We start from the raw sequence: 115,343 nt of genomic DNA on the forward strand, positions 1-115,343 counted from the left end.
TCTTCAATGGTCTGCGGTGTTGGAGAAAGCGCATCGCGATACATGACGCATTCGCGCGCTCAGCTGCATCCTGCATCGAGCATGATCACCCGACTCTGTGCCATTTTAACCCAAAGTCGGATCTGATTTCGCGGCGCATCATTTGTGCTCTCTGTCCAGGTTACATAATTCAGGCTCACTTCGTCATAAGGGAAAGCAAGTATTTCCCCTTTCGTGCGCTCCAACACAAGGCCGGTTTCAAAGAAATGCGCAAGCCCAGTGCCCGACATGATCTAAGCAGCGACACCTGCGGATACGAACAGTCCGAACGCCAGTACAGCAAGGTCGACACTCAGGCTCAAAAGCTTGCCCAACCAGGGGCCAGGCAAGCAGAAACCGGCAGCCAGAAAAGGCAAGGGGGCAACGAACACGGCGACCAGACCGGTAATCATCCAGACGCGATCATGGTGACGATTGGCACGCAAACTACGTTCCCAACCTCCAAACCCCGCGTCCTGCGCGGCAGCTTGGGCTCGATCGGTCAGAGCCTGGTTATCTCGCTTCTCAGTTCGCACAACCGTATTCATCCTGAATTGGCCCTGGAAAACTGTTTCCCCGAACATGTAGCGGTATTGTTCTCATCTTCCATTCTGATTGGAACGCCATATTCGCATACCACGTCAACCATTAGGGTATGAGCGTGAGTTACTTCCATTCACATGAGGTCGCGGTACACTGGAGCGAAATTGAGCCATTGGCGCAACGCCACCTGTTATGTCAGGATTTTTCAAATGCGCGAGGATAGAAGGCGACAAAGTGGAAGCTGGTGGAGCTAATGCGGTGCTATGGCTTTGGTCTTGTACAAACTTTCACCGATAAACGCCGCGTCTAAGCGTGGCAAATTTGATGTGTTCACCGCCTCCACCGTCAGATGTGAAGACATCGCAAATCGGGCCGAAATAGTTTGAAATAATTGCGACCTGTCCTTTTATCTATCGCTGTTCGTATAATGCTTTTTCGCTAGATTCTCGAAAAAAAAGAAAAATACAATCAATATTAACACGATGATGCCGCAAGTTATCGCGGTTTTGGGCCAGCCGTTAATCATCCCGCTAACGCCGAACGTTGTTGCTAGTAAAATCGCCAAAAGAACAAATTTTCTAAGCACTGTGGGCCCTTTCGGTGCGTTGCCGAGGTATAGTCGATATCGAAATGATGACCTATGTTGGACCTGCGCAAGTCAACTGGACCTCGATTTCCCGATTGGCGGCCAGTCCAGGTTCGCTCGCAAGAACGAGCGACTTTGTTGCATTCTTACTGATCACGATAACGCCTTGCTGTAATACTTCTCGCACGCCTCCTATATTGACGCTGCTCATATAGGTTGCCCGCGCAGAGAAACATCCGCAGTCACCAATTGGCTTGTATAATTGAAAACTGGTTCTGACTGAAACCAGGTTCGTTATCGTCTCAGTTTCTGCGGCTTTGACCGTCACGCATGCCGCCAGTCTATTCTGAAAGGCAACGCCGCCAGTATCTTCGGCGGTGGCCGCACTGCAGAGCAATGCGGATGAAACCGCGCCATAGATCAAACCTTGCATGGACGGCTCCTCGTTTGTTGCGGTGGTAATTTTTTAATGCAGCTTAGAATATCAACATCGCAAACGGGAACTTCGGACCGTGTTGCTGGCTCATCCAGCCACCGATGATACGCGCTACGAATCTCCACGTCCTTATAACTGTAGATTTTCACCTTCTTGTCGATGCGGCTCGCCTGCAGCGCTTTCGGGGTTACGGCCATATGAAAGGCAAGCTCATTGAACTGCCAGACTTTCCAGTCCTTTTGCCGCTCAATGACCCGTACATGATAATAAGGATCATCTGCTCGCTCCGGTCGTACTTTATAGACGTCGGCCCACCGCACCATTTTCGGTGAAACGGATAAGACGATGCTTTCCTGCTGTTCCTGGGCCAAAACTGGAGTGACAGCGAGAACGCCAAAAACTGCCAGAGAAACGAAAGGTCTCAATAGTTTCGACATTCATTTCCTTCCATCAATTGTCCCATCCTTCATTTTGAAGCGGCCAATATTGTTTGGTCCTCCAATATCTGGAATCGCTATCCATGACGAAATTGGCTGATCTCCAAAGTAAGATGGGGAACAGGAAAAAACAAACGCCAATTTCTGCCGAACGATGTTAGTGGCTTTCAACAATAATCCAGCACATATGAGTTGGCAAAGCAGATATCGGCGTAGAATGCCCGTCAGACTCTTCACACATTCTGGCTAATGTTGAGATGTGGTGAGCATTGAGTAAGATAATCAGTATGAGTATTGATTCTCTACCGCCAGACAGATCGGCGACCTTGCTATGGCAATCAGTTGCACCGGTCACAGCAGCAGTCATCGTAGTTCTTGTCGCCTCGCAAATCCCCTTGCCTGGCATCGATACGTCTGTACTGGCCGAGCAGGCGATTTACTCTCCTAACGGTGCGCTGGTGCGTTTCTCAATCTTTGCGCTTGGGGTAATGCCGCTCTTCACTGTGCTTGCCCATGCGGAAATTGCGAAACTGATCTTTCCTCCTTTGGCGCGTTGGCAGATTGCCTCTTCGGGAAATGCTTTTCGGATTAGCGTAGTCATCAAGTCCATTGTCCTCCTTTTTACTGCCATCCAGGGATACGGCATGATGAGCGCACTGGCGGCCATGGACCTCGTGGATGGATCTCCTGGAGCGACGAGTGTCGGAATCGTGTCATTCGTCGGCACTACCGCAGTGCTGATCTGGCTAAACGACATGGCGCGCTTCCCCAATTTGGGCAATGGCGTCTGGTTGCTTCTGGCGATCCCGCTTCTCGGCGCATTACCGGTTGATCTCGTCACATCAATCGAACTGACGCGCTTTGGCGCGGTTTCTGCCATGGACTGGCTGATCGCCACCCCTGTCATCCTTCTGGCTGTTTGGATGATCGTTGTCGCCAACACACTGTTATCAGGAAAGGGTGGTGAAGCAGCGCCAACACTTTCGCTGGCGGTTCTGCTCTGGCCGCCATTTCTCGCCAGTACCGTTGCCGGCTATTTGTTCATCGTCCCGCTGATCTTCGCTCCGGAATTGTTTTCCGACGCGCCCTGGCTGCTGAACTTGGCGGCTCTGGCACTGTCCGCCCTCCTCATCCCGCTTTTCGTCCACGGCTATTATCGGCTCATTTCAGTCACTCAGCCTGAGATGGCGTGTGGCGAAATCAGATCGATCCTAGTTGCGGTCGCCGGCGTTCAAATCCTGGTATGTATAGGAATGGGCATTCTGAGACAGGCTACATCTTTTTCGTTCATTCCCAGTGGCGGGATGCTGATCGTTTGCGTCACGGTCCTGCTCGCTTTCAGATCGTTGCTGGACGAATGCTCCGGGGTGGGCGCGTGACAGGTATCGCAAGGATCATACTGGGATTTGCCTTGTCACCTCTTGCATCGGGTGTACTGAACATGATCCTCATGGGAGGCTTTCGCGGCTTCCCGATAATTATGTTCAGCTATCCACTCGCATTGATGTTCGGAAAACCTGCATTCTTCGTTGCCCGATATCTTGGGTGGCTGAGCTTAAGGGCTGTGCTCCTTGGCGGTGCCGGACTTGGGTTATTCGTGTGCTGTGTGATGGTCGCGCTTGATGGCGGATATCACGGGCGCCCTTCGCCGATCATTCTTGGCTTTGCAGCGATGGCGGCTCACAGCGCCGTTGTCGCAGGGCTGTTCTGGTTCATCGCCTTGTGGCCGCGCAACGAGCATAAAGCTCCACCTTCAGGACCACAGAATTGATTGCAGAAATTTTTGCTACACATCGCCGCTCTCGGAAACTCAAATTTAGGAATGCCCAAAAACTATGAAGCACCCCTTCTCAACTGCCTGTCTGATTGCAATATTACTATCGGCGAGTGCTCCGTCCTGGGCTGACACTGTTGAAACGTCTGTTCAGAACGCTTTTGATGCAATGACGTCTGCCCAAAGCGAAGAAGCATATTTTGCTGCAACGCGTAGCATTATTGCACTTGGCCCTAACGCGTTGCCGAGTCTGACAAAACGTCTAGCTGCAGCCAAGGACGACGATGAGCGTATCGAGGTCACCTATCTCCTTGCCGGAATTGTTGGTCCGATGAAATTCAAGCGAGAGCCGATCGAGTTGCCGCCCGAACTAGTCTCTCTTATCCGAAGACTTCTTTTTGAAACGAGAAATCTGCAACTTGAAGCCAATCTTGCCAATTTCACCGTTGTAGCTCCTCATCCCGCCGAATTCGGTCCGGGATTACTCGCCCTGCTGGAGCGAACGGAAAACGAAGCCTTGCGAGCCACCACTTCGGCAGCAATCGTCTATCAGGGGGCAGAGGTTCTACCTCTTGTACACAACGCATTCTACGACAGCACCAATGACAGGTTCAGCGGAGATCTGGCACATTTGCTCGCCGATACGGACCTCAGTGAACGGTCGATTGCCAAAATGCAGGATTTGCTTAAATCCGACAACGCCGGCGCACGTCAGTCGGCTGCGCGAACACTCGGGAAGGCGGGCTTAAAAAATGACGCTTTGCTGGAATCTGCCTTGAAAGATCTCACTTCCGCCCAAACAGAAGTCGAATTGAGCCTCGCCGCCGGTAAAGTCAGGAAACAGACCGACGGCAGCGATCGCGTCGCCAGTGCGCTTGCCGATGCATTCAACCGGGCACATAGGATTGAGGAGAGAGCCGAACTTGTATCTGCACTGCGGGCCACCGGCGAGCCCGGTGAGAAACAGTTATTTGCCGCTTTGCAGGCTTCCAACAATCCGGAAGAGATAACTGATATAATGAGGCTTACGAACAGTAGCTTTCACAATGATCCACGGTTGTCCTCCGCCTATATAGCCATCCTGAAGCGGACTGACGACGAAAAGGTAAGCGAGGCTGCAATCTTTGGTCTCGTGATGACGCGAACGACCGGCCAGGGAGCCATAAAAGCGGCATTAGACGAGAAGTCAGTCGATGATCGTTTACATCGCAGGCTCTTAAAAGCGGCAAGATCTTTTCCCTCGGTTACAACTTCAGACTGATGGTAGGCCGTTTGGTTCATAGGGAGATTTTTCACTTCAAAAAACCTGCTCAAAACGCATGCCTGCATGGGTATGAGGATGATTGCAATGGATTATGTTATGACAAAACAGCGTTTCCGCATTTTGATACTTTCCTACATTGCAACGCTTGTGGCCACAGCAGTTGATGCAGTGTATTTTCCAGCGCAGGTTTCGAAAGAACTGGCAGCGGCATATGCCAAGGAGGCTTTGCCTCCGTTTGTATTCAGTCCTGCCGTTTTCCTGGTTCTGGCAGCAGTGTCGCTTGCTGCAATAATCATCCCGCCAGTGTCTTTATTCTTCTTCAAGAAATGGGGGCGATGGCTCGGGGTCTGTACGACCATCGTCATGCTCGTTGGCCTACCATTCCTTGGCCCGTCGCTCTCGTCCGGCTTCGGAACGGCCGTGTTGCAATTGTCAGCAGCGCTGTGGGGGGCGGTTTTGGCATTGGCATATTTCTCCCCCATCAGCCGAGATTTTCACTAACCTCTCCTTCAGGTGCTTTGGGTCGGACGGCGCTATAAATGATGGGCAACGGGTCTGATGGGGTCAACGCCAGTATTCTGATTCGAGCCCATCGCCCGAGACGTCGGCCCTCATCTGAGCGGCGGATTGTCAGTCAGTAACCTGAACTTGACCGCAACGCCGTTCGCCCATTTCTCGGAAATAATGGAGCCGGAAGCTGTCGATCCGATATCAGGGCGAACCATCGGATAGCTGGGTTCGTTATCCGCAAGTACGTTACAAACATGCAGGCAGCCCAACACGGCTGGCTTTGCGGATACGGCGTTGGGAACTCGAGTTGCACGATTGTTTTTCTGTTGTGCAGAATCAAGACAGCCTTTAAGTATTTTATGGGTCTATTTTGAAGACCGTTCATTCCGAATGTATTACTATGGGAATAAAATGAGAATCTTGCTCACCACACTCGGTGTTGTCCTTGCGATAACTTCCACAGCCATCGCTGAACGAAAGCCAACCATTCTTGATCTTGTTGAGAAAGGCTATGAAATCAAAACGTCAACTGGAAACTATGTGTTTCTGCAGAATGAAGAAAAGGTTTATATGTGCTCATTTCTTCAGGTAAGTGAATATAATGTTGCTTCAGGAGAGATTGATGCCATCAAATTCGATTGCGCCGCTGTTAAATGATGGGCGTGGAGAGGTTTGCAGCCGCCGTACCGTTATTGTTCAGTATCCAACCAGCACGGTCGGATGAAAAAGAATGAAGATGGTCGTGTTCATTCTCGGAGTAGCTCAGATCCTGATTGGGTTATTGTTCATTGTTGAAGCATCGTCAGTACAACGACTGATACTTGGTACGATATCATTTGGGCTTGGATCCGTTTGTTTCGGCATTGCAGTGATCATTGGTCGGCTGGACGAAATCCGTGCAAGCTGCGGTGGTTCCAAACCCCGATGACAAACCGATGATCCATATCAACCTCACAGAAACCTAGTGCCCAGCCTGAACTGGTTTGAGTTTGTTTAAGACGGTTAACTTCAGTTACTAGCGATAGTCGGTGTGCTTGTCATGTTGCATGACGGCGGCCCGACCTGTTGCTGAAACATGAAATAAGCGAATTGCTGGCTCCAGCGATAGGCATCGTAAATACACAACTGGTACTGGCGCGCAGGTGTTCCTCCTGATGGTTGTTGCCTTTGGTATCTAAGGTGCCGAAATTTTACGAACGTCATTTCTGAAAGGTCCTAAACATGAATAGCGCGGACGGAATTAGCGCATCGGTGTATACACGATGGCATCAATTGGCGGTGCCTATTGCCTTTGCGCTGAGTGCGGGAAGTTTTCTGTGTGTGATTTTCAATCGTGGTTCGCTGGTAATGGCGGGAGTAGTTGCTCTGCTGGGCCTCTTGGTACCATTGCTTATAACCTTCAAAGTCTTTCCAACCCGCAATCTGATTAAGGTCACATCCGATGGTTTGGAGTTTTCACGCCGTGCACCAATTGCATTTTCTGACTTGACGAGTTGGGGTGATGACAATCTTCTCAAGCTGGTTCGCTCTGGTTATCCAACGCTGCTCGTAAGTCCGTTGGATTTGCCTAACCGGAAACGACTGTTCAGCGAATTTCGAAATGCGCTCGAAGAATGGCAAAAGAAGCAACAGCAGACCAAGAAACAAGTACACCGAACTCATTTCTACGGATCGACGGGTGCCCGCGTTATAGGTGCACTGATTGCTGTCTTGGGTGCTGTCGCGGCCATAATGGCAGTGAATCTGCGTGAACCTTCAATTGCACTCACCATCGTCGCTGTTTCGGGGGCGTTGTTCGGGTTAACGATGTTGTTTGGTAAGCGGGTATGAAGCTCTTGGTGAAATAACTTCCGGATCGGGGCTTCATATAACCTGCCTGTTTACACATCGCTTTTGCCCAGCAGCGGCAGTTCCCCTAGTCGTCCGAGGCTTTCTTTGTCTCAAAGGGGATTGGAAGTGGCCAAGTAGTAATGCGAGAAGGGGAGAGCTGGCTCGGGAAATTTGAACAGGGGGGATAAGTGGAATTTCTGCCTGACTTCGGCTTAGATGCCGTGAACAGGAGATACCATGACGAGACGACCGCGCCGGAACCATAGCCCGGCTTTCAAGGCAAAAGTGGCGCTCGCCGCCATTCGAGGCGAGCAGACGCTGGTGGAACTGTCCCAACAGTTTGACGTGCACGCCAACCAGATCAAGCAATGGAAAGACCAGCTCCTTGAGGGGGCGACAGGCGTTTTCGGCGATGAAGCGAAGGCGGAACCGACGGGTCCAACCGTCGATGTCAAAACGCTGCACGCCAAGATCGGGGAGCTGACGCTGGAGAATGATTTTTTAGCCGGAGCGCTCGGCAAGGCGGGATTGCTGAGCGGAAAGAAATGATCGACCGCGAGCACAAGCTGTCCGTCGTGCGTCAGGCGAAGCTTCTCGGCTTCAGCCGTGGCAGTGTCTATTATTCGCCGCGTCCGGTGTCTGACGGCGATCTGGCTCTGATGCGCCGGATCGACGAGTTGCATCTCGAATACCCGTTTGCCGGAAGCCGGATGTTGCAAGGGCTCTTGAGGGGAGAAGGGTTACAAACCGGTCGACTGCACGTCGCCACGCTGATGAAGAAGATGGGCATCGAGGCGATCTACCGTCGCCCGAACACGTCGAAACCGGCACCTGGGCACAAAATCTATCCCTACCTCCTGCGCAAGCTGGCGGTTACCAGACCCAATCAGGTTTGGGCGATGGACCTGACCTATGTTCCGATGGCTCGCGGATTTGTCTATCTCTGCGCCGTTGTGGACTGGTTCAGCCGGAAGGTTCTGTCGTGGCGACTGTCGATCACGATGGAGGCAGCCTTCTGCATCGAAGCAGTCGAGGAAGCGCTGGCCCGTTATGGCAGACCCGACATATTCAATACCGATCAGGGCTCGCAGTTCACCTCGATGGACTTCACGACGGTGCTGAAGAAGGCGGAAATCGCCATCTCGATGGATGGCAAGGGTGCGTGGCGGGACAACGTCTTCGTCGAGCGGCTCTGGCGTTCGATCAAATACGAGGAAGTCTACCTCCACGCCTATAAAACAGTGTCCGAGGCCCGCGCTGGCATCGGCCGCTATCTGACCTTTTACAATAGCCGACGCCCACATTCATCCCTTGACCGGCAGACACCGGATCAGGCCTACTTCAACGCGCTGGCACCAATGATGGTGGCGGCATAATCGAGGCGGAAATCCACTTAGCGAAACGCCCGAAACTGTTCAGACAAACCGAGCCACCTCTGGGCGACTGATCTCACGACTGTTTTGCGCTTTCAATTCAGTCATTGGAGCAACGTTCACACGTTCCCGAAACAGTCTCTCCTTTTAGGTAACTAGACAGTCTTACTTGAGCGAAGCGATTGAATAACTAGACAGATTCCGAAATAACTCAAGCAGCTGCAATTTAAGCTTTGCAAATTGCAGATATTGATCCTTATGCCAATGAAATTGCTTGCCACGATGAGAATTGGGAGAGCAAACTTTGCGTACTCGGCGGCACACTGCTACAGAGGGGCTTATTAGTCTCCCGGATCTGCAGAAGGTAAAGGCAAGATACTGGGGACGAGAAAAGCCGCCGACTGTCTTGCAGCCGACGGCATCATCTCTAAAACCCAACGAGGGGTTTCAACATCGACTACTTATATGCGGAAATCACGATTTCGATCAGGGTATCCCCACCTAAGTCGGCAACGCCCACGGTTGCACGGGTTGGCAGCAGCGAAGGATCGATCCATTCCTTCCAGACCTTATCCATTTCGGGCTTCTTGTTCAGGTCGGTAACGAAGATGGTGGCTGCCAGAAGCTTGGTCTTGTCCGTGCCTGCCTGCGCCAAATAGCTGTCGAGCTTGGCGAGGATTTCGCGGGTCTGGCCAGCCATATCCAGGCTTTCGTTATCACAGGTGGTTCCACCGACATAGACAATACCGTTGTGTTCGACGACGCGATGCATGATCGGCGTCTGAATGAAACGCTCAGCCATAGTTTGATCCTTTCAGATGGTTGGGGGATTTTCCGGTTGCTCGCCGGTAACGGCGAAAACAGCATCGGGGGTTTGAGGTAAAGCTGCGATTTCGCAGAGCGGCACCGGTTTCACCGGGGCGCGCAGACGATAGAAGCCGACGGTTTCCGGCGCGCGGTTTTGGACCTCGGCCAGGATTTCCGTGACAGTGGAACTGCACAAGCGTCCCTGACAAGGACCCATGCCGCAGCGGAACATGGTTTTAAGCTGGTTGGGCCCGGCAATATTGCAGGCTGCTGCGTCGCGGATTGCGCCTGCATTCACTTCTTCGCAACGGCAGACAATCGTGTCTCGATCCGCCGGTGCGCGAAACGGATGTGCAGGCATATAAAGCGCATTGATGAAGGCGCGGCCGCGTTCGAAGCGCCGGGCTTGCGCATGCAGCTTTGCGATTTTCGATTTCAACGAGGCGGCCAATTCCGGAAAGATATCCCGACAGGCCGCGAGCGCAGCAATGCGCCCGCTCTGTTCGGCAACCAATGCACCACCGATACCGCTGCCGTCACCGGCAATATAGATGGCTGCAACAGACGAACGGCCATTGCCGTCGAGTTGCGGTTGAAAACATTTTTGGCCGTCGTTCCAGACAAGCGCGCAGCCGGAAGCATTGGCGAGATTATTATTCGGGATCACACCCTGATGCAGGAATACGCTATCGACGGGAATCCTGTGCGTCTTGCCCTTTGCCGAAAAGCAGATCGTTTCTGCCTCGCCTTCTCCCTCAATGGCTATATCGGTGACACCGGAATAAACCGGTACTGACTTGCGCACCGTCAAAAGCAGGGACAGTCCCTTCAAGGCATAGGGCGAGAAAAGGAACGAAAGCAGGCTCGGCGCAGCTTTCGCAAAATTTGCGCCGGGCGTCGTGTCGAGCAGTGCGGCAACCTTGCCGCCCGCCTGCAACAGCTGCGCGGCGAACATATAGAGTAGCGGTCCGGTTCCTGCCAGAACCACGCGTCCGTTGGGTACAAGGCCGGAAGACTTGAGCGCAATCTGCGCGGCTCCGACAGTCATAACCCCCGGCAAGGTCCAACCTTTGACTGGCATCGGGCGCTCCATTGCACCCGTTGCGAAGATCACGCGACGTGCAGAAACAATCCCGCTCTTGCCACCCACCGATACGCGCAACTCGACGCTGTTGCTGTCGCCGTCCTCCTGCGGATCCACACTCCATACCAGAGCCTTTGGCACATAGGTCGTAGTGCTGGCGAAAAATGCATTCAATACGTCCTTACCCCGCCAGTAATCGGCACCGAGAAATGGCCTGCGGGTAGCCGTATTGTGTTCGATGCCGCGGTAAATTTGCCCACCGGCGGCAGGGTTCTCGTCGAACAGAACTACGCTTGCGTCCGCGGCACTTGCCTCTGCGGCAGCCGACATGCCTGCTGGACCGGCGCCAATAATGGCGAGATCGTAGAATGCGTCGAGCGCATGAATATCGGAAATTCTCTTGAGCATCGTCGTCACGGCTCCACCCGACGTGCGCCGGACTGGGAAGAAATCACCATTCCATGTGCCACTTGCGTCATGCAGGCTTGACGGTTCTGCACGCCATCAATGGTGACCAGACATTCAAAACAGATACCCATCAGGCAATAGGGCGCTCGCGGCTGATCACCAACGACGCTGTTTCTGAGCCGGCTTATACCCTCTCCAAGCAGCGCTGCGGCGACTGTTACATTGGCAGGCACCGTCAAGGTACGCGCATCGAATGTGATCGTCACGGTTTCCCCCGGTGCTTGAGTTTTAAGGAACATTTTAGGAGACATGAAACCTCCGGCCGGAGAACGCATCGCCAGCGAGTTGTTTGGCATCGGCGGCTATTTCCTGCGCCACGATCAATGCGTGGTTGGCTGCAAGCGTGACGCCAGAATGGCACATGACCACGTACGCGCCCGGGTGACTTGCGGATTGCTCGTAAATCGGTAGACCGTCCAGTGTTTTGACCCGAAATCCGGCCCAACTGCGAATGACGTTGATATCGGCCAGATGCGGGAACGTCCGCACTGCCCTATTGGCCAAAACTGCGCTGATATCCTGGTTGGTAGTGATCAGAGCCGTATGGCTTTCCTGACTGTCGCCGATCATGACGCCGCCTTCGTCCGCCTGCCGCAGCGTCGCTGCAGTATAGGGGAAGAACGGTGCGCATTTCTCCGTTACAAGGATTTGACCTTTGCTGCGCACGACCGGCGCATCAAGGCCGACAGTTTTGGCGAGCTCTGCATTCCCGTTGCCTGCGGCCAGAATGATGCGCTCGGCGAAGACTTCGCCCCACGCACCGCTTAGGAGAAAGCCGCCATCGTGCGGGGTGATGGACGAGACTTCACGATGCGGTTCGTAAGAAGCGCCGAGTTTCATCATGCCCGTATGCAACGCACGAAACAGACGTAGCGAATTGACGTCGCCATCCGTCGGCGAATAGATCGAGCCGATCACGCCCCTGCCGATAGATGGAACCATTTTAGCTGTTTCGTGATGGTCGAGCACGACATGTTCGGGAGCGTCATTGCCAAGCTCCTGTGCCACCGTCTCGACGTCTTCGGAAAACATTTTTAGTTCACGCTCGTTGAGGCAGAAGGTAAAGGCACCCGTCTGTTTCAACGCCACATCAATGGCGGTGACATCCCGCAACTCATCTGAAAAAGCGGGCCACAGGCGTGCAGATTGCATCGTCCAACGTGCATAGTGTGGCGCGCCTACACCCTTGCCCTGCACCCAGATAAGAGCGAAATTGGCACGAGATGCTCGCAAAGATAGGTCTTCTCCATCGAGAAGCATCGGACGCAAACCGGATCGGGCGAGACCCCAAGCGATAGATGAGCCCACCAGTCCCGCTCCGATAATGACTACGTTCTGATCGGGTAATCTACGCATTCGTAAATTCAATCTATTGTCACAGCATCGTTAGTGATGGGCCTGACACGCGCCAGGCCCGCCCGGCTCAATTTTGAGGGCTTACGTCCACCTTGAACCATTTTTCGGAAAGCTTTGTTACAGTCCCGTCGGCAATCGCCGCCTGAATGGCTGTATCGAACCGCCCCTTCAGAGCAGCATCTTCCTTGCGCAGGCCAACGCCGATCATGCCAAAGACCTTGCCGGAAAACAGCGGCCCAGCCAATTTCGCGCCCTTCATGTCTTCCTTTTCAAGGGCCGAAGCGAGAACCGTCGCATTGGCAACAACTGCATCCACGCGACCGCTGGTCAGATCGAAATTGTGTTCTTCGGCGGTCTTGTACTCACGCACATCAGCACCATCCTTGAAATACTGTTCCATGAAGGCGGAAGCGGTCGTCGACCCCTGAACACCGACGGTCTTTCCGCCAATTTTCTTGGCTATTTCTTCGAGCACCGGCTTGGCAGCATCGGAATCGACATTCAGCGGCTTGCCGCCTTCCGGCAGATCGGCGAGGTCGCTGTCTTCCATGACCGCGAAGGAATTGATGGCCGCCGCGTAGGGCGACGAAAACGCGATCACTTCCTCACGCTTCGGCGTAATGCTCATGCCCGCCATGATGGCGTCATACTTGCCAGCCGTCAGCGACGGAATGATGCCGTCCCAGTTCTGGGCGGTGATTTCGCATTTCGCTTTCAAGCGCTCGCAAAGGTCCTTGGCAAGATCGATTTCGAAGCCTTCCAGTACACCGTTCGGGCCGGAAAAATTCCATGGCGCGTAAGCACCTTCGGTGGCGATGCGTACAACGTCTTCGGCCTGCGCGGTCGGCGCGACGGCGAGAAGGCCAAGGACGGAAAGGGCAAATTTCAGTTTCATATGTTCACCTCTGTTAAAAAACCGATTGATCGGTTCATGCGTTTTGTTTGGAAATGAATTGCCGGAAACGTTCGCTTTTGGGGTTGCCAAAAACCTCGTCGGGCGTGCCTTCTTCTTCAATCACGCCCTGACGCAGAAACACGACACGGCTGGAAACATCGCGGGCGAAGCCCATCTCGTGGGTCACGACCAGCATGGTGCGCCCCTCTGCCGCCAGATCGCGCATGACCTTCAGCACCTCGGCCACCAGCTCGGGGTCGAGCGCAGAGGTCGGCTCGTCGAACAACATGATCTTCGGCCGCATCGCTAATGCGCGGGCAATCGCCGCGCGTTGCTGCTGGCCGCCGGAAAGATGCGCGGGATAGAAGTTGCGCTTGTCGGCAATGCCGACACGTTCCAGCAGTGCTTCAGCCTCGGCAAGGCACTCCGACCGGTTTCGCTTCTGCACATGCACAGGCGCTTCGATCAGATTTTCCAGTATGGTGAGGTGGGACCACAGATTGAACGACTGAAACACCATCGTTGCCTGACCGCGCAGCCGCTGAACCTGCTTCGCATCGGCTGGACGAGGAGCGCGTCCTGGCTGTTGGTCGAGCTTGTATGCCTCGCCGTGAATAGCCACGCTGCCCGCATCCGGCACTTCCAGCATGTTGATGCAGCGCAGCAGCGTGGATTTGCCGGAACCAGATGCTCCCAGAATGGAAATGACTTCACCCTGGTGGGCCTGCAATGAAACGGAATGCAGAACCTTGTGCGCGCCATAGCACTTTTCGAGTTTTTTGATCTCGACCGCAGGCATTTCGAAACTTTGCATCATGAGTTTTCTCCGGCAGCATGCACGATGACGGGCTGACGTTGGGCCGCAGACAAGCGGTATTCCAGCAATTTGAAGATCCTGGTGACCGCGAAATTTAAGAGGAGATAAATCGCGCCTGCGCAGATGAAGACTTCGACAGGGCGATAGGTGGCGGAAATCAGCTTGGCCGCCAACCCCGTCACTTCCATCATGGTGATGGTCGATGCAAGCGCAGTGGACTTTACCATCAAGATGACTTCGTTCGAATAAGCGGGCAGCATCTGCCGCAAGGCCTGTGGAGCCAGAATTCGACGGACAAGGGTGAAACCGCTCATGCCATAAGCACGCGCGGCTTCAATCTGTCTGGTGGCAACTGACAAAACGCCACCACGAATGATTTCGGCGCTATAGGCAGCTGTATTGAGCGCTAGAGCCAATACTGCGCACCAATACGGCTCGCGCAGAAATGGCCAGAGAAAGCTTTTGCGCAGTTCCGGAAACTGGCTGAGACCGTAATAAATGATGTAGAGTTGGACGAGCAACGGTGTACCGCGAAATACGAAGATGTAACCTCGTGCAATGAGGTCCACTATCAGGTTGCCCGACAGACGCATGGTGGCCAGGATCGTTGCCAGTACGGCGCCACTGATAACGGACAACGCCATCAATTGAAGTGTCAGCGGAATACCGCCACAGAGCTGAACGAAACTGTCGAACATGAACGGGAGATCGAGAAAGCTCATACCGCCCTCCGGATGCCGCGCATGGCACGCTTTTCGGCCGTCTTGAACAACAGGCCCGATGCAAATGTGATTACAAGATAAAGCAACGCGGCGGTCAGAAAGAATGTGAATGGCTTGCGTGTGGATCCGGCACCGATTTGCGCCTGCCGCATCAGTTCAACCAGTCCAACGACCGAAATTAGCGCGGATTCCTTCAATACGAGTTGCCAGACATTACCAATACCTGGAATGGCGAAGCGTGCCGCCTGCGGGATCATGATACGGCGAAACAGCAAATGGGGTGGCATGCCGTAGGCTTTGGCAGCCTCGATCTCGCCTCTGGGGAGCGCAAGTACCGCGCCTCGATAGACTTCGGCCTGATAAGCGCCCGAAACTACACCGATGGCCAGAGCACCGATGATGAAAATAGGCGCACTGACGAAACCCTGCCCACCGAACAACGCTCCTATCTGGGTCAACACGGCACTGCTGCCAAAATAGAACAGATAAATGACCAGAAGATCGGGAATGCCGCGTAGCACCGTCGAATAACCGTCGGCCACAATTCTGAGCATGCGCTGCGAGGAAAAGGAAGCGGCAGCGGCGACAATGCCGAACATCGCACCTGAGGCGAAGCCGCAGAAGGCTACCGCGAGCGTCATGCCTGTGGCCTTGAGCATATCCAAGCCCCAGCCATCTTCGGCAAAACCCATCAAATCCAGATATGCGCTTACCGCACTCAACTGCATTGTCCCCTTTTTTATGTCCGGCCCGTTCATGAGGCCGGTACGATTATGGAAGTGGTTTGACAGCGGGGCTCAATGCAGTCAAATTCGAAATTGAGCCGAGAGCATAACTAAATATTATGGTGAACAATGAATTTGCGTCAGGTCGAAGCGTTCCGAACCGTCATGCTGACTGGGAAAATGACAGCTGCGGCGGAGTTGATGTCGATTACCCAACCAGCCGTGAGCCGCCTCATCCGCGATTTTGAAATCGACACGAAACTGAAACTCTTCAACCGACGCGGAAACCAGTTGATCCCCACACAAGCGGCCATGACGCTGTTGCAGGAAGTCGAGCGCGCCTATGTCGGGCTTAATCGTATCAAGGCGTTCGCCGAAGAGATCAGCCGCCAGAATGCCGGCATGCTGCGGATCGCCGCCATGCCCGCGCTTGCAAACGGGATCATGCCGCGCTTCCTCGCCCGCTTTCTCAAGGAGCGCCCCAACATCCATGCTTCTCTCAATGGCATTCCCTCGGCGCTGGTCGTCGAAGCCGTCGCATCGGGGCAGGCCGATCTTGGCTTTGCCGATGGCCCGCTCGACAGACCCGGTTTTAATATCGAAACTCGTGAGATTCCAGCGGTCGTCGCCGTCCCGTTGGGACACCGGCTCGCAGAATACGCTGATGTTTCGCCGGATGATCTCGCCAATGAACGTATGATCACGCTCGAACCGGGGTCTCTTTTTGCCATGCGGGTGGAAGTTGCGCTCGCGCGTATTCCACGATCTGCCACTATTGAGACCCGTCTATCGCACACGGCGCTGACCCTCGTTGCCGAAGGCGTTGGCATAACAATCATTGACCCGTCTTCCGCAACGGATTTTCGCGGGCGCGGTGTAGCGATCCGGCCATTTACAAGCTTCGTCGACGCAGGGTTTCTGGTCATCCGCCGTAGTAACGGCCCGGACAACAGTCTGGCTCAACGTTTCATTGACGAGTTCTGGAACTATCATGAGACGTTGCTGGCGCAGACATGAACGTCGTATTTCAGCGGCATTAATGCGAACGCGAGCGGAAGAATTATCTGATGTCAAAGTTAGGTAGGGTATTCGTGCTGCTTGAAGTTTACTGGCAGTAATCAGCCTTGGGTTGCGGAAGTCCTTATGATGCCACCGAGTTTTTTACGTTCTGCTTTTGCTAATGATCAGGCTCGGAATCGCTGGCGATACTCTCCCGGTGACAATCCAACAATCCGAACGAAGATTTTGCTAAACGCGCCGGGGTCGGAATACCCGACCTCCCACGCGATGCGTTCAATGGGGGAGTAGTTGAACTGCAGTAGTTCCTGGGCCTTGGCGACCCGAAGGCGTTGGGCATAGTCGGTCGCGGTCATGCCTGTGGCCTTCTGGAAGCGACGCAAGAAGGTGCGTTCCTCCAATCCTGCCTGTTCGGCCAGGATCGCAAGCCGTGCCTCTTTGCCTCCATTTGCCTGAAGAAAATGCTGTGCCTTGATGATTGCTACGTCACCATGAGTCAGCCGGGGTGAGAACCCGCTGTAATAGCGTTGCTCTCGTCCCGGTGGATCAATCAATAGCATACGTGCGGTCTGTGCCATCACCACTGGACCAAGAAAACGCTCAACCAGTTTCAGGCCGAGATCGGTCCACGCCATTAGTCCGCCCACCGAAATGATATCGCTACCGTCGATAATCAGCCGATCTGTATCGAGCGCCACATCAGGGAAGCGATTGCGGAAGGCATCGGCAGAACCCCAGTGGGTTGTGATCGTTCGTCCGACGAGAAGCCCGGTTTCCGCCAGAAGGAACGCCCCAGTGCAGACGGAAGCCAGGACCGAACCCTGGTCATGACGTGCGCGCAGCCAGCGTGCAAGCGGTGCGGCAGTCTCAGCTGATATTGGTGTCTCCAACGAAGGTGGCAGGATCAGCACGTCGCAAGGGCCTATATCTTCACCGGTTGCATCGGGATCGCTGTCGAACACAACTACAGGCACTTCGTTGCCCTCAATCCGCAAATGCCGCACCAGCAAACGCGGGGTGGCGTGCTCGGCGTCATCGGCCGACCAGCCAGCAACCTTGAACAGATCGGTCAGCCCCAGCACCGCCGATATCTGCGCGCCAGGGTAAAGCAGAATTCCTATTCGTACAGGATTCATTGTCGATATTGCCCTTGATTATGTCGTTTTCGCCAATTGCGACAACACTCACCTGAAACGATATTCAGCGCAACCAGCAACAAACTCCGAAAGGACCTTCGATATGTCGAAACGAGCTATTCTGGTCGTTGATCTTCAAAATGAATATTGGCCTTCGGGTAATCTCCCGCTCCATGGCATCGCCGTCGCGGCCACCAATGCTGCCCGCGTCATGGACTATGCCCGTGCAAAAGGTGATCTGGTCATAAGCATTCGCCACGAGATGTCCGGGGCGCCATTCTTCGTGCCTGGTAGCAACGGTGCCAAAATTAATCAAGCTGTACTGCCGAAGGATGATGAGACCGTCATCACCAAGCACTTCCCCAACTCCTTCCGCGAAACCGGGTTGAACGATCTGCTCAAAGAAAACGGCGTCGAGGATGTCGTTGTCGTCGGCGCGATGAGCCATATGTGCGTCGATGCGACGGTGCGTGCGGCCAATGATATGGGTTACAAGACCACGACGATCCACGATGCTTGCGCAACGCTTGATCTGAACTTCGACGGTGTCACCACTCCGGCAGCGCAGGTGCACGCGGCTCTGATGGCAGCGCTTTCCTTTGGCTATGGCGAAGTGATCTCCACCGACTCTTTCCTTGCTCGTTGATAACCTGTTATGGAGAATTCTTTCCATGACCACATGCAGAGAGCTTTTTGCCTTATCGGGCGCTGCGCTTGTCGCCAGTGCTATTCCGGCAAGCGCGCACGTTGCGGCCACGCTGCAGAGCAGCGTGAAAATCACGCAGATACGCAACGCAACGCTTCAATTCGTTTATGGCGGTGTTCGCTTTTTAGTCGATCCGATGCTTTCGGATCGTCACACTTGGCCTGGCTTTCCAGGCTCAGTGAACAGCGAGGAGCGCAATCCACTCGTGCATCTTCCTATGACGAAGGAAGAGATCATTGACGTGGACGCGGTGATCGTCACGCATTTGCACGAAGATCATTGGGATGAGGAAGCGCGCAAAGTTCTGCCAAAAACACTGCCGATTTTCGCACAGAACGACGCGGATGCTTCAACCATCCGCGGACAGGGCTTCTCCAATGTACGGGTCCTTTCGGACACGTTCAACTTCAATGGAGTGGAACTGATCAAGACGGGTGGACGTCACGGGACCGACGCGCACTACGCCAAGATCGGCAAGCCTCTCGGCCAAGCGTGCGGTGTCGTGCTCAAGCAAGCAGGCGCGAAGACCGTCTACCTCGCTGGCGATACGATCTGGCACGAGGGCGTTGCAGCTGCTCTGAATGTCCATCGACCGGACGTGGCGATCTTGAACACCGGGTATGCAATGATCGTTGGAATTGAGGGCGGCATTATCATGGGAACGCAAGACGTACTTTCAGTTCACAAGGCTGCCCCTGAAACCCTCCTGATCGGCAGCCATATGGAAGCAGTGAACCACTGCACTGTGAGCCGGGCTGACCTTCGGGCTTTCGCCCGTGCCAACGGGTTCGCCGACAAGTTGCGCACTCCTGGCGACGGAGAAACCCTTATCGTTTAAGGTAATGCGTTTTCTCCTTGGGCCGCCACAACACTGTGGTGGCTCACCGCTGAGCCTTGTCCACAACGGTTTCTCGCTTGACCAATCGGAACATATAAACTGCGGGGAAGGAGGAATCGCCTCCGCTCACCCGTTCACAATTTATCTCTCCGACTAACCCCGCCCAAGCGGCTAACGTCGCCAGGCGGTCGTCGGTTTCGACGCGTTGGAGTATGGTTTGTTGACGCTGGACGGCCTCGCCATGTGGCAGGAGGTTGACGCTGTTCATCCAGAGGGCGGTCGGTCGCCGCTACGGTCGTCTCTAAACAACCGCTTTGAGGACTTTGAAGCGCAACCATGCGCGACGGTATGAAGGCAAAACCGAACTTCATAAATGCAATTTTTGGCACAGCTTTGGCAGCACTTGGGTTCGCTCGGATGGTTCCGGCAATCAGACAGGCATTCGTAGATCGAAATAACTAGTGGTCTCAGTACGCTCGTTTCGGATCATCTCTTGAGGCTCAAAGCGCTAAGTCTGCATTAGGCCGATTGCGGCTTCGGCAGAAATGCGCCTTCATTGCCGTCGTTTGTCTGCTAATTGCGTTTGCTTGTAAGCTGACATTAACGAAGCAACCTCAATCTTATGAGCATTGCGACGCCTAAAGCGGCAGAAAGAGCCAAAATAGTGAGACTCCAGCTCGCACCAAAATTCGCTATACCGGAAGCCATCGCGAATGGGGCAGTGGCCGAAATGATTAGTCTGGCTGACGTGATCTTGCCTTGCATGGCACCGTAGCCATCACTGCCGAATAGTGACAACGGTAACGTTCCGGAGACAATACTGAAGAGACCGTTTCCGAAGCCAAAAAGACAGCCAAACATCATCGTCGCAATAATGGATGGAGCTCCGAATAGCAGAAAAATGAGGGCTAGCCCCATCAAGGAGGCAGAGATTATTGCCAGACTGATCGGAGCGAGGCTCTTGCCGCCGAGCATGTTGATCAGGCGGCTGGCTACCTGAGAAGGTCCGAATATCGCGCCAATAAAAGCTGCAGAACCTGCAAGACCGAGCGCGCCCAACAACGGCACCATATGGACCAGAATGGCCGCTGCAACGAGAGCCTGCGTAGAGAATGCCACGAGAATAAGTACGAAACCTCTGCGCCGTTGATGGGCAGGCAGATCACCTGAAAAGGCGGTTGTGACTATTCCATTCGTTGATCGCTTCCGACCACGCTTTGCAATAGAGCGCGAGAGCAAAAGGTGTACCGGCACGCAGAGAAACAAATGGAGGCAAGCGAACAGCAAATAGGTCTGTTGCCAGGTGAGCCAATGTTGAAGGGTTGTTGTAATGGGCCAGAAAATTGTCGAGGCAAAGCCTGCAATCAGTGTCAGATAGGTGATACTACGCTGGGCAACATTTGGCGCTAATTGCACCAATAATGCAAAGGCTGCTCCATATTGGACGAGGTTTGCGGCGATTTCGATGATCGTCAGCGCACCTGCAAACACCAAAGCATTTGGAGAAAGCGAACATAGTACGAGAGAGACGGCGGCCAGTATCGATCCTATCGTCATCATGCGACCTGCGCCGTAGCGATCAATCCATTTACCTAACCAGGGAGCCAGAAAGCCCCCTGCTAACAGGGCAACTGACAGCGCTCCGAAAATCCATTCGTTGGAAACGGAGAAGTCCCGCGCCATGGACGGCGCGAGAATGCTGAAGGAATAATATAAAGTGCCGTAACCGACATTCTGGGTCAGTCCGAGACCGGCAATGGCCGCAATGGGAAGCCGTTCAGCGCTCATATTGATTTCAACGAAACACGCTTTTCGAGTTTGGCAGCTTCTTCCTTGCGCTCGCTATAACGGTCTGTGAGATGATCGGAGATGCCACGCGTCAGAAGTGTAAACTTCATTAGTTCTTCCATCACATCGACCACGCGATCATAGAACGATGAAGGTTTCATCCGTCCAGCGTCGTCAAATTCCTGCCACGCCTTTGCGACGGATGACTGGTTTGGAATGGTGATCATTCGCATCCAGCGCCCAAGAATGCGCATCTGATTGACGGCGTTGAAGCTCTGCGATCCGCCTGAAACTTGCATCAATGCCAAAGTTCGGCCCTGCGTCGGACGAATTGCTCCACCCGGCAAAGGAATCCAGTCGATCTGCGATTTCATGACGGCGCTCATGGCTCCATGACGTTCTGGACTGGTCCAGACTTGCCCTTCTGACCAAAGCATTGCCTCACGCAATTCCTGAACCTTCGGATGCTCTGCTGAACCGTCGTCAGGCAAAGGAAGACCATTGGCGTGAAAGACACGCGTTTCAGCACCCATCGCATCCAGAAGTCGTTGCGCTTCCAGCGTCAAAAACCGACTATAAGAACGATCACGAAGGGAGCCGTAGAGTAAAAGGATACGAGGCTTATGCGTTGGGAAATTGGCTCGAAGCGCATCTAGATCGGGCAAAGCGAACGAATTCTGATCGAGGTTCGGCAGGTCCATGTCAGCGCGACGTTCTTTCATAGGTGATGACTTCTCCGTCCTCTTTGGTGAATGACGACACCGGGTTTTCCAGAATGTCGAGAACCAGTTCTGATGGACGGCACAGTTTGGATCGGACAATCCCAATTCAGCATATGGTATGCCTTTCTCGCGAAGGAGTTGGCGAGGCGCCATCTGCATTGCAGTGAGCAGTTCGACCAATCGTTCTCGCGAAGGCGGATTTTGCACATATTCAATGACGACAGGCTCTTCGCCGCTGGCACGGATCAAGGCCAATGTGTTGCGAGACGTGCCACAGTTCGGATTGTGATAGATCGTAACTGACATCAGAGTTTTCCTGTTTCGGTGACTGGCTTTTGATTGGCACCGCGTTCGTACCAGCCCTTGGAGCGGTTCACGATCCAGACAACAGAGAGCATGACTGGCACTTCAACAAGAACGCCAACCACTGTTGCGAGCGCCGCGCCAGATGAGAAGCCGAACAGGCTGATCGCGGCTGCTACTGCCAGTTCGAAGAAGTTTGAAGCACCAATCAAAGCCGAGGGACCGGCGACGCAATGTTGCTCACCTGAAATTCGATTCAACAGATAGGCGAGGCCAGAGTTGAAATAGACCTGGATGAGGATCGGAACAGCCAGGATCGCAATGATCATGGGCTGTGTGATTATCTGCTCTCCTTGAAACCCGAATAGCAAAACGAGTGTCGCCAAAAGCGCAATCAGGGAAAGCGGCTGTAGCGTTCTGAGCCCGGCATCGAAAGCTCGTTGTCCACCGCTGGCGAGAATGCTTCTGCGTAGGATTTGCGCGATAATCACCGGAATGACGATATAGAGGACAACCGACAAAACGAGCGTATCCCACGGGACCTTAATTGCCGACAGTCCGAGTAGGAGCCCGACGATAGGGGCAAATGCCACAACCATGATCGCATCGTTCAGTGCGACCTGCGACAGCGTGAAATGCGGTTCTCCCTTGGTCAGGTTGGACCAGACAAACACCATTGCAGTGCAAGGGGCGGCCGCCAGAATAATCAGCCCAGCAATGTAAGAGTCGATCTGATCGACAGGCAGATAAGGGCGAAACAGCCAGCCGATAAATAGCCAACCGAGAAGCGCCATAGAGAATGGTTTGATGGCCCAATTGATAAAGAGGGTGACGCCGATGCCACGCCAGTGCTCAGTGACCTGTCTCAATGCGCTGAAATCGATCTTCAGCAACATTGGGATGATCATGAGCCAGATGAGAATGGCGACCGGTATGTTGACCCTCGCGACTTCGGCAGAACCTATGGTGTGAAACACTGTCGGAAAGAAATGTCCCAACGCAACACCTGCGACGATGCACAGAGCCACCCAGGCAGTCAGATATCGTTCGAATGTGGACATCAATCCTTCTCCACATTCCAGATTGCCTCGATCAATATTGAATGTGCGAAATTGTCCGTGCCCAAGAAGAACACGCTATAAACCCGATCTGTCATTGTATCAGTCCGTTTGGTGGAAGGCCGAATTCACCGACCTCGTATTATTGTGTGGTCGTTTTCGGTTCGCAACAGGATGTCAGGCTTTGAATGAGAGGTGTGCAGAGTTCAGCACTACCGCCACAGCAGTCTTTGATCATGAAAAGGGTCAGTTCGCGAAACCGATCGAGATCAGCGCGATAGATGATCGAGCGGCTCTGACGTTCGCTTTTTACAAGTCCGGCGCGAGATAAAGTCGCCAGATGCGCAGACATCGTATTCTGTGGCACATCCAACATACGCGCTAGCTCACCGGCGGGAATGCCGGCAGGTTCGCGTTGCACCAACAGACGGAATGTATCCAGCCGCGTCGGTTGAGCCAGAGCGGCAAAAGCCGTGATTGCTTCTTGTTTTTCCATATATCCAGAATAACGGATATAAAGGGTTTGTCAATGGCCCAAGCTGTCTCGATCACTGTGTCGCCAGTTATTAAAATTGTCGTAACTGTCTAGCTTTCATCACAAACGGACAATCTGATTAGGGCCCCGAAGCCGTCGAACCGCCTTGCGCCCTCATTCCAGACATTAGTGGTGCATTCACACGCTTTCCACAGTGGTCGTTCCGCCCACCACACGTTCAGCGTCAGTGAAGGGTTGGATACCCGAACGGCGGCTTAGGATACGGGATCGCAGTATAACGGCCGTTCAACAAATCCAAGAAGTAACATCTTTGCAATCTCTCGCGCATTCGACGCAAGAGCATCATCCGACAGTTCGCCGGCGGTCCAGAACGACAAAACCCCACGAAAGGCAAAGGCGAGTTGTTCTGGCAAAAAGTGCAACGCTTTCTGCCTGCATGCCGCGGTGAAGCCTTCGCCGGCACCCAGAGCCAGCGACCATAAGGCGGTGGAGTGCGATAAGACCTTTCCGGGTGACGGGCCGGCCGTGCCGATCCATCCCATCACCGCTCGGTTAATCTCGGACTCCTCCAGCATCACCTCGACCGCTGTGTCGATCGCCAATAGCACCCTGCCAGCAGCATCCGCAGGCAAGGACATCTCGGAAAAGCGCTTGGCCATCGTATCGATTCTCCGCCCCGAAAGGGCATGCATAATCGCAGCCTTGCTCCCGAACTGATTGAAAGGCGTTGCAAAACTAACGCCGGCTTCGGTGGCAAGGTCGCGCATGGAGAAATCGGCCTTGCCCTGGCGGAGCAGGCGCTCAGCTGCGTCCATCACGCGCTGGCGAAGCGGCTCGCCCCTGGTTGCAGTCGGAGGTTCCTGGGTCTTGTTTCCTGTCATGTCTCTATCTATATCATGATATAGTTTCAATCACAGCTCGGAGTTATAACATGGCTTCCATTTCCAAGACATTTCTCATTACAGGCGTCAGTTCCGGCATGGGGCGAGCATTTGCGCTAGGCGCACTTGAAAAGGGCCACCGTGTGATCGGCAGCGTGAGGCGACAGGGTGATGCCGAGGCTTTCGCCGCGCTCGCGCCCGATCGCGCACACCCTGTCATGCTGGATGTGACCGATTTCAACGCAATCCCAAGGGCTATCGCGGAGGCCGAACGACAGGTTGGTCCGATCGACGTGCTGGTGAACAATGCGGGTTATGGCCACGAGGGCGTGCTGGAAGAATCGTCCATGGACGATCTTCTGCGCCAATTCGCGGCCAACGTCTTCGGGCCCGTCGCGATTATCAAAGCAGTGCTGCCAGGCATGCGCGAGCGGCGTCGCGGCCATATAGTTAACGTTACTTCCATGGGCGGTGTCATCACCATGCCCGGGATCACTTTCTATTGTGGAAGCAAATTTGCGCTCGAAGGTATCTCTGAGGCGCTCGGCAAGGAGGTGGTGGGCTTTGGAATTCGGGTAACAGCCTTCGCTCCCGGCCAATTCCGCACGGATTGGGCCGGACGCTCGATGGATCGCGCACCGCGCACCATTGCCGACTACGATGCGGTCATGGACCCGATCCGCGCCGCACGACAGGCCAAGAGCGGCAATCAACCAGGTGACCCGGACAAGGCTGCGCAGGCGTTGCTCGCACTAGTTGACGCGGAGAATCCACCAGTGCGCCTATTCCTAGGCGACGATGCACTGGAGCTGGTTGAACAGAAAATCGACGAAATGCGAAACGAGATCAGTACATGGGAAGTGCTTTCGCGCTCAACAAGCTTCGCATAATGCGCGCTTGAAACTGCCGCAGTTTATGGAGGCGCTCCGTGCACTTCCATAAGTCTGCTATAAAGGTCGCTAGATGCCGTCCGACTTTCTGTGTTGTTGCAAAAGCAACGCTGTGTTCCTCCCCCTGAGGCTGGTACTTGGGTCCAAACTCATCATACTGGCGCATAGCGCGTATGAAGAAAAACAAGGAGGCCCGCGTGAAGGGGAACAATGTATTTGCGATGCGCCATGTCTGGTTGCACGCATTTGTACTGGCAATCATCTGTATTTCAGAACTGATTGGCATTCAGAAAATATCCATTGGCATTGGCGCCGTAATCTTCCTGCCGATGCTCTATGCCTTTGCTCTTGGCGTTATACTGAATCCGAATATCTTGAAGGCGACCGGGAAAGTTCTGAAGTCTGATTCCGTCAAGCTATCAGGCACAATGATCACCATTGCTATCATGCCGTTCATTGCCAAGTTCGGCACGACTGTCGGTCCTCAAATCGAGAACATTATTGCTGCCGGACCTGCTCTCGTTCTACAGGAAATTGGCAATCTCGGGACTATTGTCGTCGCTTTTCCTATCGCTGTTTTCCTGCTGCGCATGGGACGAGAAACCATAGGAGCGACTTATTCCATTGACCGCGAGCCTAACCTGGCGCTGATTGCCGACAAATATGGCCTGGATAGTCCGGAAGGTGCGGGCGTAATGGGAGTATACGCTACCGGAACGCTGGTTGGCACGTTCGTTTTTGCCTTGATGCCGCCGCTCGTCCATAGTTTGGGACTTTTTGATTTTCGCGCGTTGGCCATGTCGTGCGGTGTTGGTTCGGGCAGTATGCTCGCGGCCTGCACAGGCGGTCTCGTCAGTGTTTTGCCTGAAAAGAAGGACCTCATTCTCGCGTTGGCTGCTGCTAGCAACATCCTCACCTATGCGACGGGTCTATACGTGGGCCTATTTGTGGCGCTGCCGCTCACGGAATGGCTCTATAAAAAGTGCCGCCCCGAAGAATATCGCGACGCGGCGTAAGGGATAAACGGATGACTTCGAAATCAATGAAAAATGCAATCGACGGCTTGACCTTATCCGTTGAAACGACTGACGAGCGCAAGATCGATATTGTCGAAAATGCGTTGCTTCTGGTTATCGCGTGCTTTCTTGGATTGGTCGCGAACTGGGTTGGTACGGGCGTTACGCCCGTTCAGGCCTTGCCAGGCATGGCGGTGCTTTATGCCGCATCCATCGGTGGCTTAGTACTGGCGCGCTATATGCCTTTCTATCTGCCCAGCGTCGCCTGGGTTTCCCTCATTGCCATCCTCATCACAATTCCTGGCGTCCCGGGATCAGGGTTTGTGCTGGCGAAGGTTGGGGAACTCAACTTTTTGGCGCTGGCGACACCGGCGCTGGCGTATGGAGGTCTAGCATTGACGCGCAACGAATTCGAGATTGCCCGTCGTTCCGGCTGGAAGATCGTCATCGTCGCTATCTGCGTTATGATCGGTACTTATCTCGGTTCGGTGGTTGTCGCCGATCTGACGTTGCGTATCACGGGCTAACCGTTTTGCGGTAGGGCGGTCAGCGGCCTGCCGCAAAAACGTAGGGAGATTTCTTTAATGGCTGTTTTTCTCAGCGATGCCGACGTAGCGGAAGCGACGACTTGGCGCCATGATCTGCACCGACATCCTGAACTTGCTTTCGAGGAAAATTGGACCGCTGCCTTCATCGCGGAAAAGCTTCAGCTATGGGGTTTCAACGTTCGCTCTGGTTTTGCCGGAACCGGTGTGATCGGTAGCTTGACGCGGGGGACATCTAAACGCGCTATAGGCATCCGAGCCGATATGGATGCTTTGCCAATCGTTGAAAAGAGCGGTGTTGAATATACGTCGGAGACTTCGGGAAAAATGCATGCCTGTGGTCATGACGGGCATGTAACCATGGCTCTCGCTGCAGCAAAAGCTGTCAGGAAACTTGATTTTGACGGAACCGTGCATTTCATTTTCCAGCCTGCAGAGGAGAACGAAGGCGGTGGTCGTGAAATGGTTCGCGAAGGACTGTTTACGGACTTTCCCGTCGATGCGGTTTATGGGCTGCACAATTGGCCTGCATTCGGTGTTGGAACTTGTGCAGCTCGCGATGATGCGATGATGGCAGCTTTCGGCACGTTCGAGATCGAGCTGATTGGCAAGGGCGCGCACGGAGCGATGCCGCATGACGGTGCCGACCCTGTGGTCGCCGCCGCGCAATTGGTCACAGCTTTGCAGACCATTGCCAGTCGCAATGTTTCGCCGCTGGAATCTGCTGTTGTTTCCGTAACGCAGATGCATGGCGGTGACGCCTGGAATGTCATTCCAGAAAACATGATCATCCGTGGAACCACCCGCTGGTTCTCGCCAGATGTCGGCGAGACGATTGCCCGCCGGATGCAGGCGCTTGCCACTTCGGTTGCTGAAGGTTTTGGCTGTACGGCGCGGGTCGATTATGAAGAACGTTATCCGTCAACGATCAATACAGCAGAAAATGCCCGCAAAATCCGTGAACTGTCTGTTTCACCCGAGCTTGGTCTCCGGGTTCTTGATGTTGCCCCAAGCATGGCAGCCGAAGATTTCGCTTTCATGCTGCACGAGAAACCGGGTTGTTACTTCTGGCTTGGTAGCCGTCGTGACGGTCTCAATCCGGGTTTGCATTCGCCTTATTACGATTTCAATGACGCGCTTCTACCAATAGGCGCCAATTTTTGGATCAAACTGATTGCAAGCGAACTGGCGTCCAGCTGATTGCTGCTTTTGCGTTATTCCCATTGTCCATTGATCCTTGATGCCAACTCAGCAACATAGTGCCATGGAAACGCTTGACGCGAAAGAATTGCGGATGTTCATGGCGGTCGTCCGGATCGGATCGATCCGAGGTGCTGCCGAACATATGCACGTTGCACCTTCTGTTGTGAGCCGTCAGATTGCCGAAACAGAACGAAATATTGGTTTGCCTCTGTTCGAACGAAACGCGCGTGGCATGGCTTTGACCGAAGCTGGCGAGTTGGTCCTAGAACATAGCAGACGGATTCTGGAAGAGCATAGTCTCCTGACTGAACAACTAGGCTTTCTTAAGGGGGTGCAACAAAGGCGTGTCCGCATTCTGTGCGGTGAGGGGTTTCTAGCCGACATTCTGCAATATGGTCTTGGTTCCTTCGTCAAAATCTATCCCGATGTGCAGTATGATCTGCAGCTTGGTGGCACGGAGAGCGTTCTGGATGGGATTGCCAACGGAGACGCCGATATCGGCATTGCCTACAATCCGTTGATTGACGCCCGTGTTCGTTCGCTTGCCATCTCGAAACAGCCACTCTGCGTAATTGCACCACCAGGGCATCCACTATTGGCGAAAGATAGGTTGGAACTGGCTGACTGCTTAGGCTTGCCCAACGCGCTGCTGGGACCGGGGCATGGAATTACTCAGCTAGTCACGCGAGTTGCCGCTGACCATGGTTTTGCAATCTCCCCCCTTGTAGAAACGACATCGATTGATGTTTTGAGGCGCTTCGTAATTGCTGGACTTGGCATATCGTTTCTGCCTCGTTTTGCTGTTTCCACTGAGTTGGCTCGCGGCGCCGTCGCCATACGCGAGCTTTCCGATTCACTTCTGGCTGAAGCGAGTGCACACCTGATGGTACGTGCCCGGCGCCGTTTGCCGCTGTCGGTCGAGCGATTGAGTGGATTTCTTGCAAATAACATGGTGGCATTTAAATAAGTCACTCCACCACTGTTGCTCATCACGGGACGCAGCGTTGTCTGCAAACCGGCTATGCGGCTGAGCGCTTTGGTGCGAGCCTCTCTCCATCCAAAACGTGATCGGCTTCAAGGCCGCTCGATGGAACAAGGGAGATGTGGAATGGCACAACAGGTAAAACCGGTGATCGGCGTGGTCGGCCTCGGCAGTATGGGCCTCGGCATGGCGCAGACCTTGGCAGAAAAAGGCTTTACTACGCTCGGCTTTGATTTGTCTGCAGAGCGTAAGGCGCTGGCGCAAAGCGCGAATGTAACGCCCGCAGACACGCTCGATCTATTGTTTGAAAAATCTGATTTTCTGGTTTTCTCACTTCCGACGGCGCGTGATGTCGAGAATGTAGTCTATGCACATATCCATCAGTTGGGTGAAGGACGCGGACGTGTGGTCATCATCGATACGTCGACCTCCGAACCGGATGTGAGCCGCGCGCTTGCGCAGAAGCTAGATGCACTCGGCCATGGATTCCTTGACGCCCCAGTGAGCGGTGGCCCGTCAGGAGCCGCTTCCGGCAGACTGACAATGATGATTGGGGGCAACGATGCGGATCTGGCGTTGGCGCAACCCATTATCGAATCTATGGCGGCCAAGGCATTGCATGTTGGACCGAGCGGCGCGGGCAATGTTGCGAAGCTCGTCAACAATCTGCTTGCTGCGGCCCATATGGTGACAACCGGCGAGGGCCTCAAACTAGCACTTGCCGCTGGAATAAGTCCCGAATCTGCTCTCCGCGTTCTGAACGCTGCTTCCGGTAAATCTATGATGAGCGAAGTTCATTTCCCGACCTGGATAATGAATGACCGGTTCGATAGCGGTTTTTCGATGGGGTTGATGCGCAAGGATGTACGCTTGGCACAGGAAATGGCCGAACGCACGGGCGCGGATATTCCCCTGACATCTGTCGTGGCAAAGCTGTGGGCTGATTCCGACCATCTTAAGGACAGCGAAGACTTCACTCGCATGGGCACCTTTCAGCCTGTTTCATCAAAGTAAAGAGCTGAACAATGACGCTTAGAATTGATCCCGATATACAAGCCGCACGTATTGCTGAAATTTTCAAAGGCTTCTTTCCAGGAGGGGTGATCGGCAGTTTTGTGAATGGCGACATTGTTGCTGGAAGCGGTGCCGAACAGAACCTAACAGACCCGGCCACCGGTAAAGTTTTTGCTTCTTTTAAGGATGCGGACCAAGCGATTATCGACGCAGCGATGGATAGTGCTGCTCGCGCCCAAAAGGAGTGGGTGGCTCAGACAGCATCTGCCCGTGGGCGCGTGATGAACGAAATCGCCCGGCGTATCCGCGAACATGCTCCATTGATTGCTGAGATCGAAAGCCGTTCCGCTGGACGCCCCATCCGCGATATTCGTGGCGAGGCGGTTCGAGTTGCCGAGATGTTCGAGTATTATGCTGGCTGGTGTGACAAGCTCTACGGTGATGTCATTCCGGTGCCAAGCAGTCATCTCAATTATACACGCCATGAACCAATTGGCGTCGTTACACAGATCACGCCGTGGAATGCCCCTCTTTTCACCGGTGGGTGGCAGATCGCGCCGGCAATTTGTGCTGGCAATGGCGTTGTCATTAAGCCATCTGAACTGACACCGCTTTCGACCCTTATCATTGGCTTGATGTGCGAGCAGGGTGGTGCGCCGCGTGGTCTGGTCAACGTAATTGCCGGACGGGGCCCCACCGCTGGGCAGGCTGCAGTTTCTCATCCACGCACGGGACTTGTTGTTTTTGTTGGTTCGGCACAGGCCGGTTCGGCGATTGCGGCAGTGGCTGCCAGGAATGTTGTACCATGCATTCTCGAACTGGGCGGCAAATCAGGTAACATCGTCTTCCCAGATGCCAATATAGACCGTGCGATCATTGGTGCGCAGTCGGCCATCTTCAGCGGAGCGGGCCAGAGTTGCGTTTCCGGATCACGCTTGCTGGTTCACCGGTCCATTCATCAGGAATTTGTGGAACGCTACGCTGATGCCGCCAATCGTATCGTCGTGGGGGATCCATATGACGATAGATCACATATCGGTCCCATCAACAACGCGCGGCAATGGTCGAAGATCGATCAGATGGTTCGAGATGGTGTGGCCGACGGTGCGGTGCTTGCTGCAGGCGGAAAGAAGCCGGACGCACTGGAGGAAACGGGTGGCTACTATTATGCGCCGACGATCCTCGATCGTGTTGATCCGGCAATGACGATTGCCAAGGAAGAAGTGTTTGGCCCGGTTGTGGCTGTCATGCCTTTCGATGACGAGGCGGAAGCAATTGCGCTAGCCAATGACAATCCTTATGGCCTTGCCGGAGCAGTCTGGACGGAAAATGTCGCACGTGCTCATCGTATCGCGGCCAATGTGCGTGCCGGAACCTTCTGGATTAATGGCTACAAGACCATTTCAGTCATGTCTCCTTTTGGCGGTTTCGGCCGCAGCGGTTATGGTCGCTCGAGCGGTAAGGATGCGTTGATGGCATACACGCAAGCAAAGAGTATCTGGGTGGAGACAGCTGAAAACCCGGCTGTAACTTTCGGTTACTCGCCAGAAGCTTGATTGGATGGATGGATGGATGGCAGCAAGGATTCGAGATAACGAAACGATTACAAACCTTGCTGCCGTACTTTTCCTAACCAAGCAGGCTTCACGAAAGTGGATCGGGATGAAGATATAGGTAGAAGCGAATGCTTGAGGTTAAATGTAGGTTTCGCACCAGACAGCAGGTCTGTTCAGCGTAGCGGCGACAGTTACCAACATCTTCGGCAATCTCATTGCCGGGTTACTTCTGTCGCGAAGTGTGGCAGGGGCTATACTGCTCGTCTGGGCGATTCTTGCAATGGGCTCGTCGGCCTCGGCTTTTTTCATGCTCCTGCTGTCGGACGCGCCGCTGCCGGGAAGTGCAAACGGGTTGCTAGACATTTTGGCGAGCCGATCAATCCGATGCGGCTTGGAGGCGTCGCAGCTCTGAGGCGTGCCGACTGAGCGCGTGCGACGGCACGACAATTTAGCATCTATAAACGTCAGGTTTGTTGCCGAAACCAATCCAGCAGTGTCGTGAGCCGTTCTTTTGCGGGGTGGTTCGGGAGGAATACCGCCCAATAGGTTGGCCCGGGCATAGCGATGTCTGAGAGCCGCAAGAGCGTGCCTGCTTTTAATTGAACGCCGACGAGATGTTCGGAGGCGAGCACGGCTCCCTGGCCAACCAGAGCGGCATCCAAAGCGTGGACTTCTTCGGAAAATGTCTGGGTGATGTTCGGTGAAGCTCCGTCAGCCTGGGCATGGGCCTGCCATCGCTCCCAGTTCGGCGCATTAGCCGCTCCCGATCTCCAACGATAGTGCAGCAACGGCAGTGTGAGGACTTGATCTGGCGAAAGCGGCTCCGCGCCCGACAGCAGGCCGGGAGCGCACACGGGTACAAAGCGGTCGGGAAACAGCCGGTGCCATTCGGCATCCGTGCCGGAGCGCTCAGCATAGCGTATCGCCATGTCGATACCCGAGGCATGCAGATCCGTGATACGGTCATCCGCCTCAATGGCAACGCTCAATCCTGTCTGCTCGCGCAGGTGCGGAAGTCGTGTCATCAACCACCTGCTGGCGAAAGCCATTGTGACGGAGAGCCTCAGCGGGCCATCCGGACCATCGGACAACTGTTCTATGGCGGTTGCGATGCGATCAAGGGAATCTCTGAGCACGGGGAACAGTTTTTCGCCCGCTGGCGAAAGCCGCACGGGGCGCGGATAGCGACGAAACAGCTCGACTCCCAAAATTTCCTCAAGGTGTCGCACTTGATGACTGATCGCCGTCGGCGTCAGATGCAACTCTTCGGCCGCCCGCGTGAAATGCAGATGACGAGCGGCGGCCTCGAAGGCGCGCAAGCCATGGAGCGGTGGAAGCTTTCGCATCGATAGACCTCCAGAGACTAAGTACTGTTCAGGATGAATCTGATTCATCCAGCCCCTGAGATATACGCTTTGGCCAGGTTTTTCTACGCCTGATAATTTCAAAGGCAATCCCAACCAGCGATGAAAGGAAAATACGATGAGCTGGCTATATCTTGGAATTGCCGTGGTCTTCGAAATAGCGGTTGCAATCAGTGCAGGCAGTGCGAAAGGTTTCACGCATATCGGGTGGACCGTCGTAACCCTCGTCAGCGGCGCGATCGCCACCTTCTTCCTCAGCCTCGCGCTGCTCACCTTCGACGTTGGCGTCGGTTACGCAATCTGGACCTCTGTGGCGGGCGTCGGCATCGTTGTCCTGGGCACATTGTTCTTCGGCCAGCAATTGAACCTGAAGAAGCTGCTCGGGATCGTCCTCGTCATCGGTGGGGTCGTCGGTCTGCGCCTTAGCGGTGCGGCATAGAGGGCGCCTTCCCCCACGCAACTCGTCCCGAACTGAAAGGAAACCGAAATGACACTTACAAATGAACAACCACAAAGCAGCGGGCGCGCCTGGACCATGTTGATGCTGGCAAGCGCATTTGAGATTGGCTATGCACTCAGCGTCGGAGGCAGTCAGGCCTTTACGGTTCTTGGCTGGTCCGTTGCCGCTTTGCTCTTCTTCCTGCTAACGCTTTATTTCCTCAGTGCCGCGCTGCGTACGATCGACGTGGGAATTGGCTACGCTGTATGGGCGGGCATTGGTTCCGTTGGCGCGGCCTCAGCTGGCACCGTTCTCTTCGATCAATCTCTGACGCCGATGCAGGCATTCTGGCTCGCAGTCATTATCGCCGGAGTCGTGTGGCTGAAGCTCGCAGATAGTTCGAAGCTCCAAAGGACTGCATGATGGCTGATATCCGCTCAAACCGCTACACTCCACTCATGGAGGAGGTTGTTGCCTTTTCCATGGACTGTGTCCACAAAGGCGGTATTCCATTCACCGCCTTTGTCGTTGATCAGAATGGCCAGATCCTTGGGCGCGGGATCAACCGTGTCCGGTCGCATCACGATCCGACCGCTCATGCCGAGGTCGAGGCGATACGTGAAGCCTGCCGCACGCACGGCACCACCCAACTGACCGGAGCGACGCTGCTCGCGTCGGGAGAGCCATGTGCGATGTGCTACATGAGTGCGCGTTGTGCGGGAATCTCGCAGGTATTTTTTGCTGTGGACCGTGACGAGGCCGCGTCACATGGCTTCGACTATCGCGACGGCTATCATCTCTTCGCTGATGATCCGCAGATTTGGTTGTTGCCTGAGGTAAACAAACTGGCAGTAGCGGAAGGATTGCGTCCTTTTTTGATGTTTCGTCCAAAACAATGCGATCCGTAGGAGCAGCATGCCACCTCTTTTGGGAGTGTCATGCGCGGGCGGCATGCTTAGTAACCAGCGAAAGGGCGAAGCTTGTGGTAACCACCGAGACCGAGATCAGGACATCGCGGCGGCTGAGAAGTAGTCCAAAAGTGGACGTTGGAGGCATTGATGAGTCTCCGCGAGCTTTTCAAAGACAGGAGGGATCCTACGCAATCGCCGCACTTGAGCGCATTTGTCAGTAGAAGGCTTTCCTGTAAGAGGAAGGCGGCGAGGGCCGGTAAACAGATTGTCCTGACCCCCACCGAAACGTTCTCAATGCCCGCGGGGATCAGCCGGTTACCGGCGTGTTGAGAAGCTGCTGTTCCCAAAGATAGGCGATGCCGCTGCCGCCGAAGTGCTGAATAAGAATCTCGGTCAGTTCCTCGACGTGCTCTGTGCGCGCCCAATCGCGTTGCCATTCGCCTGCGAGCGCCATCACGGTCATCACATTCGCGCCGGCGGAGATCATTCGCTGGATGGCAACTTCGTGAGATTCCTTCGAAATCCCGCCTGAGGCGTCAGTGATCACGGTCACGTCCCAGCCTTCTCCGGCAGCTTGAATCACAGGCATTGCCACGCAAACCTCAGTCCACAGGCCGGCGATGATCAGCTGCTTACGGCCGGTCGCCTTGACGACGTTCACCACATTCTCATCCTGCCAGGTATTCACCCAAGTGCGATCGATGACTTCCTGGTCCCGAAATACGTCGGTGACCTGTTTGAAGAGACGTCCGCCGCGCGCCGCAATCACGCTTGTGAGTACCGTCGGAACATTGAATGCTTTTGCCAGCTTCGCCAGCGCGGTCGTGTTGTTGACCACAGCCTGCGGATCGTGACTATTGAGATTTGCGAGCTGATAAGGTTGGTGATCGATCAGAACGAGGACCGAGTCTTCGGGACGAAGAAGAGAACCGAGTCCGTTACGAAGGGTCATCAAGTCTTCCTTTCTCTGCCGCCATAACGGCGATGGGTTCAAGCGAGACAAGCGTCAGCCTGCGACGTTGCCAGAATGTAATTTGCCGTTCCAATTGTTGGCGCGATAGTGCCAAGATCTGGCAAGCTGTGTCGCGAAACAAGGGACGCCGAAATGGACATCGAAGATTTACAGACATTCGTCGCAATAGCCGATGCGGGGGGCGTATCGGCCGCCGCGCGCCGGCTCGGCATCTCCAAATCAATTGTCAGTCGACGGTTGTTGCGGATTGAAGCGGAACTTGGAGTCCAGCTTATTGCGCGGACGACGCGCGGCTCCGCACTTACGGAAGCAGGAACCATGTTCCGGGATCACGCAGCTCGGGCCAGTGCCGAGATCGACACCGCCAGGGAAACGATCCTCCCTGCCGGCGAGCTGCGCGGCCGTTTGAGGGTTGCAATGCCGCTTACTTTTGGGGCTACGCACTTCGCCCCTGTCTTGGCGGACATGGCAGGTCAACATCCGCAGCTTCACATTCATACCTCCTACAGCGATCGTTTTGTTGATCTCATTGCAGAGGGGTTCGACTGCGCAATCCGCTGTGCGTACCTTCAGGATTCCAACTTGCTCGCAAAGCGCGTCGGACCGATCCACGGAAAGCTTGTCGCCAGCCCGGCTTACATCAAAGCGCACGGCTCCCCTGAGACCATAGAACAGGTCGCCGACCATCAGGCCCTCATGCAGGGAACGGAAACCTGGCAGTTTATGAATGGCGCCAAGATTGTTACGGTTCAGCCGCAGGGCAAGTTCAAAGCCGATAGCGCCACGGCGCTTGCTGCGGCAGCGGCGGCAGGTCTCGGCATCGCGTGGCTACCCAATTGCATCACGCACCCCTATGTGGTCTCCGGCGCATTGGTTGCGATCATGACGCGCTATCCGGTGCCTCCAGGGGCTGCGTATGTCGTACGCCCGCCGAGCCAGCATCCTACTCGCAAAGTGCGGGTACTTACCGAAATGCTGACTGAGTATTTCAAACGGAATCCAGAACTTTGGGGTTTCGACGGCTAGGTTTGAACGACTCTTCGTTAAGAACCTGCGTTCGGAGGTCGCTCTTAATACAAAGGGCGGAGCTTGAACGCGCCCGGGTTCCATTGCTTGTGTACATGATCGGTAACGGAGTTAATTTCCGCTATGCATTTTATCTCGGTGACTGGAATGAGTTTCGAGAACTCGCGAAAACCGTCAGTCCGCTTTCAATTCTTTAGTGTCCGAGATGGGGTGTTAGCGGATTGGCTGGTTCTATTCTTCGGATAGCCTTTACCGTCCGCTCCCTGAGGTGGTCGTAACCTTTGTCATTTTTACGAAAGCTGACCCGTTCTTAAACGCTGTCCGAAGTTGGAGAGTATAAATTGGCCGATATACGCCGCAATTCCCGCTTTGATCAGGTCGCCTGGCACGAATATGAGATCGCCGATCAGCGCGCCGCGAGGCGATAGTCCTACATAGCCGATCAACCATGCGACGCCGAAAGCATGGTCGATGATTAGGCCGACCGTAGCGGCCGCAAAAAATCCCGCAAATGCTCTCCAGCCGCCATTCGTGTGCTTTGCTACCCTCTCGGCAATCCAACCCGTAACTAATGCAGCGGGCAGGAAGCCGACGAGATATCCGGCGGTCGGGCTTAGAAACACGGCGAGGCCACCTCTGCCACCTGACAGCACCGGAAGGCCAATCGCTACGAGCGTTATCAGAAGCAGGACCGACAGCGCAGCCCCACGAGCGCCGAGAACGACGCCAGCCAGAAGGACACCCATGCTTTGTGCGTGGATCGGCACCGGAATGAAGGTCAGCATGATTGGCGGGATCAGCCCCAGCACCACGATAATCGCCGTGAACAGCGCGATCAGCACCAACGACCTAGTCGGCATTTCCAAATCTCTCTTCGCTTCGTTTGTCTGTGCGGATACTTCGCGCGTCGATCGCACTGGCGATATCTTCGGCGCTCTGCAAAGTCCCGATTACCATGGGCACGATGACCGTGTGGAGGCGCAGTTTCAGTCCGCGTGCGCGGTGCGCTTCCGCTATCGCGCGATAGCGTTGCTGCACGTCTGGCACAAAGCGGATCACGAGACCGATTGCTAGTCCGATGTCCCGCGCATTGGCCAGACCGATCTTCTCCAGCGGCTGGGCAAATTTCGTGATCGTGTCGATGAATTGGCCGATGCTCGTCGTCACCGTGACCGCCGTGGCGAAAAGGCTCAGGGTTCCTAGTCGCAAAAAGACGATGATCGCATCATCAACATTCCTTACAAACGCCGTCCACACGACGACTACGCTGATCGTCAGCAACAGAGGCCATGCCCGCAGCCATTGTATGATAGCTTCGCGGCACAAGACCAGGATGGAGGCGATAACTATTCCCGAAACGCTTGCAAGGATTACAAGCGCGCTTGTGGCAAAAAGCAATATGCTGAGACAGAACAGGGCGAACAGCTTGACCGTAGGCAACGCCCTGTGGAATGGGCCACTTCCCTTAACAGCGGCGATATTCATTCTGCTATGTCCATATACCGGGAAATGATCACCTCCGCCGGGCCATCGCCGATCAGCTTGCCTTGGTGGAACAAGAGCACGCGTTCGAAGCCCGTTAGTAGCGACAGGTCATGGGTCACGACAATGACATTCTCTGGAAGATCGACGATTGCACGCCGGACCATATTTCGATTTTTCAAATCAAGCTGGTTGGTGGGTTCGTCCATGATCACGATATCTGGCGAAGTGACGAGCACCGAAGCCAATGCCGCAAGCTGAATTTCGCCGCCTGACAGTTCATGTGCGCGCCGCTCCGCTAGATGCGCGATACCAACGCGATCGAGAACATCAGCTATGGCATGCTCCAGTTCATTTCCCTTCATTTTTCGGGCTTGAAGACCAAGCGCGATATCGTCCTTGATTAGCGGCAGGACGATTTGGTTGGAAGGATTCTGGAAGACGTATCCCACACAGGCGCGAACCTTTCCTCCGTCCTTCTTTGTATCATGGCCATTGGTGACGACATGGCCTGAACTGGGCAACACCAACCCGTTAACCATTCGGGTGAATGTGCTCTTGCCTGAGCCGTTCAGGCCGATGACGCCGATGCGTTTTTCGGTCAAGCAAATTGATATCGGCGCGAGGACTTCCCGTTCGCCAAACTTCGCGGAAGCCTGATTGAAAGATATGTTCATTTTCTACCCACCTCTGGATACGCAATGGGTTTGATTAGCTAGCTTCGGGCAGTCAAGGCCAGATTTGTGTAAGAAACCACATTCGCCTTTGATGACCGCTTCTGGCAAATGATTGACTATCTTGAAATTGCTGGAAAGAAGGTCCAAGCCGGCCAGAAATTTTTCCAACAAGGCAGATTTGGCTAGATAAGGTCCGTTGATGTTTTGGCAAATTGATGAATAAGGCGGTGCAGGCCCACAGTCAGGACTTAGGTCGTGAGTTGATTAGTGCCGTTGTTGCTTGGATGAGCGAGCGCCAAAGTGTGGATCATTTCGTCTATCCTGTGGCAGAACAAAACACTGCGTCTCGTTGGCTCGCTGAATTCTATGGTGGCTGCCTTGAGAACCAAAACGACAGATGTCGCGATACTTCAAAGTATAGGGCGCTTATCTACAAGATCCCACCCTCCCGCTAGCCAAAGCCTTTTTAACGTCCGGTCAAGTTCGAGCTGCCCGGGTTTCGATGCCTATTCATAATTGTCCACCCCAACACATTGTCAGATCTTATCGTTGGTCACCTTTCAGGTTGATCGGCGAATGACGACAGACGAATTTTGACCGTTCAGTGCAAATGGCTCAAATGCGTCGGAAACGGTCAAAGATGCAGGTTGCGTTCCAGACAGCAATTTCTTCTGCGACCACGGAAACCAGTTCGACAGCTCCGGGCCTCGAAGCTGTCGGACTGGTTAGCACGCAATTGCAGATATTCACCTAGCATACGCACGCTCCTCATAGCAGTCGTTCCAGCGAACATGTTCTTAACATCCGTGAAGGGGTGGTGAGCGGACGATCGGCTTTTATTAGATGTGAACCGCCAAGCAGACACCTGAGAGATATGTCATCATCACGGTTCATCTTCGAAATTATCTGAGCGCTAGGGCCACGCGCCATCCGCTGGTGCTTGACTTAGCCGTCCCTTTCGCTGATCTTTGCTGCATGGTCGAAAAGGACACTCATATTGTCTCCCGCTTGGTCGGCATCTTGTTGGTGAGATGCCGGAGAGTAGCGCGCGCGACCTAAACAAGCGACCTGCCCATACCCGGCCTCTGGCTACAGCCAGATCCCGAGACAGATTCATGGATTGGAAGGCGCTCCGGAATGGGACGCCATCAAGGCCATGCTGCCGACACTGCAGGGCCGCCGCGTTGCTGATCTTGGGTGCGGCTTCGGCTGGGCATCCCGTTGGATGCGCCAGAATGGCGCTATTTCAGTAACGGGCTATGACCTATCAGAAAATATGATCCGCCGCGCCCGAGCGGATACAAGTCACGATGTCATCAACTATCAAATTGCCGACCTCGATATGCTTGAACTTCCTGTCCGCAGCTTCGATCTGATCTACAGCGCCCTGACTTTCCACTATGTCAAGGACTTTGATCGCCTTGTTGCAATGATGCAGCGAGCCCTGTTACCGGATGGGGTATTGGTGTTTACAATTGAACATCCGATCTTCATGGCCGCGTCGCAGCCTCAATGGATCGACAACGGAACAAATCGTAAGACATGGCCGGTCAATGGGTATTCGATTGAAGGGGAGCGTCGCACCAATTGGTTCGCTGATGGCGTTCTGAAATACCACAGGACGGTCGGAACCACACTGAATACCCTCATTGGAAATGGGTTCCAGATTGACTGTGTCGAGGAATTCGCGCCGACGCCAGCTCAGATACAGAACAATCCAGATCTCGCGGAAGAGCTTGAGCGCCCAATGATGCTCCTGATCGCGGCTCATACAAACTAACGCGTCGCGTGTTGGGCTGTCGCTTTCAGCGGCCGCCCAACATTATGCTGCGCCGGTTACCGGATGATCTCCGAGATGCTCGAATGACCGCGGCTGGGTCGTAAAGTTACCGGTCAGTAATGCGCCTTCATTTCGGTCGTTGGCTGCCAACTCCAGGAAACCAAAAAGCTGCCAATCCGCTCAGTGCGTTATGAACGTCGGTATGGGTTGAAAGCGGACTGTCTTCATTAAGGTGATATTGGTTAGATGCGGACGTTGAGTGAACAATCGCTACGATCTAGGATGGAATATGCCTTTTTCTTCATCTCTTAATTCGGAAATTGCTGAATGGCGCGGAGCCTTCGAGAATGCTGAGGTCAACGCTCTCCACGCGAAATGCTTTGAACACCGGGAGTTAATGGACGACTGGTGGGCTCAGGTCAATCACTTCAGTCTTGGGTGGGTTTGCATTCGTAGATCGACAAAGTTGGTCGGATTCGTGAACGTGGCGTGGGATGGCGGAGTGCACGCATTTATCTTGGACACCATGGTCGATCCCGCTTTCCAGCGCCAAGGAATTGCGAAGGCACTGATCGAAGTAGCTGTCGCCCATGCAAAGCGGACCGACTGCGAATGGTTGCATGTAGACTTCGATCCGCATCTCATGCCTTTTTATTTCGACGCCTGTGGTTTCAAGCTGACGAACGCTGGCCTGATTTCATTGAAATGAATGCTTTTGGGAGCGACAGAGCTTTCTATCGGCGGCTGGCATTGGTCGAAACCGGATGGTCCGCAACGCAACTGTATTTTTGGTCATTGAGTGATCTTCCTGGAAGTCCGAATAGCTGCAAATGCGCACCAGCAGCCGGGCTAGTGTGGGGCGGGGCGGACTGGCGGATTCTGGTTGAGCTTTTTATGATAAACAAAACTTCGTTATGTGCAGCAGCCAATCTAGGACACGTCAATGCGAGGCAGGAAGATCGTTATTACAGGAGCTGGCCGAGGTCTTGGTCGGGCTCTCTCAATTGCGGCTGCATCACATGGGGCCATTCCGATACTTCTTGGCCGTTCCGCAGACATGTTGCAGGAAGTAGGTGACGTCATTGCTGGTAACGGCGGACCGCAAATCGACTGTTTTGTCTGTGACCTAACCGAACCCCAATCCATCCTCAACACGGGGAACCAGATCGCGGCGTTACATCCCGATATCGACATATTAATCAACAACGGCGCGCACTTCACATCAGGATCCCTGGAAAATCACACCGACGAGCAGATCATGTCCGTGGTGAACTCTGCAGTCACGGGCACCATGATCCTGACCCGACGGTTAATACCTTTACTGAAGGCTCGAAAGCGCGCAGATATCCATAACATCGTTTCGATGTCCGGTTTGCCGTACGCCAGGTTTGTCGGGGCCTCGCTTCCTTTCAGAGCAGCGAAAGCCGCACAAGATGGTTTCACGCAAGGGTTGGTGGAGGAACTGGCAGGAACTTCCGTGCGTATCACGTCGATCTATCCAGGCCTCATTGAGGACGTTTCCCCGACCACGGCGGAATGGCACAGAACGCGTGGGGCAGACGAAGGCATATCGAACAGGGAGGTAGTGGAAACGATTATCTACGCACTGTCCGCACCTGCAAACGTGTCTCTACGACAAATCATTATTGAGCGTACCCGTTCAGACTTTCTCTTGTAGCTTGAGTACCTGCTCACTTGCAATTTTCCCGTCTCAAACTTCGGGAGTTGTCTGTTTTTGAGGCATTTCGAACACCGAGCAAATGTCCGCAGCTGAGGTCGGTAGCTGCCGGACCGTTAAGCGCTTTATTCCAGTCAGAGGTGGCTCGGTTTGTCTGAACAGTTTCGGGCGTTTCGCTAAGTGGATTTCCGCCTCGATTATGCCGCCACCATCATTGGTGCCAGCGCGTTGAAGTAGGCCTGATCCGGTGTCTGCCGGTCAAGGGATGAATGTGGGCGTCGGCTATTGTAAAAGGTCAGATAGCGGCCGATGCCAGCGCGGGCCTCGGACACTGTTTTATAGGCGTGGAGGTAGACTTCCTCGTATTTGATCGAACGCCAGAGCCGCTCGACGAAGACGTTGTCTCGCCACGCACCCTTGCCATCCATCGAGATGGCGATTTCCGCCTTCTTCAGCACCGTCGTGAAGTCCATCGAGGTGAACTGCGAGCCCTGATCGGTATTGAATATGTCGGGTCTGCCATAACGGGCCAGCGCTTCCTCGACTGCTTCGATGCAGAAGGCTGCCTCCATCGTGATCGACAGTCGCCACGACAGAACCTTCCGGCTGAACCAGTCCACAACGGCGCAGAGATAGACAAATCCGCGAGCCATCGGAACATACATAGGTCAGGTCCATCGCCCAAACCTGATTGGGTCTGGTAACCGCCAGCTTGCGCAGGAGGTAGGGATAGATTTTGTGCCCAGGTGCCGGTTTCGACGTGTTCGGGCGACGGTAGATCGCCTCGATGCCCATCTTCTTCATCAGCGTGGCGACGTGCAGTCGACCGGTTTGTAACCCTTCTCCCCTCAAGAGCCCTTGCAACATCCGGCTTCCGGCAAACGGGTATTCGAGATGCAACTCGTCGATCCGGCGCATCAGAGCCAGATCGCCGTCAGACACCGGACGCGGCGAATAATAGACACTGCCACGGCTGAAGCCGAGAAGCTTCGCCTGACGCACGACGGACAGCTTGTGCTCGCGGTCGATCATTTCTTTCCGCTCAGCAATCCCGCCTTGCCGAGCGCTCCGGCTAAAAAATCATTCTCCAGCGTCAGCTCCCCGATCTTGGCGTGCAGCGTTTTGACATCGACGGTTGGACCCGTCGGTTCCGCCTTCGCTTCATCGCCGAAAACGCCTGTCGCCCCCTCAAGGAGCTGGTCTTTCCATTGCTTGATCTGGTTGGCGTGCACGTCAAACTGTTGGGACAGTTCCACCAGCGTCTGCTCGCCTCGAATGGCGGCGAGCGCCACTTTTGCCTTGAAAGCCGGGCTATGGTTCCGGCGCGGTCGTCTCGTCATGGTATCTCCTGTTCACGGCATCTAAGCCGAAGTCAGGCAGAAATTCCACTTATCCCCCCTGTTCAAATTTCCCGAGCCAGCTCTAATAGAAGAATCCGCTTCCAATCTCCCTGGCTCCTCTCATTAACGCCGGCAAAGGCGCAAACCCGTTGAGGCAGGTTTTCGGACGAATGGCTGGGTTGCCGCCATTTATCATCTAATCACGGCTGACGGGTGCTTTCCGAGCTCAGGAAATCCGTGATTACCTCGATGATGCCAGGCGCGAGGGAAGGTCTGGATTGGAATAAGTGGCGATGTTGACCGCCGGGTCGTCCGAGACGACGGTTTTAAGGACGTGGTTAGTGTTCGGAAGCCGCGTGAGTTTGGCCGACGGTGCGACCGCCTTTAGGGCCATGGCATCAGGGATGCCTATCTGAAGGTCACGTTCGCCTTGAAGAATGAGGATCGGCTTGGCGATATGCCTGGCGAGTTCCGCCGGATCAAGTGTGAATGCACTTATGAGAAAGTCCTGTATGGCAGGGGCGAACAGCGGAGCTAGTGACGTCGGCAACTCGGAAGGGTCGACGTGCTTGCCTACAGCCAAGGTATTGATCGCGGCATTTGCTGAAGAAAGTATGGATGCATTGGCCGAATTGGAGCGAAGCTGTTCCTTTAAAATTTCACCGAGAGGACGACCCGGTGTTGCGATGAGTATCAGTCCACAAATGTGCCGCTCGACCTGAGCCGTTGCCAATGCGACCAGGTCACCCTCACTATGCCCGAGAAGCCAAACGCAGTCAGAACCCGTTGTGCTTCGAATGGCTTTCAGCCAGGCACGAGTGTCGCTTACATAATCGTTGATTTGTTACTGCGTTGGCGTCGGGAACAGCGCCTGCGCTTCCGAACATGCCCCGCTTGTCGATTCGAACCGTTGCGATTCCTTTCGCCCCAACCCTTCGGCCAGAAGGGGGTACGTTCCGGCGTTGATCCCCAGGGGGCTGTTCCCATCTCGATCTGTCGGTCCCGACCCACGGATGATGAGAACGATGGGAGCAGTTGCGTCTGAGGCTTTCGTCCATGTTCCCTTTAGTGGTCCCAATGGACCTGCCGCCGAGATTTCCTGTGATGATAATGCGGTAGCGGCAAACACGAGTGCGGACGCAAGTAAAAGCATCATTCCTCCAGCTCTCGGGATGAATTACCCCTCAAAAACCGCATATTCGTGTGACGTCTGGTTTTAAGCAAGTTCGAATAGAGCCGAAGTGTCCGGGAAGAGGGGCGAAGCCTTTGGACTGCTGAGCGCGCAATTGCAGTCATTCACGTAGCATACCCGCTACCCAAAAGCAGTCACTCCAGAGATCATGTCGGCAAGTCCGTGAAGGAGTGGTGAGCTGCCCGACGGCTTTCTGGCGCCAAAGATAGGAAAGCAGCCGTAAGTGGCTACCCTCACTTCGACTGCAATGCGCCCTCAATCGCTTAACCCGTATCCTCGACGACACCAGAATTCGCGACCGCCCGGAAGCACGGGATGCAACAGCTTCGGGAGACCTGCGCTTGGCCTCTATCAGGGTTTTGCTGAGAAATCAGCGCTTCGTGTCATGGCACAAAGGAGTTGTCTGACAATTTCATGACGTGCCGGGGCTCCCCGGTTCGTCGTTCGCGGCATCGGCGAATTTACGCATGAGCCGGATCAGTTCGTCAATCTCACGGGCATCCCAGGTCGCGAGGATGGCGCGGGCGTTCCTCTCGCGCGCGGCGTCGATCTTGTCGGTCATCGCCTTTCCCTTCGGCGTGACCACGGCCTCATTCACGCGGCGGTCGGTAGCGCTCTGCCGGCGCTCGGCCAGCCCGAGGCTCTCCAGCTTAGCGACCTGGCGACTGACGGTGGTGTAGTCGCGACCGGCGCGGTCTGCGAGCTCCACGATGCCGATCGGCCCGAACCTCTCTATGCCGACCAGCAGGGGAAACAGCGCGCGGTCGAGCGAGATGCCGGCTTCGCGCACCAGGCTCTCGTCGCGCTGGGGCCGGTTCATGAGGCTGACGATTTCGACCAGCGCTCCGTGAAGCTCACGAATCTGACGGCTCTCAATATGTGTATTTTTCACATTTTTTCTTGACGACATCCTGAGTCTCCTACTATGTGCATAATACACACAAGGAGGTGGCAATGACAAACGGTTTCACTGCGGACGTGCTCATATGCGGGGCGGGCGCATCCGGCCTGACGCTGGCGATCGAGCTGGCGCGGCGTGGGGTGTCCTTCCGGCTGATCGAGAAGCAGGAAGGGCCTTTCCGGGGCTCGCGCGGGAAGGGCATCCAGCCGAGGACGCAGGAAATCTTCGAGGATCTCGGCATTCTCGACAGGGTGGTCGCCGCCGGCGGCATCTATCCGCCGGTGTGCGCCTATCGAAAGGATGGCAGCCATGCCGAGAAGGACATCGGCGAGCGGCCCGATCCGACGCCGGCGGAGCCGTACCACATCGCGCTGATGATCCCGCAATTCCGCACCGAGGAGATCATGCGCGAGCGGCTCACCGAACTCGGCCACGAGGTCGAATTCGGATGCGAGCTGGTCGATTTCGAGCAGGATGCGGACGGCGTCATGGCCCGCCTTGCGGACGCGGATGGCGGGCAAACCGTGCGCGCCCGCTATCTCGTCGGGGCCGACGGCGGCCGCAGCTTCGTGCGGGATGCGCTCTGCGTGGGTTTCCCCGGCAAGACGCTCGGAGTGCGGGCGATCGTGGCGGATGTGGAACTGACCGGGCTCGGCCGCGATGCGTGGCACCAGTTCAACGACGGCGACATGGAACGCATGGTCGTGATCTGTCCGCTGGCCGGGACAGATCTCTTCCAGCTTCAGGCGCCGATCCCGCCGGATGGCGAAGCCGACCTCTCGGCCGAAGGGCTGGGACGGATGATCGGCGAGCGGACCGGGCGCGGCGACATTCTCGTGCGTTCGGTCTCCTGGGCATCGGCCTATGCGATGAACGCGCGGCTGGCCGACCGCTACCGGGTCGGCCGCGTGTTCCTCGTCGGCGACGCCGCCCATATCCACCCGCCGACGGGCGGGCAGGGACTGAACACCAGCGTGCAGGATGCCTACAATCTCGGCTGGAAGCTCGCCGCCGTGCTCGGCGGCGGCGAGGATCTCCTGCTCGACACCTATGAGTTCGAGCGGCGGCCGGTGGCGGAAGCGATGCTCGGCCTCGCGTCCCGGCTGCTCGATGCGCAGAAACAGGGCGAAATGCGCCGGGGGCGCGAGGTGCGCCAGCTCGACATCGGCTATCCGGACTCGCCGCTTTCCAGGCAGTTGGCCGAGCGCAGCGGCAGGACGCGCCCGGGCGACCGTGCGCCGGACGCCCCGATCGTGGGCGCGGCGGGCCAGCCCTCGCGACTGTTCCAGCTGTTCCGGGGGACGCATTGGACGCTGCTCCTCCATGAGGCGGGAGGAGAGACGGTCGGGCCACGGCACGGGCTGCATGTCCACCACCTCGGCTCGCAGGGCGACATCATCGACGCCTGGGGACACGTCCGTGATGCCTATGAGCTGGCGCCCGGCGAGGGCGTGCTGGTCCGTCCGGACGGCTATATCGGCGCGTTCCCGATGCTTGGCGAAGAGCTGACGACGAAGCTCGAAAGATATCTGGGCCATGTGGGCGTCGGTCCGCTCGAAGAGGAAACGACGTGAACGCCGGGATGTCTTCGAAGCATGAGGCGGACGTGCCGGACAGGCTCGACTGGCGCCTGATGCTGCCGCTGTTCGCCATCGTCACCCTATATGCCGCCGGCATCGGCGCGGTCCTGCCGGTGCTGCCGTTCTATCTGCGCGAGATGGGGGCAAGCCCGCTGATCTTGGGCGTCGCCCTTGCCACGGAAGCGCTGAGCCAGTCTGCGGCATCGCCGCTGCTCGGCCAGCTCTCCGACCGTTTCGGCCGCAAGCGGGTGCTCTTGGCCAGCCAGATCGTGGCGGTGGTCAGCCTGCTACTGCTCGCGCTTGCGCAGAGCATTTTTACCGTGCTCCTGGCGCGTTTCCTGTTCGGACTGACTGCCGGCAACTTCTCGGCCGCGGCGGCCTACGCGGCGGACAACAGCTCGCCGGCGAACCGGCGCCAGGCGATCGGCATCGTGAACGCCGGATTGGGGCTCGGCGCGATCGTCGGTGCAGGTCTTTCAAGCGTGCTGTCCGATATCTCGCTGACCGCCCCGATCTACATGGCGCTGATCCTGTCGGCTTCCGGCATCGTCGTGACAACCTTCGGCCTGAACGGTGGCAAGGTGGCGGGACAGGCTTCGGGCGAGGAGGCTGGCGAGCGGCTCTCGTTGCGAGCGATCATCGGCCACCCGGTCATCCGCGTGCTGGTCGTCGTCATGCTGTGCCATTTCTTCGCCTACGGGATGTACACCTCGCAGCTTCCCAATTTCCTCGCCGACCGATTCGTCTGGAATGGCCACGCTATCGGGCCGCGGGAATTTGCCTACATTATCGCGGCCGACGGCGTGATTAACATATTGGTTCAGCTTTTCCTGCTCGGATGGCTCGGCAGGGTCTTCTCGGAACGCCGTCTGATCATCCTGATCTTCGGCTTGCTCTGCACTGGGTTCGTGAGCGCTCTACTGGCAAGCACTATTCCTACCCTTGCCTTCGCCGTGCTCTGCATCAGCACCGCCGACGCCCTTGCAAAGCCCACCTATCTCGCGGCGCTGTCGGTCCATGTCTCGTCCAAGCGGCAGGGGCTGGTTATGGGAACGGGTCAAGCGATGGTTGCGGTGACGGATATTGCTTCGCCGATCATGGGCGGCTTCATCATTGGGCTGGGCTTCTATAGCACGTGGATCGGCGCGGTGGTGGCGATCGCTCTCACTGGCGCCGTCATCGCAGCCGCCGGCCTTCCGCGCGTAGGCGGCCCCAAGGCCGCTTTGCCAGCACCGCCAAGATGATCGCGCGATCGCGAATCTTGCCGGCCATGCGTACGGCCCCCCACGGTAGAGTTTCGGGGCCTGCAGGCGAACGAAAGTCCTCGAGGAAGGAACCAGCGGGCCGCGGGCGATAGCTATGATGTTTTTGATTTTTAGCTGCTGTCCGCGCCCCCCGTAGGAGGCCGAGCGAATGGCAAGTTCCGGGCGGCGACGGAAGCACCCCGGAGGGCGACAATGAGGTCGAAAGTTGCCGGTCAGTAGCGCGCTTTAAGTCGGTCTTAGAGGTCGCCATCGCGCTCGCTAGAAAGCGGACATAGCTAAGTGGCGACAGCTTCATGTTTCCTGCGGGAGAGTGGTCATGCCCAAACCCCGCTTTTATTAATCAGCGTCCTTGAGGCATCCGACTTTCAATCGCTCGAAGATGGCCAGCGGTTGCCACTCCGGTCCGCTGCCGATCTCGAACGCTTTACCATATTTTTCCAGGGGAGATAGCTTGGAGAGCATCGTTACGCCGGTAATAAAGGACGCCTGCAGATCCTTCATCGTCCTTTGATTGGCAAAGAACATGTCGCTGGACGGATTACTGCTACCGGTAACCGACTTACTCTCCGTGTAAACGAGTATGCCGGGGACATTGTAACCTGAGTATCGCGATCTCGCCCACTCCAGATGCTGGTAAACTTGCCCGACCTCCTCGGAGTTGATCGGGCTGCCCTCAAGCTTGTCCGTCTTTAACTCAATAGGGATTACAACCTTGGTGTTATGATCGATCCAAATGTTGTCGGGGCCGTCGTGCTCGTCAGTATCGGGCCGACGAGAATCAAAACCCAACGCAGCTCCGATGATCCTGATCGCTTCCTCCGCCTTCTTGTGCGAGAGATCACCGTATGCAGGTTCAGCGGCTTTGATTAGCTTTATTAGCTTCCGATTGGCTTCGGGCACGGTAAGCGCGCAGAACTCGCGCAACCCCTCCTCGATAACGGCCTTGCAGGCCGGAAGCACCCCAACGTCCTCCTGCTCCTGACGAGGCAATGGAAGCTTACCGCCGAGCCTGTTTCTCGCCTCGTCAAACCAGTCGAACATTGCGTCGGGGCGACCAAGGATGGCGTTGGCTGATCCAAGCCAGATCGCGTACCAACCAGCGAGGCGAGGATTTTTCATCCTTACCTCGTCGATAATCTCCTCGAACTGCTTGATCGCCCCGCCATGATCTCCCTGCCAGAGCATAAGGATAAAGTTTGCTTCGCGCTTTGCGAGTTCATCATCGAATTTTGTGTAGTCCTCACGATCGCTAATGCGTTTCTCGTCGATCGGATTCTGACCGATCTGTGCCTGATAATAGGAAAGCCAGCCTGCGTCGCGCTCAATGATCTGCGTGACGATCGACTCGATTTTGTCAGCCGTCATGTCTTTCAGCTGATCGCAGAACTCTTCTGAAAGCCGTATCTGCTCTTGGAGGATCTTGGGGAAGTACGCCTGGTTGGCAACGTTTCGCAGCCAGTTTTCAGCATCGGTCGAATAGATGAAATAGATGCCGTAATCGTTCTTGCCACGATTGATGCGGCCAAAGAGCTGGGTGAACCGGTTGGCGATCCGCGGGAAGAATGTCTGGTCTAACTTAATACGATCGAACAGGTATCTTTCCAGCTGCGCCGACCCAACCGGCACCCCATCAACCGCCATGACACGGCAGTCATCGTCGGGTAGGTCGATGCCATCATATCTGCCAAGCAACATGAATGCGCCCGTCGTGTTTACGCGGAACTCGTTAAGCTTTTGCGTGAATGTATCAGCGCTCTTCGGCGGAGAGGCAAAGTCATCCCATTTGTCTGCCGCCTTTTCCGTTGGAGTGGCAATCAGAACCTTCACTTTTTTGCTTAGCGCCTCGAGCCCCTTCACGTTGTTGCAGAATTCATTCAACGACGATCCGAACAACATGAGCCGCTCACCAAGGCCAGCGTCAACGTCCGGCTCGATTACCCTCGGAGATCGCCCAAAAGCCCTTATAATATCGCCCTTTGACTGGACAGTGGCCGAAAGGAAGGTTTTGGGCACGCGCTTGTCTTCAAGGGCGCGGACATGGAGTGCAGGGATGAAGGGTGGCGTGATCTCGATTACGAACTTGCTGATGGTGATCGCGCAGTATTGCAAGTGCCCGCGGAGGTAATCAAAAGGCAGCTGAAGGCCTATGTCGCCGTCGATGTGAGGTTCCAACGCTGCCTGGAATTCATGGCTGCGATTATGTACGCCGTTCGGTGGGCAAAGGGCTACGGTTCCGGAAGAGAAGTCTGAGACAATCTGCTCGAAATTATAAATTTGGCCGACATCGTGGAAACACTCCTTGATGATCGCGGCTATTTTTGAATAAAGCACCTCGTTTTCTGCCTTCCTGATCGTCAGCGTAAACGCGTCTCGGACCAAACGCTCTCCAACATGGGCGTCATCAAAGATGATGGCACCAGGCGCATTCTGCCCGCGGAATTTGTTTCTGGTGTTCAGAAGAGCCTGATAGGTTGTTATACAAAAGGACTTCGACTGGGCAAAGTTTTGGTCTGAAAACTTCGATTGGTAGAACGTGGTGGGCGTGATTCCGATTCCGTTGGCCTCGCGAACCGTTTGATGGATTAGGTCGTAAACTCATAAAAGATGGCTTCAAACGGTCGTCTCGTCCAACTCGTCACCGCTGTAGATGTCGAGGTCGAGTTCCAATCCACGCAGTCCGATCGCGCAGGTTGTGGTTGGAGAAAGGCTTTGGCCCTCATTAAAGCCTGAGAGGAACAGGCCTACGAATATGTTTCCCCGGAAGCGTAAGGATAATGCTCTCCACGCCTCCAAATCCGTGCTCAAGGCGGCAAAGAGAGTGGCAACCTGCTTGTCGAGTTCGCCAGGACTTTCATCGGGTGCGGACAGCATCCAGTAGCCGCTCCAAGCCACAATTTCTTTCCCTTTAGGTGTAGTCCAAGTGCCGCCTTTTTTCACGCCCTTCGTCGGCTGCACCCCAAGAATGCGCGATATCTCTTCTGGATCGAGATCGTCCCCGTGAAAGCGGAGGGATGCAGCAGTTCGGTGCACTTCAGCCATTAGTCCTCAAGCCTTTCTGTCTTATACACGAGCGCGATTCCAAGCCGCTCAAAATCACTTTCTCCTACGCACAGTTCATGATTCAAGGGCCTTTATTTGAAGGAGGCAATTTATGACCCGTCGGCGTTTTGATCTGACCGATTTCGAGTGGGGTATAATCCAGCCGCTACTGCCGAACAAGCCGCGTGGAGTGCCACGGGTTGATGACCGTCGAGTGATCAACGGCATCTTATGGCGGTTCCGGACAGGCTCGCCATGGGCAGACGTTCCGGATCGATATGGTCCGTATACCACTTGCTACAACCGGTTCGTGCGATGGCGCAAGGCGGGTGTCTGGGATCATGTTCTGGGCGAGATTTCCAAGGCTTTCGATGGCGATATCGTCATGATCGACAGCTCCTGTGTCCGTGTTCATCAACATGCGGCGACAGGAAAAAGGGGGATCAAGACGATGGCTGCATGGGACGTTCCCGTGGCGGCTTGACCACCAAAATCCACGCAGTTGTCGATGCCGATGGTCGACCGATCCGCCTCGCACTCACAGCCGGCCAAGCCCATGATGGCCGCATGGCAGAACCATTGTTACAGACAATCTCCAAGGGTGCGATCCTGCTGGCGGACAAGGCCTACGATACCAACGCTATAAGAGCATTTGCAAAGCAACGGCAGGCATGGGCCAATATTCCTGCCAAGAGCAATCGGAAGGGAAGCTTCCCTTTCAGCCAATGGGTTTACCGACAGCGCAATCTCGTTGAGCGATTCTTCAGCAAACTCAAACAGTTCAGAGGAATCGCCACCCGTTACGATAAAAACCCGATGAACTTTCTCGCCGCCGTCAAATTGGCAGCAGCAAGAATTTGGATCAGATCGTTATGAGTCTACGGCCTAGTCAGGTGGAACTAAAGTAAGCCTCATATTGTTTAGCTTCTGTCAGAGGAACAGGAGTTTTTATCATGATTGGCCGGCCAGCGGACCTCGTCGTTCTGAACGAGGCGGATAAGAAGTTCCTTGAATCCCAGGTGCGTAAGCATAAAGCGCCACGTTCCTTGTCAGATCGTTGCCAGATGATTTTACTGTGCGCTCAGGGTCTGCACAGCAAGGAGGTTGCCGAACGCCTGGGTGTTCACGAACATACTGTTGGTAAGTGGCGCCGCCGGTTTGCACAGGATGGCATTGAAGGCCTGACAGATGAGTATCGTGCAGGTCGACCACGAACGGTTTCCGATGCGCAGGTTGCTCAGGTTGTTGAGCGTACGTTGAACACTATACCCACAGATGCCACGCACTGGTCCATCCGTTCGATGGCAGCCAATAGCGGGCTTTCGCACACCACTATCCGGCGGATCTGGCGAGCCTTTGGCTTGCAACCACATCGATCGGAGACATTCAAACTGTCCACCGATCCGCTGTTTGTTGACAAGGTCCAGGACATTGTTGGGCTTTATATGTCGCCACCAGATCGGGCGATTGTTCTATGCGTAGATGAGAAGTCGCAAATCCAGGCGCTGGATCGTGAGCAGCCAGTTCTGCCAATGGCACCGGGTATCCCTGAACGGCGGACGCATACTTATGTGCGCAATGGCACAACTTCCCTATTTGCCGCGCTCGACGTTGCCACTGGCGCGGTAATCGGTCGTTGCTACAAGCGTCACAGAGCCGCTGAATTTCTTGACTTTCTAAAACGGATCGACGCCGAATTGCCCGACGGGCCAGACGTCCATCTGGTGATGGATAACTATGCAACCCACAAGACACCTAAGATCAAAGCATGGCTCGCGCGGCGACCTCATTGGTATGTTCACTTCACACCTACGTCGGCATCCTGGATTAACCAGGTCGAACGTTGGTTTGCAGAACTGACGCGAAAGCAGTTACAGCGTGGCGCACACCGTTCAACAGCAGAACTCGAGGCTGACATTAATGCCTTCATCAAAGCACACAACGAAAGCCCCACACCCTACAAATGGGTTAAATCTGCCGATCAAATCCTCGCGTCGGTCAAGCGTTTCTGCCAGAAAACAATGAACCGAACTTCAGATTCAGGTGACTAGTCGATAGGCGTAACGCTGACCCAAACGGTCACCGGCGTTCTGAAACGGTCCGTGCGGCATTTTCGACGAGTGGTCCGAAATTCTCACTGAAGCTTTCGGTCGACCATTCTTGCAAGCTGCCAGCCACATGAATTGCGCCGACCGGATTGCCACCTGCATCAAGAATGGCTGCGCCGATCGCAACTTCATTATACAGAAGCTGGCGACACAAGACAGAATGCCCGCGTTCCCGCGTGGCATTCACCTCTTCCATCACCTCTTCCAGAGACCGAATTGTATGGGGCGTGAAAGGCGTCAGGTCGGAACGGCTGACGATATCTGCGATTCTTTCGTCGGGCAGTCGTGAAAGAATGGCGACACCGCCGGCCGTGCAATAGGTTGGCACGGCATGGCCGACGAGCGTTGCGCTGAAGATTTCGTGCTTCGACGGCATGCGCACGGCATAGACAACCCGGACATCGTCGAAAAGCGAAAGATCAACGCGTTCGTGCACGCGGCGTCGCAACTCCAGCATGATCGGGTTGGCGCGTTGCAGCATCGGATTGAGCCGCAACAGATCGTGGGTCATATCGAGAATACGCAGGCCCGGCAAATAGCCGCGATCTGCGGGATCGCGGGCGATAACATCCAGTTTTTGCAACGAATGAATGATGCGTTGCGCCGCGCTGCGGTCGATCCCAGCCGCGGTCGCGACTTGGCTCAGCGACAGTGGCTGTCGCGCCTTCTGAAACGCCATCATGACGGCCACGGTCCGCGCAACAGAGCGCAGAAACAATGGATCCTCATTGTAGGCTTCCCCTTCGTCGGGGTGAAAAGTGGAGATGCCGCCCAAGTCTCGAAACGTGTTCATGGGAAAAATCTTTAGTCGCCGTTCTAGGATTGACAAGAGCCAAAATTGGTTCCTAAGATAAAAATAGATATAGATGTATCGCTGACAGATACACATTCCTGCCCGAGGGGGCAAATCGATGAAATGGGAGTATGCTCGTGTCAAAACGCGTGGCTGTTGCTGGCTTTTTGCATGAAACGAATACCTTTGCCGCGGCTCCAGCCGATAAGGCGGCGTTCGTTCAAGGCGGTGGCTATATTCCGCTGTCACGCGGCGACGCGATTGTCGATCGCGCGCAAGACGTCAATCTGGGTATTGCCGGTGCGCTGCAATTTGCTCGTGAAGCAGGATGGGAAGTTGTGCCGATTCTGTGGGCCGGTGCCATACCGTCTGCCCCTGTTACGCAAGACGCCTATGAAGCCATCGTTTCGGAAATCGTTGCAGGGCTGAAGGACTGCGGTCCGCTCGACGGGATTTTCATCGACCTGCACGGTGCAATGGTTGCTGCGCATGTGGATGATGGCGAAGGTGAATTGCTGGAGCGGGTTCGCGCTGTTCGCCCCGTAGAACCGATTGCCGTCGCGCTCGATCTGCACGGCAATATAACAAAGCGCATGTTCGATCTTACCGATGTGATGGTCGGTTTCCGCACCTATCCGCATGTCGATATGGCTGAAACCGGTTATCGTTCGGCCAGGGCGTTGCAGGCGCTGATGGACGAACCGGATGTCCGGCCGAATGGCTGGCACAAGACCATGCGTCAGGGTGATTATCTCATTCCGATTGCGTGGCAATGCACGGACGAACAACCCGCTAAGGCCCTTTATGCCATGACGGTCGACCTGCCGGAAAATGTGCTGACGGCCTCGCTCTTCATGGGCTTTCCCGCTGCTGATTTTGCTGAATGCGGCCCCTCTGTTTTCGCTTATGGCTGGGATCTCGCTGCGGTCGAGCACTGCGCGGATGCCATTGCTGATGCATTGGCCGCCGCGGAAGGGTCTTTTGCAGGCATTGCCTATCAGCCTGAGGAAGGTGTCGAAAAAGCGATCGAACTTTCCCGCGATGCAACGCGTCCCATCGTGATTGCCGATACGCAGGACAATCCAGGTGCCGGTGGCAGCTCCGACACGACGGGAATGCTCCGGGCACTTGTGGCCTGTGGTGCCGAGCGAGCATCCATCGGCTGCATACACGATCCCCACGCCGCGGCACTCGCTCATCGGGCAGGCGAGGGAGCTGAGATCGAAATATCGCTGGGCGGCAAGTCCGGGATCGCCGGAGACGCGCCATTCACCGCACGGTTTCAGGTTGAGAAACTTTCTGACGGCAAAGCGCATGCCACCGGGCCCTATTACGGCGGTAGCTGGCTGCATATGGGGCCGTCGGCATGTCTGCGGCTTGGCGGAACGCGCATCGTCGTTACGACCAATCTCGCGCAAATGGCGGATCGCGCGCTTTATCGCATGGTCGGTATCGAGCCGGAAAAGGAAGCCATTCTGGTCAATAAAAGCTCCGTGCATTTTCGTGCCGACTTTGCGCCGATTGCCGAGAAGCTTCTAGTCTGCACGGCTCCAGGCGCTATGCCGCTGAGCCCGGCTCAACTGTCATGGAAACATTTGCGCTTGGGCATCCGGCTCGAGCCGCTTGGGAAAGAATTCAAACAATAAGCAGAAAAAACCTTCAGAGGAACCACACAGATGCTGTTTTTTAAATCCCCTACCTCCGGCCCCATTCTCCGCCGGTTGAAGTATGGACTAGCCGCTTCTCTGATCGCACTCGGTGCTGGCAACGCACCAAGCAATGCATGGGCTGAAACGACCCTGACAGCCGTCATGCATTCCGATCTGCGTATCCTCGATCCGATTATCACAACGGCGCATATCACGCGCGATCATGCCTATATGATCTACGATGTGCTGATCGCCGTCGACGAGAATTTCAAGCCACAGCCGCAAATGGCAGACTGGACGATCTCCGACGACCAGAAAGTCTACACTTTCACGCTGCGCGACGGTCTCAAGTTCCATGATGGCGCTTCGGTTACAGCAGCCGATGCTGTGGCGTCGCTGGAACGCTGGGCCAAGCGCGACGCGGGCGGCCAGCTCATCATGGACATTACGGAGTCGCTCGAGGCCACCGACGATAAGACGCTGGTATGGACGCTCAAGGAGCCTTTCGCACCATTCCTCGATACGCTGTCCAAGCAGGCTGCCCTGCCGCCTTTCATCATGCCGGCCCGTATCGCCGCGACCCCTGCCGATACGGCCATCACTGAACATATCGGTTCGGGCCCGTTCAAATTCGTGCCTGCGGAATTCCAGCCGGGCGTCGGTGTCAGCTACGTCAAGAACGAGGATTATGTTCCGCGCAAAGAGCCTGCGAGCTGGATGGCTGGGGGCAAGGTCGTGAATGTGGACAAGGTGCGCTGGGTCACGATGACTGACGCGCAGACTGCGGTCAACGCGCTGACGAGCGGCGAAATCGATTATCTAGAGCAGGTGCCGGTCGATCTGGTTCCGCTGTTCGAGGGAGACGATTCCGTTGTTCTGGAAAAGCGCGATCCGCTTGGCTACCAGACCATGGGCCGTCTGAATTTCAAGCATCCGCCTTTTGACAATCCGGATATTCGGCGCGCGGCCTTCCTTGCCATGTCGCAAGAGCCGGTACTGGCCGCGCTAATGGCGGACCCCGGCTATTACAAGGTTTGCGGTGCGATTTTCGGTTGTGGTACGCCGAATGCTACCGATATTGGCGCCGAAACCATAACTGCGAAGGGCAATATTGAAGAAGCCAAGGCGCTCCTGAAGAAGGCTGGCTATGACGGCAAGCCGGTCGTGATGATGCAGCCAACCGACGTGACCAGCCTGTCACCTCAGCCTGTCGTCGCTGCGCAGCAATTACGCGCAGCCGGTTTTACGGTCGATATGCAGCCGATGGACTGGCAAACGCTGGTCGGCCGCCGCGCTTCCAAGGACGAGCCGTCAAAGGGGGGCTGGAACATCTTCTTCACCAATTGGCAGATTCCAGAAATCGCAACGCCGCTCAATTCGGTGATGCTCAACGGCCGTGGCGATCAGGGCTGGTTCGGCTGGCCGAAGGACGACCAGATCGAAGTTTTGAAGAAGGACTATATCAACGCGCAGTCGCCGGAAGACCGCAAAGCCGTGGTCGAGAAGATACAGGCGCATACGCTTGAGAATGTGCTCTATATTCCGCTTGGCGAGTACAACCCGCCACAGGGACGCCGCGCCAATATCGTCGATATGCTTGGCTCGCCTGTGCCGGTCTTTTGGAACGTGAAAAAGACAGAGGAATAATCCTGCCTCCCCTATCGCGCTTCAGTCTTCGTGGCGCGATAGGTCCCTGTCCAATGCGGAACTGGCTCTTCCCTCCGGTTCTGCCTCACGTGGGACGTGTAGATGGCTGTCTATCTGATAAAACGCATTCTTGCGCTGGTGCCAGTTCTGCTGCTGGTATCGATTTTCGTTTTTCTCCTTCTGCGCCTGACGCCTGGCGACCCGGCGGCGATCCTCGCAGGCGACGCCGCGACAACCGAGCAACTGGATCGCATTCGTGAGGCTATGGGCCTTAACGAGCCGATCCTGACTCAATATTTCACTTGGATGGGCAAGATATTGCAGGGCGATCTCGGCGTGTCGCTAATTTCTGGCGTTCCAGTGCTGGACATGGTTTCGCAGCGCATCGGCCCGACCATTTCGATTGCCGTTCTGACCATCATCATCGCGGTTCTCGTGGCGATCCCAATGGGCGTCGTCGCGGCCTGGCGGCATCGTTCCTGGATCGACTATCTGGTTATGAGCTTTTCGGTTCTCGGCTTTTCCGTACCCGTGTTTCTGGTCGGTTATGTGCTGTTGTTGATCTTCTCGGTCAATCTCGGTTGGCTGCCGGTGCAGGGTTTCAAGCCGATTTCATCAGGCTTCGGCAGTTTCATGGAACGGGCGATCCTTCCTGCCGTGACGTTGGCCTCGATCTATATCGCGCTTATCGCCCGCATGACCCGGGCGGCGATGCTGGATGTGCTGGGTGAAGACTATATCCGTACCGCACGCGCCAAGGGTGTAAGCGACCGCCGTCTGCTGTTCGTGCACGCACTTAAGAATGCGGCCGTGCCGGTCGTCACGATTGTGGGTACGGGTTTTGCCCTGCTGATCTCCGGTGTCGTCGTTACCGAAAGTATCTTTAATATTCCGGGCATCGGTCGCTTGACCGTGGATGCAGTGCTCGCGCGCGACTACCCGGTCATTCAGGCCATGATCCTTCTGACGAGCGCGCTTTACGTTTTCGTCAATCTGCTGATCGATCTTTCCTACACACTGTTTGACCCGAGGATACGTTATTGATGCGCTCTGAATCGACATCGACTGGCATGCACTGGATGCTTCGCCTGTTCTCGTTGCCGCGCGTTGCTCGCATCGGTATCGGGCCACTGGTTGCGGGTGCTCTTCTCGCCGCAATCGTTCTGCTCACCCTCATCTCGCCCTGGATCGCACCGCACGATCCTCTGGCCATGAACCCGCTAATGCGTCTGAAACCGCCTTCGGATGAATATCTGCTCGGTACTGACAATTACGGTCGCGATCTCTTCTCGCGTATGATCCTCGGCGGGCGCATCTCACTCCTGATCGGGCTTTTCGCGGCGGCAGCGTCGATTGCGGCTGGAGTTTTCATCGGTCTTATCGCCGGTTTCTTCCGTACTGCCGATGCGATCATCATGCGCATGATGGATGCCTTGATGGCGATGCCGTCGATCCTGATCGCCATCGCGCTGGTTGCGCTCAACGGGCCGACCATCGGTTCGGTGATTGTGGCGATCACCATTCCTGAAATTCCGCGGGTGGTGCGTCTGGTCCGTTCGGTTATTCTGAGCGCCCGAGAGGAGCCTTATGTCGAAGCGGCATTGGCGCTCGGTTCCAGCACGTCGAAAATCCTGTTCCGCCATCTTTTGCCGAATACGATGGCGCCCCTGATCGTGCAGGGCACCTATATCGTCGCATCGGCGATCCTTACCGAAGCGATCCTTTCATTCCTCGGCGCTGGCATCAGCACCGAAATTCCGACCTGGGGCAACATCATGGCCGAAGGCCGCCAGTTCTTCCGCATCAAGCCGTCGATTGTGCTCTGGCCCGGCCTTTTGCTGACATTGTGCGTGCTGTCGATCAATCTTCTCGGTGATACGGCGCGCGATAGTCTCGATCCACGCCTCAAGAAGCGGGAGGGCTGATATGGAACTGCGCAATCGTGATTTCTCGCAAGAGCCTGTTGTGCTTGAGGTGGAAAACCTCGTTGTCGCCTTACCGGGCGGTACACCAGTCCTGCGTGACGTCAACTTCGATATCCGCAAGGGTGAAACGGTTTGCCTCGTCGGCGAATCCGGCTCGGGCAAATCGGTGACTTCGCTGACGGCGATGGGGCTTTTGCCCAAGTGTGCCCTCAAGGTGGAGAGCGGCGCTATCCGGCTGGACGGCAACGACCTCCTCAAGCTGTCGCCCTCCGATATGAAGAAAATACGCGCCACGCGTATTTCGATGATCTTTCAGGAGCCGATGACGGCGCTCAATCCCGTCATGCGTGTCGGCGAACAGATCACCGAGGTGCTGGACATTCACACTGGACTGTCTGTGGATGCCAAACGTGCCAAAGTCATCAACATCATGGAGCAGGTGCATCTGCCCGATGTCGAGCGCATTTATCAGAGCTATCCGCACCAACTATCCGGTGGGCAGCGCCAGCGCATCATGATCGCCATGGCGCTCATTTTAGAGCCGATGCTGCTGATTGCCGATGAGCCAACCACGGCACTCGATGTGACAACGCAAAAGCAGATTTTGTCGCTGATTGCTGAGTTGCAGGAAAAGCATGGGACTGCCGTGCTGTTCATTACGCATGATATGGGTGTGGTGGCCGAGATCGCGGACCGGGTCTGCGTTATGCGTAGCGGCGAGATCGTAGAGCGTGGCAGAATCCAGCCGATGCTGACGCAGCCGCAGCAGCAATATACGAAAGACCTGCTCGGATCGGTACCAAGCCTCATTCCGCGTGCGGCACGTGAACCGCAGGGCCTCGATCCGGTCATCCAAGTCCGCAATCTTGGCATGACCTATCAGGGTGGCAGCATTTTCAACAGAAAGCCCGCCGTCAAGGCATCGTGCGAGGTGACATTCGACCTCAAGCCGGGTCGCACGCTCGGTATCGTCGGTGAGTCCGGTTCCGGCAAGACGACGGTGGCACGGTCGATCATGCGCCTAATCGAACCCACGGAAGGCGAAATCGTCATCGACGGTTGTGACATCGCCCATCTCGGCAAACGCGACATGAAGCCGTTTCGCAAGAAACTTCAAGTCGTATTTCAGGACCCGTTCCGCTCGCTCAATCCGCGCTGGACCATCGAACAGAGCTTGACCGAGGGTCCGCTGAACTACGGTGTCTCCTATGAGGAGGCCGTGGCCGAAGCCAAGCGGCTTTTGAAGATCGTTTCGTTGCCGGAAGATGCTTTAAAACGTTATCCGCACCAATTCTCTGGCGGCCAGCGCCAGCGCATCGCCATCGCCCGCGCGGTTGCCCTGCGGCCGGATATTCTGGTTGCAGACGAGGCTGTGTCGGCGCTTGATGTGTCGGTGCAGGCGCAAGTTCTCGATCTTCTGGCAGAGCTACAGAAGGACACCGGTATCGCCATTATCTTCATTACGCATGACCTCCGGGTCGCAGCGCAAATCTGCGATGAGGTGCTCGTGATGAAGCGTGGCGAGGTGGTCGAGCAAGGGGAGGCGGCCGTCGTGCTGGGAAGCCCGTCGCACGACTATACACGCGCACTGATTGAAGCGGCTCCCGGTCGCTTCTGGGATTTTGCGGCGGGGCAGCCCGTCGCCTAATTGGGGTCGCAGGGAGCGCCCCCTATTTTCCGAGTGATTTTGAACAGGAATGAAATCATGCCCATCATACCGTTTATTGAGGAAAAAGCCGGCGAGATGCGCGGGGTTTTCGAGGACCTGCATCGTCATCCCGAGATTGGCTTTGAGGAGAAATACGCTTCGGGCGTTGTCGCCAATCTTTTGGAAAAGTGGGGTTTCGATGAAGTTCATACCGGTATTGCCAAGACCGGCGTTGTCGGCATCCTTAAGGGACGCAACGCTAGCAATCGTCGGGTCGGCCTGCGCGCGGATATGGATGCGTTGCCCATTGATGAAATTTCTGGCGTTCCCTATAGCTCGCAAAATCCCGGTCGCATGCATGCTTGCGGTCATGACGGACACACGACAATGCTGCTCGGTGCTGCGCAATATCTCGCGGCAACGCGCAATTTCGAAGGCAGTGCCGTTTTCGTTTTTCAGCCCGCCGAAGAAGGGCTCGGTGGTGCGCGCGGCATGATCGCGGAGGGCCTATTTGAGCGGTTCCCATGCGATGAAATCTACGGCATGCACAATCAGCCTCTGGGTACGCTTGGCAAAGCCGTCATCCGCAAGGGCGCGGCCATGGCTGGCGCCAGCTTCTTCGACATTAAACTGACCGGCAAAGGCAGCCATGCCGCCCAGCCGCATAATTCGCGTGATGTGCTTGTGATCGGTGCCGATCTCGTTGGCCAATTGCAGACCATCGTTTCCCGCAACATCCCGGCTACCGATGCCTGTGTCGTTTCCTGCACGCAGTTCCACACCGGTAGCGCCTACAACATCGTGCCGGAAGTCGCAGCTATCACCGGTACTATCCGCTATTTCGAAAAGCGCGTCTGCGACCTTGCCGAAAGCCGCCTGCGCGAGATTTGTACCGGTGTCGCGGCAGGCTATGGCATTACCGTCGATGTCGATATTCGCAATGTATTCGATGTCTTGCGCAACGACCACGAACTGACGGATGCCTATGTGGCGGCCGCACGCGATGTTCTGGGCGAAGAAAACGTGACCGACGATTGCCCGGCTTTCATGGGCAGCGAGGATTTTGCCGACATGCTCGCCAGCGTGCCCGGCGCCTACATTAATGTGCTGCATGGCGGCAAGGCTGCCCTCCACAATCCTGCCTTTACGCTCGATCCCGCGACGTTACCCATCGGATCGTCGATCTATGCCCGGATCGTGGAAACTCGTCTACCAGTGAATAAGGAATTAGCCGCATGAGTGCGCATGAACTGCCATTTGATCTCGATGATATGATTGTACGCCTGCGCCCATGGATCGAGACGGAAAGCCCGACCTTCGAAGCGGCCGCTGTGAACCGAATGGTGGACGCTGCCGCTTATGATTTTGCTGCCGCCGGTGCGAGCGTAGAATTGATCCCCGGACGGATGGGATTTGGAGGCTCTCTGCGCGCACGCTTCCCGCATGCAGATCAAGGCAAGCCGGGCGTTTTGGTGTCCGGTCATCTCGATACGGTGCATCCGCTCGGCGTTATTGAAATGAATCCATATCGCCGCGAAGGCGGCAAGATTTATGGCCCTGGCATTCAGGATATGAAAGGCGGCAATTTTGTCGCTCTCGAAGCCATGCGCCAAATCGTTCGCTCGGGACTGACGACAAAGTTGCCCGTTACTTTCCTGCTAACCCCTGACGAAGAAGTTGGCACGCCTTCGACGCGCGACCTGATCGAACAGGAAGCACTCAAGAACAAATACGTTCTGGTGCCTGAACCGGCGCGGCGCGATGGCGGCGCGGTGGTAGGTCGCTATGCGATAGCCCGCTATAATCTCGAGACGGTGGGACGACCCAGTCATGCTGGTTGGCTGCTGGCGGAAGGCCGTTCCGCCATCCGCCGAATGGCGGAGAAGGTCATCGATATTGAAGCTCTTACTACGGATGACTGTACCTTCTCCGTGGGGGTTATTCAGGCGGGACAGTGGGTCAATTGCGTTTCCTCGAACTGCAAGGCCGAAGTGCTCAGCATGGCCAAAACCCAGAAGGATCTAGAAGACGGCGTTGTGCGGATCATGGCGCTTGCAGGCATGAAAGACGATGTCGAATTCATCGTGACGCGCGGTGTAACCCGTCCGGTTTGGGAAAATGCGCAGCCGCAGGATATGAAGCTCTTCAACTTCGCTAATGATATCGCTAAGGCGATCGGTTTTACAATGACAGCGCAAAGCTCGGGCGGCGGATCGGATGGTAATTTCACCGGTGCACTTGGCATCCCGACACTCGATTCCATTGGCGTGCGTGGCGAAGGCTTGCACACTTTGGGTGAGCATATCTTCGAAGACAGTCTGATTGAACGGGCGCGCCTCCATGCGGGTCTGTTCCTCGGGCTTGAATAAAGGCTGACGAGTGCTGCCATGTTCGATGCAAAGTTGGATGAGACAAGACTTGATGCCCGACAAGTCGCGGGCCTGAAAGAAGACGTCGTCATCACCGTGGATCGGTGGGGTGTGGCACACATTCGGGCCAACAACCTTCACGATCTTTTCTTTGCACAGGGGTGGAACGCCGCACGCGACCGCCTCTGGCAGATCGATATCGGACGTAAGCGCGGTCTCGGCCTACTGGCACGAGATTTCGGTCCGGGCTATCTCGAGCAAGACAGAGCTGCAAGGCTGCTGCTGTATCGCGGCGACATGGCTTCGGAATGGAAAGCCTATGGGCCGGATTCGGAAGAAATCTGCACTGCATTTGCTTATGGCATCAATGCCTATGTCGATGCTTGCGACGCAGGCTCGATAGCACTGCCGCCGGAATTTGTGCTGCTTGGTCATCGGCCGGATCACTGGAAGCCGGAAGATGTTGTACGCGTACGAACCCATTCGTTGACGCGCAATGCGTCATCCGAACTTCTGCGATCTAAAGTGATGGCAGCGGCCGGGATCGAACTCGGCGCGAAGCTCGATCGGTTGCGCAAGGAGTTGTCGCATGGCGTCGTGCCTCAACCGGTTGATGGGTTCGATCCGGCGATCATGACTGACCGTGTTCTGCGCGATTTCAATCTCGCAGTCAGTCCGGCGACATTCTCCAGAGACAGGCTTGCCGCCACACTTGAGGAAGCCGATCTATGGACCACAGTTGCTCCATCCGGTGAAATTGTCAGAGCGACTTTCGAAGAAGGGTCGAACAACTGGGCCATATCGGCAGAAAAAACCAGTACGGGGCGGCCAATACTGGCTCTCGACCCACATCGCACACATGTTTTACCATCGATCCGCTATGTCGTGCACCTCTCCATGCCAGGACTGGACATTATAGGTGCAGGTGAACCGATGGTACCGGGTATATCCATGGGCCACAACGGCACCGCAGCTTTTGGGTTGACCATTTTTGGCGCGGATCAGGAAGATATTTATGTTTATCGGACAAATGAAAGCGATCCCGATCTTTATGCTTATGACAAGGACTGGGAACCCGTCGAGACGATAAAAGAAACGATTTCCGTGAAGGGTTACCCCTGCCAGACGGTTGCATTGAAGTTTACCCGCCACGGTCCGCTGCTCTATCAGGATTTTGAAAGCAATCGCGCTTTGGCACTGCGCACCGTCTGGATGAATGCGGGTATGGCGCCCTATATGGCCAGTCTCTCCGTGATGCGTGCGACCAGCTATGCGGATTATGCGGATGCACTGGCAGGCTGGGGCTGTCCATCCGTCAATCATATATATGCCGATACCAGCAACACGATTGCGTGGAAGCCATCCGGGGCGACGCCTGTTCGCAACAATTGGGACGGGCTTCTCCCCGTACCGGGCGATGGGCGCTATGAATGGGCCGGATATTTGTCGGCGCGAGGCGGACCCCACGAAATCAATCCTGTGCGCGGTTTCGTAGCGACGGCCAATGCCATGAATGTGCCGGATGATTGGTCATGTTCGAACCCGGCCATCGGCTATGAGTGGGTCGACAGCAGCAGGCACATTACACTTCATCGCGAATTGTCGCGAAAGGAGCCCATTTCGCTCACCGATTGCGTACGCCTGCAGTGCTCGACTTTCTCACCGATTGCCGGCCGCGTGCTCGCCTGTTTGTTGGCAATGCCAGCGGTCACTGAATCACCGGTCTGGCGGTTATTACAAGACTGGGATGGCGACCTCACGGCTCGATCTGCCAGTGCTGCCTTTTTCGAGGTGTGGTTCAGCAAACACCTCGGCCCGCTTGCGGCCCGAATGGAGGGCGCGACGCCAGAGATCATTCCGTTGCTCATGCCGTTCGATGCGCCGAGCATCGTGGCGTGGCTGGAAGAGGCGCAAGCCGATATGCAGATGCATGAACGCATCGTCGAAAGCCTCAATGATGGCTGGGCCGAATGCCAAGCCGTGATGGGCGCAGATCCCGAGCGCTGGTCGTGGGGACAAATCCATAAGCTTCATTTACAGCACCCTCTGCAAACGCTGACGGAAGAAAACTGGTCTCTCGCCCCCATCGGTCTCGGCGGTAGCAGTTCAACGCTCAATTATGCCAATTACCGTCTCGCGGATTTTTCCGTTCTGGCCGGGCCGTCTGTCCGCATGGTAATTGACGTCGGTTCCTGGGATAACAGCTTGTTTATGAACAATCCGGGGCAGTCGGGCATTCCCGAAACATCACATTATCAGGATCTTTTTAATGGTTGGCGCGATGGAATCCATTGTCCGCTCGTCTATTCGCAAAAGGCCGTGCAAGCTGCGGCCGTTCACACAATCATGCTGAAAGCATAACCGACGGTTACGGTATTGCCGAGTTGTTTAATGCAAGCTGCACGAAAGTAGCGCGCCAGTGGTTAAGCGGTCATTTCTGCGGCGAATAGCGCCAAAATGCAAAAGCATCAACTCTTGCATGACGATAGGCCCCGACAGTGAGTTTGTGATTGGGAGAACGGAAATGATGCGAAAGCAGTAAGGCGACTTCGCCTCAACGATATCGCTTGCACTCAAGCAACAATTCACAGCCTCGCAGCATAATTGCCTCCGCAGATAAGGCGGACTCCGTCCTGAACAAATTTTTGCGACGAAACCTCAATAGCATGTAATCGGATGATAATTACGCACAGCGTCGGTCCAGTTTCGATAGAGATGGACCGACGCCGATGCGGCTTAGTAATCGGTGATCTTTTTCATGTAGCGGCGGCCATCCAGCATGACCTGCTCACGCTTGGCCGCCAGTTTGTAGGCAAATTTCCATAGTGCATCGAAGAAAATCAGCGGCACGAAATAGCCCCTGAAAGTGTCATCTATGCCAGCAAGATCGAGTTTAGCCGCATCCAGCACCAACATATTGTCCGGCTCGCCGAACCGGTACAGGAAATCCAGGCCGCGCTCGGCTAGTGCGCGCGTTTCATCGAGACCGATCATGACGACGAAACAGGCATTCTTGTCGACGACCTCGAAGGGGCCATGGAAAAACTCATTGGCGTGGATAGCTTGCGAATTGATCCACAGCATCTCCATCAGCACGCAGATGGAGAATGAATAGGCTGCGCCATAAACCGGACCGCTGGCCATGGTGTAGATGACTTTTTCGCGGCCATAACGCTCGGCATATCTGGTAAAGGTTTCATCAAAATGCTGCTGCCCGCGTTCGATGGCCGGTTGCAGCGCCGGCAAGCTTTCCAGCAGCTTTGGCAGCAGGCTGGTCTCGTCGCGCAAATCAATAATGCCGGCCAGCAACATGTAAAGCACACTGTAATTGCTGTCGGCGCCATCGATCGGAATGCCGGTAGTGTAGGACGCCTGGTATTGCAGCACGTGGTCGGCGGAGATGGCGAGCGGCGATTGCGGATCCAGCGTCAGGGAGATGACGTGGGCACCCCGGCTACGGGCATGTTTTGCCGCCCGCACCGTTTCCTTGGTGGTGCCGGTCTGGGAGCACAGAATGACAATGGCGTCGCTGTTGAGGCGACGCGGGTCACGTGTGACGAACTCGTCGCCATTATAGACGTCAGATGTCAGCTGCTCCGAATGGCGATCCAGAAAATACTTGCCCGGATGCATGATTGACAGCGATCCACCGCAGGCAACCAGAAACACATGCGAAAAATCCCGCTGTGCAAGCGCATTCAAGGTTTCGGCAATATCGACAGGGAGTTGTTTGGGCATTCTGTTCCTCTTTTCAGCCTCTTGAAGAGCATGGCTGCGCCGCTCGGCAGCCGTGCCGGTCCGGTGTAACGTCATCCCGGCACCATTCCGGCGATGCGTTGACAGTTCTACTTTAGTGTGCGAACGTTCTCACATCTTGTCAATTGGGAAAATGAGAATGATCAAAATCGCGGCGATGGGCGACAATGTTGTCGATTGTTATATTTCGCGCCGGGAAATGTATCCGGGCGGAAATTGCGTTAATGTCGCCATCCAACTGAGCCGTTTCGGCGCTGAGGCGGCCTATATTGGCGCTGTGGCTGCGGACGCTGCGGGAAGGGTCATTCAGGCCGCGTTGCGCGAAGAGGGTGTGGACACATCGCATCTGCGCATGGAGACCACCGGCAAGACCGCCTATTGTATCATTGGCCATCGCGGCAATAATGATCGCTATTTCATCCGCTTTGATCTCGGGGTGTCGATGTTTGAGCCCAGCGCCGTCGATATCGAGTTCGCGCGCCGGTTTGATGCCGTCCATATCGGTCAGTCGAGCAACCTTGATGGCTGGCTGGACGCCATCGCGCCGCAACGCCTATCCTATGATTTCTCCACCCGCCGCGACGTCGAACATTATCGGCGTATCGGCCAGAAATGCTTTCTGGCTGCCGTTTCCGGTGGCGAGCTGTCACCGGACGAGATCACGACGACCATTGCCTGCCTGCGCGAGAGTGGGGCGCATTGGGTGCTGGTCACCCGTGGCACCGAGGGCGCAGTTCTTGCCGGTGCGCAAGGGGTTTTTTATGCCGAAGCAACGCCGGTTGTGGCGGTTGACACATTAGGTGCCGGCGACAGTTTCATTGCCCGCACCCTTTATGGTCTGCTGAAGGGCGAGGCGCCGGCAATGTTGCTGCAGGCGGCGTCGCGCGTCGCAGCGGCGACATGCGGTGAATATGGCGGCACCGGGCATGCCGCACCGATCGAACTCGGCGAGCCAATAGCCGAGTTGCAGAACTGAGTCTCGGGCGCAGGTCCTGTTACGGTTGAAACCGGTTGGATTAACCGGGATGGCGGGCGAGCGAACTGCGCGGCTGCCATTCGGCATGCAGCACGATGTCCTGCTGCGCCCGGTCAGCGCTATCGAGCCGCTCCAGCACCAGACGGGCCGCAGCTTCGCCAACCTCAAGCAGCGGCTGCCGGATGGCAGACAGTTTAGGGGTAAAGAACGACATCCAGTCCAAATCGTCGAAGCAGACCACGGAGAGTTGTTGCGGAATGGAAATATCGAGTTCGCTGATAGCCAGCATGGCGCCCGCCGACATCAGACCGTCGGTGGTGAACAGCGCCGAAGGCCGGTTTTCCCGTGTCAGCAACGCGATGGCGTGCTGGCGGGCAGTATCGATCGAATAGCTGCCCACCTGGGCGACGAGGCTCGGATCAAAGGCGATGCCGGCTTCCTCATGCGCTTCGATATAGCCGAGCAGACGCTGCCAGCTCGGATAAAGCACCGAAATATCGATTTTCTTGTGCTGGCGATCGTGAAGAAATGCGTTAAGATTCTTGTAGCGGCCATGTTCGAGTTCCGCCAGTACGCAAATGCGACGATGGCCGTCGAGAATCATTTGCGTCACCGCTGCATGGGCGGCCTGACGGCCGTTGACGGTTACCGAATCCGCCTTCAGGCCCTTGACGCGGCGATCGATCTGAACGACTGGACAACCGCTGGCAACGACATCGTGCAGGTGCTGTGCCTTGAGAATGTCACAGGGCGCAATGATTATGCCGTCGACCTGTTTTTCGCGCAGCAGATCCACCGCCTCCAGTTCGCGATCGATCGCTTCATCGCTATTGGTGACGATCAGGCCAAAGCCACGTGCACGCACCACATCGGAAATGCCGCGCAGAATACTGGCGTAAAACGGGCTTTGCATGTCGCCAGCCACAACGCCGATGGTCTTGGTGCGTCCGGTAATAAGGCTGCGCGCCAGAAGGTTGGGACGATAGGCCAGCGTATCGGCGGATTTTTTGACCTTGTTGCGGATTTCTTCGCTGGTATAGCCATAGCCGCCCAGTACACGTCCGGCAGTAGCGGTGCTAACGCCAGCCAGGCGCGCTACATCGGCAATGGTCGTCTTGTCGGCGCGTCGTTCACTCATGTCTGCGCGATCCCTTCCAAAGCAGTCTCAAGCTGCTCACCAACCGTGCCGTTTCATAGGCGAAGATCGTTCTGATCTCAACTTTCAACTTGACGGATGCAATCAATCAATGGCTATATTGTGAGAACGTTCGCATATCATTATCAGCAACGCAAGTAGAAGACGAGCCTCGCAAGGGGATAAAATTCAAGTCATAGGGGAGATAAATGTCCAATAGTCGCAAAGCCGCATCGCGGCGCTTGACGGTAGCGCTGGCAGCGCTGGCTACCGCCGCCAGTGTCACCTCACTACATGCTGCACCAATCAAGGCACTGCAGGACGCCGTACCGGAGAATTACAGGAAAGGCGTGAAGATTGCCGCCTTCAATGACTGGCCACCGGACGAGTTTGTCGAAGACGGCGTATTGAAAGGCTGGAGCATCGACATGGCCAACGCCATGTCAGAACGCATCGGCGTGCCATTTGAATTTACCGCAACCAGTTTCGACGCCATCATTCCGGGCTTGGCCAGCAAGCGCTTTGACGCCGGATTTTCTTCCTTCGGCGTGACGCCGGAACGGCTCGATTCGCTTGATTTCATTCCTCAGCGTAAGGAAGGCACCGCCTACGCGTTCCTGAAGGGCAAGGATTTCGCCATCAAGTCGGAAAAGGATCTGTGTGGCCACAGTGTTGCCGTGATGACCGGTGCTTGGGACTACCAGTATCTCAAGGAAAAGAGCACGGAACTGTGCGAATCCACCGGCCAGAAGCCGATTGACCTGCAGCAATTCACCACCCAGAACGCCGCCGAACTGGCCGTGTCTTCGGGGCGGGTCGAGATGGTCGCGGCCGGATCCGCAAAAATGCATTATATGGCCAAGATTACCGGTCGCTTCAGCGTATCCGAACTGGTTAGCAATCCGGTATTCAACGGCATCGGCGTGCGCAAGGGCGATGCGCTCGGACCAATTTTCCGCGATGCCATCCAGTCCATGATCGATGACGGCTCATACAAGGAGATCATGGCAAAGTGGGGTGTTGATGGCGCCGGTACGCTGGAAAAGGCGGTTTTGCTGACCAAGGACAATCCAGAGCCCAAATAGTTCGACCGGGCGGGACGCTCGCAGCGGCAGCAAGCGTCGTCGCGAAAGCGGGCACGGTCCATCAAGCAAAGTCCGGCCCGAACCACGGGCCGACGCGTGCAGTTTGGAGTAAATTATGGCAAGAACAGCAAAGACGGTCGCGCACCGACCGGACATACACAGTATCAAACCAATATCCGTTCGCCATCCGTCGCGCTGGCTGGCTGGCGCCGTGCTCATTCTGATCGCGCTGAGCTTTGTCAACATGCTTGCGACCAATGTGAACCTTCAATGGAACATTGTCGTCAGATACATGGTCCATCCCGACATTCTCGCCGGCCTGGGGCGAACCCTGCTCCTGACCTTCGCCGCGATGATCTTCGGCTTTGCCATCGGCATCATACTTGCAGTGATGCGTTTGTCGGCTAATCCGGTGCTGCAATGGGCAAGTTGGCTGTGGATCTGGTTCTTTCGGGGCGTTCCGCCCTTGGTCCAGCTGATTTTCTGGTACAATCTCGCGCTGCTTGTTCCCAATCTGACCATCGGCATCCCGTTCGGGCCGACCTTTTGGTCATGGGACATGAACACGCTGATCACGCCGATGAGTGCGGCGCTGCTTGGCCTGTCGTTTACCGAAAGCGCCTATGCCGCCGAAACCATCCGCGCGGGTATCCAAGCCATCAATCCGGGTCAGACCGAGGCCGCAGCGACGCTTGGCATGACGCGATTTCAGATCATGACGCGGATCGTGTTGCCCCAGGCAATCCGCATCATCATTCCTCCGATCGGCAATGACACCATTTCAATGCTGAAATTTACCTCACTGGTCAGCGTTCTGGCCTTGCCGGATCTGCTTTATTCGGCGCAGATGATCTATTCACGCACCTACCAGACCATTCCGCTGCTGATCGTGGCAACGATCTGGTATCTCATCCTGTCGACTGCTCTGACCATCCTCGAACACCATGTCGAGAACCGCCTGAAATCCCGGCAGACCACCCGTTCCGCATCATTCCTGTCCAGACTGCTGCCCTTCAAATTCGCGCTGGGATATCAAAAATGAACGAAACATCCGCGACCGTGCCGCTGCTACAGGTGGAAAGACTGACCAAGTCCTTTGGTGATCACCGGGTTCTCGACGCCATAGACATGACGGTGGAAAAAGGTGAGGTGACCTGCATAGTCGGACCATCCGGCTCTGGCAAAAGCACTTTGCTGCGCTGCCTGAACTATCTCGAAGTGCCGGATTCCGGCGCCGTATTACTGGAAGGCGAGCCGATCGGCATGCGCTGGCAAAGCGAGCGGCTTTATACGATGTCCTTCAATGAACTAGCGTGTCAGCGCCAGAAAATGGGGATGGTGTTCCAGGGCTTCCATCTGTTTCCGCACAAGACCGCGATGGAAAACATCATTGAGGCGCCGATGATCGTGCGTAAGACCAGCCGCAAAGCGGCCGTCGCTGCGGCGATGGAATTGCTGGAAAAGGTCGGCCTCACCGAGCGCGCCGATTATTATCCTGACCAACTCTCCGGTGGGCAACAGCAACGGGTGGCGATTGCCCGTTCGTTGGCGATGCAGCCGCAGCTGATGCTGTTTGATGAACCGACATCGGCGCTTGATCCGGAACTGGTTGGTGAGGTTCTAGCGGTGATGCGCCAACTGGCCGAAGACGGCGTGACAATGATTGTCGTCACCCACGAAATGAACTTCGCCCGTGAAGTCGCTGATCATCTGATTTTCATGGATGGCGGCGTGATCGTTGAATCTGGCCCACCAAAAGAGGTGATAGGCAATCCGAAACATTCGCGTACCAGAAGTTTTCTGGCGCGCGTCGCCTGACAGGAGCGAATAATGAAAATTCTCAATGCGCAGCAAACTGACGCCGCGCTCGATTATCCCGGATTGATCGAAGCCTTGCGCCAAGCGCATGCCGCTGGCAAACGACCGCAAAGCGACACCACCGTGCTGCAGGACCGGCAAAACAGTGACAACCAGTTCGTATCCTTAGTGGCGTGGTTGGAAGCAGAGGCCATTGCCGTCAAGCTTGTCGGCGTTTTCCCTGCTAATGTGCGACTTCCGGTGGCACAGCCCTCGATCCAGGGTACGGTTACCCTGTTCAGTGGCCAGACTGGCGAAGCGCTGATGGTCTGCGACGGTGCTATTGAGACCTTCAAGAAGACTGCGGCGGATTCGGCGCTTGGTGCCAGCCTACTGGCGCGCAAGGACGCCAGTACCTTGCTGGTGGTTGGCGCCGGTGGTCTGGCGCCGCATGTGGTGCAGGCTCATTGCGCCAGCCGGTCGACGATCCGCCAAGTCTTCATCTGGAACCGCAATTTCGACAAGGCGGAAAAACTGGCCGACCGAATTGACATTGCCGGCGTAGACATCACCGCCGTGCAGAATCTCGATGACGCTGTCGTCAAGGCGGACATTATATCCTGCGTCACCATGTCGACTAATCCGCTGGTCAAGGGAAAATTGCTGAAAGAGGGCGCGCATGTTGATTTGATCGGCGCCTACATGCCAGACATGCGAGAAGCCGATGATGATGTGTTTCGCCGGGCCGGACGGGTATTTGTCGATACGCGTCATTGTTGTGATGGCTCGGGCGAGCTCGGCATTCCGCTCGCAACCGGTCTGATCAGCCGCGAGCAGATCGAAGCGGATCTGATCGAACTGTGCCAGGCAAAACATCCTGGCCGCAGCGATGACCGCCAAATCACTGTCTACAAGAATGTCGGCGGCGGGCATCTCGATCTGTTTGCCGTACAATATCTTTATAGCACTCTATAAGCGATGTTGTCAGGTTAAAAGGCATGGGATTGCGCAATAGATGGCTAGCGGATAAATTTTGTGAACGCCGATAGCGGTATTGCTAAGCTGTTTGCGGCTTAGTGTAGGGCTTTTGGGGTAAACGCATACTCCATCCGACATGCCACGCCTTAATGGCTTCCGTTTGCATGGCTTATGTGATCCCGCGCGAAAACCTGTTTCGAACAAAATCCGATGACCTCATGGCTATGAGGTCAGGGCAACTAGTGGATATCGAACGGACGATAAGCTTGAATCTGTTCGATGGCACAATTGTAAGTGACTTCGGCCCAGCCTCGCTCGCACGACACGGCCATAAAGCTCTTCGATCGCGGGTAAGCGGCTCGTAGAGGAGCCACTCGGGAGCGCCACGATCCCGACGGTGTGGACAGGTGCGCCCTGTTCCCGTCAGCTGCGCGGGTGGGCGTACTGCTGGCTCAGACAATTCTTCACCGAAGAGGGGTGCCGAGGTGAGCGTACGGCGATATTCGGCCTGAATAAGAATGTGGTCCTGCTCCTCGTCTGGTAAAGCGTACGCTTTTCCGGCCGTTAGAATCTGAGGGTCTCTGACAGGCAATATGAACATAAAGCGCTTCGCCGTTCATCGGGCGAGTAGGGCTTGTTCTCGACTTTGAATTAGAAACCACAAAACGGCAGCAAATTTGCCCCAGTTACCAAAGCGAAGGCCGAGCGAACTCAACATAACTGACCGGTCTCGGTCTGCGGTCTTCACATTTAAAATATAAAGTTGTATTTCGTCTATTTTGCTGCAAGAAAAAGCATCAACTAGGCGATGGAGAAGAGATGCATGGCCAACATCCCTTTAACTCGCAGTCAGTTTCTTCTGCCCTTCATAGGTATACTTGATGAATTGGGTGCGCCTACGAGCAGGTTTCTGGAGAAGGCCAGGCTGCCATCCTCTCTTGAAACTAAGAATGATCACTATGTTCCGTTATTGCCAGCTATTCGGTTCATTGAAGCCGCCCAAAGCTCTCAAGGCATCACAGATTTCGGTTTTCTCGCCAGCCAACGGTTGCATTTTTCTCATTTGAGAGAAAAAACCAGATCACTGATCGCTCATTCTCCGACGTTACTCATGGCGTTGCGACACGCGTGTAGCGAGGCTTCGAGGGAAGATACGATCCTCAGCATGTGGATCGAACACGATAACGATCATGTAAGGATTTGCAGCAAGCTCGCGATAACAAAAGGGCTTCGGCACCTGGAGCATGCGCAATGGCTTCAGAATATTTTCTCGATCTATATCGTCCGGCAGTTCACCGGCCCCAACTGGATGCCGCCGGCAATGGCTTTCGAAGCCCACTATACGCCGAGTGAAGCGACGCAATCCTTCTGGCCAAATGTACGCTTCGTGTCTGGGCAACACGCGGCATGGATCAGCATACCAGTTTCGCACCTAGGTCTCTCCAGCCACATGCCTGAAGCATTTTATCCGATGTCAGATCAAGAGCACGGGCCTTCGGGCTATGATATCGTCGAACTTCTCAAGCGGATGTTGCCGCCTTATCTTGACGGCGGCGTTCCCACGCTTGCTGAGATCGCGGAAATGGCAGGGGTTAGCACCCGAACATTCCAACGCAAACTCGCTAATGTCGGCTTTGTATATTCAGATATCCTGGACACCGTCAGATTTGAGAGCGCAAGCAGTTTGTTGCGTGATTCCCACTCCAAGATCATCGACATCGCTTTTGCATCGGGCTATTCCGACCCCGCTCATTTCACGCGAGCGTTCCGCCGAATTTGCGGCGTAACGCCACGTCAGTTTCGTGAGCAGTCCGATAAGTTTCCCTCGCCCGGAACATCGCCGGCAGACTAAGCCTGGCACGAAATGGCAAGACTAACGGTCGGCTCCTGCTAGAAACCTTCCCATGGGAATTCGTCCGGCGACCACTTCAGGTCAGCTGGATGCTATCAGCATTTGTACAAAGGGGCGGGTATGCAGAGCATAAAAGGCTTTTCCGGTAAGCTCAAGCGATCCGGTGCCGTGATTATTTCGGCCGCCGGTTTTGTTGCGTTTAATGCTGGCACGGCTTGGTCCCAATCCTCGGCCGATGATCTTTCGCAACAGCTCGCTAATCCTCTCGCCAGTCTGATCAGTGTTCCCTTGCAGAATAATTTTGATTTCAGGGCTGGCGCCAACAAGGACGGTTTTGCCTACGGCCTTAACATCCAGCCGGTCATTCCATTCAGCTTGAACGATGAGTGGAACATCATATCGCGCACGATTATACCAATCGCCTATCGAGATTACATGCCGGGTGGCAGCGTTTCCGGCCTGGGCGATATAAATGCCAGCTTTTTCCTGTCTCCCAAAAAAGCAGGCCCCGGCGGTCTGATATGGGGCGTGGGGCCCGTGTTTCTTTTGCCGAGCGCCACCGGCGATTATCTAGGCAGCGGGAAACTTGGACTTGGTCCGACAGCGGTTGCGCTTATTCAGGAAAAAGCGTGGACCATTGGCGCATTGGGTAATCATATCTGGTCCGTTGCGGGTTCATCAGACAGGCAAGACGTTAGCGCCAGCTATTTGCAGCCATTTGTTTCCTATAATCTTGGCCAAGGCCGATCCGTGTCGCTCAGTGTGGATTCAACCTATGACTGGGAGGCCAAGCAATGGACCGTACCGATTAACCTTGGCGCCACCCAGGTTTTCAAAGTGAACGACCAGGCTATGAGCTTTCAGGTGGGCGGACGTTATTATGCCGACGGCCCCGCCGGTACTCCGGAGTGGGGATTGCGCACGACCCTGACCTTCCTGTTCCCCGAATAGCCAGTCGAACATAGCCTGTCGAACAAAGAATGGCACAAAATGGCAAGATTGATAACTTGCTCATGCTAGAAGCCATCTGAATAGACCGTGTCAGCTGGCCAGGCAATGAACCTGCTGGCCGTGTCGGGCTTGATCTCTGTCGCATTCTGCGGAAGGGACGCCGTGGTTGTTCGTTTGAACGAGGAGGTATTCATGTTCCGTTGGGTTGGGATCAATCTCGCTGTTGCTTCGGTTATGTTGACCGGCGGGGCATATGCCGAGACCACTGGCAGCAAAATGCCGGTCACAGTAGACAGTTTCGTCCGCGCTGAGACCGACCATTACCTTGCAGCCAATGCTAAAGATATCGGCAGTCTTGGCCAGTTTAAGCATTCGCGGGAACCGGTGGCTATCGACAAGCAAACTGTCATCCGTATGAACCGCGATACGCTGTATTCATTTGCCGTGTTCGATCTTGCGGCTGGGCCAGCGACGATCTCACTCCCTGATACGGGCAAGCGTTATATGTCGATGATGGTCGTCGATCAGGATCACTACTTGCCAATTGTCGCTTATGGTACGGAGCCGGTTACGCTGACGCAGGAATCGGTTGGTAGCAGATATGCTTTCGTCGCCGTTCGCACACTTGTTGACCCCAATGATCTAAAGGATCTCGACGAGGTCCATAAGCTTCAGGACGCCATCAAGGTCAGCCAGAAGGATTCAGGCAAACTTGATCTGCCAAATTGGGATGACGAAAGCCTGACCGACATCCGTAATGCGCTGCTCTCATTAGCAAAGCATCAGGTGTCGTATAACGGTTCTTTTGGAGCTCGCGGTCAAGTCGATCCGATCCGGCATTTAATCGGTACCGCCTCTGGATGGGGCGGCATTCCAGAAAAGGATGCTATGTATCCGAGTTTTACGCCTGAAAAAAACGATGGGAAGACTGTCTATACACTGGATGTGCCAAAGAATGTGCCTGTGCAGGCCTTCTGGTCGATCAGCGTTTATAATGCCAAAGGCTTCTTTGAAAAGAATGAGTATAGTGCCTATTCGCTCAATAGTATCACCGCAAAGAAAAATTCTGACGGGTCGGTGACTGCGCAATTTGGTGGTTGTGACGGCGAAATTACAAACTGCCTGCCCGTTGTTGAAGGCTGGAACTATACCGTAAGGCTTTATCGTCCAGATCAATCCGTTGTTAGCGGCGAGTGGAAATTTCCAGAGGCCAAGCCGCGTTTGAACTAAGTCACATCGGCTGAATGCCTGGCGAAGCGGTCTTGTCCCATGGGATGTGGATTTTGGCCGCTCCTCCGCATGTGTTTTTGCAGTGATTAGGTGTCCGTTTACCCGTCCGCTATCTGTGGATAGTATGACTGACGCCCGCCAGTGCACAGCCTGAATCCCATTTTGAGGAGAACTGGAATGTTTTCGAACATTTCTCGAGCGGTCTTAATCAGCTCTGTCGTGTTGTTTGGCCAAGTTGTGGGTTCCGCTCTGGCAGACAATGCCGTTGGCCCGAAGGTAACGGATCCGCATTTTCACCTCACGCCGGGTTATCTGCAACCGAGCGAACTTCCCAACAGTCTTGTTTTGCTCGGTTCGCCCCCAGCTGAGGGAAGTGCGGCACTGGCACGTGATGAGGCCGCAAGAGAGGCTACCATTGCGCTCCGCGGAAAAGCACGTTGGGATCAGGCGCGGACGGATGCTGATTTGCAATTCCCCCAGCCTGCGAAGAATTTCTCCTGCGCCATGGGCGTGGATATCAGTGAAGAGAGGACCCCGCATCTTTATAATTTGATGCAGAGAGTTCTTACCGATGCAGGGCTTTCTACCTATGGCATCAAGAACAAGTATAACAGAACCCGCCCTTTCGTCGTGCACAACGAAGGCACATGTCAGCCAGATGAAGAAGCTGTGTTGCGTCAGGATGGCTCCTATCCATCGGGACACACAGCTGCAGGATGGGCATGGGCGCTCACATTGGCAGAAGTCAATCCAAAGCACGCCGATGATTTGTTCAAGCGCGGATTGTCGTTTGGACAAAGCCGGGTGATCTGTAACGCGCATTGGCAAAGCGATGTCGATGCGGGACGCATTATGGGGGCAGCGACAGTTGCTAAACTGCACAGCAATCCCGAATTCGTTGATGATATTCAGGCAGCGCGCAAAGAGTTGGAAGCAGCGAGCAGGCCGTCAGTCGATTGCGCTGTTGAGGAGCAGGCGCTCTCAGAACAAATGCAATGACAACCTCTTCCCTCAACTGATTACCGAAGCGGAATTTCGGGGGGACAATGCACCACTATAGATTTTCCGCGATCGCGCTGACTGCTTTGATTGGCAGTCAGCAGTATGGCCGTCGCTGGTAAAATTCCGTTGGCATCTACTATCCCAGAACCTGTAAGGCAAGAAGTCAAATCGGATTGATGGCGCTTTAGTGCAAGTCCTTATTTCTGGGCGGCCGGTATCAGTGGAACCGCGGGCCGATTTGGGTTGCCACCCGCAAAATTGAAATCTGATCTCGGGAACCTCTTCAAAGAACTCGACTTCTCATTCATGGGTGTCATTGAAGGGTATTATGATCGCTATAGTCTTTTAAGCGATATCATTTATACAAAGATATCGACAGGTGGTCAGCCCCTTACAGAGTATTGAGCAATAGCGTCGATATTAAATCAGAGACGTTTTCCGGCTTTGTCGGCGGAGGTTACAGTCTTCTTGAAGAAGGGAGAAGCCGCCTTGATGAGGTGGCAGGTGCGCGCGTCTGGTACGCGAGTACAGAAATCTCTTTTGATTGTGGATTATTCGATGGGCACAGCGGGCGCGACAGCGCTGCATGGGTTGATGCTGTTGCCGAAATACGCGGCAAGTATTTCATCACGAATGCCCTTTACTTCTGTGGCTGGGGCATCGTGTGGGCAGGACACGCAAAAATCGATCGGGATATAGCCGGAACGCTCGGGTATCTGTTCAGGGATAATCTATCTTCTGTTGCTGGCTATAGCTCGCCGCTTAGTCTTAAGCGCAGAGCTCACCGCGTCAACCTAATGGCGAAGCAATCCGTCCGTCCCCTGAATAGCTTGCGCAGCCATTTGCTGTCCACTACAGCGACTTTGATTTCTGACGCGGCTATACATCGACTGATTGAGGATACAGACCCGTATTGACAGTGACGTCGCCTTTGTGCCTGTCGATTTCTGTAGCAGACATTAGCTCCAGATGCTTTGCCGACGTATATTTACCGTTACGTACTTCGAAATCGTGTGGATTCTGTCACTATCCAATGTTCCAACTTCAAAAGTAGTGAGGCCTTGCCATGGGCAACCAAGAGCGGCGGGCAGCGATAGCATCGGTTGATGCTAAAAAAGGCATCATAAAACTGATGCTGAGGATCCCTTTGGTACGGAAGGAGTTAAAGAATACCCAAAATGAAGCGCTGTTAGCATTGGCCGAAGCCTATCAGGATGCCAGCAGCACTCTGGAACAAATTGCAATATCGGGGCAATATAAAGAAGATATACTCGACGAGTATAAGCTGATTTGCACGGAAATTGAGATGGAAGTCCTTTCCTATTGCAAAAAGCATCGCGCTGATCGTTGACCGATTTTTATCGCTCTACAGGATACTCAGTTTGCGCGAGATGGATTCAATTTAAACTTTACGGAATTTATCCCCGTATGAGTGGCATTCGGGATGTAATTAACCGTTACGTACTTCTCTCAGCGGCGGCGATGCCTCAACCTGACCAAGGTCTAGAATTCTGTTTGCTGCGATGCGGAAAATGCATCGTTGCAATGAGATCGGACGATGATTGCGCTTAGGTTTTCGGGGAGAGTGACGATGCGAATGAAGATTTATCTATCGAGTTTGTCGATACTGGGGTAATCCCCCCGCCAAATAACGGACTTCAAAAGTAGAATTTTCTCGGGCTATATGATCGAGGAGATTTTGATGAAGACGAGCAGATTCATCGAACCGCAAATCCTTGCCATCCTTCGCCAGGCGGAAGGCGGCGTTCCTGTACCCGAGTTATGCCGGGAACATGGAATGAGCACTGCGTCATTCTACAAATGGCGATCCAAGTACGGTGGCATGGATGCCTCGATGATCAGCCAGATGAAGGCTCTGGAGGACGAGAACCGTCGCCTGAAGAAGATGTATGCGGAGATGAGCATGCAGGCGGAACTGCTCAAAGAGGCTCTTGGAAAAAAGTGACGCGGCCATCTCAACGCCGGGAGATGGCCGGGAAAGCAGTGGCGTTGCGAGGGGTGAGCGTTGCGCTTGCCTGCCGCACCTTCGAGGTCAGTGAGACATGTTATCGTTACAGCGCCAGGCTGAACGACGAGAACGAGCAGATTGCCGATCTCCTGATCGGACTGACGCGGGCAAAGAAGACCTGGGGCTTCGGTCTGTGTTTCCTTTATCTGCGCAATGTCCGGGGGCATCACTGGAACCATAAACGCGTTTACCGCATCTATCGTGAGCTTGAATTGAACCTCAGGATCAAGCCGCGCAAGCGGTTGAAGCGGGACAAGCCCGATGCTCTGACCGTGCCAGATGCGCCGAACATGGTCTGGTCCATGGATTTCATGGCCGACCGGCTGGAGGATGGAAGGCAATTCCGACTGCTGAACGTCCTGGATGACTTCAACCGCGAAGGTTTGGGCATTGAGGTAGACTTCTCGCTGCCTGCTGAACACGTCATCCGCAGCCTCAACCAGATCATCGAATGGCGCGGCAAACCATTCGCAATTCGTGTTGATAATGGGCCGGAATACGTCAGTGGCAAACTGATGGAGTGGGCTGCCAACCAAGGCATCGCCTTGAGCCATATCCAACCCGGCAAACCACAACAGAATGCGTATGTCGAGCGCTACAATCGCACCGTTCGGAATGAGTGGCTCGACCAATACATCATCGAAAGCATTGAGGAGGCGCAGGAATTTGCCACGCAGTGGCTATGGACCTACAACAACGAACGTCCCAATATGGGCATCGGCGGCGTAACGCCCGCACAGAAACTGAAAATGGCCGCGTGAATTCTACTGACGAGCCCCGTTAAAAACGGGGGGATTACCCTGGCACTGATCGCCGCAGGGTCGTTGCCCGCAACAACGTTCGCGCAGGATGATGCCCGCCGCGATGCGACGGAAACCACGAAACAAACGAACGCGAAACTTCTGGATCAGCTTCCTTTTGACGACACGATCGATTTTGATGACGCCAAGAAGGGATTGATTGCTCCACTCCCTTCGGAAATGATCAAGGGTGAAAAGGGCAACCTCATCTGGAACCCGGAACAGTATGGGTTCATCAAACCGGATGCAAAAGCACCGGACACAGTCAATCCGAGCTTGTGGCGACAGTCGCAGCTGATCAATATCAGTGGCCTGTTTGAGGTGACAGACGGCATTTATCAGGTCCGCAACCAGGATCTGTCAAACATGACCATCATCGAAGGCGAGGAAGGCATCATGATTGTCGACCCTCTTGTCTCGGCAGAGACTGCGAAGGTCGCTCTCGATCTTTATTACAAGAACCGTGAGAAAAAGCCGAAAAAGGCCGTGATCTATGCCCATAGTCACGTCGATCACTATGGCGGCGTGCGTGGTGTTATCGATGAAAAGGATGTTGCAGACGGCAAGGTAAAGATTTACGCGCCTGAAGGTTTCCTGGAAGCTGCGATTGCAGAGAACGTCATGGCGGGTACGGCCATGAGCCGTCGCGCCAGCTATATGTATGGAAATCTTCTGCAACCCGATGAAAAGGGTCAGGTTGGAGCCGGGCTTGGTACCACAACGTCCGCAGGTACCGTCACATTGATCCCGCCGACCGACATCATCACGAAGACTGGCCAGAAGGAGACAATCGACGGGCTGACCTATGAGTTCATGATGGCTCCGGGTTCAGAAGCTCCGTCGGAAATGCTCTGGTATATTGAAGAAAAGAAGGCGATTTCTGCGGCTGAGGATGCGACACACACGCTGCATAATACCTATTCCCTGCGTGGTGCGAAAATACGTGAACCTCTGCCATGGTCAAAATACCTGAACCAGGCTCTGGTCATGTGGGGGACAAGGCAGAAGTGCTGTTTGCCCAACATCACTGGCCTACTTGGGGCAATGACAAGATCGTAAACCTATTGAAGAAACAACGAGATCTCTACCGCTTTATTAATGACGAAACACTAAGAGCGGTCAATCATGGCATGACGATGAGAGAAATTGCCGACTCTTTCAAGCTTCCGAAGAGCCTCGACACATTCTGGGCCAATCGAGGCTACTACGGCTCCATTTATCACGATGTCGCGGCGACCTATGTTCTCTATCTTGGCTGGTTCACAGGAAACCCAGCCACACTGCATGAACTGCCACCCGTTGAGGCAAGCAAAAAGTATGTTGAGTTCATGGGTGGTGCAGATGAAGTTTTGAAGAAGGCAAAAAAATCCTTCGATAAGGGTGAATATCGTTGGACTGCTCAGGTGGTTAACCACGTCGTATTTGCTGATCCTGATAATCAGGATGCAAAGAACCTCGAAGCCGACGCGCTGGAGCAGCTAGGTTATCAGGCTGAATCCGGGCCGTGGCGTAACTTCTATCTCACAGGTGCACAGGAATTGCGCAAAGGTGTAGCCGAGCTTCCGACCCCAAACACCGCAAGCCCCGATACGGTTCGCGCCATGTCGCTTGATCTGTTCTTCGACTATCTTGGCGTGCGGCTTAACGGAGATAAGGCAGGCGATGCCCACCTGACACTCAACTTCGACTTTGGAGACGATGGCAAGTATCTGGTTGAACTTGAAAATGGCGTTCTAAACAACACGAAGGGAGCCCAGTCTAATAAGGCTGACGCCACTTTGAAACTGTCGCGCAGTGCGCTGGATAAGGTTGTTCTTGGCGAAGAAACCCTCGACAAGGCAGTCGAAGGTGGCTCGATTCAGATCACGGGCGATAAAGAAAAGCTCACTCAGCTGGTTTCTATGCTGGATTCATTCGACTTCTGGTTCAACATCGTGACACCATAAAGCAAGCAACGATTGGTCGCGCCGCAGGATAAAGGCGCGGCCAATCAAGGTCAAAGCAGTGCCGTGCGGTTCATGCCGTTAGGAGGGGAAATTGAAAAAAGCAATTTGCTGCGCAATCTGGCTACTACAGGGGCCATTGACTGTTTCTGCTCAGGAAGGGGATGGAGGGGCGGCTCAAGCGAACAATCCTCTCGCAAATTCGACTGCAATCAATATACAAAACCAGTATATCGGCGAACTCACCGGGGTCGGGAAAAGTGCCAATCAATTCTATCTGCGCGCAGCACAACCGTTCGATTTCTTAGGCGGACGCTGGATTGCAAGAGCGACGCTACCAGTTAACACTTTCCCCACCGGTTCGAATCTCGATAACGAAACGGGATTGGGTGATTTCAATATATTTGCCGCTTATCTGTTCGATGTTGGTAATCCCGGTATCAGTTTTGGCTTTGGCCCTCAGCTGACAGTGCCTTCGGCGACACAAAGTGGCCTTGGCAGCGATAAGTGGTCGGCAGGGTTTGCTAACGTATTGTTCAACGCCACCAACCCCAAATTTCAATGGGGCTATCTGCTTACATGGCAGGCAAGCTTTGCTGGTGATGACGACCGTGACGACGTCAATGTAGGGGCTTTCCAGCCGTTTCTCTTCTATCAGCTCCAGAAGGGCTGGTATCTGCGGTCGTCTGCCATCTGGTCTTATAATTTCGAGAATGATGCATACACGCTACCCTTGGGCCTCGGTCTAGGAAAGGTGATTAAAACTGAGAAAGCTGTGGTCAATATGTTTGTGGAGCCTCAGTATAGCGTTGCAAAGAGAGGAGATGGACAATCCAAGTGGGGATTGTTTACCGGTGTGATTTTTCAATTCTAGAGCGTTTCCGACTTAAGATTGATGATAGCTGCAAGCAGCAAACTGCTAGGGCACCTGGCGGCTTCAAATAGCGTTACGGATTTGCTCATTGCATTCCAGAGGGCAGCGTTCGTTCATCTTTTATGCGAGAAAATGTCTGATGTTTCGAAAATGTCATTTGCGATCAGATTGATAAAAACGAAAGCAATGTCGCGTGACGATCTATGCTTTGACAGATGTGGGAGCGAGCCTTGACAGGTAATCGCTGTTTGATAACGGGGTTCAAGGTGTTGTTGTCAGGTGTCGCGCTTCTGGAACTGGCGGCAATGCCGGTGCATGCCTTTGATTGGCGAACCAGTTTCTTTGACCCGGAAGACGGATATTTCGATGTGTCGGGTCTCAGAGCTGGCTCGGGAAATTTGAACAGGGGGGATAAGTGGAATTTCTGCCTGACTTCGGCTTAGATGCCGTGAACAGGAGATACCATGACGAGACGACCGCGCCGGAACCATAGCCCGGCTTTCAAGGCAAAAGTGGCGCTCGCCGCCATTCGAGGCGAGCAGACGCTGGTGGAACTGTCCCAACAGTTTGACGTGCACGCCAACCAGATCAAGCAATGGAAAGACCAGCTCCTTGAGGGGGCGACAGGCGTTTTCGGCGATGAAGCGAAGGCGGAACCGACGGGTCCAACCGTCGATGTCAAAACGCTGCACGCCAAGATCGGGGAGCTGACGCTGGAGAATGATTTTTTAGCCGGAGCGCTCGGCAAGGCGGGATTGCTGAGCGGAAAGAAATGATCGACCGCGAGCACAAGCTGTCCGTCGTGCGTCAGGCGAAGCTTCTCGGCTTCAGCCGTGGCAGTGTCTATTATTCGCCGCGTCCGGTGTCTGACGGCGATCTGGCTCTGATGCGCCGGATCGACGAGTTGCATCTCGAATACCCGTTTGCCGGAAGCCGGATGTTGCAAGGGCTCTTGAGGGGAGAAGGGTTACAAACCGGTCGACTGCACGTCGCCACGCTGATGAAGAAGATGGGCATCGAGGCGATCTACCGTCGCCCGAACACGTCGAAACCGGCACCTGGGCACAAAATCTATCCCTACCTCCTGCGCAAGCTGGCGGTTACCAGACCCAATCAGGTTTGGGCGATGGACCTGACCTATGTTCCGATGGCTCGCGGATTTGTCTATCTCTGCGCCGTTGTGGACTGGTTCAGCCGGAAGGTTCTGTCGTGGCGACTGTCGATCACGATGGAGGCAGCCTTCTGCATCGAAGCAGTCGAGGAAGCGCTGGCCCGTTATGGCAGACCCGACATATTCAATACCGATCAGGGCTCGCAGTTCACCTCGATGGACTTCACGACGGTGCTGAAGAAGGCGGAAATCGCCATCTCGATGGATGGCAAGGGTGCGTGGCGGGACAACGTCTTCGTCGAGCGGCTCTGGCGTTCGATCAAATACGAGGAAGTCTACCTCCACGCCTATAAAACAGTGTCCGAGGCCCGCGCTGGCATCGGCCGCTATCTGACCTTTTACAATAGCCGACGCCCACATTCATCCCTTGACCGGCAGACACCGGATCAGGCCTACTTCAACGCGCTGGCACCAATGATGGTGGCGGCATAATCGAGGCGGAAATCCACTTAGCGAAACGCCCGAAACTGTTCAGACAAACCGAGCCACCTCTGGTGGTGCATATACCGGGAACGGATCCTGGGGAGGTGGGTTGTTGAAACAGGGAGGATTGGCAGACGACCGCTTCCTCTATCGTTTTGGCTTGGGTATTGCTGACGTGACGCTGCCAGTTTTCCCCTTCGGAGGCAGCAGCGAGGTTGATTATGGCAATGCAATGAAATTCGGCTTTGGGAATATCCGCTACAAGGTCCCCAATACGTCATTTTCCATTGGACCGCAGTTTATCTACCGGACGTCGGATATCTCGCTTGATGCGCAGGGGCCTTTGGCTGACCAGGTAAACAGGATCATCGGAAGATTTGAAGGGGAGCACCAGTATGTCGCTCTGGGGTTGTCGATGAACTACGACACGCGCGACAACAAGATCACTCCGACGGATGGTATAAACGCCATTCTGAAGTTCGATGTCTACTCCGGTGCGTTGGGAAGCGACAGGGATTTCACCGAGGGAACGCTCAATGTGCACGCCTTCCACAAGCTAAACGACGCATGGTCAATCGGCACGAAACTGAGTGTTGACACTGTGTCTGCAGAGGCGCCGTTCTTTATGGCACCAGCCGTTGATCTTCGCGGCATTGAATCTGGCCGCTATCAAGGTGATACGGCCTTGAGTATCGAGACCGAACTTCGCCATCAGTTCACACCTCGTTGGGCGGGGGTGCTGTTTGGCGGCTATGGTGAGACCTTTGTCAACCATTCTCGACTTTACGAGCCTCAGGACAATATCTGGACTTATGGAGCGGGTATCAGATACAAGATCGCTCGCAAATTTGGTATCGATGCCGGACTGGATGTCGCACGCGGGCCGGAAAGCACCATCTTCTATATCCAGTTCGGACATGCGTGGGGACGAACTATGGACTGAGCGGGTTAGTTTGATGTCTTGCTCATATGGTTATCTGTTATCATCCGACATCCGACGTCGCCTGATCGTTTGCCTTGGCAACTCTCCAAAAAGTTCGCGATACCAGCCAGTGGACTTTCTTCGGAAAAGTGGAGAGGCATTTTGCATTTAGGCGGTCATTCGCTCGAACTGAGCGGGGCTCAATTAGTCGAGAGAAGAATTACGGCGGACTGGATTGTAGAAGCTGCGTTCAGCCAGGCCTTGAGGGCATGGCAATTTGGGCAGGTCGGGGTGGTGTAGATAGCCGCCCAGGCGTCGTTGTTCGTGATCATGTTCTTTCCTTGCATGGAAGCGGTATGCGCGGACTTGCACCAGCGAATCCCGTGCTGCGCTCGTCATTCGGCTGCGACCGAAGCGCGACCTCGGCCGGAGGAACGTCGGTTCCGGCTGCGATATACGCCTTTAAAGCCTTGAGGCGCAGCGCGCTGCCGAGCGTGAAGACGCTGGAGAGCGCCATCACTTCCAGCGGTCGGGCTGTCTTCCTCATTGTGACAGGCGTGCGACTGCGCCGGAGCGAGGCTGGATCGACAGATCCTCATCCTTCGGATCAGTTTCGAGGCATTGCAGGATTGGGCAATGAGGGCGGTGGTCGCCGTTGCAGGCTTTGACCAGCACAGTGAGCGAATGAGCCATGCCCTGAAGACCTTGGATCTTCATTTCCAGTCCGTCGATGTGGCCTTGGGCCAGACGTTTGACCTCCGCACTTTGTCGCGTGTCGTCGCGCCATAGACCGAGAAGATCGCTGATCTCGGCGACGGAAAAACCGAGATCGCGCGCGCGGCGGATGAAGCGCAACATATGGACATCCGTGTCCGAATAGTCGCGGTAGCCTGAGGACGTTCGATCGGCAGCCGGGATGAGGCCAGTCTGCTCGTAGTAACGGATCATCTTGGTCGAAACGCCTGATGCTTTCGAGGCTTGTCCGATATTCATGCATTCTCTCCTGTAAGTAACGACGGCCGACCCATACTATAGGGTAGGCTGTCCTGTTTCATCAGCTTGGGACCTTGAAGGTCTTGAGCCGCAGCGCGTTGCCGAGCACGAAGACGCTCGACAGGGCCATGGCGCCGGCGGCGAAGACCGGCGACAGCAGGACGCCGTAAGCCGGATAGAGCAGACCCGCGGCAACCGGGATCAGAGCCGTGTTGTAGGCGAAAGCCCAAAACAGATTCTGCCGGATGTTGCCGATCGTCGCCTTGGACAGTGCGATCGCGTTCGGCACGCCTTGCAGGCTGCCCGACATCAGGACGACGTCGGCCGCCTCGATGGCAATGTCCGTGCCTGTGCCGATGGCAAGACCCACATCCGCTGCGGCCAGTGCCGGAGCGTCGTTGATGCCGTCGCCGACGAAGGCGACCTTGCCGTGCTCGGCCTTGAGGCGGCGAACAGCATCGACCTTGCCGTCCGGCAGCACTTCCGCCACCACCTCGTCGATCCCCAGCCGCGCCGCGATGGCCTTGGCCGTGCGCTTGTTGTCGCCGGTGATCATCGCGACTTTGAGGCCGAGATCGTGCAGCGCCTTGATCGCAGCAGGTGTCGTCTCCTTGATCGGGTCGGCCACGGCGATGATCGCCGCAAGCCTGCCGTCGATCGCAGCATAGAGGGGCGACTTGCCCTCGTTGCCGAGACGTTCGGCGACCTTGGAGGAGGCTGTTACGTCATGACCAAGCTCTACCATGTAGCGGTCTGCGCCGATCTCGACACGCTTGCCGTCGACCATGGCCTTGACACCGAAGCCGGTCACCGAGTTGAAGTCCGATACGGCGGGCAAGGGGATGTTCTCCTCTGCCACAGCGTCCACAATCGCACGGGCGATCGGATGTTCCGACTTAGCCTCGACAGCCGCGACAAGGCTGAGCACGTTTGCCCGTTCAAATCCGGCGGCCAGTTCCAGGTCGGTCAGGGCCGGTTTGCCTTCGGTCAGCGTGCCCGTCTTGTCGACCGCGACGACTTTGGCGTCCTTGAGCAGTTGCAATGCTTCACCCTTGCGGAAGAGCACCCCCAGTTCGGCCCCGCGACCGGTGCCTACCATGATCGAAGTCGGTGTCGCCAGACCCATGGCGCACGGGCAGGCGATGATCAGGACGGCCACGGCATTGACCAGCGCGAAGGTCAGCGCAGGCGATGGTCCGAAATAGTACCAGGCGGCGAAGGTGAGGGCGGCCACGGCGAAGACCGCCGGTACGAACCACATCGTCACCTTGTCCACGATTGCCTGGATCGGCAGCTTGGAACCCTGCGCTTCCTCGACCATGCGGATGATCTGCGACAGCACCGTATTCCCACCGACTGCCGTCGCACGGATTGCGAAGGCGCCCTTCTGGTTCACCGTTCCGGCTACGACCTCGCTGCCGCTCGTCTTGGAAACCGGGATCGGTTCGCCGGTGATCATCGATTCGTCGACATAGCTTTCGCCCTCGACGACTTCGCCATCCACCGGGATGCGCTTGCCGGGACGAACTTCGACGATGTCGCCCGACAGCACGGAGTCGATCGGCAGCTCGACCGTCTTGCCGTCCCTGCGAACGCGCGCCATCTTGGCCTGAAGGCCGACCAGGCGCTTGATCGCCTCGGACGTGCGTCCCTTGGCGCGGGCCTCGAGCAGCCGGCCAAGCAGGATCAGCGTTACGATGACCGCAGCCGCCTCAAAATAGATGTTCACTGTTCCGGCAGGCAGGAAACCGGGTGCGAACGTCGCCACCAGCGAATAGCCGTAAGCGGCGAGCGAACCGACGGCGACGAGCGAGTTCATGTCGGGAGCCAGGCGCCACAGGGCGGGCAGCCCCTTGTCGTAGAAGCGGATGCCCGACACGAACAGCACCAGCGTCGTCAGCACGAACTGGAGGTACCAACTGTTGTGCATGCCGATGGTGGCGGCAATCAGATCATGCGCACCCGGAATGATATGCGACCCCATCTCCAGAATGAAGACCGGCGCCGTCAGCACCGCCGCGATAGTGAAGTCGCGGGTCAGTTCGCGGCGTTCGGCTTCCTTCTTCTCGGCGCGACCATCCGTCTCGGCCTGGCTGACCCCGGTTGCTGCCGCGATCACCCTGGCGTCATAGCCCGCGTTTTCGATTGCCGCTACAACGGCGGCCGCATCGGCAGTGCCCTGGACAGTGGCCTTCTCAGTCGCGAGGTTGACGACGGCGTTGGTGACGCCGGGTACGGCCTTGAGGGCCTTTTCGACCCGTCCGACGCAGGAGGCGCAGGTCATGCCTTCGATCGCGACCTCAAGCGAGGCTGACGCCGGCGTGGAGAAGCTTGCCGAAACCGTATAGCCGACATCCTCCACGGCCTTGATAAGTGTCGCACGATTGACCGGAGCGTTGGTGGTGATGCTTGCATTTTCGGTCGCCAGATTGACGACCGCGCCGGCAACGCCGGGCACAGCTTTGAGGGCTCTTTCAACACGGCCGACGCAGGACGCGCAGGTCATACCCTCGATGGGCAGGGAAATTGCTGCGTTCATCATCTCCGCAGCTCGAACAGGGGCATTCATCGCCGCTTCCTTTCTCGTTCCGAAATTCAGGTTCGGACGAAAAATGCGGCTTCCAACGATGAGAAGGTCAATAGCGAAGTTTTCTTTTTCTTGACCCTTGACCTTACCATCGTTGGAAACCCCACCTTCAGTGTCGTGAGACCCAAACCAAGGAGAATTCTCATGGAACTCAAAATCGAAGGCATGACCTGCGGTGGCTGCGCCAAGTCCGTCACTATGGCGATACAATCGGTGGATCCCGATGCCAAGGTCGAGACAAATCCGGCAGTGCGTGCGGTCAAGATCGAAACGACCGCAACGCTGGTCGCCATCTTGCAGGTTCTCGACGAAGCCGGCTACCCGGCGGCTTCGGCCTGACCGGGGGCGAGATCATGAACAAGCTCACTCCGATCTTTATAGCGGGTGCGCTCGCCATCAGCGCGGGTCTGGCCGTCGCACAAAGCCAGATGAACAAGGACAACACTATGCAAGGTCACAAGATGTCGGGTCACTCCATGCCCGCCTCAGACAACCCCTCCACGAAGGCTTACGTTGAAGCCAACGATCGGATGCACAAGGACATGGCGGTCGAATTTACGGGCGAGGCCGATATCGACTTCATGCGCGGCATGATCCCCCACCATCAGGGAGCGATCGACATGGCGAACGTCGTGATCGAGTACGGTAAGGACCCGGAAGTCCGCAAGCTTGCTGAAGAGGTGATCAAGGCTCAGGAGACCGAGATCGCCATGATGAAGAAGTGGCTCGCCGCCCGCGGCAAATAGCAACCGGAGGGCGGCTCCCAGAAGCCGCCTTTGCAAACAAAAAGAAATCAAGACATCGACGAGCGGCTTGGCCGTTGACTGTCAAACGACCGAGAGGAAGAAGATCCATGCATCGGCGGACTTTTCTGGCGAGCCTTACGGGCCTCGTCGTTGCCGGGCCTGCGGCAGCCCAGATGGAGCACGATATGGGCGGCATGAGCGGCCACGGCAATCACAGCATGCCCACGGCGGGCACCAACCCCGTTTTGCCGGAAGGGCAGTTGCTCAGGGAGTTGCCACGCCTGTCCAGCCAGTCGGCCGTGCCCGGCGTATTCAAAGCAAAGCTGGCAGCGGAACCGGGTGTGGTGCGGTTCGTCGAAGGGCTCGATACGCCTGTGCTTCTATATAACGGCACCAATCCCGTGATCGAGGCAAGTGAGGGCGACAAGGTTGAGATCAGCTTCAAGAACGGGATTCCAGGCGAACCCACGACGATCCATTGGCATGGCATGCCAGTGCCGGCCGACCAAGATGGCAATCCGAGCGACCCCGTAGCCTCGGGTGGCGAGCGCAACTATGCGTTCGAACTGCCGGAAGGCAGTGCGGCATCTTACTGGTTTCATCCCCATCCCCATGGTTTGACCGCCGAGCAGGTCTATCGCGGGCTAGCCGGTATCTTTCTGGTCAAACCGAAAGACGATCCCATCCCGCCGGAATATGGCGACACTATCCTCATGCTCACTGATCTCAGGATCGGCGCCGACGGGACGATGCCGGAAAGCACGATGACCGATCTTATGAATGGCCGCGTCGGCGATCATGTGCTCGTCAATGGACAGAAGAACCCGGCGATGGCCGCCGCTCTTGGCGAAAAACGCCGCATACGTCTCGTCAACGCGACGAATGCGCGGTTCCTGCGGCTCAAATTCGAGAATGCCAGCATGACCGTTGTCGGAACGGACGGTGGCCTGATCGAAGCGCCTGTCGCCGTCGACGAGTTGCTGTTCACGCCGGCCGAACGCGTTGAACTGATTGTTTCCTTCGACAAGCCGGGAGCGGCCAAGCTCGTTACGCTCGAATATGAGCGCGGTTGGATGGGACCAGGCAAGCCGAACGAGGCCGGCATGATCCTGCTGACGGCAAACGTCTCAGAAAAGGCGCTGGCTGCGATGCCGCCCTTGCCGGCAAAGCTACGCTCCATCGAATCTCTTGGGAATCCGGTTGTCACGCGCCGGTTTGTGCTGACGGAAACGATGGGCGGAATGGACCATGGCAGCATATCGATGCAGGGCATGGATCATGGCAATATGACGATGAACGGCATGGATCACTCCAACATGTCCATGTCTTCCGGCAGCATGGAGATCAAGTTCCTGATCAACGGCGCCAGCTTCGACATGAACCGCATAGACGAAGTCTCGAAAGTCGGACAAGTCGAGCTTTGGGAGGTCGTCAACGCGGCGGATATGGATCATCCGTTCCATGTACATGGTACGCAGTTTCAGATCGCAGAGCACGAGAAGGACGGGAAGGTCACCACGCCACCCTATCGCGCGTGGAAGGATACCGTGAACATCGTGGCCGGCGAGACGGTCCGGATACTGCTGCGCCAGGATCTGCCGGGGCCGCGCATGTATCATTGCCACATCCTCGAGCACGAACAGCTCGGCATGATGGGTACGGTCGACGTTCAAGCCTAGTGTGGTCCAGCGAATGAAACGAAAGCCCGCCGCGAAGATGTTCGCGGCGGGCCCTTTGCCACTGTAGACCGACGGGACCTCATCGTGGCGGTGGCGACGCACGCGGGAATCGGTCGCCTGTCACCGAGATGTAGAATCGCCCACAGCGAGCACGAGCGGGACAGAGCCATCACGAGGAAATGGCGGCTGTGCCTCTTCTTCGCGGGCGGCGTGGCATGAAAATGCCGCCGATGCTTCGGCGGATGGCTCCCGGCTGGCCAGGGCAGGGAGCAGGCTTGATCTCGGACTTCTTTTTGGCCTTTGCAGCGGCGCTCACTTCAGGCAGCCTTCTCGGAGTGGGTCTGTTCGATCGGCCGGTACTTGTCCCGTGGCTGGGAAGTCGCTGTCGGACAGATTGGAGCATATCCTTTTCAGCGAATTGAAGATCGCGCGGCACTCGTCCGGGGATAGACCCGTCAGCGCCAGTTCGAACGTCGGCTGCGCTCGCCCGCATCTCTTCGAAGATCAGGCGGCTGCGTTCGGTCAGGACGATCTGCCGCACGCGCCGATCGTTCTCGTCGAGGCGGCGTTCGATCAAGCCGCCGTCGACCAGACGGTCGATGAGGCGCTAGACGCTGATCGGCTCGATCTCCAGCAGTTCGGCGAGCTTGGCCTGGGTCATGCCTTCCTCCTTGAACACGCGCACCAGCAGGCGCTACTGCGCCGACGACAGCCCGTAGCCGCTTGCGCGCTGCTCCAAGTGCCACCGTATCAGGCGCGAGGCATGGTGCAGCAGGAAGCCGAGGCGGTCCCTCTCGCCGTTGGGCAGCGTCATTCGACCGGCACCGGCGCCGGCAGCTTTTCCGGGGTAAAGAACACGTCGGCGTGTATGTCCTCCCGGCGCAGTCCGCGCGCAAAAGTCACCTCCATTGCTGCGTCCACCATCAGCGGTGGGCCGGCAACATAGGCCTTCCAGCCGTCAAGATCAGAAATATCCTCCGCCACGAACTGGGTCACGAAACCGCTTCGATACTGCGCGGACTGCGCCTCGGACAGCACGGGCGCGAAGGTGAGATTGGGATGCCGCTTGGCGAGAGTCTGGAAATGCTCGACGAGGTAGAGATCGCGCTGGGCTCGGACGCCGAAGTAAACATGAATTGGCTGCTTCATGCCGTGAGCAAGGGCCGTTTCCACAATTGACTTGATCGGCGCCAGCCCGGAGCCGCCGGCGATGCACAGGATCGGGCCGGAATGATGCTGGCGCAGATAGGAAGAGCCCAGCGGAAATTCCAGCGTAACCTTGTCGCCGGGCCTCAGCGCGCCGTGCACATGCTCCGACGTGACGCCACCCGGAACGCGGCGAACGTGAAATTCAAGGCTGTCATCTCCGTGACGACTGGCCATGGAGTAGCTGCGCGCCGGTGCGCCATCGAAACCGATCTGCGCGTATTGCCCGGGGGTGAACAGCAAAGAGGAACCGTCCGCAGGCGCAATCCGCACCAGCTTGATATCGTGCGTGAGATCGTCGAGGCCGGTCACGACAGCATCCAGACGTCGTGGAGGCTCGACGGCGTCGTCTTCGTCGCTGCCGAGCCACGCGACGGCGGCATTGGTTTGCGGTACAGCCCGGCATGCGAGGATCAGACCGCCGGTCTTCTCTTCATCGGTGAGGGCGAAGCGCGAATGCTGGAGCAGCTCGACCTCGCCCTCGATCAGGCGTGACTTGCAGGAACCGCAGCGGCCGGATCGGCACCCGTGGGGATAGGAAATGCCCGCGGCAAGCGCGGCGTCGAGGATCGTTTGCCCTTCCTGGACATCCAGAGTACGCCGTGCCTGCCGGATATCAACGGATCTTGCTGTCATATCCGCTCCTCACATGCCCTGTGCCAGTCCGAGCGCCTTGGTCAGGCCCGGCTTCTGGCTCGGGAACGTTCCGTAGAAGACTTCGGAACCGACGATGGTGATAGGTGCTACCCGGACGCCAGTGCGGGCCTTTGCCTCCTCGGCGGTCCAGGGGTCGGTGAGGTCGCGTTCCTCGTAGGCGAGTCCGTGCTGGTTGAGCCAACGCTTGAGCGCGTGACAGTCCGGACAGGTCGGGGTTGTGTAGATGAGTATGTGCTTTTCGTTGGCTACTGTCATGGTCTTGCCTTTCTCTGAATTCGACCAGGTTGCCCTGCCGACCGCCGTCAAAGGGCGGCCGGATAGAGCAGGTTGTCCTCAACGTGCGGCTTCCAACGCTTGTAAGGTCAAGGCCTTCCTTGCGCGGAAGGAGCATTTCGAGGCGTGAAGCAAAGCCGCCCACAAAAGCCCCGCGCCAGCGATCCTGTCGATCGTTACCGATCGCGTTGCGCATTATGATTGTTCAATCGCGGGGTGCGGACAGGAGCGTCGAGAGCGCTGACTTCTTCGCCGATCTGCGGCAAGCCGCATGACTCCGCACGTTGCCTCAAAGGGCCCGCTGTTTCGCCAGCGACGGGCGCACGACCTACCATGAGGGTTACAGGCCGCCCTTGAAACACCGAAACGGATCGATGACGGCTGTCCTGTTTACACATGCTTTCCGAGAGGTCGACGTCCCAAAAAATATGTGTCCACATCGGCCACAAGGAACTATCGCATGATCGCAATTTACCCTCTTGACCTTACCATCGCTGCAAACCCCACATCTGATGGCGCCATAGAGAAGCTACGGCAAGAGAAAATAGAGAGTAAGCAAATGAAAACTGTCCTCCAAAGCATTCTTCTTTCTTCTGTTATCGCGATCGGTTCTATTTCTACCGCAGCCGCATTTACCAGTACCGGCGTGATTGAACGGATCAGCCATGGCGAGAACATCATCTTCGTCCGCAACGGCGATGCCTACCGGCTGCCAGACAACATCGACATCCGCGCTTTCCAGGTTGGGCAACGGGTCAATGTGCATTGGGATACCCAGAACCCTTCGAGAATTGAGGATGGCAGCAGAGACGTCCAAAGGCAGTTGGTGAACGCAAGAGGTATTGAGCAGCCGGCTCGAAACTAGAAGACAAATTGCGGCGGAGAACGAAATACTCTCCGCCGCTATTTCCGATCCAAATCGTCAACGTCTTAGCACCCGTCCTGGCCCGTATCCATCGCCTCCGCACAAATGACCGGGGCAGTGAATCAGCTTAAGGTCGTCAGGTTAGATAGGCATCGTAGACAAATTTGAGCCGATATCTTGCGGCGGCGAGATTCACCATGCCAAGGAGCTGCTGGCCAGTTGGCCATGGGTGCCGATGGAGCGGTTGATCTCGAGATGGCCGAACACGCGTTCAATGCGGTCACGTTGCCTGTTGAGCAATCGGTCATGTTCGATTTTCACGCGTTGGTTTGACCGGTCGGCTATGATGGCCCCGATTGTCCGTTTGGCCAAATCGGCACGGATAGCGTCTGCATCGTAGCCCTTGTCCACAAGCAGGGTGGCCGGTTTACGCTCGGGCAGATCGATTAGGACGTCATACGCCCTTCAATCTGCCGCCTCACCACCCGTCTGGTGGACGGCGGTTGGTCGTCCGAGGGCATCAGCCGGGCAGTGGAGCTTACTGGTGAACCCGCCCCGCAAGCGCCTCGGCCCCAAACTGCCTCCCAAAGTGAGAAGGACATCTCGAGGCGTGAAGAAAAAACACCCACAGATGCCCGAAATACTGGTGGTAGCGGCCGCGCCAACGATCCTATCGATCGGCAGCGACCGCGTTGCGCATTGTGATTGCTCGCTCTTCCGGTAGATTGGGTTAGACAATCAATGTGGACAGCACCTTGCCTTCAGCGCAGGCGGGCTCCGTCCCGAACACAGGTAAAATTTGTAAATGACTGCTCGTAAGACGAAGTCAACGGTCGGGAAGCCGGATGAAGCTGCAATGCCCGCCGATGTAGACGCGGCCGGCCCCCTTCTGCACCATTCCTCGCTTTCGCAGAATGACGTCATGATCCTGGCGGAAACGTTTCGCCTGCTCGGCGACCCCTCACGGTTGAGGATCCTTCTGAGCTGTGTGCCGGGGCCGATCTCGGTTGGCGACATCGCCGAACGGCTGGACCTGTCTCTGACCCTGGTCAGTCACCATCTGCGCCTGCTGCGCGGTGCGCGCCTCGTCAAAGGCGATCGTCAGGGCAAGCAGATATTCTACGAAATCGCCGACCATCACGTCAGCCACGTTCTCCAGGATATGGCCACGCACATCGCGGAGGATCATGCGGACGATTGATCTGCCGGCACAAGAGAGTAACCCTCATACTTATATTTGAATAGCTGTTCAATTGTGTCATTGACTCCTTCCGAAGCCACGCAGGGCACTCGCGAACGCGCCCGCTGCGTCGGTGAGAAAGGAGATCGGAAATGACAACTTGACTTTCAATGCCGAGCGCCGGTGAACGGCTTGGCTTTCGCGTCGACGGCATGGATTGCGCGAGTTACGTTGGCAAGATCGAGACGGCGTTGGGCCGTCTGGGGGGCATCTCTGACGTGGCTGTCAATTTTGCCACCGAGACGCTGTTGCTCTCGCGTGACGTCGTAAGCAAAACAACGTCGAAGGACATCGCCAGGAAGATTCGCTCGCTTGGTTTCGACGTGACGGAGTTACCGGCTTCCACCGTTCCTGCAGCGCCTGTCCAACGTGCCGTTGCGCGCCCCGGGCATGATCACAGCGGCTGCTCTGACGATCATGGAGCGCAAGACCATCATGGCGCTTGCGGAAGCGATCACAAGCACGGTCACGAGCACGATAACGACGCCCACACCCACGACCACGGCGCCTGCGGCGGTCAGGATCATACAGGGCATGCGCCGGCTCCCCGCGCCGCGCCGGTTTCACCACCCAACGTTTCGATGCGGGTCGAGGGAATGGATTGCGCGAGCTGCGTCGGGAAGATCGAAGTCGCGCTGGCGCGGATGCCTGACGTTTCCGACGTTCGTGTGAACTTCACGACCGAGACACTCGAACTGAAGATTGCAGCGGGTGCGATCACCAAGGTAGCAGACATCGAAAAGACGATTAGAAGCCTTGGCTTCGGGGTGTCCGACGTGCGCACGCTATCGACTTCAAATGATGCGGTCGTTGACGTCGCGCCATCGCCAGCGATGCGCAATCAGCGCTGGTGGCAGACCCGTAAGGGGAAGCATGTCATCGGTCTCGGCCTGTTGATGGGCTCGGCCTACGCCATTGCCCTATTCATCCCCCTTTATGCGGAATGGATATTTGCCGCCGCCGTCGTGGTGGGCGTTATCCCGTTCGCCCGCAAGGCTTTCGCGCTCGCGGCATCGGGATCGCCATTCTCCATCGAAACGTTGATGGTCGTCGCTTCGATCGGCGCCCTCGTGATTGGCGAGGCCGAAGAAGCGGCAGCGGTCGTGTTCCTCTTCGCAGTCGGCGAAATGCTCGAAAGCGTGGCCGCCTGACGGGCGCGCGCAGGCATAAAAGCCCTTGCATCACTTGTACCGAAGACGGCCGTCTTGTTCGATCCGAATGGAGGCCAGCGCAGCGTCCCGGCGGCTTCGTTGCGCGTGAACGATCTGGTTCTGGTGCGGCCGGGCGACCGCGTCCCCGCCGACGGGCGGATCGTCCAGGGCACCTCCAGTCTCGACGAGTCGTCCATCACCGGCGAATCCGTCCCGCGTTCGAAGGCCACAGGGGACAGCATTTTCGCCGGGTCCATCAATGTCGATGGCGTTCTTCAGGTCCGCGCCGAAAAGACAGCCGCCGACAATACCATCTCGCGTATCATTCAACTCGTGGAGCAGGCCCAGTCCGCCAAGGCCCCGACCGCGCGCTTCATCGAGAATTTCAGCCGTTACTATACCCCAGCGGTGATGATGATCGCTGCGCTGATCGTCACCGTACCCCCGTTGGCGATGGGCGCTGATTGGGACACCTGGATCTATCGCGGTCTCGCACTGCTGCTGATTGCCTGCCCCTGTGCGCTCGTTCTGTCGACACCTGCGGCAATCGCTTCGGGACTTGCCGTCGGCACGCGCCGCGGCCTGCTGATCAAGGGCGGTAATGCGCTTGAAACCATCGGCAAGGTGAACGCCATCGCTTTCGACAAGACGGGCACCCTGACCGAGGGCAGGCCGCGCGTCACCGACGTCTTCGCTTTCGGGAAGAATGACGAGAGTGATGTCATCGGCCTGGCGGCGGCGGTCGAGACGGGTTCCAGCCATCCGCTTGCCAAGGCGATCATCGGCCGCGCCGAGACTGACGGCCTCTCTGTTCCCCTCGCACGGGACGCATCGTCCATGGCCGGCAAGGCAGTGAACGCGACCGTTGCGGGGCGTCGCCTCGCCGTCAGTTCCCCAACCCATGCCGCCCAGGTGGCAACGCTCAGCGCGCTGGATCGCAGCGCCATCGAGAAGCTCGAAGATCGCGGCAATACGGTTGCCGTCTTCCTAGACGAGCAGGCGAAGGACGTCCTCGGCCTCATCGCCCTGCGCGATGAACCGCGGCATGATGCGCGCGAAGGCGTCGCCCAGCTCAAGGCGATGGGCGTTCGCTCCGTAATGCTGACCGGCGACAACCGGCGCACCGCCCAGGCGATCGCCAAGGGTCTCGGAATCGAATGGAGCGCCGAGCTGTTGCCGCAGGACAAGCTTCGTCTCGTCGACGAGATGAAGCGGACCTCCAAGGTGGCGACGGTCGGCGACGGCATCAACGATGCCCCGGCGATGGCGACGGCAGATGTCGGTATCGCCATGGGCGGCGGAACCGACGTGGCAATCGAGACCGCGGACGCCGCCCTGCTCAAGAGCCGCGTCACGGACGTTGCCCATCTCGTCGCGCTTTCGCGCGCGACCATGGCCAACATTCACCAGAATGTGGTCTTTGCCCTGGCGCTGAAAGGGCTCTTCCTCGTTACCAGCGTCCTCGGCGTCACGGGCCTCTGGATCGCGGTGCTTGCCGATACCGGCGCCACGGCGATTGTCACGCTGAACGCATTGCGGCTCCTGCGCTTCAAGGGCGCTAAGCCGGCCGAGGCCGGTCGGGACGAAGACATGTCCCGGCACCCCTTGATCCCGGCCGAAAGCCGCTGACTTTTCGAGTGAAGGAGCAGCCGCCAGTCGACCTTGGCTGGCGGCCTCACGCGACTGATGCGCGTCGCGGGTAAACCGATCCGTCGTGCTCACTCGGGGACCGCCTCTTTCCAAAAAAACGCAGGCGAAGCAAGGCATGCGGTTGGTCGCCGCATGAGGTGACGGCTGCGTCACGGGTTCTCTCGGAAATAATTCTTCTCGGGGCCTTGACCTTTCCACCGTTGGAAACCGCACCTTCGAAAAAAATGACCATCGCCGTCTCCCGCAAGCCTGGAGGGCGCACGTATGAAAGTGAACGAAAATGAACAAGAAAGCCGCCACCCTGCTCCTGGCCGGTGTCGTGATTGCCGGTGGCACCTTTGTCTATCGCAACGAAATGCAACTCAATACCAGCCACCTTCTGGCGTTAGTGTCGTCGGCTGTCATGCCCGAAGCCGTTGCCCAGTCGGGTGAAATGCCCGCACCAAAGGTGCCGGTTGCCGAGGTCGTCACGCGCACGGTCGCGCCGTCGGTGGAATTCACCGGCCATCTCGAAGCGACCAAAGTCGTTGAACTTCGCCCCCGTGTCGGAGGCGCCATCGACGCCGTCAGTGTTCCCGAAGGGGGGCTTATAGAATCAGGCAAGCTTCTCTTCCAGATCGATCCGAGACCCTTCGAGATTGCCCTGGACGCAGCCAAGGCTCAGTTGCAGCAGGCAAAGGTTCTGCTCGATCAGGCCGAGATCGATTTCAGGCGCGTCGAAACGTTGGCGCCCAAGGGAACGGTATCCCGCAAGACCTTCGATGACGCGCAGGCCGCACGCCGTCAGCGCCAGGCCCAGGTGGAAATCGCCAAGGCTGCCGTTGCAGCCGCAGAACTCGATCGGTCTTTCACGCGCGTCACGGCACCGATTGCCGGACGCGTCGATCGTGTTCTCGTGACAGAAGGCAACCTCGTCGCCGGCGGCAGTGCAGGAGCTGCGACGCTCCTCACCACGATTGTCTCGACCGATCCGCTCTACGTCTATTTTGATATCGACGAGGCCACCTATCTCGGATTCGCCGCTCGCGCACGCGCATCCGAGACGGGGAGGGTTGTTGACAAGCTTCCGGTGCAGGTCGGCTTGATGACCGATTCCGGCTTCCCGCATACGGGCGAACTCGGCTTTCTCGGCAATCGTGTCGACCGGAGCACAGGCACGATCCGAGCCCGCGCTATCGTTCGGAACGCCGATGGTCGGCTCGCTCCCGGTCTCTTTGCGCGGGTTCACCTCGTGACCGCGGAGCCGGCTCAGACCGTGCTGATTGACGATCAGGCGATCGGTAGCGACCAGGGGCGCCGCTATGTGCTGGCGCTCGGGTCCGAGAACAAGGCCGAGTACCGTCCGGTTGAGCTTGGGCCGATGATCGACGGTCTGCGCGTGGTCTCGAGCGGCCTCGAGCCGGGCGAGAAAATCATCATCAAGGGGCTGGTCCGTCCCGGCATGCAGGTGGATCCGCAGATGATTTCGATGTTGCCGGGCCAATCCGCCGATGGCGGCCAGGCAGCGGCTGCATCGCAGGAGGCGCGTCGATGAACATTCCACGCTTTTTCGTCGACCGCCCGATCTTCGCGGTCGTTCTCTCCGTCTTGATGCTGATCGGCGGGGGCCTCACGCTCCTGAAGCTGCCATTGAGCGAATACCCGCAGGTGACCCCGCCAACGGTATAGGTCACCGCAAGCTATCCAGGCGCCAGCCCCGAAGTGATAGCCGAAACGGTTGCCGCGCCGTTGGAACAGGTCATCAACGGCGTCGAAAACATGCTCTATATGAGCTCGCAGGCTGCAACCGACGGCCGCATGACGCTGACGGTAACCTTCCAGCAGGGTACCGATCCCGACATGGCACAGGTCCAGGTGCAGAACCGTGTCTCGCGCGCGCTTCCACGCCTGCCACAGGAGGTTCAGCGCATCGGCGTGGTGACGCAGAAGACTTCACCCGACATCCTGATGGTTGTTCATCTCGTATCGCCCGATGATCGCTATGATCCGCTCTATCTGTCGAATTTCGCCACCCTGCAGGTGCGCGACCAGCTCGCACGCCTTTCAGGTGTGGGCGACGTGCTTGTCTGGGGCGCTGGCGAATATTCGATGCGGATCTGGCTCGATCCAGCCAAGGTGGCGGCGCGTGGTCTGACCGCCTCCGACGTGGTGGCGGCGATTCAGGAGCAGAACGTCCAGGTGGCCGCGGGCTCGGTTGGCCAGCAGCCGGAGGCTTCGGCCGCGTTTCAGGTCACGGTCAACACCCTCGGCAGGCTTTCCAACGAGGAGCAGTTCGGCGACATCGTCGTCAAGACGGGCGCTGATGGCCAGGTTACCCGTTTACGCGACGTTGCCCGTATAGAGCTCGGCGCAGACGCCTACGCGTTGCGCAGTCTTCTTGACGGCAAGCCGGCGCTTGCGTTGCAGATCATCCAGAGCCCAGGCGCCAACGCGCTCGATGTGTCCAGCGCCATTCGCGGCACCATGGAAGAGCTGCAGAAAGGTTTTCCCGAGGGAATAGAATACCGCATCGCCTACGATCCCACCGTCTTCGTCAAGTCGTCTCTGGAAGCGGTGGTGATGACGTTACTCGAAGCCATCGTTCTGGTCGTGATCGTCGTCGTGCTTTTCCTTCAGACCTGGCGCGCGTCGATCATCCCTCTGGTAGCGGTACCGATATCGTTGGTCGGCACGTTTGCGCTTATGTACATGTTCGGCTTCTCGCTGAACACGCTGTCGCTGTTCGGTCTGGTGCTCTCGATCGGGATCGTGGTCGATGACGCCATCGTCGTCGTCGAAAACGTCGAGCGTCACATCGCACTTGGCGAAACGCCGAAGGAAGCAGCACGCAAGGCCATGGACGAAGTGACCGGGCCGATCATTGCCATTACGTCCGTGCTATCGGCCGTGTTCATCCCATCGGCATTCCTGTCCGGCCTGCAAGGCGAGTTCTATCGCCAGTTCGCGCTTACGATCGCGATCTCCACCATCCTGTCGGCAATCAACTCGCTCACGCTTTCTCCGGCGCTTGCAGGTGTGCTCCTGAAGTCGCACCATGGCGGCGTGAAGCGCGATCTCGTGACACGGGTGATCGACGGCCTGTTCGGCTGGTTCTTCCGGCTTTTCAACCGGTTCTTCGACAGCGCTTCGAATGCCTATGTCTGGTCGGTGCGCCGCGCCGTGCGGTTAAGCGCACTCGTCCTGCTCGTCTATGCCGGTCTGCTCGGCATGACCTGGATGGGTTTCCAGGCAGTGCCTGGCGGATTTGTCCCGGCTCAGGACAAATATTATCTCGTCGGCATCGCGCAGCTTCCGACCGGAGCCTCACTTGATCGCACCGAGGCGGTGGTCAAGAAAATGTCGGAGATCGCACTTGCCGAACCGGGCGTGGAAAGCGTCGTCGCGTTTCCAGGCCTTTCGGTCAACGGCATGGTCAATATTCCCAATGCCGCCGTCATGTTCACGATGCTCAAGCCCTTCGACGAGCGCACGGACCCTTCCTTGTCCGCTTTCGCGATCGCAGGTCGCCTGATGGGCAAGTTCGGCCAGATACCCGATGGTTTCGCCGGCATCTTCCCGCCGCCGCCCGTTCCGGGCCTCGGCACGACCGGCGGTTTCAAGATCCAGATCGAGGATCGGGCCGGGCTCGGCTTCGAGGCGCTGGCCGAGGCGCAGGGCGCGGTCATGGGCAAGGCGATGCAGGCACCGGAACTCGCCGGCATGCTCGCAAGCTTTCAGGTGAATGCACCGCAGGTGCAGGTCGACATTGACCGGGTGAAAGCCAAGTCTCAAGGGGTGCCGCTCAACACCATCTTCGAAACATTGCAGGTCAACCTTGGCTCGCTCTACGTGAACGACTTCAATCGCTTTGGCCGGACTTACCGCGTGGTGGTCCAGGCCGACGCGCCATTCCGCATGCAGCCGGAGGACATCGGCCGGCTGAAGGTGCGCAACGCAGCGGGAGAAATGATCCCGTTGTCGACCCTGCTAACGATCAAGCATAGTTCGGGGCCGGATCGCGTCATGCACTACAACAGCTTCCCGTCGGCCGATATCAGCGGCGGCCCGGCGCCCGGCTATTCGTTCGGGCAAGCGACTGCGGCCATAGAACGGATCGCAACGGAAACGCTGCCACCCGGCATGGCCTTCGAATGGACGGAGCTTGCCTATCAGGAAAAGCAGGCCGGGAACACGGCAATGTACATCTTCCCTCTGTCCGTTCTGCTCGCGTTTCTCATTCTCGCGGCCCAGTACAACAGCTGGTCGTTGCCATTCGCTGTGTTGCTGATCGCGCCGATGGCGCTGCTTTCCGCGATCGCAGGCGTCTGGCTCACTGGCGGCGACAACAACATCTTCACGCAAATCGGATTTGTGGTCCTGGTCGGCCTTGCCGCCAAGAACGCGATCCTGATCGTCGAGTTCGCACGAGCGAAGGAGGACGAAGGTGTCGATCCATTGAACGCCGTGCTTGAAGCAGCCCGGCTTCGCCTGCGGCCGATCCTGATGACCTCCCTGGCCTTCATCGCAGGTGTCGTTCCGCTTGTCATCGCAACGGGGGCTGGCGCCGAGATGCGGCATGTCATGGGCATAGCGGTCTTCGCCGGCATGCTCGGCGTCACACTCTTCGGTCTGCTCCTGACGCCGGTCTTCTACGTCGCCGTGCGTAGGCTTGGGAAGCGGCGTGAAAAGAGCCAAAGCGGTGAAGGGGTGGCCGTGGAACAGCAACCATAAACAAACAACAGCGATCCCATTCCGTCAGGTCGCAAGACCGGATGACCGAATGGGATCGCTCCCACGATCAAAACAATTCCGACGCGCTGGAGAAATGACTGCAGGCGGGCGGGCAAGCCTTGCTGCCCATGTTCGACCCGGCGCAAGTCTGGTGAGAGGCCTCTATGAGAATCATCTATTATGCTGTGCCATTTGCACTGTTGTTCCTCGCAGGCTGCGTCACCGGCCCCGATCACGAAACGCCACAGATAGCATTGCCGGGAAAGTTCGGGGAGGGTGCCACGGCCAGCAATGGAAATGTGGCGCTCGCCGCATGGTGGAATGCGTTCGGCGACGCTCGCCTCGATCGCTACGTCGCCTCGGGACTGGAGCAGAATCTGACGGTGCAGCAGGCGGTTGAGAGGATCAACCAGGCACAGGCGGATGTCGTCGTTGCCGGCGCTGGATCCCTGCCCAGCTTGATGGCATCCGCCAGCAACACCACGAGCCAACAGAAGGGCAGACTGTTCAATGCCGACCAACCCGTCCAGAACGTCTCCTCTGGTGGTCTCGGCGTTAGCTGGCTTATCGATCTTTTCGGGCAATATCGTCGCACAAAAGAAAGTGCTTCCGCGTCGCTCGATGTGGCGTATGCGCGCGTTGATATCCAGCGGCTGGCATTCATTTCGCAGCTGACATCAGCCTATATCGATCTTCGCTATTATCAGGAGCGCATTGAGATCGCGCGGCAGAATCTCAAATCGCGTCGAGAAACGCTTGCGTTGACCAAACAGCAATTGGCAGCTGGTGCGACATCGCGGCTGGATGTCACACAGGCTGAAGGGCTCGTCCAGGTGACGCTGGCCGAAATTCCTGAACTGGAGATAAATTTCCGCCGATCGGCTCATCGTATTGCCACCCTCCTGGGATTGCCGGCCTCGTCGTTCATCGGAGAGCTTCAAAAAGGGGCCAGGCAGCCCGTCGCCCGCGCGATTGCGCGCAGCGGCATTCCCGCCGATCTGCTGCGCAATCGTCCCGACATCCGTGCGGCGGAACGGCGTCTGGCTGCTTCGGTCGCGAAAATAGGCGTCGCGGAATCGCAGCTCTATCCGAGCATTCAGCTGAGCGGATCGATTTCTCCCAGTTACACCTATCTCAGCGGTGGATCGAATGGTTCCCTGAACCTCTGGTCCTTCGGGCCGACGCTGGTTTTGCCAATCCTCGACGGAGGCCGCTTGCGCGCAAATGTCGCCAGCGCCGGCTCGGCGGCCCGGGAGCAGTATCTTGAATGGAAGCAGACGGTTCTGGTCGCTGTTGAAGAGGTCGAGAACGCGCTCGCCGCCATAAGCCGCAGCAAGCAGACCGAGACCACGCTGAGAAAAGCCGTTGAAGCCTACCAGGATGCTCTTTCGATCGCCACGACCAACTACCGGAATGGCGTCTCGACCCTTCTCGAAGTCCTGGACGCTCAGCGTTCCGTTTCCGATGCACAAGCCAACCTTGCCAGAGCCGTCCAGCAAACGGCGTTAAGCTACGTAGCCCTGAATGTCGCCGTCGGCGGAGGCTACGCGAACAAGTAAAACAACACGTCCGGACATCGCACGGCGTGCCCGCAGCTGTAGTGTGGCAGAGGGGATTGCGGAACAATCGAAGCACACGACTGAGGTCTCCAGCACCTAATCCTGCGCCGGTGCTGCGGATTGGTGCCGCCCTTGTGTTCGCGACCGCGTTCTACTTTCTCTATCGGGCGATCCTCTCTGCCGGCTGGTTATGAGGATCGCGGTTCATGCCGGCATACGTTTCAGTGCGTGAAAAACGACGAACCGAATCTTGACCTTCTCATGGCTGGAAGCAGCACGATCAACGCAATGTATTGGAGAGACCCCTCATGACATCTCGCACTGAAGGATTAGAATGGGATATCCTGGCCCTGTTCAAACGAGCCTATCGGCAGGGACGGCTCGATGTGGCCGAGCATTTGCTAGGGGCGCTAGAGACTTCCAGAGATATGGAAATGGGCTGGAAATCGCCCAACAGCAATTCTGCGCTTGCTGAGGCCTATCGGGAAATCCTCGGTTAGCGCTCTCTACGCGCCGGGCGATCAGTCGTGATCAGGATGTAACCTTTACTGGACCGTAGCGAACCTCTCTACAGGCGCGCCATGGCGGGCCCGAAGCAGGCCACCCGCTTCTGATCGACACGCACGATCGGCCATTTTCCTGTTCCGGCTGCCTCCGCAACGGCTGCTCGGGTCCGTCACAAAATTCCCTGCACGAGCCTCTTGACCTTCCAAGCCTTGGAAACCGTAGGGTCTGCCGAACCGTGCGGATGGCCGCGCGGGAATCGATAAAAAATCGCCCGGCGGGCCCCGCCCTTTCGAAGGAACAGACATCATGCACACGACCATGCCCGACCACCTGAGGTGGTGGGCGCTGGCGCTTCTCTGCGCGGCGCAATTCATCGTCATCCTCGATACCTCGATCATCGGAGTGGCCTTGCCCGCCATCCTGACCGACCTCGGCTTCACCGCCGAAGGCCTTTCCTGGATATTCAACGCCTACGTCATCGCCTTTGGCGGCCTGCTGCTGCTCGGCGGCAAGCTCAGCGATGTATTCGGCGCCCGCCGTATGTTCATGCTCGGTTTCGCGATTTTGACCGGAGCGTCGCTCTTCGCCGGACTTGCCGAGAGCCAGGGAGTGCTGATCGGGGGACGGGCCCTGCAGGGAATCGGCGCGGCGCTCATCGCTCCGTCGGCACTCACCATCATCATGCGGCTGTTCAGTCATAGTGGCGCCGAACTCGGCAAGGCGTTCGGCTTCTGGGGCGCGTCGGCCGCGGCCGGAGGTACCGCAGGCGTCTTCCTCGGCGGTGTCATCACGGAATGGATGAGCTGGCCCTGGACCTTCCTGATCAACGTACCGCTCGGCGTGGTTGTCCTTGCCGCAAGTCCCGTCGTGCTCCGCTACGCGCCTGCGGTCAGGGGGAAGGTCGGCATTCTCGGCGCCCTCGTGGTGACCGCAGCGCTGGTCACGGCTGTATACGCCATCGTGACGACCGAACCCGGCGAGTGGGCCTCGGCCTCGACGCTCGGGCTGCTGGCGGTTTCGCTGGTCCTGTTCGTTCTGTTCGTGGCGATCCAGTCGGTGAGCCGCGATCCGCTGCTGCCGCTGAGCATCTTCCGCGCCCCGAACCTCGCTTCCGCCAACGTTTTGATGGCGCTTCTCGGCGCAGCATGGATTCCGCTGTGGTTCTTCCTGAACCTCTATCTGCAGCAGACGCTGCATCTGTCGGCGCTCGCCAGCGGCCTCGCGCTCCTGCCGATGACAGTACTGATCATGGTGCTGATGGTCGGCGCAACAGGACGGCTCGTCGGCCGCTTCGGCATCAAGGCAAACCTCGTCGTCGGTCTTCTCGCGATGGCTGGAGCCCTCCTCCTGTTCGCCAACGTTCCGGCCGATGGCAACTACTGGACAGACGTCTTGCCCGCCTCCCTCCTGGCTGCGGCTGGCATGTCGCTCGCCTACATCCCGGTGACCATGGCAGGCATGTCCGGCGCGCGCCCTGAGGAGACGGGATTGGCGTCAGGCCTCATAAACACGACGTATCAGGTCGGCTCCGCGGTCGGCCTCGCGGTGATGGTCGCCGTGGCCGCCTCGCAGCGCGGGGTCGTCGACGCTGCAGGGAATCCTGATCTGCTCGCTGGTTTCCAGCTTGCCTTCCAGGGCGCCGCCATCGTCGCGGGGGTCGCTGGTGTTTTCGCGCTGGTCGCGTTGCGGAGCGCTCCGGCTGTGCGGGACGTTCTCGTCGACTGACTAGACGAGGATTGAAGACGGACGAAGCGGCCGCCCTGACCTCGGACGGCCGCTTAAGCGTCCGATGTGAGGGTCCGTTCATGGCAAGCGCCGCCGCTCGCTGTTCGTGCTGCTTGCGCCAACCTACCCGGTCATGCCCCTGGGTTTAGCCAAAACCGCGCTCGTGCCCTGCGTCGTGACGGCCTGCTATTCGCCTCTGGGAATATCAGCGTGCAAATTGCAACCGTAGCAAGGTCAAGCGTCAATTTATTCATCTCCAGGACTTGGCCTTGCAGCGGTAGGAAGCTCCATTTGTCGTGGAGGCAAAACAAGGAGGCCTCCATGTATCTCGTTACTGTTCCCAACATGACATGCGGCGGTTGCGCCCAATCAGTCACAAAAGCGCTGCAGAGCGTCTATGCCGACGCGAAGATCGAGACCGATCCGCCGGCGCGTGAAGTCCGGGTCCAGACCTCAGCGAGTGAACCGGCTCTTCGCGCAGTTCTGTCCGCAGCCGGCTATCCGGTCGAGAATAAGCCGGCTGCCGCCTGACGCATTTCGCTCGTGTCAGCGTAAGCTTGCGCTGATGATGCAGGCGACGGCGGCGACGGTGCCTCTGGCAATCTAAATCTAAACAATCAGGGCAGCCGTCCGGCTGCCCTGATTGTTTGTGTCTGGGGTCTGGCTGCCTTCGCAAGCCAGTCAGAAGCGGAACCGGAGGTAACGCGGCCCAGGAGAGGGGCTTTCCAAGAACACATCAATACCACGCTGTTGCCTCTGAAGGACCGGATTGCGGGGCCTTCAAGTTCCTCGCTGGACCGTTTCGCGCTGAACCCTCAGTGTTTGCAAATTCATTTGCCATGGCAGGTTGACAAACAAACATATGAACAGATATTCAATTGTATAAACAATACGGATAGACCGACCTATGGCAAACCCACCTCACTCCCACAGCGCCCATCATGGTCACGATCACGCCGAGGGGCACGATCATGACCACGATCACTCCCACGTTCCGGTGGTTACGAAGGACAATGAGCGCAAGATTCTCATATCGTTCCTGATCATCTTCTCGTTCATGTTCGTCGAAGCCGTCGGCGGATATGTCTCAGGCTCGCTCGCCCTTCTTGCAGATGCAGGCCATATGCTGACCGACGCAATCGCACTCGGTCTGGCCTATGTCGCCTTCCGTCTCGGAAGGCGGGCCGCTGATGGACAGCGCACCTTTGGCTATGCCCGTTTCGAGGTGATTGCGGGGCTCGTCAATGCACTCACGCTGTTCGGCATTGTCGGGTGGATCCTCTATGAAGCCATCGAACGGTTCCAGGAACCCCAACCGGTTCTGGCGGGATCGATGTTCGTGGTGGCCATCATCGGCATGTTCGTGAACATTTTCGTCCTTTGGTTTCTTACCCGCGGCGATTCTGAACATGTCAACGTCAAGGGTGCGGTGCTGCATGTGATGGGCGACCTGCTCGGCTCTGTCGGCGCGATCGTTGCAGCGGTCGTGATCTGGTACACGAGCTGGACCCCCATCGACCCGATTCTCTCGGTGTTCGTGTCCCTGCTGATCCTGCGCAGCGCCTGGAGCTTGCTCAAGAACACGCTGCATATCCTGCTTGAAGGCGCACCCGCCAACGCCGGCAGTTCCCAGATCTCCGAGCATCTTCGGATGACCGTTACCGGTGTACAGAACGTCAGCCACATCCATGTTTGGTCGCTGACTTCCGGCCGCGTGCTGGCGACGCTCCAGGTGCAACCGCTGGATGGGGCCGATGTCCGCAGTGTCGTCAAACAGATCGAGCACGAACTGAAGACGAAGTTCAACATCGAGCATCCGACGATCGGCATCAACTGGGATGGAGACGCCAGTTGCAGTCTGGAGGAGCCTGGCAATGCGACCGCTTCCCACTCAGGTCACGGCCACTAGCGGACTGCGCGTCTGGTTCGCTCAGAAGATCAGGAAGGTACAACGTTGAAGGGCAGGCCATCTTTCAACGCAGGAACTGAACTTATTATCGGAAGCAAGTTCAAGCAAGGGACCGGGTTGAGTTTTGTCCACTTGCGCCAGCGAGCATGCTTGAGTGCCGCAAATCCGCTTGGCTCTAGGCGATACGGTTGGCAGCCGGCGTCTTTCACGGTGATGTTCAAGCGTTGGCTTGGGGGCCTACCGGCCAAATAGGCTACAGAGATCCCGTCCGCCACCATGCTGACGGTGGCACTGCTTGCAAGCTGTTGGTCGTTAGCGCCAGGCTACGGAGCGCGATAGATTGAACCGAGCTTGCCTGCCGCACTATAGGCGAGCTCTTATCTTTTCCATCCGTTCAATCTCCTCGCGCTGCGCCTTGGTGATCGCCTCGCATAGCGTTTTCAGTTCGGCATCGGCGAGCTCCGCCTCACGGCACATCAGAACTGCCCCTGAATGGTGCGGGATCATCGAATCGATGAACTGGCGATCGTCGATCAGGGATTGGGTTCGGGTTGCCCAGAAGGAACCGACGGTCAGCAGGGCGAAAATGACGTAGAGAGCGATGTTCTGGCTGCGATTGGGGAACATGCCGGGCATCGTCGCCAGCATGAAGACGCCCATCGGCGCCCACATTGTCACGGCCATGTAGAACATGTTCAGGTTGTTGCGGAAATCGCTCCAGCCGTCGATCATCGAAAACATCACGACATACATGACGGCGAGGCCGAGGATCATATTGACCCAAAACATGAGATAGGGCCTGCCATGGGCGCGGTGGCTGCTGTTCGACTGTCCGCCATGCGCGTGGTGGTTCTGTGGCACCTGCTTTTCCTTTCGCTGTTGCTTTCTCAGTGTGCAAGGCCCATTGGCTTGAAGATCATCCAGATCGCCATGGCGACCATCATCAGGTTCTCGGTAAGCGATACGAAGCCGAGCGGCACATTGCTGTCGCCGCCGACGCAGGCGCATTTCAGTTCGCGTTTGTCGATGTAGACGGCCTTGAAGACCGAAACCGCACCGATACCGCCGATGAAGAGTGCGACGGGGATCGAGAGCCACATCAGTGCGCCCGCCATCATCAGCACGCCAGCGAGCGCCTCGGCGAAGGGATAGATGTATGCGTAACGAACCCATCGCTGCGCCAGAAGATCGTAGTTCAGGAACATGGTGGCGAAGCCTTCCACGTCCTTGAGCTTCTGCAGGGCCAGAAGACACATCGCAATGGCGATGAACCATTCGGCTGCCTGGATTGTCGCCATGTTTTCGAATGCGGCCCAACTTGCAGCCAGGGCCATCAAGGCTGCCATGGCAAAGAGCGCGATCACCGGCTTGTAGGTGACGCCATCCTTGTCCTTCACTTCGCCGCCGAAGAATTGGACAAGATCGTCATATCCGCCGATCCGCTTGCCGTCGATGAATGTCTGCGGGGTTGTTTTGACATCGTGTTTGGTCTTGAAGGCGTCGATTTCTTCGCGCGTGGTCAGCTTTTGGTCGTCGACCTCGTAGCCCTCGCGCTTAAGCAGATCGAGCGCCTTCAGCCCATAGGGGCAGGTGTGTTCGGCCGTCACCATCCGATGAAGTTCGGCGCGTTTCTCTGCATGTGTTGCCATTTCCGATCCCTTTGACTCTAGAGTTTTGCCTTCGCGAAGACCTCGACCAGTTCGATGAACTTGCTGCGCTGAAGATCAGCGTTGCCCGAAGCGATTGCCTCTTCAACGCAGCAGGCGGCATGTGATTTCAGGACCTCGTTCTCAACCTTGGAAAGGGCAGCTTTGACAGCGTGAATCTGGTGAAGGATGTCGATGCAGTATCGCTCGTCTTCCACCATCTGGCTGACACCGCGAACCTGACCAGCTATCCTGTTGAGAGACACGAGGATCGACTTGGAATTTTTGGCACACATGCAGATACCCCTACCTGGTAGGGGTATAATGGCTAGAACGATCATTGGTTCCCACGAGGGATCAAACTGTTCATAACCACATGCTTTCCGATGATTTTCTGAGGCACGGTATGTTCAAAGGACGCCAACTCGGCGCGTCGTTATCCTGGCTTGCGTACAATGTATCTGGTTTCCGAATTGAGTCTGCGCGACTTGGTTGAAATCAAAGCGGAACATGGCATCAGGGTAGATCATTCGACCGCGTATCGCTCCAGTGCTCGCTGCAACGGTAGGAGCAGTTCAACCGGCGCCACCGCGCAGTACCCGTGAGATGGAAAGGCGACGAAACCTATTTCGAAATTCCGCCGACATTGGTCTGGTGAAGATCGGGCGCAGATTGAGACGCTTGCAGGTAGCCCGGAGGCTCATTGATCAATAGCAGGAGCGTTGTCGGTCATCGCCCGCTGCACTTTGATGTCGGAGGCTGGGTACCCGGTAGAATTCAGCGTGCCCCCTATAGAGCCTTTGCCGTTTGCTTTCATCCGAGGGAAGAATCGGACGGATGGAAAACCTGGCTCGGCTTTCTAGCGCTCATGCGGGCGATCCCCTTTCTTCAATCTTTGCAAGTGAATTGAATTGCCGTTGCCAATAAATCAGCGGCGTTCCAGTTTCGGCCTCCGCGTGATCGATAAGGGCGGTAATCAGAACGTGATCGCCTAGAGGCAGATGGTCACGAACATGCGCAGTGGCCCACACCAGTGCATTGTCGATACGAGGCAAGGCATGCTCCTCGCACCAATGTGTCAGGCCGAAACGGTCCATGTCCGGCGTCGCAAACCGTCGAGCTATGGCAAACTGTTCAGCCGTCAGCACATTGATGCCGATACGCGACCCTTTACTGAGGCGCTGAAGGAGACCAGACGCCTCCTTCAGCGCAAACATCAGCAAGGGAGGATCGAGCGAAAGGGCACCAAGGGTTCCGACGGTCGCACCATATCGTTTCGTTCCACTACCCGCGGTGACCACCGTCACCGCGGTGGGAATGTGCGCAAACAATGACTTAAGCGCGAATTCTGACAACGCGGTCCTTTCGATCAAGGTCACCATTTCGCAGCAAGGGGCCGTGGCCCATCCAGTGAGGGGAAATGCGGCAACACTTCTTCGGCAAGCTCATGAATGATCTCTCCGGCAGGCCGCCCCGAGAATTGCATACCGAGTGCCGCATGATTAACGCCTGCATCCCGCCATTCTCCGAGAAGATCAATAAGTCCCCTTCGTCCCGTCTTGAGGACAAAGCCACCGTTAACCGGCGTTCTCGGGAAATTCGGATCATCGACGAGATCGAGCCACTCGTTGGTCATATGCGGCCGAAATCCTCCATCGGGAATTTGCGCACGCCACGCGCTTATGTTCCTGGCAAGTCGCTTCGGTCCGTCCGGAGTATGGGTCGGCTGTGGGTAGGTTAGCCAACCATCCGCATGTTGGGCGACCCAGGATGGAGATTGCCGGCTCGATCCCGTTACCATCAACGGAATTCGTCGCGTCGCTGGTTTTGGAAGAAAATCCGCATCTGTCATTATGCCAAGACTGGATCGGATTGTCGGACGCCCCGGCGCAAGGAGTTGGCGAAAATACGCTACGGTCTCTGCAAACCGCGGCCCACGCTCGTTCATATCCAGGCCATAGGCCGGAAATTCTACCGGGCGATCACCCGACGCGATCCCCAACACTAGCCGGCCGCCCGACAGATGATCAATGGTTGCCGCGGCCTTGGCCAGATCGATCGGATGTCGAAGCGAAAAGATAGCACTTCCCGTTGCCAGTGAAATCCTGCTGGTCCGCGATGCGAGGTAGGCCAGATAGGTGAATGGGTCGAATACCTGACCCGCATCACCAAAGCTCGGATCGAACAGCGGCACATCTCGTACCCAAACGGCCGCAAAGTCACGTCGGTCGATCTCAGTGACCAGATCCGCCTGTCCTTGCAAGACCGTCATGTCGCCTTGATAAAAGCGGAGCGGCAAGAAAATACCGATGGTCAATTGGTCTTCCGCGAACATGCGGCAATAGCCCGGATGACCCACAAAAGCCTCGGACGATGCGCCCATCAGCGATGTTGCGGCCGGAATATTCGAAGTTGCGATATTCAAGAGGAACTCCTTGTTTCAAGTCACGGGCCAGTGGCCGGTGCGGGAAGCGAGATGCCGCGCTGGACGGCCGGCCGCCTACCGACCTCCTCGTGCCAACGCGATAGATTTTGGTGATGGCTGAAGTTGAAGCCGCATATCTCCGCGATATGCGTCCAGCCGAAAGTCGCAATATCGGCCACGGAGTAGTCGTCGCCCGCGAGCCACGGATTGCCTTCCAGCCGCTTGTCCAAGACCGTGAAGGTATCTTCGGTTAGCTTCTGATACCGATTGATGGCCGCCGGAATCTTCTCATCGGCAAACATCTCGAAATGGACACGCTGACCGAGTATTGGTCCCATGCTCGATGCATGGAACTGAAGCCATTTGATTGCTTCCCATCTTGCTTTTGGCTCGGCAGGCAAAAGTCGACCGGTCTTATCCGCGAGGTAGAGCAGGATAGCAGCGGATTCAAATAGAGTAATGCCGCACTCGTTATCTACAATGACCGGAATGCGCCCATGAGGATTGAGCTTGAGGAAGTGGGGGCGCTGGTGTTCGCCCCTTTCGATGCTCACGTGGCAAAGGCGGTAGGGAAGTGCCAGTTCCTCGATCGCGATCGTCGCTTTGAAGCCATTGGGAGATGAATCTGTGTAGAGATCGATCAATACACTGGTCCTTTCGCCGGAGCCCAGGCCCCGGCATCTACTGGTTTGGCATGAAGTGCTATGAACGGCAGTCCATAAGGACCGGGAGAACAATGGTTCTCAAGGACTGCGATGCAACGTGATGAGGGGGCGCAGACAGTCCAGGCAAAGCTCTTAAGCAAACGCCAGAACGAAAAATTCCAATCAGACCAAACGCCCGGAATTGGACCCGTTGGTTATCGCGTGTAGGGGGCAATGATGAATTCGCTTTCAGAGATGAGGGGTGCTAAATAGTCAGTTTGCAACTGCGGCGGTTTTACCCTGTCCGGTGCTGTGCGAGAAACGATATGAATTGATATCAAAGTTTAGGCTGTCTATATTATGAATCCTGTACTCCCCCTCCTTGCTTTACGTGCTTTTGCAGAGACGGGGCGCCATCGCAGTATCAAGCAAGCTGCTGAAGCAATGGGCGTGACCTCCGGTGCCGTTAGCCAACAGATCAGGCAACTGGAAGATCGACTAGGGGTAACGCTCTTTACCCGTACACGTTACGGCGTTCGCCTGACCATGGAGGGTGCGAAGGTTCATCCAGGCCTGCTCAACGCGTTTGACCAGATCAAAGCAAGCCTTGAGACGTTGGAGGCGATCAATGGCCGGTCGACGCTCACCATAAGCACTGTCCCATC

General features: G+C 56.3%; 106 protein-coding genes and 5 pseudogenes (1 of these 111 cut by a window edge). 67 read left to right on the forward strand and 44 right to left on the reverse strand.

All coding sequences use genetic code 11. The annotated features are described in order from the left end of the window. Positions 1-272: 272 nt before the first annotated feature. The 3 genes from CQZ93_RS26385 to CQZ93_RS15235 form a co-directional block, all read right to left on the reverse strand. Positions 273-464, reverse strand: coding sequence for a hypothetical protein (locus CQZ93_RS26385; RefSeq protein ID WP_146114453.1), 192 nt, complete (start codon positions 462-464; stop codon positions 273-275). A gap of 735 nt (positions 465-1,199) precedes the next feature. Continuing rightward, positions 1,200-1,580: a DUF2195 family protein gene (locus CQZ93_RS15230; protein WP_105543504.1), complete on the reverse strand. Its 381-nt coding sequence runs from the start codon at positions 1,578-1,580 to the stop codon at positions 1,200-1,202. Continuing rightward, positions 1,568-2,020 (reverse strand): DUF5086 domain-containing protein, encoded by a 453-nt coding sequence (locus CQZ93_RS15235; protein ID WP_105543505.1) that lies wholly within the window; start codon positions 2,018-2,020, stop codon positions 1,568-1,570. The genes CQZ93_RS15230 and CQZ93_RS15235 overlap by 13 nt, the downstream gene beginning before the upstream one ends. 269 nt (positions 2,021-2,289) lie before the next feature. Here CQZ93_RS15235 and CQZ93_RS15240 point away from each other — a divergent pair, with 269 nt between their 5' ends. The 7 genes from CQZ93_RS15240 to CQZ93_RS15280 all read left to right on the forward strand — a co-directional run bounded on the left by CQZ93_RS15240 (position 2,290) and on the right by CQZ93_RS15280 (position 8,774). Continuing rightward, positions 2,290-3,399, forward strand: a complete 1,110-nt coding sequence (locus CQZ93_RS15240) for a preprotein translocase subunit SecY (RefSeq protein ID WP_210201102.1) — start codon at positions 2,290-2,292, stop codon at positions 3,397-3,399. Next, positions 3,396-3,791 (forward strand): hypothetical protein, encoded by a 396-nt coding sequence (locus tag CQZ93_RS15245; protein WP_286153672.1) that lies wholly within the window; start codon positions 3,396-3,398, stop codon positions 3,789-3,791. The genes CQZ93_RS15240 and CQZ93_RS15245 overlap by 4 nt, the downstream gene beginning before the upstream one ends. 64 nt (positions 3,792-3,855) lie before the next feature. Further along, positions 3,856-5,055, forward strand: coding sequence for a hypothetical protein (locus CQZ93_RS15250; RefSeq protein ID WP_105543508.1), 1,200 nt, complete (start codon positions 3,856-3,858; stop codon positions 5,053-5,055). A 78-nt stretch (positions 5,056-5,133) separates the two neighbouring features. Beyond that, the gene (locus CQZ93_RS15255) at positions 5,134-5,559 is read left to right on the forward strand and encodes a hypothetical protein (RefSeq protein WP_146114454.1); all 426 of its coding nucleotides are present in this window, start codon (positions 5,134-5,136) and stop codon (positions 5,557-5,559) included. A gap of 420 nt (positions 5,560-5,979) precedes the next feature. Next, positions 5,980-6,225: a hypothetical protein gene (locus tag CQZ93_RS15260; protein WP_105543510.1), complete on the forward strand. Its 246-nt coding sequence runs from the start codon at positions 5,980-5,982 to the stop codon at positions 6,223-6,225. Positions 6,226-6,789: 564 nt separating this feature from the next. Continuing rightward, positions 6,790-7,398 carry a hypothetical protein gene (locus CQZ93_RS15270; protein ID WP_105543512.1) on the forward strand — a complete coding sequence of 203 codons (609 nt, stop codon included), beginning with the start codon at positions 6,790-6,792 and terminating at the stop codon, positions 7,396-7,398. Between the two features lie 237 nt (positions 7,399-7,635). Next, a protein-coding gene (locus CQZ93_RS15280; RefSeq protein WP_105541261.1) for an IS3 family transposase occupies positions 7,636-8,774 on the forward strand; the annotation gives its coding sequence in 2 pieces (ribosomal slippage) (positions 7,636-7,903 and positions 7,903-8,774; 1,140 coding nt in all). A gap of 454 nt (positions 8,775-9,228) precedes the next feature. On the opposite strand, the gene CQZ93_RS15290 is transcribed toward CQZ93_RS15280, so the two are convergent. From CQZ93_RS15290 to CQZ93_RS15325, 8 genes are all read right to left on the reverse strand, one after another. Next, positions 9,229-9,573: a RidA family protein gene (locus CQZ93_RS15290; protein ID WP_105543514.1), complete on the reverse strand. Its 345-nt coding sequence runs from the start codon at positions 9,571-9,573 to the stop codon at positions 9,229-9,231. 12 nt (positions 9,574-9,585) lie between these two features. Beyond that, a complete protein-coding gene (locus CQZ93_RS15295) occupies positions 9,586-11,070 on the reverse strand; it encodes an FAD/NAD(P)-dependent oxidoreductase (RefSeq protein ID WP_181153474.1) in 1,485 nt (494 codons plus the stop codon). 5 nt (positions 11,071-11,075) lie between these two features. Beyond that, a complete protein-coding gene (locus tag CQZ93_RS15300; RefSeq protein WP_105543516.1) occupies positions 11,076-11,369 on the reverse strand; it encodes a (2Fe-2S)-binding protein in 294 nt (97 codons plus the stop codon). Position 11,370: 1 nt separating this feature from the next. Next, positions 11,371-12,486 (reverse strand): NAD(P)/FAD-dependent oxidoreductase, encoded by a 1,116-nt coding sequence (locus CQZ93_RS15305; protein WP_105543517.1) that lies wholly within the window; start codon positions 12,484-12,486, stop codon positions 11,371-11,373. 67 nt (positions 12,487-12,553) lie between these two features. Further along, entirely contained in the window at positions 12,554-13,381 is an 828-nt protein-coding gene (locus CQZ93_RS15310) for a lysine/arginine/ornithine ABC transporter substrate-binding protein (RefSeq protein WP_105543518.1), read from the reverse strand. Positions 13,382-13,415: 34 nt separating this feature from the next. Then, entirely contained in the window at positions 13,416-14,195 is a 780-nt protein-coding gene (locus tag CQZ93_RS15315; RefSeq protein WP_105545158.1) for an ABC transporter ATP-binding protein, read from the reverse strand. Further along, on the reverse strand, positions 14,195-14,920 hold the full coding sequence (locus CQZ93_RS15320) for an ABC transporter permease (RefSeq protein WP_105543519.1): 726 nt from the start codon (positions 14,918-14,920) through the stop codon (positions 14,195-14,197). Before CQZ93_RS15320 ends, CQZ93_RS15315 begins: the two co-directional genes overlap by 1 nt. Then, complete coding sequence (locus CQZ93_RS15325) at positions 14,917-15,612, reverse strand: ABC transporter permease (protein WP_105545159.1); 696 nt, start codon at positions 15,610-15,612, stop codon at positions 14,917-14,919. The genes CQZ93_RS15320 and CQZ93_RS15325 overlap by 4 nt, the downstream gene beginning before the upstream one ends. A 162-nt stretch (positions 15,613-15,774) precedes the next feature. Between CQZ93_RS15325 and CQZ93_RS15330 the strand changes: the two genes are divergently transcribed. Continuing rightward, positions 15,775-16,662, forward strand: a complete 888-nt coding sequence (locus tag CQZ93_RS15330; protein WP_105543520.1) for a LysR substrate-binding domain-containing protein — start codon at positions 15,775-15,777, stop codon at positions 16,660-16,662. A gap of 167 nt (positions 16,663-16,829) precedes the next feature. On the opposite strand, the gene CQZ93_RS15335 is transcribed toward CQZ93_RS15330, so the two are convergent. After that, positions 16,830-17,798 carry a GlxA family transcriptional regulator gene (locus tag CQZ93_RS15335; RefSeq protein WP_105543521.1) on the reverse strand — a complete coding sequence of 323 codons (969 nt, stop codon included), beginning with the start codon at positions 17,796-17,798 and terminating at the stop codon, positions 16,830-16,832. Between the two features lie 103 nt (positions 17,799-17,901). On the opposite strand from CQZ93_RS15335, the gene CQZ93_RS15340 reads away from it, so the two are divergent. Together CQZ93_RS15340 and CQZ93_RS15345 are read left to right on the forward strand one after the other, a co-directional pair. After that, on the forward strand, positions 17,902-18,444 hold the full coding sequence (locus CQZ93_RS15340; RefSeq protein WP_105543522.1) for a cysteine hydrolase family protein: 543 nt from the start codon (positions 17,902-17,904) through the stop codon (positions 18,442-18,444). Between the two features lie 25 nt (positions 18,445-18,469). After that, positions 18,470-19,342, forward strand: coding sequence for an MBL fold metallo-hydrolase (locus CQZ93_RS15345; protein ID WP_105543523.1), 873 nt, complete (start codon positions 18,470-18,472; stop codon positions 19,340-19,342). A gap of 600 nt (positions 19,343-19,942) precedes the next feature. Here CQZ93_RS15345 and arsK read toward each other — a convergent pair. From arsK to CQZ93_RS15380, 6 genes and pseudogenes are all read right to left on the reverse strand, one after another. Beyond that, a complete protein-coding gene (gene arsK / locus CQZ93_RS15355; RefSeq protein ID WP_105543525.1) occupies positions 19,943-21,130 on the reverse strand; it encodes an arsenite efflux MFS transporter ArsK in 1,188 nt (395 codons plus the stop codon). Then, the gene (arsH, locus tag CQZ93_RS15360; protein ID WP_105543526.1) at positions 21,127-21,852 is read right to left on the reverse strand and encodes an arsenical resistance protein ArsH; all 726 of its coding nucleotides are present in this window, start codon (positions 21,850-21,852) and stop codon (positions 21,127-21,129) included. Before arsH ends, arsK begins: the two co-directional genes overlap by 4 nt. Continuing rightward, positions 21,833-22,158 (reverse strand): annotated as a pseudogene (locus CQZ93_RS15365) (ArsC/Spx/MgsR family protein). The gene arsH and the pseudogene CQZ93_RS15365 overlap by 20 nt, the downstream one beginning before the upstream one ends. Continuing rightward, positions 22,158-23,216, reverse strand: a complete 1,059-nt coding sequence (gene arsB, locus CQZ93_RS15370; RefSeq protein ID WP_105543527.1) for an ACR3 family arsenite efflux transporter — start codon at positions 23,214-23,216, stop codon at positions 22,158-22,160. Before arsB ends, CQZ93_RS15365 begins: the two are co-directional and overlap by 1 nt. A gap of 139 nt (positions 23,217-23,355) precedes the next feature. Next, positions 23,356-23,709 (reverse strand): ArsR/SmtB family transcription factor, encoded by a 354-nt coding sequence (locus CQZ93_RS15375; protein ID WP_105543528.1) that lies wholly within the window; start codon positions 23,707-23,709, stop codon positions 23,356-23,358. 254 nt (positions 23,710-23,963) lie between these two features. Further along, positions 23,964-24,590 carry a TetR/AcrR family transcriptional regulator gene (locus tag CQZ93_RS15380; protein ID WP_105543529.1) on the reverse strand — a complete coding sequence of 209 codons (627 nt, stop codon included), beginning with the start codon at positions 24,588-24,590 and terminating at the stop codon, positions 23,964-23,966. Between the two features lie 50 nt (positions 24,591-24,640). Here CQZ93_RS15380 and CQZ93_RS15385 point away from each other — a divergent pair, with 50 nt between their 5' ends. The 7 genes from CQZ93_RS15385 (at position 24,641) to CQZ93_RS15415 (ending at position 31,796) form a co-directional block, all read left to right on the forward strand. Continuing rightward, positions 24,641-25,480, forward strand: a complete 840-nt coding sequence (locus tag CQZ93_RS15385) for an oxidoreductase (RefSeq protein WP_105543530.1) — start codon at positions 24,641-24,643, stop codon at positions 25,478-25,480. 173 nt (positions 25,481-25,653) lie between these two features. Further along, positions 25,654-26,496 (forward strand): DUF3100 domain-containing protein, encoded by an 843-nt coding sequence (locus CQZ93_RS15390; RefSeq protein WP_105543531.1) that lies wholly within the window; start codon positions 25,654-25,656, stop codon positions 26,494-26,496. An 11-nt stretch (positions 26,497-26,507) separates the two neighbouring features. Beyond that, entirely contained in the window at positions 26,508-27,023 is a 516-nt protein-coding gene (locus CQZ93_RS15395; protein ID WP_105543532.1) for a hypothetical protein, read from the forward strand. A gap of 57 nt (positions 27,024-27,080) precedes the next feature. After that, positions 27,081-28,241 carry a M20 aminoacylase family protein gene (locus tag CQZ93_RS15400; protein ID WP_105543533.1) on the forward strand — a complete coding sequence of 387 codons (1,161 nt, stop codon included), beginning with the start codon at positions 27,081-27,083 and terminating at the stop codon, positions 28,239-28,241. 94 nt (positions 28,242-28,335) lie between these two features. Next, positions 28,336-29,211, forward strand: coding sequence for a LysR family transcriptional regulator (locus CQZ93_RS15405; RefSeq protein ID WP_286154265.1), 876 nt, complete (start codon positions 28,336-28,338; stop codon positions 29,209-29,211). Positions 29,212-29,352: 141 nt separating this feature from the next. Beyond that, the gene (locus CQZ93_RS15410) at positions 29,353-30,240 is read left to right on the forward strand and encodes an NAD(P)-dependent oxidoreductase (RefSeq protein WP_105543535.1); all 888 of its coding nucleotides are present in this window, start codon (positions 29,353-29,355) and stop codon (positions 30,238-30,240) included. 11 nt (positions 30,241-30,251) lie between these two features. After that, on the forward strand, positions 30,252-31,796 hold the full coding sequence (locus tag CQZ93_RS15415; protein ID WP_105543536.1) for an aldehyde dehydrogenase family protein: 1,545 nt from the start codon (positions 30,252-30,254) through the stop codon (positions 31,794-31,796). Between the two features lie 464 nt (positions 31,797-32,260). Here CQZ93_RS15415 and CQZ93_RS15420 read toward each other — a convergent pair whose 3' ends face one another. Beyond that, the gene (locus CQZ93_RS15420) at positions 32,261-33,190 is read right to left on the reverse strand and encodes a LysR substrate-binding domain-containing protein (RefSeq protein ID WP_210201103.1); all 930 of its coding nucleotides are present in this window, start codon (positions 33,188-33,190) and stop codon (positions 32,261-32,263) included. Positions 33,191-33,278: 88 nt separating this feature from the next. Here CQZ93_RS15420 and CQZ93_RS15425 point away from each other — a divergent pair, with 88 nt between their 5' ends. The 3 genes from CQZ93_RS15425 to CQZ93_RS15435 are packed head-to-tail and all read left to right on the forward strand — an operon-like array spanning position 33,279 to position 34,507. Continuing rightward, entirely contained in the window at positions 33,279-33,599 is a 321-nt protein-coding gene (locus tag CQZ93_RS15425; protein WP_105543538.1) for a DMT family transporter, read from the forward strand. Between the two features lie 48 nt (positions 33,600-33,647). Continuing rightward, positions 33,648-34,022 (forward strand): DMT family transporter, encoded by a 375-nt coding sequence (locus CQZ93_RS15430; protein ID WP_105543539.1) that lies wholly within the window; start codon positions 33,648-33,650, stop codon positions 34,020-34,022. After that, positions 34,019-34,507 carry a nucleoside deaminase gene (locus CQZ93_RS15435; RefSeq protein ID WP_286153689.1) on the forward strand — a complete coding sequence of 163 codons (489 nt, stop codon included), beginning with the start codon at positions 34,019-34,021 and terminating at the stop codon, positions 34,505-34,507. The genes CQZ93_RS15430 and CQZ93_RS15435 overlap by 4 nt, the downstream gene beginning before the upstream one ends. 310 nt (positions 34,508-34,817) lie before the next feature. On the opposite strand, the gene CQZ93_RS15440 is transcribed toward CQZ93_RS15435, so the two are convergent. Continuing rightward, the gene (locus CQZ93_RS15440; protein WP_105543540.1) at positions 34,818-35,462 is read right to left on the reverse strand and encodes a hydrolase; all 645 of its coding nucleotides are present in this window, start codon (positions 35,460-35,462) and stop codon (positions 34,818-34,820) included. Between the two features lie 153 nt (positions 35,463-35,615). Here CQZ93_RS15440 and CQZ93_RS15445 point away from each other — a divergent pair, with 153 nt between their 5' ends. Then, entirely contained in the window at positions 35,616-36,509 is an 894-nt protein-coding gene (locus tag CQZ93_RS15445; protein ID WP_105543541.1) for a LysR family transcriptional regulator, read from the forward strand. A 290-nt stretch (positions 36,510-36,799) separates the two neighbouring features. On the opposite strand, the gene CQZ93_RS15450 is transcribed toward CQZ93_RS15445, so the two are convergent. Genes CQZ93_RS15450 through CQZ93_RS15460 form a run of 3 tightly spaced genes read right to left on the reverse strand, consistent with a single transcriptional unit; the run spans position 36,800 to position 38,668 of the window. Continuing rightward, positions 36,800-37,369, reverse strand: coding sequence for a biotin transporter BioY (locus tag CQZ93_RS15450; protein WP_105543542.1), 570 nt, complete (start codon positions 37,367-37,369; stop codon positions 36,800-36,802). Further along, positions 37,359-37,994, reverse strand: coding sequence for an energy-coupling factor transporter transmembrane component T family protein (locus CQZ93_RS15455; protein ID WP_105543543.1), 636 nt, complete (start codon positions 37,992-37,994; stop codon positions 37,359-37,361). The genes CQZ93_RS15450 and CQZ93_RS15455 overlap by 11 nt, the downstream gene beginning before the upstream one ends. Continuing rightward, positions 37,991-38,668, reverse strand: a complete 678-nt coding sequence (locus CQZ93_RS15460) for an energy-coupling factor ABC transporter ATP-binding protein (RefSeq protein WP_105543544.1) — start codon at positions 38,666-38,668, stop codon at positions 37,991-37,993. Before CQZ93_RS15460 ends, CQZ93_RS15455 begins: the two co-directional genes overlap by 4 nt. Before the next feature lie 1,120 nt (positions 38,669-39,788). Between CQZ93_RS15460 and CQZ93_RS15470 the strand changes: the two genes are divergently transcribed. The 3 genes from CQZ93_RS15470 (at position 39,789) to CQZ93_RS15480 (ending at position 42,126) form a co-directional block, all read left to right on the forward strand. Beyond that, positions 39,789-40,448, forward strand: coding sequence for a class I SAM-dependent methyltransferase (locus CQZ93_RS15470; RefSeq protein ID WP_286153690.1), 660 nt, complete (start codon positions 39,789-39,791; stop codon positions 40,446-40,448). A gap of 259 nt (positions 40,449-40,707) precedes the next feature. After that, complete coding sequence (locus tag CQZ93_RS15475) at positions 40,708-41,157, forward strand: GNAT family N-acetyltransferase (protein WP_286153691.1); 450 nt, start codon at positions 40,708-40,710, stop codon at positions 41,155-41,157. Positions 41,158-41,391: 234 nt separating this feature from the next. Beyond that, complete coding sequence (locus CQZ93_RS15480) at positions 41,392-42,126, forward strand: SDR family oxidoreductase (protein ID WP_105543547.1); 735 nt, start codon at positions 41,392-41,394, stop codon at positions 42,124-42,126. 197 nt (positions 42,127-42,323) lie between these two features. Here the strand turns inward: CQZ93_RS15480 and CQZ93_RS15490 are convergent. The 3 genes and pseudogenes from CQZ93_RS15490 to CQZ93_RS15505 form a co-directional block, all read right to left on the reverse strand. Beyond that, positions 42,324-43,466, reverse strand: a pseudogene (locus CQZ93_RS15490) (IS3 family transposase). A 241-nt stretch (positions 43,467-43,707) separates the two neighbouring features. Next, positions 43,708-44,307: an alpha/beta hydrolase gene (locus tag CQZ93_RS26985; RefSeq protein WP_339561763.1), complete on the reverse strand. Its 600-nt coding sequence runs from the start codon at positions 44,305-44,307 to the stop codon at positions 43,708-43,710. A gap of 763 nt (positions 44,308-45,070) precedes the next feature. Further along, a complete protein-coding gene (locus CQZ93_RS15505; RefSeq protein WP_105543549.1) occupies positions 45,071-45,568 on the reverse strand; it encodes a MarR family winged helix-turn-helix transcriptional regulator in 498 nt (165 codons plus the stop codon). 44 nt (positions 45,569-45,612) lie between these two features. Between CQZ93_RS15505 and CQZ93_RS15510 the strand changes: the two genes are divergently transcribed. Together CQZ93_RS15510 and CQZ93_RS15515 are read left to right on the forward strand one after the other, a co-directional pair. Further along, positions 45,613-47,133: an FAD-dependent oxidoreductase gene (locus CQZ93_RS15510; protein WP_105543550.1), complete on the forward strand. Its 1,521-nt coding sequence runs from the start codon at positions 45,613-45,615 to the stop codon at positions 47,131-47,133. Beyond that, positions 47,130-48,383 carry an MFS transporter gene (locus CQZ93_RS15515; RefSeq protein WP_286153693.1) on the forward strand — a complete coding sequence of 418 codons (1,254 nt, stop codon included), beginning with the start codon at positions 47,130-47,132 and terminating at the stop codon, positions 48,381-48,383. The genes CQZ93_RS15510 and CQZ93_RS15515 overlap by 4 nt, the downstream gene beginning before the upstream one ends. Before the next feature lie 357 nt (positions 48,384-48,740). Here CQZ93_RS15515 and CQZ93_RS15520 read toward each other — a convergent pair whose 3' ends face one another. Both CQZ93_RS15520 and CQZ93_RS15525 read right to left on the reverse strand, forming a co-directional pair. After that, complete coding sequence (locus tag CQZ93_RS15520; protein WP_105543552.1) at positions 48,741-50,783, reverse strand: helicase C-terminal domain-containing protein; 2,043 nt, start codon at positions 50,781-50,783, stop codon at positions 48,741-48,743. Between the two features lie 231 nt (positions 50,784-51,014). Beyond that, complete coding sequence (locus tag CQZ93_RS15525; RefSeq protein WP_071634668.1) at positions 51,015-51,443, reverse strand: DUF4279 domain-containing protein; 429 nt, start codon at positions 51,441-51,443, stop codon at positions 51,015-51,017. 112 nt (positions 51,444-51,555) lie between these two features. On the opposite strand from CQZ93_RS15525, the gene CQZ93_RS15530 reads away from it, so the two are divergent. Together CQZ93_RS15530 and CQZ93_RS15535 are read left to right on the forward strand one after the other, a co-directional pair. Then, positions 51,556-52,319, forward strand: a protein-coding gene (locus CQZ93_RS15530; protein ID WP_105535320.1) for an IS5 family transposase whose coding sequence is annotated in 2 segments (ribosomal slippage) — positions 51,556-51,877 and positions 51,877-52,319 — 765 coding nt in all. Because the reading frame shifts where the segments join, the coding sequence is not laid out codon by codon here. 77 nt (positions 52,320-52,396) lie between these two features. Beyond that, positions 52,397-53,494, forward strand: coding sequence for an IS630 family transposase (locus CQZ93_RS15535; protein WP_105543390.1), 1,098 nt, complete (start codon positions 52,397-52,399; stop codon positions 53,492-53,494). A 28-nt stretch (positions 53,495-53,522) separates the two neighbouring features. Here the strand turns inward: CQZ93_RS15535 and CQZ93_RS15540 are convergent, their stop codons facing one another. Then, the gene (locus tag CQZ93_RS15540; protein WP_105543553.1) at positions 53,523-54,344 is read right to left on the reverse strand and encodes an IclR family transcriptional regulator; all 822 of its coding nucleotides are present in this window, start codon (positions 54,342-54,344) and stop codon (positions 53,523-53,525) included. A 131-nt stretch (positions 54,345-54,475) separates the two neighbouring features. On the opposite strand from CQZ93_RS15540, the gene CQZ93_RS15545 reads away from it, so the two are divergent. The 8 genes from CQZ93_RS15545 (at position 54,476) to CQZ93_RS15580 (ending at position 65,943) form a co-directional block, all read left to right on the forward strand. Then, complete coding sequence (locus CQZ93_RS15545; RefSeq protein WP_105543554.1) at positions 54,476-55,990, forward strand: M81 family metallopeptidase; 1,515 nt, start codon at positions 54,476-54,478, stop codon at positions 55,988-55,990. Between the two features lie 30 nt (positions 55,991-56,020). Continuing rightward, a complete protein-coding gene (locus CQZ93_RS15550; RefSeq protein ID WP_105543555.1) occupies positions 56,021-57,640 on the forward strand; it encodes an ABC transporter substrate-binding protein in 1,620 nt (539 codons plus the stop codon). Between the two features lie 102 nt (positions 57,641-57,742). Beyond that, positions 57,743-58,684, forward strand: coding sequence for an ABC transporter permease (locus tag CQZ93_RS15555; protein WP_105543556.1), 942 nt, complete (start codon positions 57,743-57,745; stop codon positions 58,682-58,684). After that, entirely contained in the window at positions 58,684-59,565 is an 882-nt protein-coding gene (locus CQZ93_RS15560; RefSeq protein ID WP_105543557.1) for an ABC transporter permease, read from the forward strand. Before CQZ93_RS15555 ends, CQZ93_RS15560 begins: the two co-directional genes overlap by 1 nt. 1 nt (position 59,566) lies before the next feature. Further along, on the forward strand, positions 59,567-61,213 hold the full coding sequence (locus tag CQZ93_RS15565; RefSeq protein ID WP_105543558.1) for an ABC transporter ATP-binding protein: 1,647 nt from the start codon (positions 59,567-59,569) through the stop codon (positions 61,211-61,213). A gap of 57 nt (positions 61,214-61,270) precedes the next feature. Continuing rightward, entirely contained in the window at positions 61,271-62,452 is a 1,182-nt protein-coding gene (locus CQZ93_RS15570; RefSeq protein ID WP_105543559.1) for a M20 aminoacylase family protein, read from the forward strand. Beyond that, positions 62,449-63,582 (forward strand): M20/M25/M40 family metallo-hydrolase, encoded by a 1,134-nt coding sequence (locus tag CQZ93_RS15575; protein ID WP_105543560.1) that lies wholly within the window; start codon positions 62,449-62,451, stop codon positions 63,580-63,582. The genes CQZ93_RS15570 and CQZ93_RS15575 overlap by 4 nt, the downstream gene beginning before the upstream one ends. Before the next feature lie 18 nt (positions 63,583-63,600). After that, a complete protein-coding gene (locus CQZ93_RS15580) occupies positions 63,601-65,943 on the forward strand; it encodes a penicillin acylase family protein (RefSeq protein WP_105543561.1) in 2,343 nt (780 codons plus the stop codon). 375 nt (positions 65,944-66,318) lie between these two features. On the opposite strand, the gene CQZ93_RS15585 is transcribed toward CQZ93_RS15580, so the two are convergent. Beyond that, the gene (locus CQZ93_RS15585) at positions 66,319-67,320 is read right to left on the reverse strand and encodes an SIS domain-containing protein (protein WP_105543562.1); all 1,002 of its coding nucleotides are present in this window, start codon (positions 67,318-67,320) and stop codon (positions 66,319-66,321) included. Between the two features lie 115 nt (positions 67,321-67,435). Here CQZ93_RS15585 and CQZ93_RS15590 point away from each other — a divergent pair, with 115 nt between their 5' ends. Continuing rightward, entirely contained in the window at positions 67,436-68,314 is an 879-nt protein-coding gene (locus CQZ93_RS15590) for a PfkB family carbohydrate kinase (protein WP_286153696.1), read from the forward strand. A 40-nt stretch (positions 68,315-68,354) separates the two neighbouring features. On the opposite strand, the gene CQZ93_RS15595 is transcribed toward CQZ93_RS15590, so the two are convergent. Then, positions 68,355-69,452, reverse strand: coding sequence for a LacI family DNA-binding transcriptional regulator (locus CQZ93_RS15595; RefSeq protein WP_105543564.1), 1,098 nt, complete (start codon positions 69,450-69,452; stop codon positions 68,355-68,357). 206 nt (positions 69,453-69,658) lie between these two features. On the opposite strand from CQZ93_RS15595, the gene CQZ93_RS15600 reads away from it, so the two are divergent. From CQZ93_RS15600 to CQZ93_RS15680, 15 genes and pseudogenes are all read left to right on the forward strand, one after another. After that, complete coding sequence (locus CQZ93_RS15600; protein WP_105543565.1) at positions 69,659-70,534, forward strand: transporter substrate-binding domain-containing protein; 876 nt, start codon at positions 69,659-69,661, stop codon at positions 70,532-70,534. A 115-nt stretch (positions 70,535-70,649) separates the two neighbouring features. Beyond that, a complete protein-coding gene (locus CQZ93_RS15605; protein ID WP_105543566.1) occupies positions 70,650-71,576 on the forward strand; it encodes an amino acid ABC transporter permease in 927 nt (308 codons plus the stop codon). Further along, on the forward strand, positions 71,573-72,352 hold the full coding sequence (locus tag CQZ93_RS15610) for an amino acid ABC transporter ATP-binding protein (protein WP_105543567.1): 780 nt from the start codon (positions 71,573-71,575) through the stop codon (positions 72,350-72,352). Before CQZ93_RS15605 ends, CQZ93_RS15610 begins: the two co-directional genes overlap by 4 nt. A 12-nt stretch (positions 72,353-72,364) precedes the next feature. Next, positions 72,365-73,306 carry a bifunctional Delta(1)-pyrroline-2-carboxylate/Delta(1)-piperideine-2-carboxylate reductase gene (lhpI, locus tag CQZ93_RS15615; protein ID WP_181153406.1) on the forward strand — a complete coding sequence of 314 codons (942 nt, stop codon included), beginning with the start codon at positions 72,365-72,367 and terminating at the stop codon, positions 73,304-73,306. 826 nt (positions 73,307-74,132) lie between these two features. After that, positions 74,133-75,161 (forward strand): helix-turn-helix transcriptional regulator, encoded by a 1,029-nt coding sequence (locus CQZ93_RS15620; RefSeq protein ID WP_146114456.1) that lies wholly within the window; start codon positions 74,133-74,135, stop codon positions 75,159-75,161. Positions 75,162-75,281: 120 nt separating this feature from the next. After that, entirely contained in the window at positions 75,282-76,112 is an 831-nt protein-coding gene (locus CQZ93_RS15625; RefSeq protein WP_105543569.1) for a hypothetical protein, read from the forward strand. Positions 76,113-76,217: 105 nt separating this feature from the next. After that, complete coding sequence (locus CQZ93_RS15630; protein WP_339561730.1) at positions 76,218-77,342, forward strand: DUF1254 domain-containing protein; 1,125 nt, start codon at positions 76,218-76,220, stop codon at positions 77,340-77,342. 177 nt (positions 77,343-77,519) lie between these two features. Continuing rightward, the gene (locus CQZ93_RS15635) at positions 77,520-78,341 is read left to right on the forward strand and encodes an acid phosphatase (RefSeq protein ID WP_105543570.1); all 822 of its coding nucleotides are present in this window, start codon (positions 77,520-77,522) and stop codon (positions 78,339-78,341) included. Positions 78,342-78,745: 404 nt separating this feature from the next. Next, entirely contained in the window at positions 78,746-79,261 is a 516-nt protein-coding gene (locus CQZ93_RS15640) for a hypothetical protein (RefSeq protein ID WP_146114457.1), read from the forward strand. A gap of 149 nt (positions 79,262-79,410) precedes the next feature. Next, the gene (locus CQZ93_RS15645) at positions 79,411-79,695 is read left to right on the forward strand and encodes a hypothetical protein (RefSeq protein WP_105543572.1); all 285 of its coding nucleotides are present in this window, start codon (positions 79,411-79,413) and stop codon (positions 79,693-79,695) included. Positions 79,696-80,046: 351 nt separating this feature from the next. After that, positions 80,047-81,134, forward strand: a protein-coding gene (locus CQZ93_RS15650; protein WP_105543573.1) for an IS3 family transposase whose coding sequence is annotated in 2 segments (ribosomal slippage) — positions 80,047-80,308 and positions 80,308-81,134 — 1,089 coding nt in all. Because the reading frame shifts where the segments join, the coding sequence is not laid out codon by codon here. A gap of 63 nt (positions 81,135-81,197) precedes the next feature. Next, a pseudogene (locus CQZ93_RS27395) lies at positions 81,198-83,119 on the forward strand (alkyl/aryl-sulfatase). Positions 83,120-83,210: 91 nt separating this feature from the next. Further along, positions 83,211-83,990, forward strand: a complete 780-nt coding sequence (locus tag CQZ93_RS15660) for a hypothetical protein (RefSeq protein WP_210201104.1) — start codon at positions 83,211-83,213, stop codon at positions 83,988-83,990. Between the two features lie 464 nt (positions 83,991-84,454). Beyond that, positions 84,455-85,593 (forward strand): IS3 family transposase gene (locus tag CQZ93_RS15670; protein WP_105541261.1). Its coding sequence is split into 2 segments (ribosomal slippage): positions 84,455-84,722 and positions 84,722-85,593, totalling 1,140 coding nucleotides; the frame shifts between segments, so codons are not numbered across the junction. A 103-nt stretch (positions 85,594-85,696) separates the two neighbouring features. Then, positions 85,697-86,527 carry a BamA/TamA family outer membrane protein gene (locus tag CQZ93_RS15680; protein WP_146114458.1) on the forward strand — a complete coding sequence of 277 codons (831 nt, stop codon included), beginning with the start codon at positions 85,697-85,699 and terminating at the stop codon, positions 86,525-86,527. A 307-nt stretch (positions 86,528-86,834) separates the two neighbouring features. On the opposite strand, the gene CQZ93_RS15685 is transcribed toward CQZ93_RS15680, so the two are convergent. From CQZ93_RS15685 to CQZ93_RS15695, 3 genes are all read right to left on the reverse strand, one after another. Then, positions 86,835-87,053, reverse strand: coding sequence for a hypothetical protein (locus CQZ93_RS15685; RefSeq protein WP_146114459.1), 219 nt, complete (start codon positions 87,051-87,053; stop codon positions 86,835-86,837). Beyond that, on the reverse strand, positions 87,050-87,499 hold the full coding sequence (gene cueR, locus CQZ93_RS15690; protein ID WP_105543577.1) for a Cu(I)-responsive transcriptional regulator: 450 nt from the start codon (positions 87,497-87,499) through the stop codon (positions 87,050-87,052). The genes CQZ93_RS15685 and cueR overlap by 4 nt, the downstream gene beginning before the upstream one ends. A gap of 61 nt (positions 87,500-87,560) precedes the next feature. Further along, a complete protein-coding gene (locus CQZ93_RS15695; protein WP_105543578.1) occupies positions 87,561-90,068 on the reverse strand; it encodes a heavy metal translocating P-type ATPase in 2,508 nt (835 codons plus the stop codon). A gap of 162 nt (positions 90,069-90,230) precedes the next feature. Between CQZ93_RS15695 and CQZ93_RS15700 the strand changes: the two genes are divergently transcribed. The 3 genes from CQZ93_RS15700 (at position 90,231) to CQZ93_RS15710 (ending at position 92,511) form a co-directional block, all read left to right on the forward strand. Beyond that, on the forward strand, positions 90,231-90,425 hold the full coding sequence (locus tag CQZ93_RS15700) for a heavy-metal-associated domain-containing protein (protein ID WP_105543579.1): 195 nt from the start codon (positions 90,231-90,233) through the stop codon (positions 90,423-90,425). A 14-nt stretch (positions 90,426-90,439) separates the two neighbouring features. Continuing rightward, positions 90,440-90,832: a CopM family metallochaperone gene (gene copM, locus CQZ93_RS15705; protein ID WP_105543580.1), complete on the forward strand. Its 393-nt coding sequence runs from the start codon at positions 90,440-90,442 to the stop codon at positions 90,830-90,832. Between the two features lie 107 nt (positions 90,833-90,939). Then, positions 90,940-92,511, forward strand: a complete 1,572-nt coding sequence (locus tag CQZ93_RS15710; RefSeq protein WP_105543581.1) for a multicopper oxidase family protein — start codon at positions 90,940-90,942, stop codon at positions 92,509-92,511. A 169-nt stretch (positions 92,512-92,680) separates the two neighbouring features. Here CQZ93_RS15710 and CQZ93_RS27270 read toward each other — a convergent pair whose 3' ends face one another. The 3 genes from CQZ93_RS27270 to CQZ93_RS15725 all read right to left on the reverse strand — a co-directional run bounded on the left by CQZ93_RS27270 (position 92,681) and on the right by CQZ93_RS15725 (position 94,629). Beyond that, a complete protein-coding gene (locus CQZ93_RS27270; RefSeq protein WP_339561732.1) occupies positions 92,681-93,088 on the reverse strand; it encodes a hypothetical protein in 408 nt (135 codons plus the stop codon). 233 nt (positions 93,089-93,321) lie between these two features. Further along, entirely contained in the window at positions 93,322-94,353 is a 1,032-nt protein-coding gene (locus tag CQZ93_RS15720; RefSeq protein ID WP_105543582.1) for a 2Fe-2S iron-sulfur cluster-binding protein, read from the reverse strand. 9 nt (positions 94,354-94,362) lie between these two features. Further along, on the reverse strand, positions 94,363-94,629 hold the full coding sequence (locus tag CQZ93_RS15725) for a glutaredoxin family protein (protein WP_105545165.1): 267 nt from the start codon (positions 94,627-94,629) through the stop codon (positions 94,363-94,365). 478 nt (positions 94,630-95,107) lie between these two features. Here CQZ93_RS15725 and CQZ93_RS15730 point away from each other — a divergent pair, with 478 nt between their 5' ends. Beyond that, positions 95,108-95,512, forward strand: a complete 405-nt coding sequence (locus CQZ93_RS15730) for a DUF1344 domain-containing protein (protein ID WP_105543583.1) — start codon at positions 95,108-95,110, stop codon at positions 95,510-95,512. A 192-nt stretch (positions 95,513-95,704) separates the two neighbouring features. On the opposite strand, the gene CQZ93_RS15735 is transcribed toward CQZ93_RS15730, so the two are convergent. Further along, on the reverse strand, positions 95,705-95,923 hold the full coding sequence (locus tag CQZ93_RS15735) for a transposase (protein ID WP_181153407.1): 219 nt from the start codon (positions 95,921-95,923) through the stop codon (positions 95,705-95,707). A 394-nt stretch (positions 95,924-96,317) separates the two neighbouring features. On the opposite strand from CQZ93_RS15735, the gene CQZ93_RS15740 reads away from it, so the two are divergent. From CQZ93_RS15740 to CQZ93_RS15795, 10 genes and pseudogenes are all read left to right on the forward strand, one after another. Further along, on the forward strand, positions 96,318-96,713 hold the full coding sequence (locus CQZ93_RS15740) for an ArsR/SmtB family transcription factor (protein WP_434059884.1): 396 nt from the start codon (positions 96,318-96,320) through the stop codon (positions 96,711-96,713). Positions 96,714-96,862: 149 nt separating this feature from the next. Further along, positions 96,863-97,903: a cation transporter gene (locus CQZ93_RS27400; RefSeq protein ID WP_434059885.1), complete on the forward strand. Its 1,041-nt coding sequence runs from the start codon at positions 96,863-96,865 to the stop codon at positions 97,901-97,903. Between the two features lie 12 nt (positions 97,904-97,915). Then, positions 97,916-99,532: pseudogene (locus tag CQZ93_RS27405) on the forward strand (heavy metal translocating P-type ATPase); the annotation flags it as partial. Positions 99,533-99,833: 301 nt separating this feature from the next. Then, positions 99,834-101,087 carry an efflux RND transporter periplasmic adaptor subunit gene (locus tag CQZ93_RS15760; RefSeq protein WP_105543586.1) on the forward strand — a complete coding sequence of 418 codons (1,254 nt, stop codon included), beginning with the start codon at positions 99,834-99,836 and terminating at the stop codon, positions 101,085-101,087. Then, a pseudogene (locus tag CQZ93_RS15765) lies at positions 101,084-104,263 on the forward strand (efflux RND transporter permease subunit). Before CQZ93_RS15760 ends, CQZ93_RS15765 begins: the two are co-directional and overlap by 4 nt. A 164-nt stretch (positions 104,264-104,427) precedes the next feature. Next, entirely contained in the window at positions 104,428-105,822 is a 1,395-nt protein-coding gene (locus CQZ93_RS15770) for an efflux transporter outer membrane subunit (RefSeq protein ID WP_105543587.1), read from the forward strand. A 308-nt stretch (positions 105,823-106,130) separates the two neighbouring features. Continuing rightward, the gene (locus CQZ93_RS15775) at positions 106,131-106,322 is read left to right on the forward strand and encodes a hypothetical protein (protein WP_105543588.1); all 192 of its coding nucleotides are present in this window, start codon (positions 106,131-106,133) and stop codon (positions 106,320-106,322) included. 313 nt (positions 106,323-106,635) lie between these two features. Continuing rightward, positions 106,636-108,054: an MFS transporter gene (locus CQZ93_RS15780; protein ID WP_105543589.1), complete on the forward strand. Its 1,419-nt coding sequence runs from the start codon at positions 106,636-106,638 to the stop codon at positions 108,052-108,054. 321 nt (positions 108,055-108,375) lie between these two features. Further along, positions 108,376-108,585 (forward strand): heavy-metal-associated domain-containing protein, encoded by a 210-nt coding sequence (locus CQZ93_RS15790; protein WP_105543591.1) that lies wholly within the window; start codon positions 108,376-108,378, stop codon positions 108,583-108,585. A 376-nt stretch (positions 108,586-108,961) separates the two neighbouring features. Continuing rightward, on the forward strand, positions 108,962-109,963 hold the full coding sequence (locus tag CQZ93_RS15795; protein WP_105543592.1) for a cation diffusion facilitator family transporter: 1,002 nt from the start codon (positions 108,962-108,964) through the stop codon (positions 109,961-109,963). Between the two features lie 363 nt (positions 109,964-110,326). On the opposite strand, the gene CQZ93_RS15800 is transcribed toward CQZ93_RS15795, so the two are convergent. The 6 genes from CQZ93_RS15800 to CQZ93_RS15825 all read right to left on the reverse strand — a co-directional run bounded on the left by CQZ93_RS15800 (position 110,327) and on the right by CQZ93_RS15825 (position 114,678). Further along, the gene (locus tag CQZ93_RS15800; RefSeq protein ID WP_105545167.1) at positions 110,327-110,752 is read right to left on the reverse strand and encodes a DUF305 domain-containing protein; all 426 of its coding nucleotides are present in this window, start codon (positions 110,750-110,752) and stop codon (positions 110,327-110,329) included. Positions 110,753-110,850: 98 nt separating this feature from the next. Then, positions 110,851-111,612: a glutaredoxin family protein gene (locus CQZ93_RS15805; RefSeq protein WP_105543593.1), complete on the reverse strand. Its 762-nt coding sequence runs from the start codon at positions 111,610-111,612 to the stop codon at positions 110,851-110,853. 17 nt (positions 111,613-111,629) lie between these two features. Then, entirely contained in the window at positions 111,630-111,905 is a 276-nt protein-coding gene (locus CQZ93_RS15810) for a metal-sensitive transcriptional regulator (protein ID WP_105543594.1), read from the reverse strand. Between the two features lie 570 nt (positions 111,906-112,475). Continuing rightward, a complete protein-coding gene (locus CQZ93_RS15815) occupies positions 112,476-112,982 on the reverse strand; it encodes a flavin reductase family protein (RefSeq protein ID WP_181153408.1) in 507 nt (168 codons plus the stop codon). Between the two features lie 2 nt (positions 112,983-112,984). Continuing rightward, on the reverse strand, positions 112,985-114,034 hold the full coding sequence (locus CQZ93_RS15820) for an LLM class oxidoreductase (RefSeq protein ID WP_210201105.1): 1,050 nt from the start codon (positions 114,032-114,034) through the stop codon (positions 112,985-112,987). A gap of 20 nt (positions 114,035-114,054) precedes the next feature. Continuing rightward, positions 114,055-114,678 (reverse strand): glutathione S-transferase family protein, encoded by a 624-nt coding sequence (locus CQZ93_RS15825; protein ID WP_105543596.1) that lies wholly within the window; start codon positions 114,676-114,678, stop codon positions 114,055-114,057. A 360-nt stretch (positions 114,679-115,038) separates the two neighbouring features. On the opposite strand from CQZ93_RS15825, the gene CQZ93_RS15830 reads away from it, so the two are divergent. Next, positions 115,039-115,343, forward strand: partial view of a LysR substrate-binding domain-containing protein gene (locus CQZ93_RS15830; protein ID WP_105543597.1) — the start only. The gene runs 580 nt beyond the window's last position; the window shows 305 of its 885 coding nt (coding positions 1-305); the start codon lies at positions 115,039-115,041; its stop codon lies beyond the right edge, outside the window.

It is taken from the genome of Ochrobactrum vermis (assembly GCF_002975205.1).
GTDB classification, from domain to species: Bacteria; Pseudomonadota; Alphaproteobacteria; order Rhizobiales; family Rhizobiaceae; genus Brucella; species Brucella vermis.

Bases quoted from the DNA above. Each gene is read 5' to 3' on its own strand.
- CQZ93_RS15230 (WP_105543504.1), bottom strand. From the start codon at position 1,580: ATGCAAGGTTTGATCTATGGCGCGGTTTCATCCGCATTGCTCTGCAGT.
- CQZ93_RS15235 (WP_105543505.1), bottom strand. From the start codon at position 2,020: ATGTCGAAACTATTGAGACCTTTCGTTTCTCTGGCAGTTTTTGGCGTT.
- CQZ93_RS15250 (WP_105543508.1), top strand. From the start codon at position 3,856: ATGAAGCACCCCTTCTCAACTGCCTGTCTGATTGCAATATTACTATCG.
- CQZ93_RS15255 (WP_146114454.1), top strand. From the start codon at position 5,134: ATGATTGCAATGGATTATGTTATGACAAAACAGCGTTTCCGCATTTTG.
- CQZ93_RS15260 (WP_105543510.1), top strand. From the start codon at position 5,980: ATGAGAATCTTGCTCACCACACTCGGTGTTGTCCTTGCGATAACTTCC.
- CQZ93_RS15270 (WP_105543512.1), top strand. From the start codon at position 6,790: ATGAATAGCGCGGACGGAATTAGCGCATCGGTGTATACACGATGGCAT.
- CQZ93_RS15290 (WP_105543514.1), bottom strand. From the start codon at position 9,573: ATGGCTGAGCGTTTCATTCAGACGCCGATCATGCATCGCGTCGTCGAA.
- CQZ93_RS15295 (WP_181153474.1), bottom strand. From the start codon at position 11,070: ATGCTCAAGAGAATTTCCGATATTCATGCGCTCGACGCATTCTACGAT.
- CQZ93_RS15300 (WP_105543516.1), bottom strand. From the start codon at position 11,369: ATGTTCCTTAAAACTCAAGCACCGGGGGAAACCGTGACGATCACATTC.
- CQZ93_RS15305 (WP_105543517.1), bottom strand. From the start codon at position 12,486: ATGCGTAGATTACCCGATCAGAACGTAGTCATTATCGGAGCGGGACTG.
- CQZ93_RS15310 (WP_105543518.1), bottom strand. From the start codon at position 13,381: ATGAAACTGAAATTTGCCCTTTCCGTCCTTGGCCTTCTCGCCGTCGCG.
- CQZ93_RS15315 (WP_105545158.1), bottom strand. From the start codon at position 14,195: ATGCAAAGTTTCGAAATGCCTGCGGTCGAGATCAAAAAACTCGAAAAG.
- CQZ93_RS15320 (WP_105543519.1), bottom strand. From the start codon at position 14,920: ATGAGCTTTCTCGATCTCCCGTTCATGTTCGACAGTTTCGTTCAGCTC.
- CQZ93_RS15325 (WP_105545159.1), bottom strand. From the start codon at position 15,612: ATGGGTTTTGCCGAAGATGGCTGGGGCTTGGATATGCTCAAGGCCACA.
- CQZ93_RS15330 (WP_105543520.1), top strand. From the start codon at position 15,775: ATGAATTTGCGTCAGGTCGAAGCGTTCCGAACCGTCATGCTGACTGGG.
- CQZ93_RS15335 (WP_105543521.1), bottom strand. From the start codon at position 17,798: ATGAATCCTGTACGAATAGGAATTCTGCTTTACCCTGGCGCGCAGATA.
- CQZ93_RS15340 (WP_105543522.1), top strand. From the start codon at position 17,902: ATGTCGAAACGAGCTATTCTGGTCGTTGATCTTCAAAATGAATATTGG.
- CQZ93_RS15345 (WP_105543523.1), top strand. From the start codon at position 18,470: ATGACCACATGCAGAGAGCTTTTTGCCTTATCGGGCGCTGCGCTTGTC.
- arsK (WP_105543525.1), bottom strand. From the start codon at position 21,130: ATGAGCGCTGAACGGCTTCCCATTGCGGCCATTGCCGGTCTCGGACTG.
- arsH (WP_105543526.1), bottom strand. From the start codon at position 21,852: ATGAAAGAACGTCGCGCTGACATGGACCTGCCGAACCTCGATCAGAAT.
- arsB (WP_105543527.1), bottom strand. From the start codon at position 23,216: ATGTCCACATTCGAACGATATCTGACTGCCTGGGTGGCTCTGTGCATC.
- CQZ93_RS15375 (WP_105543528.1), bottom strand. From the start codon at position 23,709: ATGGAAAAACAAGAAGCAATCACGGCTTTTGCCGCTCTGGCTCAACCG.
- CQZ93_RS15380 (WP_105543529.1), bottom strand. From the start codon at position 24,590: ATGACAGGAAACAAGACCCAGGAACCTCCGACTGCAACCAGGGGCGAG.
- CQZ93_RS15385 (WP_105543530.1), top strand. From the start codon at position 24,641: ATGGCTTCCATTTCCAAGACATTTCTCATTACAGGCGTCAGTTCCGGC.
- CQZ93_RS15390 (WP_105543531.1), top strand. From the start codon at position 25,654: ATGAAGAAAAACAAGGAGGCCCGCGTGAAGGGGAACAATGTATTTGCG.
- CQZ93_RS15395 (WP_105543532.1), top strand. From the start codon at position 26,508: ATGACTTCGAAATCAATGAAAAATGCAATCGACGGCTTGACCTTATCC.
- CQZ93_RS15400 (WP_105543533.1), top strand. From the start codon at position 27,081: ATGGCTGTTTTTCTCAGCGATGCCGACGTAGCGGAAGCGACGACTTGG.
- CQZ93_RS15405 (WP_286154265.1), top strand. From the start codon at position 28,336: ATGTTCATGGCGGTCGTCCGGATCGGATCGATCCGAGGTGCTGCCGAA.
- CQZ93_RS15410 (WP_105543535.1), top strand. From the start codon at position 29,353: ATGGCACAACAGGTAAAACCGGTGATCGGCGTGGTCGGCCTCGGCAGT.
- CQZ93_RS15415 (WP_105543536.1), top strand. From the start codon at position 30,252: ATGACGCTTAGAATTGATCCCGATATACAAGCCGCACGTATTGCTGAA.
- CQZ93_RS15420 (WP_210201103.1), bottom strand. From the start codon at position 33,190: ATGAATCAGATTCATCCTGAACAGTACTTAGTCTCTGGAGGTCTATCG.
- CQZ93_RS15425 (WP_105543538.1), top strand. From the start codon at position 33,279: ATGAGCTGGCTATATCTTGGAATTGCCGTGGTCTTCGAAATAGCGGTT.
- CQZ93_RS15430 (WP_105543539.1), top strand. From the start codon at position 33,648: ATGACACTTACAAATGAACAACCACAAAGCAGCGGGCGCGCCTGGACC.
- CQZ93_RS15435 (WP_286153689.1), top strand. From the start codon at position 34,019: ATGATGGCTGATATCCGCTCAAACCGCTACACTCCACTCATGGAGGAG.
- CQZ93_RS15440 (WP_105543540.1), bottom strand. From the start codon at position 35,462: ATGACCCTTCGTAACGGACTCGGTTCTCTTCTTCGTCCCGAAGACTCG.
- CQZ93_RS15445 (WP_105543541.1), top strand. From the start codon at position 35,616: ATGGACATCGAAGATTTACAGACATTCGTCGCAATAGCCGATGCGGGG.
- CQZ93_RS15450 (WP_105543542.1), bottom strand. From the start codon at position 37,369: ATGCCGACTAGGTCGTTGGTGCTGATCGCGCTGTTCACGGCGATTATC.
- CQZ93_RS15455 (WP_105543543.1), bottom strand. From the start codon at position 37,994: ATGAATATCGCCGCTGTTAAGGGAAGTGGCCCATTCCACAGGGCGTTG.
- CQZ93_RS15460 (WP_105543544.1), bottom strand. From the start codon at position 38,668: ATGAACATATCTTTCAATCAGGCTTCCGCGAAGTTTGGCGAACGGGAA.
- CQZ93_RS15480 (WP_105543547.1), top strand. From the start codon at position 41,392: ATGCGAGGCAGGAAGATCGTTATTACAGGAGCTGGCCGAGGTCTTGGT.
- CQZ93_RS15505 (WP_105543549.1), bottom strand. From the start codon at position 45,568: ATGTCGTCAAGAAAAAATGTGAAAAATACACATATTGAGAGCCGTCAG.
- CQZ93_RS15510 (WP_105543550.1), top strand. From the start codon at position 45,613: ATGACAAACGGTTTCACTGCGGACGTGCTCATATGCGGGGCGGGCGCA.
- CQZ93_RS15525 (WP_071634668.1), bottom strand. From the start codon at position 51,443: ATGGCTGAAGTGCACCGAACTGCTGCATCCCTCCGCTTTCACGGGGAC.
- CQZ93_RS15535 (WP_105543390.1), top strand. From the start codon at position 52,397: ATGATTGGCCGGCCAGCGGACCTCGTCGTTCTGAACGAGGCGGATAAG.
- CQZ93_RS15540 (WP_105543553.1), bottom strand. From the start codon at position 54,344: ATGAACACGTTTCGAGACTTGGGCGGCATCTCCACTTTTCACCCCGAC.
- CQZ93_RS15545 (WP_105543554.1), top strand. From the start codon at position 54,476: ATGCTCGTGTCAAAACGCGTGGCTGTTGCTGGCTTTTTGCATGAAACG.
- CQZ93_RS15550 (WP_105543555.1), top strand. From the start codon at position 56,021: ATGCTGTTTTTTAAATCCCCTACCTCCGGCCCCATTCTCCGCCGGTTG.
- CQZ93_RS15555 (WP_105543556.1), top strand. From the start codon at position 57,743: ATGGCTGTCTATCTGATAAAACGCATTCTTGCGCTGGTGCCAGTTCTG.
- CQZ93_RS15560 (WP_105543557.1), top strand. From the start codon at position 58,684: ATGCGCTCTGAATCGACATCGACTGGCATGCACTGGATGCTTCGCCTG.
- CQZ93_RS15565 (WP_105543558.1), top strand. From the start codon at position 59,567: ATGGAACTGCGCAATCGTGATTTCTCGCAAGAGCCTGTTGTGCTTGAG.
- CQZ93_RS15570 (WP_105543559.1), top strand. From the start codon at position 61,271: ATGCCCATCATACCGTTTATTGAGGAAAAAGCCGGCGAGATGCGCGGG.
- CQZ93_RS15575 (WP_105543560.1), top strand. From the start codon at position 62,449: ATGAGTGCGCATGAACTGCCATTTGATCTCGATGATATGATTGTACGC.
- CQZ93_RS15580 (WP_105543561.1), top strand. From the start codon at position 63,601: ATGTTCGATGCAAAGTTGGATGAGACAAGACTTGATGCCCGACAAGTC.
- CQZ93_RS15585 (WP_105543562.1), bottom strand. From the start codon at position 67,320: ATGCCCAAACAACTCCCTGTCGATATTGCCGAAACCTTGAATGCGCTT.
- CQZ93_RS15595 (WP_105543564.1), bottom strand. From the start codon at position 69,452: ATGAGTGAACGACGCGCCGACAAGACGACCATTGCCGATGTAGCGCGC.
- CQZ93_RS15600 (WP_105543565.1), top strand. From the start codon at position 69,659: ATGTCCAATAGTCGCAAAGCCGCATCGCGGCGCTTGACGGTAGCGCTG.
- CQZ93_RS15605 (WP_105543566.1), top strand. From the start codon at position 70,650: ATGGCAAGAACAGCAAAGACGGTCGCGCACCGACCGGACATACACAGT.
- CQZ93_RS15610 (WP_105543567.1), top strand. From the start codon at position 71,573: ATGAACGAAACATCCGCGACCGTGCCGCTGCTACAGGTGGAAAGACTG.
- lhpI (WP_181153406.1), top strand. From the start codon at position 72,365: ATGAAAATTCTCAATGCGCAGCAAACTGACGCCGCGCTCGATTATCCC.
- CQZ93_RS15620 (WP_146114456.1), top strand. From the start codon at position 74,133: ATGGCCAACATCCCTTTAACTCGCAGTCAGTTTCTTCTGCCCTTCATA.
- CQZ93_RS15625 (WP_105543569.1), top strand. From the start codon at position 75,282: ATGCAGAGCATAAAAGGCTTTTCCGGTAAGCTCAAGCGATCCGGTGCC.
- CQZ93_RS15630 (WP_339561730.1), top strand. From the start codon at position 76,218: ATGAACCTGCTGGCCGTGTCGGGCTTGATCTCTGTCGCATTCTGCGGA.
- CQZ93_RS15635 (WP_105543570.1), top strand. From the start codon at position 77,520: ATGTTTTCGAACATTTCTCGAGCGGTCTTAATCAGCTCTGTCGTGTTG.
- CQZ93_RS15645 (WP_105543572.1), top strand. From the start codon at position 79,411: ATGGGCAACCAAGAGCGGCGGGCAGCGATAGCATCGGTTGATGCTAAA.
- CQZ93_RS15685 (WP_146114459.1), bottom strand. From the start codon at position 87,053: ATGAGGAAGACAGCCCGACCGCTGGAAGTGATGGCGCTCTCCAGCGTC.
- cueR (WP_105543577.1), bottom strand. From the start codon at position 87,499: ATGAATATCGGACAAGCCTCGAAAGCATCAGGCGTTTCGACCAAGATG.
- CQZ93_RS15695 (WP_105543578.1), bottom strand. From the start codon at position 90,068: ATGAATGCCCCTGTTCGAGCTGCGGAGATGATGAACGCAGCAATTTCC.
- CQZ93_RS15700 (WP_105543579.1), top strand. From the start codon at position 90,231: ATGGAACTCAAAATCGAAGGCATGACCTGCGGTGGCTGCGCCAAGTCC.
- copM (WP_105543580.1), top strand. From the start codon at position 90,440: ATGAACAAGCTCACTCCGATCTTTATAGCGGGTGCGCTCGCCATCAGC.
- CQZ93_RS15710 (WP_105543581.1), top strand. From the start codon at position 90,940: ATGCATCGGCGGACTTTTCTGGCGAGCCTTACGGGCCTCGTCGTTGCC.
- CQZ93_RS15720 (WP_105543582.1), bottom strand. From the start codon at position 94,353: ATGACAGCAAGATCCGTTGATATCCGGCAGGCACGGCGTACTCTGGAT.
- CQZ93_RS15725 (WP_105545165.1), bottom strand. From the start codon at position 94,629: ATGACAGTAGCCAACGAAAAGCACATACTCATCTACACAACCCCGACC.
- CQZ93_RS15730 (WP_105543583.1), top strand. From the start codon at position 95,108: ATGATCGCAATTTACCCTCTTGACCTTACCATCGCTGCAAACCCCACA.
- CQZ93_RS15740 (WP_434059884.1), top strand. From the start codon at position 96,318: ATGACTGCTCGTAAGACGAAGTCAACGGTCGGGAAGCCGGATGAAGCT.
- CQZ93_RS27400 (WP_434059885.1), top strand. From the start codon at position 96,863: ATGCCGAGCGCCGGTGAACGGCTTGGCTTTCGCGTCGACGGCATGGAT.
- CQZ93_RS15760 (WP_105543586.1), top strand. From the start codon at position 99,834: ATGAACAAGAAAGCCGCCACCCTGCTCCTGGCCGGTGTCGTGATTGCC.
- CQZ93_RS15770 (WP_105543587.1), top strand. From the start codon at position 104,428: ATGAGAATCATCTATTATGCTGTGCCATTTGCACTGTTGTTCCTCGCA.
- CQZ93_RS15775 (WP_105543588.1), top strand. From the start codon at position 106,131: ATGACATCTCGCACTGAAGGATTAGAATGGGATATCCTGGCCCTGTTC.
- CQZ93_RS15780 (WP_105543589.1), top strand. From the start codon at position 106,636: ATGCACACGACCATGCCCGACCACCTGAGGTGGTGGGCGCTGGCGCTT.
- CQZ93_RS15790 (WP_105543591.1), top strand. From the start codon at position 108,376: ATGTATCTCGTTACTGTTCCCAACATGACATGCGGCGGTTGCGCCCAA.
- CQZ93_RS15795 (WP_105543592.1), top strand. From the start codon at position 108,962: ATGGCAAACCCACCTCACTCCCACAGCGCCCATCATGGTCACGATCAC.
- CQZ93_RS15800 (WP_105545167.1), bottom strand. From the start codon at position 110,752: ATGTTTTGGGTCAATATGATCCTCGGCCTCGCCGTCATGTATGTCGTG.
- CQZ93_RS15805 (WP_105543593.1), bottom strand. From the start codon at position 111,612: ATGGCAACACATGCAGAGAAACGCGCCGAACTTCATCGGATGGTGACG.
- CQZ93_RS15810 (WP_105543594.1), bottom strand. From the start codon at position 111,905: ATGTGTGCCAAAAATTCCAAGTCGATCCTCGTGTCTCTCAACAGGATA.